The 113,028-nt window shown below is 68.0% G+C and carries 94 protein-coding genes, 1 tRNA gene and 3 pseudogenes (2 of these 98 running past the window's edge); 50 read left to right on the top strand and 48 right to left on the bottom strand.

The annotated features are described in order from the left end of the window. Window positions 1-750: the 5' portion of a PhzF family phenazine biosynthesis protein gene (locus QSJ95_RS12465; RefSeq protein WP_285642715.1), read on the bottom strand. The gene continues 87 nt to the left of window position 1, outside the view; only the first 750 of its 837 coding nucleotides appear in the window; its start codon is at window positions 748-750; its stop codon lies beyond the left edge, outside the window. A 347-nt stretch (window positions 751-1,097) separates the two neighbouring features. On the opposite strand from QSJ95_RS12465, the gene QSJ95_RS12470 reads away from it, so the two are divergent. Beyond that, a complete protein-coding gene (locus tag QSJ95_RS12470; protein ID WP_285642717.1) occupies window positions 1,098-2,210 on the top strand; it encodes a hypothetical protein in 1,113 nt (370 codons plus the stop codon). A 426-nt stretch (window positions 2,211-2,636) separates the two neighbouring features. Here the strand turns inward: QSJ95_RS12470 and QSJ95_RS12475 are convergent. The 5 genes and pseudogenes from QSJ95_RS12475 to gacA all read right to left on the bottom strand — a co-directional run. After that, window positions 2,637-3,923, bottom strand: a pseudogene (locus tag QSJ95_RS12475) (tyrosine-type recombinase/integrase); the annotation flags it as partial. Between the two features lie 227 nt (window positions 3,924-4,150). Further along, window positions 4,151-4,226, bottom strand: a tRNA-Gly gene (locus tag QSJ95_RS12480). 65 nt (window positions 4,227-4,291) lie between these two features. Then, window positions 4,292-4,852, bottom strand: a complete 561-nt coding sequence (gene pgsA, locus QSJ95_RS12485; protein WP_009619678.1) for a CDP-diacylglycerol--glycerol-3-phosphate 3-phosphatidyltransferase — start codon at window positions 4,850-4,852, stop codon at window positions 4,292-4,294. A 34-nt stretch (window positions 4,853-4,886) separates the two neighbouring features. Beyond that, window positions 4,887-6,713, bottom strand: a complete 1,827-nt coding sequence (gene uvrC / locus QSJ95_RS12490) for an excinuclease ABC subunit UvrC (protein WP_061561395.1) — start codon at window positions 6,711-6,713, stop codon at window positions 4,887-4,889. After that, complete coding sequence (gene gacA / locus QSJ95_RS12495) at window positions 6,714-7,358, bottom strand: response regulator transcription factor GacA (RefSeq protein WP_009619673.1); 645 nt, start codon at window positions 7,356-7,358, stop codon at window positions 6,714-6,716. A gap of 538 nt (window positions 7,359-7,896) precedes the next feature. On the opposite strand from gacA, the gene QSJ95_RS12500 reads away from it, so the two are divergent. The 6 genes from QSJ95_RS12500 (at window position 7,897) to QSJ95_RS12525 (ending at window position 13,417) form a co-directional block, all read left to right on the top strand. Beyond that, entirely contained in the window at window positions 7,897-8,565 is a 669-nt protein-coding gene (locus QSJ95_RS12500; RefSeq protein ID WP_285642731.1) for a GntR family transcriptional regulator, read from the top strand. A gap of 60 nt (window positions 8,566-8,625) precedes the next feature. Further along, window positions 8,626-9,435: an ABC transporter substrate-binding protein gene (locus tag QSJ95_RS12505; RefSeq protein WP_249919785.1), complete on the top strand. Its 810-nt coding sequence runs from the start codon at window positions 8,626-8,628 to the stop codon at window positions 9,433-9,435. A 16-nt stretch (window positions 9,436-9,451) separates the two neighbouring features. Next, on the top strand, window positions 9,452-10,222 hold the full coding sequence (locus QSJ95_RS12510; RefSeq protein ID WP_058489249.1) for an amino acid ABC transporter permease: 771 nt from the start codon (window positions 9,452-9,454) through the stop codon (window positions 10,220-10,222). 1 nt (window position 10,223) lies between these two features. Next, entirely contained in the window at window positions 10,224-11,003 is a 780-nt protein-coding gene (locus QSJ95_RS12515; RefSeq protein WP_043318903.1) for an amino acid ABC transporter ATP-binding protein, read from the top strand. Between the two features lie 16 nt (window positions 11,004-11,019). Beyond that, the gene (locus tag QSJ95_RS12520; protein ID WP_285642738.1) at window positions 11,020-12,636 is read left to right on the top strand and encodes a gamma-glutamyltransferase family protein; all 1,617 of its coding nucleotides are present in this window, start codon (window positions 11,020-11,022) and stop codon (window positions 12,634-12,636) included. 403 nt (window positions 12,637-13,039) lie between these two features. Then, a complete protein-coding gene (locus tag QSJ95_RS12525) occupies window positions 13,040-13,417 on the top strand; it encodes an NUDIX hydrolase (protein WP_009619666.1) in 378 nt (125 codons plus the stop codon). 18 nt (window positions 13,418-13,435) lie between these two features. Here QSJ95_RS12525 and QSJ95_RS12530 read toward each other — a convergent pair whose 3' ends face one another. From QSJ95_RS12530 to QSJ95_RS12560, 7 genes are all read right to left on the bottom strand, one after another. Then, on the bottom strand, window positions 13,436-14,335 hold the full coding sequence (locus QSJ95_RS12530) for a SphA family protein (RefSeq protein WP_009619665.1): 900 nt from the start codon (window positions 14,333-14,335) through the stop codon (window positions 13,436-13,438). A gap of 78 nt (window positions 14,336-14,413) precedes the next feature. Further along, a complete protein-coding gene (locus tag QSJ95_RS12535) occupies window positions 14,414-15,475 on the bottom strand; it encodes an NADH:ubiquinone reductase (Na(+)-transporting) subunit F (protein ID WP_009619663.1) in 1,062 nt (353 codons plus the stop codon). Between the two features lie 10 nt (window positions 15,476-15,485). Continuing rightward, window positions 15,486-15,845: a phenol hydroxylase subunit P4 gene (locus QSJ95_RS12540; RefSeq protein WP_058489763.1), complete on the bottom strand. Its 360-nt coding sequence runs from the start codon at window positions 15,843-15,845 to the stop codon at window positions 15,486-15,488. Window positions 15,846-15,901: 56 nt separating this feature from the next. Next, on the bottom strand, window positions 15,902-17,401 hold the full coding sequence (locus tag QSJ95_RS12545) for an aromatic/alkene/methane monooxygenase hydroxylase/oxygenase subunit alpha (protein ID WP_009619659.1): 1,500 nt from the start codon (window positions 17,399-17,401) through the stop codon (window positions 15,902-15,904). Window positions 17,402-17,435: 34 nt separating this feature from the next. Further along, the gene (locus tag QSJ95_RS12550) at window positions 17,436-17,705 is read right to left on the bottom strand and encodes an MmoB/DmpM family protein (RefSeq protein WP_285642745.1); all 270 of its coding nucleotides are present in this window, start codon (window positions 17,703-17,705) and stop codon (window positions 17,436-17,438) included. Next, window positions 17,702-18,697 carry an aromatic/alkene monooxygenase hydroxylase subunit beta gene (locus QSJ95_RS12555; RefSeq protein ID WP_009619655.1) on the bottom strand — a complete coding sequence of 332 codons (996 nt, stop codon included), beginning with the start codon at window positions 18,695-18,697 and terminating at the stop codon, window positions 17,702-17,704. Before QSJ95_RS12555 ends, QSJ95_RS12550 begins: the two co-directional genes overlap by 4 nt. Before the next feature lie 49 nt (window positions 18,698-18,746). Beyond that, window positions 18,747-18,998, bottom strand: a complete 252-nt coding sequence (locus QSJ95_RS12560) for a phenol hydroxylase subunit (RefSeq protein ID WP_009619653.1) — start codon at window positions 18,996-18,998, stop codon at window positions 18,747-18,749. Between the two features lie 383 nt (window positions 18,999-19,381). Between QSJ95_RS12560 and QSJ95_RS12565 the strand changes: the two genes are divergently transcribed. Both QSJ95_RS12565 and catA read left to right on the top strand, forming a co-directional pair. Then, entirely contained in the window at window positions 19,382-21,079 is a 1,698-nt protein-coding gene (locus QSJ95_RS12565) for a sigma-54-dependent Fis family transcriptional regulator (protein ID WP_285642748.1), read from the top strand. A 170-nt stretch (window positions 21,080-21,249) separates the two neighbouring features. Continuing rightward, window positions 21,250-22,173 (top strand): catechol 1,2-dioxygenase, encoded by a 924-nt coding sequence (catA, locus tag QSJ95_RS12570; protein WP_285642750.1) that lies wholly within the window; start codon window positions 21,250-21,252, stop codon window positions 22,171-22,173. A 245-nt stretch (window positions 22,174-22,418) separates the two neighbouring features. Here the strand turns inward: catA and QSJ95_RS12575 are convergent, their stop codons facing one another. The 3 genes and pseudogenes from QSJ95_RS12575 to QSJ95_RS12585 all read right to left on the bottom strand — a co-directional run bounded on the left by QSJ95_RS12575 (window position 22,419) and on the right by QSJ95_RS12585 (window position 24,662). Then, window positions 22,419-22,856 (bottom strand): helix-turn-helix domain-containing protein, encoded by a 438-nt coding sequence (locus QSJ95_RS12575; RefSeq protein WP_256204832.1) that lies wholly within the window; start codon window positions 22,854-22,856, stop codon window positions 22,419-22,421. Beyond that, window positions 22,836-23,180 (bottom strand): annotated as a pseudogene (locus tag QSJ95_RS12580) (AraC family transcriptional regulator ligand-binding domain-containing protein); the annotation flags it as partial. The pseudogene QSJ95_RS12580 and the gene QSJ95_RS12575, both read right to left, overlap by 21 nt. Window positions 23,181-23,603: 423 nt before the next feature. Continuing rightward, window positions 23,604-24,662: an AraC family transcriptional regulator gene (locus QSJ95_RS12585; protein WP_051878287.1), complete on the bottom strand. Its 1,059-nt coding sequence runs from the start codon at window positions 24,660-24,662 to the stop codon at window positions 23,604-23,606. A gap of 101 nt (window positions 24,663-24,763) precedes the next feature. Between QSJ95_RS12585 and QSJ95_RS12590 the strand changes: the two genes are divergently transcribed. The 7 genes from QSJ95_RS12590 to QSJ95_RS12620 all read left to right on the top strand — a co-directional run bounded on the left by QSJ95_RS12590 (window position 24,764) and on the right by QSJ95_RS12620 (window position 32,546). Then, a complete protein-coding gene (locus QSJ95_RS12590; protein ID WP_285642753.1) occupies window positions 24,764-25,948 on the top strand; it encodes an acetyl-CoA C-acyltransferase family protein in 1,185 nt (394 codons plus the stop codon). 113 nt (window positions 25,949-26,061) lie between these two features. After that, a complete protein-coding gene (locus QSJ95_RS12595) occupies window positions 26,062-26,640 on the top strand; it encodes a TetR/AcrR family transcriptional regulator (RefSeq protein ID WP_285642754.1) in 579 nt (192 codons plus the stop codon). Window positions 26,641-26,929: 289 nt separating this feature from the next. Next, the gene (locus QSJ95_RS12600; protein WP_074979427.1) at window positions 26,930-27,412 is read left to right on the top strand and encodes a formate dehydrogenase subunit gamma; all 483 of its coding nucleotides are present in this window, start codon (window positions 26,930-26,932) and stop codon (window positions 27,410-27,412) included. Next, the gene (locus QSJ95_RS12605; RefSeq protein ID WP_285642755.1) at window positions 27,406-28,968 is read left to right on the top strand and encodes a formate dehydrogenase beta subunit; all 1,563 of its coding nucleotides are present in this window, start codon (window positions 27,406-27,408) and stop codon (window positions 28,966-28,968) included. The genes QSJ95_RS12600 and QSJ95_RS12605 overlap by 7 nt, the downstream gene beginning before the upstream one ends. Next, a complete protein-coding gene (fdhF, locus tag QSJ95_RS12610; protein WP_285642756.1) occupies window positions 28,965-31,844 on the top strand; it encodes a formate dehydrogenase subunit alpha in 2,880 nt (959 codons plus the stop codon). The genes QSJ95_RS12605 and fdhF overlap by 4 nt, the downstream gene beginning before the upstream one ends. Further along, window positions 31,841-32,062 (top strand): formate dehydrogenase subunit delta, encoded by a 222-nt coding sequence (locus tag QSJ95_RS12615; protein ID WP_058489228.1) that lies wholly within the window; start codon window positions 31,841-31,843, stop codon window positions 32,060-32,062. The genes fdhF and QSJ95_RS12615 overlap by 4 nt, the downstream gene beginning before the upstream one ends. 85 nt (window positions 32,063-32,147) lie before the next feature. Further along, window positions 32,148-32,546, top strand: coding sequence for a GFA family protein (locus QSJ95_RS12620; RefSeq protein WP_043266559.1), 399 nt, complete (start codon window positions 32,148-32,150; stop codon window positions 32,544-32,546). Between the two features lie 37 nt (window positions 32,547-32,583). Here the strand turns inward: QSJ95_RS12620 and QSJ95_RS12625 are convergent, their stop codons facing one another. After that, window positions 32,584-33,327: an SDR family NAD(P)-dependent oxidoreductase gene (locus tag QSJ95_RS12625; RefSeq protein ID WP_285642759.1), complete on the bottom strand. Its 744-nt coding sequence runs from the start codon at window positions 33,325-33,327 to the stop codon at window positions 32,584-32,586. Window positions 33,328-33,721: 394 nt separating this feature from the next. Between QSJ95_RS12625 and QSJ95_RS12630 the strand changes: the two genes are divergently transcribed. From QSJ95_RS12630 to QSJ95_RS12660, 7 genes are all read left to right on the top strand, one after another. Continuing rightward, window positions 33,722-34,507 carry a substrate-binding periplasmic protein gene (locus QSJ95_RS12630; protein ID WP_285642760.1) on the top strand — a complete coding sequence of 262 codons (786 nt, stop codon included), beginning with the start codon at window positions 33,722-33,724 and terminating at the stop codon, window positions 34,505-34,507. Window positions 34,508-34,595: 88 nt separating this feature from the next. Continuing rightward, window positions 34,596-36,872, top strand: a complete 2,277-nt coding sequence (locus QSJ95_RS12635) for an OsmC domain/YcaO domain-containing protein (protein ID WP_285642761.1) — start codon at window positions 34,596-34,598, stop codon at window positions 36,870-36,872. 464 nt (window positions 36,873-37,336) lie between these two features. Beyond that, window positions 37,337-39,358, top strand: a complete 2,022-nt coding sequence (locus QSJ95_RS12640; protein ID WP_285642762.1) for a ribonucleoside triphosphate reductase — start codon at window positions 37,337-37,339, stop codon at window positions 39,356-39,358. Window positions 39,359-39,404: 46 nt separating this feature from the next. Next, window positions 39,405-39,551: an anaerobic ribonucleoside-triphosphate reductase gene (gene nrdD, locus QSJ95_RS12645; protein WP_058489224.1), complete on the top strand. Its 147-nt coding sequence runs from the start codon at window positions 39,405-39,407 to the stop codon at window positions 39,549-39,551. Continuing rightward, window positions 39,548-40,246 carry an anaerobic ribonucleoside-triphosphate reductase activating protein gene (locus QSJ95_RS12650; RefSeq protein ID WP_285642764.1) on the top strand — a complete coding sequence of 233 codons (699 nt, stop codon included), beginning with the start codon at window positions 39,548-39,550 and terminating at the stop codon, window positions 40,244-40,246. The genes nrdD and QSJ95_RS12650 overlap by 4 nt, the downstream gene beginning before the upstream one ends. A gap of 770 nt (window positions 40,247-41,016) precedes the next feature. Beyond that, a complete protein-coding gene (gene metE / locus QSJ95_RS12655; RefSeq protein WP_285642766.1) occupies window positions 41,017-43,347 on the top strand; it encodes a 5-methyltetrahydropteroyltriglutamate--homocysteine S-methyltransferase in 2,331 nt (776 codons plus the stop codon). Between the two features lie 274 nt (window positions 43,348-43,621). Next, a complete protein-coding gene (locus QSJ95_RS12660; RefSeq protein ID WP_285642768.1) occupies window positions 43,622-44,833 on the top strand; it encodes an MFS transporter in 1,212 nt (403 codons plus the stop codon). Window positions 44,834-44,882: 49 nt separating this feature from the next. Here QSJ95_RS12660 and uvrA read toward each other — a convergent pair whose 3' ends face one another. From uvrA to QSJ95_RS12700, 8 genes are all read right to left on the bottom strand, one after another. After that, window positions 44,883-47,450, bottom strand: coding sequence for an excinuclease ABC subunit UvrA (uvrA, locus tag QSJ95_RS12665; RefSeq protein ID WP_285642770.1), 2,568 nt, complete (start codon window positions 47,448-47,450; stop codon window positions 44,883-44,885). A gap of 98 nt (window positions 47,451-47,548) precedes the next feature. Further along, window positions 47,549-48,127, bottom strand: a complete 579-nt coding sequence (gene gfa / locus QSJ95_RS12670) for an S-(hydroxymethyl)glutathione synthase (RefSeq protein ID WP_069866015.1) — start codon at window positions 48,125-48,127, stop codon at window positions 47,549-47,551. A gap of 292 nt (window positions 48,128-48,419) precedes the next feature. Next, window positions 48,420-49,574 carry a GGDEF domain-containing protein gene (locus tag QSJ95_RS12675; protein ID WP_285642774.1) on the bottom strand — a complete coding sequence of 385 codons (1,155 nt, stop codon included), beginning with the start codon at window positions 49,572-49,574 and terminating at the stop codon, window positions 48,420-48,422. Window positions 49,575-49,761: 187 nt separating this feature from the next. After that, a complete protein-coding gene (locus QSJ95_RS12680) occupies window positions 49,762-51,051 on the bottom strand; it encodes an NAD(P)/FAD-dependent oxidoreductase (RefSeq protein WP_285642776.1) in 1,290 nt (429 codons plus the stop codon). Next, on the bottom strand, window positions 51,044-52,633 hold the full coding sequence (locus tag QSJ95_RS12685; protein ID WP_285642777.1) for an aldehyde dehydrogenase (NADP(+)): 1,590 nt from the start codon (window positions 52,631-52,633) through the stop codon (window positions 51,044-51,046). Before QSJ95_RS12685 ends, QSJ95_RS12680 begins: the two co-directional genes overlap by 8 nt. A 95-nt stretch (window positions 52,634-52,728) precedes the next feature. Continuing rightward, the gene (locus tag QSJ95_RS12690; protein WP_009619556.1) at window positions 52,729-53,676 is read right to left on the bottom strand and encodes a dihydrodipicolinate synthase family protein; all 948 of its coding nucleotides are present in this window, start codon (window positions 53,674-53,676) and stop codon (window positions 52,729-52,731) included. A 52-nt stretch (window positions 53,677-53,728) separates the two neighbouring features. Further along, the gene (locus tag QSJ95_RS12695) at window positions 53,729-54,655 is read right to left on the bottom strand and encodes a 4-hydroxyproline epimerase (RefSeq protein WP_285642780.1); all 927 of its coding nucleotides are present in this window, start codon (window positions 54,653-54,655) and stop codon (window positions 53,729-53,731) included. Window positions 54,656-54,701: 46 nt separating this feature from the next. Then, entirely contained in the window at window positions 54,702-56,330 is a 1,629-nt protein-coding gene (locus QSJ95_RS12700) for an APC family permease (protein ID WP_043266584.1), read from the bottom strand. 322 nt (window positions 56,331-56,652) lie between these two features. Between QSJ95_RS12700 and QSJ95_RS12705 the strand changes: the two genes are divergently transcribed. The 3 genes from QSJ95_RS12705 (at window position 56,653) to QSJ95_RS12715 (ending at window position 59,995) form a co-directional block, all read left to right on the top strand. Next, the gene (locus tag QSJ95_RS12705) at window positions 56,653-57,432 is read left to right on the top strand and encodes an AraC family transcriptional regulator (RefSeq protein ID WP_009619550.1); all 780 of its coding nucleotides are present in this window, start codon (window positions 56,653-56,655) and stop codon (window positions 57,430-57,432) included. 118 nt (window positions 57,433-57,550) lie between these two features. Beyond that, entirely contained in the window at window positions 57,551-57,943 is a 393-nt protein-coding gene (locus QSJ95_RS12710; protein WP_009619548.1) for a GFA family protein, read from the top strand. A 132-nt stretch (window positions 57,944-58,075) separates the two neighbouring features. Further along, window positions 58,076-59,995: a tyrosine-protein phosphatase gene (locus QSJ95_RS12715; protein WP_261746358.1), complete on the top strand. Its 1,920-nt coding sequence runs from the start codon at window positions 58,076-58,078 to the stop codon at window positions 59,993-59,995. 35 nt (window positions 59,996-60,030) lie between these two features. On the opposite strand, the gene QSJ95_RS12720 is transcribed toward QSJ95_RS12715, so the two are convergent. After that, on the bottom strand, window positions 60,031-60,960 hold the full coding sequence (locus QSJ95_RS12720) for an AraC family transcriptional regulator (protein ID WP_256515000.1): 930 nt from the start codon (window positions 60,958-60,960) through the stop codon (window positions 60,031-60,033). Window positions 60,961-61,232: 272 nt separating this feature from the next. Between QSJ95_RS12720 and QSJ95_RS12725 the strand changes: the two genes are divergently transcribed. Further along, window positions 61,233-61,574 (top strand): carboxymuconolactone decarboxylase family protein, encoded by a 342-nt coding sequence (locus QSJ95_RS12725; RefSeq protein ID WP_074986491.1) that lies wholly within the window; start codon window positions 61,233-61,235, stop codon window positions 61,572-61,574. Window positions 61,575-61,920: 346 nt separating this feature from the next. Here the strand turns inward: QSJ95_RS12725 and QSJ95_RS12730 are convergent, their stop codons facing one another. Next, on the bottom strand, window positions 61,921-62,865 hold the full coding sequence (locus QSJ95_RS12730; protein ID WP_285642793.1) for an AraC family transcriptional regulator: 945 nt from the start codon (window positions 62,863-62,865) through the stop codon (window positions 61,921-61,923). A gap of 93 nt (window positions 62,866-62,958) precedes the next feature. Here QSJ95_RS12730 and QSJ95_RS12735 point away from each other — a divergent pair, with 93 nt between their 5' ends. Next, a complete protein-coding gene (locus tag QSJ95_RS12735) occupies window positions 62,959-63,792 on the top strand; it encodes an oxidoreductase (protein WP_009619538.1) in 834 nt (277 codons plus the stop codon). A 509-nt stretch (window positions 63,793-64,301) separates the two neighbouring features. Here the strand turns inward: QSJ95_RS12735 and QSJ95_RS12740 are convergent. Both QSJ95_RS12740 and QSJ95_RS12745 read right to left on the bottom strand, forming a co-directional pair. Continuing rightward, window positions 64,302-64,574 (bottom strand): hypothetical protein, encoded by a 273-nt coding sequence (locus tag QSJ95_RS12740; protein WP_009619536.1) that lies wholly within the window; start codon window positions 64,572-64,574, stop codon window positions 64,302-64,304. Window positions 64,575-65,036: 462 nt separating this feature from the next. Continuing rightward, on the bottom strand, window positions 65,037-65,978 hold the full coding sequence (locus QSJ95_RS12745) for an MBL fold metallo-hydrolase (RefSeq protein WP_253412720.1): 942 nt from the start codon (window positions 65,976-65,978) through the stop codon (window positions 65,037-65,039). Between the two features lie 462 nt (window positions 65,979-66,440). Here QSJ95_RS12745 and QSJ95_RS32870 point away from each other — a divergent pair, with 462 nt between their 5' ends. Together QSJ95_RS32870 and QSJ95_RS12750 are read left to right on the top strand one after the other, a co-directional pair. Further along, a complete protein-coding gene (locus tag QSJ95_RS32870) occupies window positions 66,441-66,773 on the top strand; it encodes a tlde1 domain-containing protein (protein ID WP_352230814.1) in 333 nt (110 codons plus the stop codon). Next, window positions 66,770-67,108 (top strand): hypothetical protein, encoded by a 339-nt coding sequence (locus tag QSJ95_RS12750; protein ID WP_043266595.1) that lies wholly within the window; start codon window positions 66,770-66,772, stop codon window positions 67,106-67,108. The genes QSJ95_RS32870 and QSJ95_RS12750 overlap by 4 nt, the downstream gene beginning before the upstream one ends. Before the next feature lie 81 nt (window positions 67,109-67,189). Here the strand turns inward: QSJ95_RS12750 and QSJ95_RS12755 are convergent, their stop codons facing one another. Together QSJ95_RS12755 and QSJ95_RS12760 are read right to left on the bottom strand one after the other, a co-directional pair. Then, window positions 67,190-67,333 carry a hypothetical protein gene (locus tag QSJ95_RS12755; protein WP_488411509.1) on the bottom strand — a complete coding sequence of 48 codons (144 nt, stop codon included), beginning with the start codon at window positions 67,331-67,333 and terminating at the stop codon, window positions 67,190-67,192. Between the two features lie 196 nt (window positions 67,334-67,529). Continuing rightward, on the bottom strand, window positions 67,530-68,732 hold the full coding sequence (locus QSJ95_RS12760) for a PilT/PilU family type 4a pilus ATPase (protein ID WP_285642804.1): 1,203 nt from the start codon (window positions 68,730-68,732) through the stop codon (window positions 67,530-67,532). 191 nt (window positions 68,733-68,923) lie between these two features. On the opposite strand from QSJ95_RS12760, the gene QSJ95_RS12765 reads away from it, so the two are divergent. The 5 genes from QSJ95_RS12765 (at window position 68,924) to QSJ95_RS12785 (ending at window position 73,718) form a co-directional block, all read left to right on the top strand. Continuing rightward, on the top strand, window positions 68,924-69,202 hold the full coding sequence (locus QSJ95_RS12765) for a peptidylprolyl isomerase (protein ID WP_009619516.1): 279 nt from the start codon (window positions 68,924-68,926) through the stop codon (window positions 69,200-69,202). A 13-nt stretch (window positions 69,203-69,215) separates the two neighbouring features. Then, window positions 69,216-69,578: an MmcQ/YjbR family DNA-binding protein gene (locus QSJ95_RS12770; protein ID WP_009619514.1), complete on the top strand. Its 363-nt coding sequence runs from the start codon at window positions 69,216-69,218 to the stop codon at window positions 69,576-69,578. Further along, entirely contained in the window at window positions 69,575-70,132 is a 558-nt protein-coding gene (locus QSJ95_RS12775) for a putative glycolipid-binding domain-containing protein (RefSeq protein ID WP_285642807.1), read from the top strand. Before QSJ95_RS12770 ends, QSJ95_RS12775 begins: the two co-directional genes overlap by 4 nt. Window positions 70,133-70,401: 269 nt before the next feature. After that, window positions 70,402-71,601, top strand: coding sequence for an MFS transporter (locus QSJ95_RS12780; RefSeq protein ID WP_082996363.1), 1,200 nt, complete (start codon window positions 70,402-70,404; stop codon window positions 71,599-71,601). A gap of 836 nt (window positions 71,602-72,437) precedes the next feature. Then, window positions 72,438-73,718 carry an OprD family porin gene (locus tag QSJ95_RS12785; protein ID WP_009619496.1) on the top strand — a complete coding sequence of 427 codons (1,281 nt, stop codon included), beginning with the start codon at window positions 72,438-72,440 and terminating at the stop codon, window positions 73,716-73,718. Window positions 73,719-73,858: 140 nt separating this feature from the next. Here the strand turns inward: QSJ95_RS12785 and QSJ95_RS12790 are convergent, their stop codons facing one another. From QSJ95_RS12790 to QSJ95_RS12805, 4 genes are all read right to left on the bottom strand, one after another. Then, the gene (locus QSJ95_RS12790; RefSeq protein WP_285642810.1) at window positions 73,859-74,329 is read right to left on the bottom strand and encodes an arsenate reductase ArsC; all 471 of its coding nucleotides are present in this window, start codon (window positions 74,327-74,329) and stop codon (window positions 73,859-73,861) included. Between the two features lie 28 nt (window positions 74,330-74,357). Next, complete coding sequence (locus QSJ95_RS12795) at window positions 74,358-75,641, bottom strand: arsenic transporter (protein ID WP_285642812.1); 1,284 nt, start codon at window positions 75,639-75,641, stop codon at window positions 74,358-74,360. 22 nt (window positions 75,642-75,663) lie between these two features. Then, window positions 75,664-76,008 (bottom strand): metalloregulator ArsR/SmtB family transcription factor, encoded by a 345-nt coding sequence (locus QSJ95_RS12800; RefSeq protein ID WP_069866041.1) that lies wholly within the window; start codon window positions 76,006-76,008, stop codon window positions 75,664-75,666. 115 nt (window positions 76,009-76,123) lie between these two features. Beyond that, window positions 76,124-76,789, bottom strand: coding sequence for a M24 family metallopeptidase (locus QSJ95_RS12805; protein ID WP_285642814.1), 666 nt, complete (start codon window positions 76,787-76,789; stop codon window positions 76,124-76,126). 179 nt (window positions 76,790-76,968) lie between these two features. On the opposite strand from QSJ95_RS12805, the gene QSJ95_RS12810 reads away from it, so the two are divergent. Then, window positions 76,969-77,784, top strand: a complete 816-nt coding sequence (locus tag QSJ95_RS12810; RefSeq protein WP_285642816.1) for a protein phosphatase 2C domain-containing protein — start codon at window positions 76,969-76,971, stop codon at window positions 77,782-77,784. Window positions 77,785-77,815: 31 nt separating this feature from the next. Here QSJ95_RS12810 and QSJ95_RS12815 read toward each other — a convergent pair whose 3' ends face one another. Next, window positions 77,816-78,241 (bottom strand): VOC family protein, encoded by a 426-nt coding sequence (locus tag QSJ95_RS12815; protein WP_043315128.1) that lies wholly within the window; start codon window positions 78,239-78,241, stop codon window positions 77,816-77,818. 48 nt (window positions 78,242-78,289) lie between these two features. Then, window positions 78,290-78,499, bottom strand: coding sequence for a hypothetical protein (locus QSJ95_RS12820; RefSeq protein ID WP_043266623.1), 210 nt, complete (start codon window positions 78,497-78,499; stop codon window positions 78,290-78,292). A 204-nt stretch (window positions 78,500-78,703) separates the two neighbouring features. Here QSJ95_RS12820 and QSJ95_RS12825 point away from each other — a divergent pair, with 204 nt between their 5' ends. Then, entirely contained in the window at window positions 78,704-78,862 is a 159-nt protein-coding gene (locus QSJ95_RS12825; RefSeq protein WP_009619479.1) for a hypothetical protein, read from the top strand. Window positions 78,863-78,870: 8 nt separating this feature from the next. Further along, window positions 78,871-79,494, top strand: coding sequence for a helix-turn-helix domain-containing protein (locus QSJ95_RS12830; protein ID WP_285642949.1), 624 nt, complete (start codon window positions 78,871-78,873; stop codon window positions 79,492-79,494). Window positions 79,495-79,562: 68 nt separating this feature from the next. On the opposite strand, the gene QSJ95_RS12835 is transcribed toward QSJ95_RS12830, so the two are convergent. Next, window positions 79,563-80,066 (bottom strand): hypothetical protein, encoded by a 504-nt coding sequence (locus QSJ95_RS12835; protein ID WP_009619475.1) that lies wholly within the window; start codon window positions 80,064-80,066, stop codon window positions 79,563-79,565. A gap of 878 nt (window positions 80,067-80,944) precedes the next feature. Between QSJ95_RS12835 and ssuD the strand changes: the two genes are divergently transcribed. The 4 genes from ssuD (at window position 80,945) to QSJ95_RS12855 (ending at window position 86,756) form a co-directional block, all read left to right on the top strand. Continuing rightward, window positions 80,945-82,081 carry an FMNH2-dependent alkanesulfonate monooxygenase gene (gene ssuD, locus QSJ95_RS12840; protein ID WP_009619473.1) on the top strand — a complete coding sequence of 379 codons (1,137 nt, stop codon included), beginning with the start codon at window positions 80,945-80,947 and terminating at the stop codon, window positions 82,079-82,081. Window positions 82,082-82,167: 86 nt separating this feature from the next. Further along, a complete protein-coding gene (locus QSJ95_RS12845) occupies window positions 82,168-83,697 on the top strand; it encodes an FAD-dependent oxidoreductase (protein ID WP_285642824.1) in 1,530 nt (509 codons plus the stop codon). A gap of 260 nt (window positions 83,698-83,957) precedes the next feature. Next, window positions 83,958-85,547: an ABC-F family ATPase gene (locus QSJ95_RS12850; protein ID WP_024128333.1), complete on the top strand. Its 1,590-nt coding sequence runs from the start codon at window positions 83,958-83,960 to the stop codon at window positions 85,545-85,547. Between the two features lie 198 nt (window positions 85,548-85,745). Then, window positions 85,746-86,756, top strand: a complete 1,011-nt coding sequence (locus tag QSJ95_RS12855; protein WP_009619468.1) for an alpha/beta hydrolase family protein — start codon at window positions 85,746-85,748, stop codon at window positions 86,754-86,756. Between the two features lie 1,266 nt (window positions 86,757-88,022). On the opposite strand, the gene mgtA is transcribed toward QSJ95_RS12855, so the two are convergent. The 7 genes and pseudogenes from mgtA to QSJ95_RS12890 all read right to left on the bottom strand — a co-directional run bounded on the left by mgtA (window position 88,023) and on the right by QSJ95_RS12890 (window position 99,297). After that, window positions 88,023-90,743 carry a magnesium-translocating P-type ATPase gene (gene mgtA, locus QSJ95_RS12860; protein WP_285642828.1) on the bottom strand — a complete coding sequence of 907 codons (2,721 nt, stop codon included), beginning with the start codon at window positions 90,741-90,743 and terminating at the stop codon, window positions 88,023-88,025. Between the two features lie 91 nt (window positions 90,744-90,834). Next, entirely contained in the window at window positions 90,835-91,767 is a 933-nt protein-coding gene (locus QSJ95_RS12865) for a phosphatidate cytidylyltransferase (RefSeq protein ID WP_285642830.1), read from the bottom strand. A 1-nt stretch (window position 91,768) separates the two neighbouring features. Continuing rightward, window positions 91,769-92,415, bottom strand: a pseudogene (locus tag QSJ95_RS12870) (lysophospholipid acyltransferase family protein). Between the two features lie 34 nt (window positions 92,416-92,449). Next, on the bottom strand, window positions 92,450-93,061 hold the full coding sequence (locus QSJ95_RS12875) for a CDP-alcohol phosphatidyltransferase family protein (protein WP_285642832.1): 612 nt from the start codon (window positions 93,059-93,061) through the stop codon (window positions 92,450-92,452). A 113-nt stretch (window positions 93,062-93,174) separates the two neighbouring features. Beyond that, window positions 93,175-96,840: a translocation/assembly module TamB domain-containing protein gene (locus QSJ95_RS12880; RefSeq protein ID WP_285642834.1), complete on the bottom strand. Its 3,666-nt coding sequence runs from the start codon at window positions 96,838-96,840 to the stop codon at window positions 93,175-93,177. Then, the gene (locus tag QSJ95_RS12885; RefSeq protein WP_502945272.1) at window positions 96,837-98,534 is read right to left on the bottom strand and encodes an autotransporter assembly complex protein TamA; all 1,698 of its coding nucleotides are present in this window, start codon (window positions 98,532-98,534) and stop codon (window positions 96,837-96,839) included. The genes QSJ95_RS12880 and QSJ95_RS12885 overlap by 4 nt, the downstream gene beginning before the upstream one ends. Before the next feature lie 115 nt (window positions 98,535-98,649). Then, a complete protein-coding gene (locus QSJ95_RS12890) occupies window positions 98,650-99,297 on the bottom strand; it encodes a GNAT family N-acetyltransferase (protein WP_009619457.1) in 648 nt (215 codons plus the stop codon). Window positions 99,298-99,446: 149 nt separating this feature from the next. On the opposite strand from QSJ95_RS12890, the gene xthA reads away from it, so the two are divergent. After that, a complete protein-coding gene (gene xthA / locus QSJ95_RS12895; protein ID WP_009619456.1) occupies window positions 99,447-100,259 on the top strand; it encodes an exodeoxyribonuclease III in 813 nt (270 codons plus the stop codon). Here xthA and QSJ95_RS12900 read toward each other — a convergent pair whose 3' ends face one another. Beyond that, entirely contained in the window at window positions 100,260-103,847 is a 3,588-nt protein-coding gene (locus QSJ95_RS12900) for an ATP-binding protein (RefSeq protein ID WP_009619455.1), read from the bottom strand. A 166-nt stretch (window positions 103,848-104,013) separates the two neighbouring features. On the opposite strand from QSJ95_RS12900, the gene QSJ95_RS12905 reads away from it, so the two are divergent. The 3 genes from QSJ95_RS12905 (at window position 104,014) to QSJ95_RS12915 (ending at window position 106,787) form a co-directional block, all read left to right on the top strand. Then, window positions 104,014-105,393, top strand: coding sequence for a substrate-binding domain-containing protein (locus QSJ95_RS12905; RefSeq protein WP_285642839.1), 1,380 nt, complete (start codon window positions 104,014-104,016; stop codon window positions 105,391-105,393). Between the two features lie 199 nt (window positions 105,394-105,592). Further along, window positions 105,593-106,633, top strand: a complete 1,041-nt coding sequence (locus tag QSJ95_RS12910) for a TerC family protein (RefSeq protein WP_058489191.1) — start codon at window positions 105,593-105,595, stop codon at window positions 106,631-106,633. Continuing rightward, window positions 106,602-106,787 (top strand): hypothetical protein, encoded by a 186-nt coding sequence (locus QSJ95_RS12915; RefSeq protein ID WP_009619452.1) that lies wholly within the window; start codon window positions 106,602-106,604, stop codon window positions 106,785-106,787. The genes QSJ95_RS12910 and QSJ95_RS12915 overlap by 32 nt, the downstream gene beginning before the upstream one ends. A gap of 38 nt (window positions 106,788-106,825) precedes the next feature. Here the strand turns inward: QSJ95_RS12915 and QSJ95_RS12920 are convergent, their stop codons facing one another. After that, window positions 106,826-107,173 (bottom strand): helix-turn-helix domain-containing protein, encoded by a 348-nt coding sequence (locus tag QSJ95_RS12920; RefSeq protein WP_009619450.1) that lies wholly within the window; start codon window positions 107,171-107,173, stop codon window positions 106,826-106,828. A 222-nt stretch (window positions 107,174-107,395) separates the two neighbouring features. Here QSJ95_RS12920 and QSJ95_RS12925 point away from each other — a divergent pair, with 222 nt between their 5' ends. Continuing rightward, window positions 107,396-107,566 carry a hypothetical protein gene (locus QSJ95_RS12925; protein ID WP_160329408.1) on the top strand — a complete coding sequence of 57 codons (171 nt, stop codon included), beginning with the start codon at window positions 107,396-107,398 and terminating at the stop codon, window positions 107,564-107,566. Between the two features lie 34 nt (window positions 107,567-107,600). Next, complete coding sequence (locus tag QSJ95_RS12930) at window positions 107,601-109,715, top strand: putative bifunctional diguanylate cyclase/phosphodiesterase (protein WP_285642846.1); 2,115 nt, start codon at window positions 107,601-107,603, stop codon at window positions 109,713-109,715. A 353-nt stretch (window positions 109,716-110,068) separates the two neighbouring features. On the opposite strand, the gene QSJ95_RS12935 is transcribed toward QSJ95_RS12930, so the two are convergent. Continuing rightward, window positions 110,069-111,277, bottom strand: a complete 1,209-nt coding sequence (locus QSJ95_RS12935; RefSeq protein WP_009619447.1) for an acyl-CoA dehydrogenase — start codon at window positions 111,275-111,277, stop codon at window positions 110,069-110,071. Between the two features lie 166 nt (window positions 111,278-111,443). Here QSJ95_RS12935 and QSJ95_RS12940 point away from each other — a divergent pair, with 166 nt between their 5' ends. Together QSJ95_RS12940 and QSJ95_RS12945 are read left to right on the top strand one after the other, a co-directional pair. Further along, window positions 111,444-112,373, top strand: a complete 930-nt coding sequence (locus QSJ95_RS12940) for a LysR family transcriptional regulator (RefSeq protein WP_009619446.1) — start codon at window positions 111,444-111,446, stop codon at window positions 112,371-112,373. A 393-nt stretch (window positions 112,374-112,766) separates the two neighbouring features. Next, window positions 112,767-113,028, top strand: partial view of a metal-dependent hydrolase gene (locus QSJ95_RS12945; RefSeq protein WP_009619445.1) — the 5' portion only. 569 nt of this gene lie beyond the right edge of the window; 262 of the gene's 831 nt are visible here — the first part of the coding sequence; it begins with the start codon at window positions 112,767-112,769; its stop codon lies off the right edge, out of view.

Below are 113,028 nucleotides of genomic sequence, written 5' to 3' on the forward strand. Positions count from 1 at the left end.
TCGGCGCCCCATAACCGTACCCTGGCTGACCGTATACCGATCACGAAGGATGCCTGCGCCGACCAACCACTGAGCCAGTCCTGCATTGAGGCTTCCCGTGACCGGGTCCTCGTTGCATTCCTCCCCCATGAAAGTTCTGACCTCCACATCTGCTTCAGCCTCGAGTCCTGCCCAAGGAGCAATGACGCCGACATTCAGCCCCTGCAGTGCGGCGTAATCGGGTTTGATCGCCAGGATCTCATCACGACTGGCCAGCAACACTCCCGCCCAGCCAGGACCATTGTCCACCCATTGGCTAGCCAAGATCTGTCCCGCAGCAAGACCGAGCCCCTGCTCGATCTGATTCAGCGTCTTCGCGTCCAACGGGCCGCTGCGCAGCAGCGGTGGCGCTGAGAAAGCCAAATAACGACCCTGCTTGCGCACACGAATCAAGCCAGCCGAACACTCTTGAATGATCTCAACGTGCTCGCGGTTACCTTGCTGTTTCAACCATACCTCGCAACTCCCCAGGGTAGGGTGGCCGGCGAAGGGTAACTCCCGTAGCGGGGTAAAGATGCGTACGCGGTAATGCGCCTCTGGCGCTTCAGGTCTTAGCAGAAAAGTGGTTTCACTGAGTTGCGTCCAGCGGGCAAACGCCTGCATCTGCTCGGTTGTCAGCTCGTCGGCCCCCACTACTACGGCCAGCGCATTACCCTCGTAGGGACGCTCGGCAAATACATCGACCTGTTCGAATTGCAGACAAAACGGCATCAGACTTCCTGGGTAGCTATCGGCTGAACATCGCCAACTGGAGGGCGAGGCTAGTCGCTACGCGGAAACAATGGAAGGGTGCTCAGATCACGATACCGCCGAGGAAGGCGACTATCGGCCAAAAGCGATCAATCTGTCCTATAAATAAATCCGTCCCTTCGCAGGCAGGGATACTCTGGCGGCGAGCGTTGTCCCTGTGCGTCGGTGATGGACGTCGCTCGGAATGCCTGGGGTGCCTGTGAAGCGCCTCTAGGATTTTGAAATGCGACTACCCTTCAAGATCGTGGCGCCTGCCGTCCTGCGCCTCAGGAGAGTCACATAGTCCTTCTCCATTTTGGAGGCAACAGATGAATGCATGGCGCGCAACCTTTTTGTTTCTTTCGAGCTTTTTTCTAATGCAGTTAAGCTGGGCTCAAGGCAGCCCCTGTGACTCCATCCTGACGGATGGAACTATGGCAAGGGCCGACTATAGAACCAACACGGAGTTACGACGGCTCTTGCATTGGCGGTATGCCAGTCAAGACTTGAATAGTTCCACTAATGACACATCCTTTGGCGCAACCATTCCGATCAAAGGTGTACTGGTCGGAGCAGATTTTTCTGAGGCCGAGCAGTCCGACGTGCAGCGCGCCATTAGTAGCTCGCTCGACATGGAACTGATTAGAAACTACACGCTTTCGTACATGCTGACCTCTGGGGATCCGGTGATTGCGGATGCTTGGTCGACCTGCATGCTAAAGAACGCCGGGTTCTATATTTGGTTTGGGCCACGTAAAGGTGCAGTTACAACGGTTAATGTTGAGTTCCAATCGCCAAACGACCGTTATCAAGAGTTTAAGGTGTCAGAAGTTCAGTGGTCTCAGATTGAGATCAATGGGAGCAAGCGTGAGATGACGCCTATCAAGGGCAAATGCTTGGAGTCCGGTCGCAAGTATAAATCTGGTGATAAATGCTCGTTTGTGCTTGATACAGTTGAATCGTCAACTGGCCTGCTGCTTGTCGTTAATGGCATGCAATCCAGCTGGTGGCAGTTGTGGGGGGGGACGACTTACTCAGCGACTGCATTTCTGCCACCCAACATGAAATGGGTTCCCTCCAGCGATCGGCTCGTAACAACACTGCTGGATCCTCCCATTATTTCTTCTGAATCAATGCATTATTGGGAGAGAGGAGTTCGCCAACTACCCCGGGTATGCGTTGAGCGTTCGAAGGTTGGGGGCGATGCAGTAACGTTCATTAAGGCTACGGCCAAGTCCTGGGCATTTGAACATTGCAACGGTACGGATGGTTTTTGCGTAGGGAGCCCTGTAGATGTCTCAGACGAGAAATTTTGCTGGGGAGGGTCAATGAGAACTGACAAGAATGGAAACTCGTGTATTTGCAGGGTTGCCGCCGAGATTGAAGTAATTAAGTCTCGCTGGCAGCCGGTGAGCCTAAGCTCGGTTGCTGCTTCCAAGTAACTCCGTTGTTACTTAAACCGAGTGATTAACTTAACAGGCATGAACGAAGGCCTGAAAAGGATGCCACGTCTCTTAAGTTCGCTTGCTGTAAAGCGTGGCTTCGATCTCTCCAAGGCATGGCCCCGTAGCTATGAATCGTTCCAGGTTTCGTAGACGCTCAATAACTCAAATCGAGCTTAGGTAAACGTCCGCTTTTGGCCGATTGCTGCCGGTAACGACCGGCAGCTTAGGTTAGAAATAGCCGGTCAAAAAAGCCCAAACCAGCCAAAATTGCGCAAAAGCATTTGCGCAACTTTTAGCTCCTCGCACAGCCACCATCCGAGAAGTAATGAGCCTACCCCCTCAAAACTGAAGTTCGCGAGAGCGATGGAGCGACATCCCTGAAACGCTGTTCCCCATAGCAGCCATGACACTACCATCCAGAACCGGCATCCCGTCGATACGAATGGTCAGATGCCGGCTGGCAGCCTTCACCCTACCCTGCTCCAACAGATCGAGCCGATTGGCCCAGTCCTGCATCATCTTGCGCCGGGGCTCTACGTACTGGGCATGGTTGTACGTAGCACTCACCTTGTTGGGATCAGCATGGGAAAGCTGGGCGTCCACCCACACAGCGGGATAGCCAATCTCGTTGAGCGCCGTAGAAAGCGTGCCGCGTATCCCGTGCCCAGTGAGCAGATCCTTGTAGCCCATCCGCGTCAGCGCGGAATTCAGCGTGTTCTCACTGATCCGTTTCTTGAGGTCGCTACGGTGGCTCAGCAGATAGCGCTGGGCCGGCTTGACCTGGTCCAGCAGGTAACGAACGATCTCAATGGCCTGGGTAGGCAAGGGCACGATGTAGGGCGGAATATCCTGGATGCGCTTGCGGCGCCTGCGCATGCCCTCCTGCAGTTGCTTGACTACCTCAGGCGGGATGGTCCAGAGACCGCGCTCCAGATCAAATTGACCAGGCGTGGCCAACCGCAACTCACCCGTACGCACCCCCGTCAGCAACAGCAGGCGAATACCCAGCCGAGTGGTGAGGCTTCCCCGATAGTCGCGCAGCTTGCACAACAGTGCCGGCAATTCGGCTATGCGCAAAAAGGGATTATTGGCGACCAGGGGCTTGGGGACCGCAACCACGTCCAGGTCGGACGCCGGATTACCTTCTAGCCCCTCGACTTTCACCAGGGCGTAGCGGAACAGTTGCCGAAACCAGGTACGCACCTTTTCCGCAACCGTGAATGCCCTGCGCTGCTCGATCCGATCCAGCACATCCAGCAAGTCGGGACGACGGACGTTGTAGATGGACACCGAGCCCAATGTGGGGAGCACGTCCTTGCCAAAGATGCGCCGAATCTGCGAAAGCGTACTCTGCCGCCCTTCCTTGAGCTCCAATTCACGGTGGCCGAGCCACTGCCGATACACCGATTCGAAGCTGTTTTCCGCAGCCAGGCACACAGCCCGGAACTTCTGCTTGCGATCGATCTTGGGATTGATGCCTTTCGCCAGCAGCGCGCGCGCCTCGTCGCGCAACGCACGCGCCTCGAGAAGGCTGACCTCCGGATAGGTTCCGAAGGACATGCGCTGCTGCTTGGCAGCCCAGTAGTAGCGGAAATGCCAGGACCTGTTGCCCTTGGCGGACACGGCCAGTGACAGGCCGTCGAAATCAGGAAGGGTGTAGTCCTTGCCGGTAGCCCGGGCTTGCCGGACCACGATGTCTTTGAGTGCCATGACCTGGCTCCTGAAAGAGAGTCAGGACCAGATGCTTGTCTCGCCGACCACGCTCCTCCAGCAAGAATCCGGAAAGCGCCCTCCCCCGAAAAGCCTGTACTTAAAAATGGACTTGAAAGTCCTGGCTGGGGGTGGATTCCAGTGGTCTTCGCTGGAACGAAAAAAGGACCTTTCGGTCCTTTTTTCAATGACTTACAGACTTCAGTGGATGTCTGTAGATCATAATCTGGAGCGGGAAACGAGACTCGAACTCGCGACCCCGACCTTGGCAAGGTCGTGCTCTACCAACTGAGCTATTCCCGCGTCGTGTTGACGGGCGCCATTCTATCTTTTTCTGGAGCCTCGTCAACCCTTTGATTCAAAAAAAGTTATTTCTCTTTCGGGGTGGTGCTCAGGTGCGGCCAGGCGGCCAGCAGGTAGTGCAGCATGGACCACAGCGTCAGGGCCGCGGCGACGATCAGCAGCCCGTAGCCCAGCAGCACCCAGAAGGTGAACACCGGGGCGTTGGCCAGCAGGATCACCAGCGCGGCCATCTGCGCGGCGGTCTTCCACTTGCCCAGGTTGGATACCGCGACGTGGGCGCGGGCGCCCAGTTCGGCCATCCATTCGCGCAGCGCCGAGACCACGATCTCGCGGCCGATGATGATCACCGCCGGCAGCGTCAGCCAGAGGTTGGCGTGCTCTTCCACCAGCAGCACCAACGCCACCGCCACCATCAGCTTGTCCGCCACCGGGTCGAGGAAGGCGCCGAAGGGCGTGCTCTGGCCCAGTTTGCGCGCCAGATACCCATCCAGCCAGTCGGTCGCTGCGGCCAGGGCGAATACCGCGCTGGAGGCCAGGTGGCTGCCCGGGAACGGCATGTAGAACAGCAGGATGAAGATCGGGATGAGCAGGACGCGTAGCAGTGTGAGCAGGTTCGGAATATTCATCGGGACCACTGGCCGGTGAGTTGAGCCCGGCATTCTACTCGCTGTGCAGGGCAGCATAAATCTGCTCGGCCAGCTTTTTGCTGATGCCCGGGGCCTTGGCGATCTCATCGATACTGGCGCGGCCCAGTTCCTGCAACCCACCGAAATGCTTGAGCAGCTCGCGGCGGCGCTTGGGCCCTACCCCCGGCACCTCTTCCAGGGTCGAGGTGCGCCGGGCCTTGCCGCGGCGGGCGCGGTGGCCGGTGATGGCGAAGCGGTGCGATTCGTCGCGGATCTGCTGGATCAGGTGCAGCGCCGGGGAATTCGCCGGCAGGGTGAATTCGTGCTCGGCATCGTTGAGGTAGAGGGTCTCCAGGCCCGGCTTGCGCGTCACGCCCTTGGCCACGCCGAGCAGGATCAGCCCGCTCACCGCCAGCTCCTGAAGCACTTCCCGGGCCATGGCCAGCTGGCCCTTGCCGCCGTCCACCAGGAGGATGTCGGGCATCTTGCCCTCCCCCTCCTTCAGGCGGCTGAAGCGCCGCGTCAGGGCCTGGTGCATGGCGGCGTAGTCGTCGCCGCCGGTGATGCCCTCGATGTTGAAGCGCCGGTAGTCGGACTTCAGCGGGCCCTCGGGACCGAACACCACGCAGGAGGCCACCGTGGCCTCGCCGCTGGAATGGCTGATGTCGAAGCACTCCAGGCGCTGCGGCGGCTCGTCCAGGTCCAGCGCCTCGGCCAGGGCCTCGAAGCGCGCGGCCACGTGCTGGCGGTTGGCCAGGCGCGCGGCCAGGGCCTGCTCGGCGTTGGTGATCGCCAATTGCTGCCAGCGCGCGCGGGTGCCGCGCACCCGGTGGCTGATCTCCAGTTCGCGGCCACGGGCGCTGGCGATGGCCTCGATCAGCACCGGGAAGTCCTCGTGCACGGCGTTGACGATCAGTTCCGCCGGCAGCTCGCGCTCGTGGTGGCTCAGGTAGTACTGGCCGAGGAAGGCCAGCAGCACCTCGTCGACCTCCTCTTCTATGCCCACCTGGGGGAAGAAGTTCTTGCTGCCCAGCACGCGCCCGCCGCGCACGCTGATCAGGTGCACGCAGGCGCCGCCGGGGTTGACCATGGCGGCGATGACGTCGACGTCGCCGTTGCCGCCCTCCATGCTCTGCTGGTCCTGCACGCGGCGCAGGATGGCCACCTGGTCGCGCAGCTCGGCGGCGCGCTCGAACTCCAGGCGCATGGCCGCTTGCTCCATGTCGGCGCTCAGCTCATCGGCCAGCTGGTTGCTGCGGCCTTCGAGGAACATCACCGAATGGCGCACGTCCTGGGCGTATTCCTCGGGGCCGACCAGACCGACGCAGGGCCCCTTGCAGCGCTTGATCTGGTACTGCAGGCAGGGCCGGGTGCGGTTGCGGAAGTAGCTGTCCTCGCATTGCCGCACCAGGAAGGCCTTCTGCAGCAGGGCCAGGCTCTCGCGGATGGCGCCGGCGCTCGGGTAGGGCCCGAAGTAGCGGCCCTTGGCCTTCTTGGCGCCTCGATGCAGGGCCAGGCGCGGGTATTCGTCCTCGCTCGACAGGTAGACGTAGGGGTAGGACTTGTCGTCGCGCAGGAGGATGTTGTACGGCGGCCGCCATTCCTTGATCAGCGTCTGCTCCAGCAGCAGCGCCTCGGTCTCGTTGGCGGTGATGGTGGTCTCGACCTGGGCGATGCGCGCCACCAGGGCGGCGGTCTTGGGCGCCAGGCCGGTCTTGCGGAAGTAGCTGGCCAGGCGCTTCTTGAGGTTCTTCGCCTTGCCGACGTAGAGCAGCTTGGCCTGCTCGTCGAACATCCGGTAGACACCGGGGCGGCCGCTGCAGGTGGCGAGGAAGGCCGCCGGATCGAACACCGCGCTCATCTAGTTGCTGGCATCCACCATGCCGTGGCGCACCGCCAGCAGCGCCAGCTCGACGTCGCTGGTGATGGAGAGCTTCTCGTAGATGCGGTAGCGGTAGGTGTTCACCGTCTTGGGCGACAGGCAGAGCTTGTCGGAGATGCTCTGCACCTTGTGGCAGTTGGCGATCATCAGGGCGATCTGGATTTCGCGCTCGGACAGCGAGTCGAACGGCGAACCGCCCTTCTCCGGCTCGAAGGACTTCAGCGCCAGGCTCTGGGCGATCTGCGGGCTGATGTAGCGCTGCCCGGCGAAGACCTGGCGGATGGCCTGGACCATTTCCTCCAGCGCCGCGCCCTTGGTCAAGTAACCGGAGGCGCCGGCCTGCATGAGGCGGGTGGGGAACGGGTCTTCCTCGCAGACGGTCACGGCCAGCACGCGCACGTCCGGCTGGCTGCGCATCAGCTTGCGGGTGGCCTCCAGGCCGCCGATGCCGGGCATCTTCACGTCCATCAGGACGACGTCGGGCTTGAGTTCCCGGGCCAGGCGCAGGGCGTCCTCGCCGGATTCGGCCTGGCCCACCACCTGCAGGCCCTCGATGTCGGCCAGCATGCGGGTAATTCCGGTGCGCACCAGATCGTGGTCATCGACCACCAGCACCTTGATCACACAGCACCTCATGCATAACTAGAGTGGAATCCGGCGCTGTGCGCGCCATCGAATCCGCGAACCTTAACAGAAAGCGATGCCCTGACCTAGCTTGGAACACAGCTGTCAAATTGCAAGCGCCAACGAACCAGCAAGCACCCCCGAAGCGCCCGCGCCAAGCTGACCAGGCGCCGAGCGAAGCGTCAAGGATGGGCATCACGACCATTCTTTCGGCTGAGACCGGTTGTCGCGGGGCGAAGCGGGGCTGACAGTGCCAACCCAGGCATCGACGCACGCCACCGCGGCCACGGCACATCCCCCGGCGCCGCCCTGACGGACGTCCGCCCGCGTTACAAAAGTGCCCGCCGTGCATCAACATGACGCACGACGAGCGCCGGACGTTACCGTTCGATGCCCATCCAGCCCCCCGCCGCCCGCCTCCATCCCAACCAAATCGCCAGCGAATCAACGGCTTGTGTCTCGATCACCGATCCTGGCACGGCATCTGCTTAATTGCATTCATGGATAATTGGATACAAAAATCCAAAAGGAGCGCGCCATGCGCCTGGTACCCAGCTACGACCGCCAACCCGTGACCGCCGAGGAAGAGGCCTACAGCTACCTGCTGGACGCCATCTGCAAGGGCCAGTACCGCACCGGCGACCGCCTGATCGCCGAAGACATCGCCAACGACATCGGCATGAGCCGCATGCCGGTGCGCGAAGCCTTCCGCCGCCTGGCCGCCGAGGGCCTGGTGACGCTGCGGCCGAACCGCGGCGCCATCGTCAGCGGGCTGAACATCGAGGAGATGCGCGAAGTCTTCGAGATGCGCAGCGCCCTGGAAGGCCTGGCCATCCGCCTCGCCGTGCCGAAGCTGGGCGAACGCCAGCTGGCGCGCCTGGAGCGGCTGCTCGACGAGATGGACGACTACCGCGACGACAGCGCCGAGTGGGTCAGCCGCCACCGCGTCTTCCACGAATACCTCTGCAGCCTCGCCGAGCGACCGCGCCTGCTGCGCCAGATCAACGCCCTGTACTCGGTGATCGAGCCGCACATGCGCCTGTGGCTGCAGCACGTCGACAAGCCGATGAGCGCCCGCGAGGAGCACGCGGTGATCCTCGACGCGCTGCGCAGCGGCGACGCCCGCGAAGCCGAGCGGGTGCTCTGCGAGCACATCGAGGGCACGGTGCCCTCGCTGCTGAAGTTCCTCGAAGCAAAGGGCGCCTGAGACCCACGCTTCGCCTGTCCCGTTGAACTGCCCCGGCAACCTCGCCCACTGGAGCTGAACATGTTCGTACGCAGGATCCCGCAGTGCCTTCTCGCCCTCTGCCTGGCCGCCCCGCTGGCGCACGCCGACGCGGTGAAAATCCCCGACCGCCTGAAAACCGCCGACAAGGTGGTGTTCTGCGGCGGCATGGACTCCCCGCCCATGGGCTTCTACGACGCCTCGCAGAAACTCACCGGGGTCACCGTCGACCTCGGCGAAGCCATCGCCAAGCGCCTGGGCGACAAGAAGATCGAATGGCGGGTGACGCCCTTCTCCGGGCTGATCCCGGCGCTGCTGGCCCGGCAGTGCGACATGCTGGTGGACCAGCTGTTCGACAAGCCCGAGCGGCGCGAAGTGATCGACATGGTCAACTACATGTACTCCAGCCAGGCCGTGGTGGTGGCCAAGGGCAACCCCAAGGGCATCCACACCCTCGACGACCTGTCCGGGAAGAAGGTGGCGGTGCTCAACGGCTCGACCATCCGCACCCTGCTCGACGCCCACAACGAGAAGCTGAAGCAGGCCGGCAAGGCGCCGATGAAAGTCGTCGTCTACAACACCGACACCGACGCCTTCCAGGCCCTGCGCATCCAGCAGGCCGACGCCTACGGCACCACCGTGGAAACCGCCGGCTACTACCAGGGCATGGCCCCGGACCTGTTCGAGATCGGCGTGCCGGCCTTCGCCCGCATCCTCACCGGCCTGGGCATCCGCAAGGAAGACAAGCAGCTCAGCGCGGCGGTGCAGCAGATCATCCAGGACATGCAGGCCGACGGCAGCTACCAGGCGCTGCTCGCCAAGTGGCACATCGAAGGCGACAAGCTCGACTGAGCCGAGGTGACCGACCATGAACTTCAGTTGGGACGTGTTCTGGCAATACCTGCTCAAGCCGAGCGACATCTATCTGTACGGGCTCTGGCTGACCTGCGTGATCGCCGTCAGCGCCATGCTCCTGGGCTGCGTGCTCGGGCTGCTGGCGGCGCTGATGCGGCTGTCGTCCAACCCGCTGCTGCAATACCCGGTGCGCTTCTACGTGTGGCTGATGCGCGGCACCCCGCTGCTGGTGCAGATCGTCTTCCTCTACACGGCGCTGGCCGCCGGCGGGGTGTTCCGCTTCGAGGACCTGGACCTGGGGCTGTTCGTCCTGCCCGGCAACATCCAGGCGGCGATCATCGCCCTGGGCCTCAACGAGGGCGCCTACATGGCCGAGATCATCCGCGCCGGCATCGGCGCGGTGGACAAGGGCCAGTACGAGGCCGGCAAGTCCCTGGGCATGACCTTCGCCAAGCTGATGCGGCGCATCGTCCTGCCCCAGGCCTTCCGCGTCATCGTCCCGCCGCTGGGCAACGAGTTCAACGTGATGCTGAAGAACACCACCCTGGTCAGCGTGATCGGCGTGCAGGAACTGCTGCTGAGCACCCAGATGGTCACCTCGGCGACCTTCCGCGTGTTCGAGCTGTACCTGGTGGTGGCCATCTACTTCCTGCTGCTGACCACCCTCTGGGGCTTCTTCCAGCGCTGGCTGGAAAAACGCTTCGGCAAGTCCGAAGGCAACGCCCCGGCGGCGCCGAGCCGGATGTTCGGCCAGCAGGCCATGAAACTGCTGAGGGGGCGCTGAGATGATCCCAACCGCGAAAGACGTGGTGATCCAGGCCCGCGACGTGCACAAGGCCTTCGGCGAGCTGGAGATCCTCAAGGGCGTGTCCCTGGACGTGCACCGCGGCGAGGTGGTGGTGCTGATCGGCGCCTCCGGCTCGGGCAAGACCACCTTCATCCGCTGCATTAACCACCTGGAAGACATCCAGGGCGGCAGCATCCGCGTCAACGGCGCGCTGATGGGCTACCGCGAGCGCGCCGACGGCAAACTGGTGCGCGACTCGGAAAGCAACATCGCCCGCCGCCGCCGCGACATCGGCATGGTGTTCCAGCGCTTCAACCTGTTCCCGCACATGACGGTGCTGGAGAACATCATCGAGGCGCCGGTGCAGGTGCTCGGCGTGCCCCGCGGCGAAGCCCTCGAACAGGCGCGCCGCCTGCTCGCCCGGGTGCGCCTGGCGGACAAGGCCGAGCACTACCCGGCGCAGCTCTCCGGCGGCCAGCAGCAGCGCGTGGCCATCGCCCGCGCCCTGGCGATGAAGCCCCAGGCGATGCTCTTCGACGAACCCACCAGCGCGCTGGACCCGGAAACCGTGGGCGAAGTGCTGCAGGTGATGAAGGAGCTGGCCGAGGAAGGCATGACCATGGTGGTGGTGACCCACGAGATGGGCTTCGCCCGCGAAGTGGCCGACCGCGTGGTGGTGCTGCACCAGGGTGAGCTCATCGAAGAAGGCCCGCCGGCCCAGGTGTTCGGCAACCCCCATCACCCGCGCACGCGGGAATTCCTCAGCCGCGTACTCTGATTCAAGGACGCCCTCCATGCTGCGTTTCTCCGCCCACGAATACCCCTACGCCTCCCAGCGCCAGAGCGTCTTCGCCCGCAACGGCATGGTCGCCGCCTCGCAGCCGCTGGCCGCCGAGGCCGGCATCGCCATGCTGCGCGCCGGCGGCAACGCCATCGACGCGGCCATCGCCACCGCGGCGGCGCTGACGGTGGTCGAGCCCACCGGCTGCGCCATCGGCGGCGACGCCTTCGCCCTGGTCTGGGTCAAGGACCAGCTGCACGGCCTGGACGCCAGCGGCCACGCGCCGGCCTCGCTGTCCATCGATGCAGTGAAGGCCGCCGGCCACGGGAAGATGCCGGTGCACGGCTGGCTGCCGGTCACGGTGCCGGGCATACCCTCGGCCTGGGCCGAGCTGTCCGCGCGCTTCGGCAAGCTGCCCTTCGCCGATTTGCTGCAACCGGCCATCGCCCTGGCCCGTGACGGCTTCCCGGTGTCGCCGGTGGTGGCCCACCAGTGGGAAATCGCCCGCCGCGAATACCAGGCCAGCCGCGCCGCTGAACCGGTGCTGCAAGCCTGGTTCGACACCTTCACCCTCGACGGCGAAGCGCCGCGCGCCGGCCAACTGTTCCGCAACCCGGCCCAGGCGCGGACCCTGGCCGAACTGGCCGAGACGAAGTGCGAGAGCTTCTACCGCGGCGCCATCGCCCAGCGCCTGGCCGCGCACTCCGCGGCCAGCGGCGGCCACCTGGGCGCGGCGGACCTGGCCGGCTACCGGCCGAAATGGGTCGAGCCGATCAAGGCCAACTACCGCGGCTACGACGTCTGGGAAATCCCGCCCAGCGGCCAGGGTCTGATCGCCCTGATGACGCTGAACATCCTCCAGGGCTTCGACTTCGACCAGCGCGACAGCCAACTCACCTGGCACCGCCAGCTGGAAGCGATGAAGAAGGCCTACGCCGACGGCCTGCACTACATCACCGACCCCGAGCACATGCGCGTGGCCGCCAGCGCCCTGCTGAGCGAAGACTACGCCGCGCGCCGCCGCGCCGAGATCGGCGAGCGCGCCCAGGCGCCGCAACACGGCGACCCGCACGCCAGCGGCACCGTGTACATCGCCACCGCCGACGGCGAAGGCAACATGGTCTCCTTCATCCAGAGCGCCTACCACGGCTTCGGCTCCGGCGTGGTGCTGCCCGACAGCGGCATCGCCCTGCAGAACCGCGGCTCGGAATTCAGCCTCGACCCCGGCCACGCCAACGCCCTGGCCCCGGGCAAGCAGACCTTCCACACCATCATCCCCGGCTTCCTCAGCAAGGACGGCGTGGCGGTCGGCCCCTTCGGCGTGATGGGCGGCTACATGCAGCCCCAGGGCCACGTGCAAGTGGTGATGAACCTGGTGGACTTCGGCCTCAACCCGCAAGCCGCGCTGGACGCCCCACGCTGGCAGTGGTTGGGCGGGATGAAGGTGGGCATAGAACAGGGCGCCCCGCGCGACCTCGCCTTCGCCCTGGCCCGCCGCGGCCACGAGGTGGAAGTGGCCTGCGACCTGACCGACTACGGCCGCGGCCAGATCATCGTCCGCGACCCGCAGACCGGCGTGCTCTGCGGCGGCACCGAACCGCGGGCGGATTCGCATATCGCGGTGTGCTGATCGCGGACGGAGTCCGCTCCTACGCGCCATGCCATTCCCATGTAAGCGGATTTATCCGCGATTTCGCCGGCAAGGCCGGCGCTCGGTCATTCCCGTAGGATGGGTTGAGCGAAGCGATACCCATCACCGGGACCGCATGGGTTTCGCAAGCTCAACCCATCCTACGAAAGGCACCTCGGCGCAAGCCGGAACACCGCGCCCCAAAACCGCCCATCCCCCGCCGACCGATCAGAAATTTCCATTGCCCGAATCAGCGGTTTCAAATGGAACGCTGCCTTCCCCCCTGCGTATCCTGCGCGCCGCGCCGGCTGGCGCCGTTCTTGCTTATTTTTTTGTGACAAATTCATGACAAGCGTTGTCTGCTATTACAGATGTATGTGGCAAGCAGTATCAGGGGGTGCCCATGGGTAGTGCGATCAAGGAACGGGCGACAGTGATCTGCCGTCAGGACGACAAGATCCTTTTCGTGCGCAAGGCCCGGCGCAAATGGAACCTGCCCGGCGGCCGCATCGAGGCCAACGAGGCCCCGCGCCAGGCGGCCCAGCGCGAGCTGGCCGAAGAAACCGGCCTGCAGGTGGAGGCCATGGCCTACCTCGCTCCGCTGGAGCTGTACCAGACCCTCCACTATGTGTTCGAAACGGCCCTGCCCGAGCCGCAGAACCCCCAGCCGCAGAACGAAATCGCCGACTGCCGCTGGTTCTCCCTGGACGAACTGGCCAAGCGCAACGTCAACAAGGCCATCAAGCGCCTGCTCAAGGACTGCCAGCGCCCGCCGCAGTGAGGCGGCGGGCCCCTCCGCTCAGAATGGCAGCGTCAGTTTCAGCCAATAGGCGTCACCCTGGGCGCGGTTGCGCACGTCGGTTTCCTTCGACCACTTGGCGGTGACGAACCAGCCGTCCTTGCCGCTGTACTTCAGCGACGGGCCGATGGCGAAGCTGCGGCCCTTGTTGTCCTCGATGCGCTCGCCGTCCTGGCGGTCATCGGTGGTCTGCCGGTAATAGTAGCCGCCCACCCCGGCCACCCAGCCGTTGCCGAAGCCCCAGCCCACCGCGTAGTCGACGTGGAATTCCTGCCCGGAGCGGTAGTCGGTGTCGGGGTTCTTGCGGTTAAAGTCGTACATCACCTTGGCATCCAGGTTCGGCCCGTTCGGGTCGACGTAGCTCATCGCGTACACCGGCTCGAACACCCAGTAATTGCGCCCGGGGTTGGCCAGGTCGTCCTTATCGTAGCGGCCGGTGGGGGCGATCATGTCGAAGGCCAGGATGCTGTGTAACTTCTCGCTGTGATGGAAGCCCAGCGCCGGGCCGAAGATCATGTCGCCCAGGCCGCGGTTGTGCTGCGACTGGCCGTTGAGGTCGACCTTCAGGTCCACCAGCGGGACTATCGCGTGCAGCGCGAAGCTGCCGCCGAGCAAGCTGTAGTCGCTCACCCAGATCAGCCGGGGAACGATGGCGTTGGCGCGCACGCGGAAGTCCACCGGCAGCTTGCGGCCGTCGTTGCCACGAAGGTTGTCGGCCTCGTAGTGGTTGACGAACAGTTGGCCGTAGAAGCCCGGCGGCGGCATGGCGCCGGACATGTAATTCTCCGCGCCCAACGGGTAGGAAGTACCGCCACCCTCGGTGGCGCGGGACAGGTTGGCGACGCCGAACAGCAGGGCGCAGGCGGCGAAGCGGAGCAGGTACGCAAGGGGCTTTTTCATCGGGGCAACCTTTGTTGTTGTTATCGGTCGGGCGCACCCCGGCCCCCGCGCAGGAGCGAGGTGCCGGGCAGCAAGGTTTCAGATGCGCTTGAACAGGGCCGAGCGCTGGCCCTCGGCGGCACCGTCGGCGGCGCTGTAGAAACGCTCCATGAAGATGTCGCGCTCGAACAGTCGGCCCTGCATCAGACAGGTGATGGCCGCGTCGATCATCGGCGGCGGGCCGCACAGGTAGGCCTTGTGGCCGCCGAAGCGACCATCGAAGTGCTTCTTCGCCGCGTCGTGGACGTAGCCGCGAAAGCCGCTCCACTGGCCGTCCTCGGCGGCCTGGCTGAGCGCCGGCACATAGGTGAAGTTGGCGTATCGCGTGGCCAGTTCCTCGAACAGCTCGCGGTTGTACAGCTCGGCGCGGGTGCGCGCGCCCTGGAACAGGGTGATGCGCCGGGCATCGCCCTGCTCCAGCAGGTCGAGGATCATCGATTGCGGGCTGGACAGTCCCGAGCCGCCGGCGATGAAGATCAGGTCGCCGGCCTGGGAGCCGCGCACGAAGAACTGCCCGTAGGGACCGGAGACTTCCACCGCGTCGCCCTCGCGCAGGCCGTCGTGGATGAAGCCGGTGGCGGCGCCGCCCTCGACCAGGCGCACATGCAGCTCGACCTCATCGGGGCGGCTCGGCGGATTGGCCAGGGAAAAGGCACGGGTGCCCTCAATGCCCGGCAGTTGCAGGTTGACGTACTGCCCAGCCTGGAAGGCCATGGGCCGGTCCAGCTTCAGGTGCACGCCCTTGATGGTCGGCGACAGGTCCACCAGGCGGCTGACCACCGCGTGGTAGTCGCGCACCGGGTGGCCGGCAAAGTCGGGGTCGACGTCGATGTCGGCCTCGATCACCAAGTCGCTCTGCGGAATGGCGCAGCAGGCCAGGACCTTGCCCTCGTCGCGCTCCATGTCCATCAGCGCGAAGGACGAGGCGGCGCCCAGGTCCACCTCGCCTTCCAGTACCTGGCATTTGCAGGTGGCGCAGGTGCCATGGCCGCAGGCGAAGGGCAGCCACACGCCCTGGCGCAGGGCGGCCTGGAGGATGGTCTGGCCCTCCTCCACCTCGATCTGCTCGCCGGTGGGTTCGATGGTCACTTGATAGCTCATGGCGGCGCCCTCAGTTACGGCTGCCGCCCAGGCCTTCCAGGCCCGGGGTATGCAGGTGCAGCAGGCTCTTGTGGCCCACGCCGTTGGCGGCCAGGCCGCGGGCCGGGTCGGGTGCGAAAGGCGCATCGTCCAGGCGCCACTGGGCGGCGGCGAAGTCCACCCGGGCGGCGTCCGGATGCAGGGCGATGGCCGGCTTGACCACCTGCTCGACGAACTCGGCGAAGGGCTGCGCCGGGTCCACCGGCAGGGTGAAGGGCGCGCAGAACAGCAGGTGGTGCTCCCAGCACAGGTAGACCAGTTGGGCGCCGTGGAAATTGGCCTGGCGGTCCAGGGGCTCGGAGATATAGGTGCCGATGGCGGTCACGGACATGGTGGTGTTCCTCTTGTTCTTGTCGAGGGGCGCGGCGGGCGCGCCCGCCTTGTGCTTCAACCGGCTTTCTGCGCCTGCCAGCGCTGTTGCTCGGGGGAGCCCTGGTACTCGAAGTTGTCCTGCCCGGGGGCGATGTTGTAGTAGTCGCGCACCACCGCCTCGACGTCGCCGCCGCCGCAGTTGCCCTGGAGAATCTGGTGCACCGGCAGCCAGGCCTGCACGTACTTCTCCGGTTCATGGGCGAAGATGTCGCAGCAGCCGTCGGAGCAGAAGTGATAGCGCTCGCCCCCGTGCACCAGGCTGCGGTGGCTCAGGCGCGTGGCGTCGTCCGGCTCGGTGAAGGCCAGGGGGATCTGGCAGATCTGGCAGAGCATCGGCAGCGTCGGGTTGTAGAAGCGCTCGCCGCGCGCCTGCAGTTCGCGCCAGTGCTCGTAGCGCGGCCGGTAGTACTTGTCGAAGGTCTCCGGGTACTTGGCCGAGAGCCAGTCCAGCTCCTCGTCGGTGGGTATCCAGGTGTGGAAGTTGGTGGCCTGGCTGTACTGGTAGAAGATCGACCAGGCCTGGTGGCTGATGTGCTCCTTGCCGATGGCGGTCTGCTCGACGTATTTGGGCGGGCGGATGCCATAGCGTTCCAGGTCCTTGAACAGCGCGCCGCCGGCCTGCTCGAAGTACACCTCCCAGGCCTCGGCCCAGGACATGACTTTGTTCGGCAGCATGTAGTCCATCATCATCCCGACCAGGGTCAGCAGGCGGTAGCCGCGCCAGAACCACTTGTCGATCCAGCGCTGGACGATGGGTACGTTGTCCTCGTGCTGCTCCAGCAGGAACTTGATCACCTCCAGGCCCAGGGTCATGTGCCGCGCCTCGTCGGACTGCGCCGAGAAGCCGAAGGTGACCGTGGCCATGTCGCCGTTGTAGGCGGCGCCGGACATGAAGGGCACGAACAGCAGGTTGGTCAGCACGTACTCGAAGGAGAACGAGATGGCCGTGAGGAACTCGAACGGGCCGGCGGTGCGGGCGTCCTCGAAGAACGACTTGGGCACTGAGAGGAACCACACGCGGTCGTGCATGTGGGCGAAGTCGTGCAGGCCGTTGAAGTGCTTGTTGTAGTGGCTCATCGCGTGCACCTGGGTCTGCACGTGGCGCAACTCGTCGATCGCCTGCATCTGGCAGGCGACCCGCGCCCCTGCCCCGCCGAAGTGCCGGCCGACCCGCGCGAAGCCCTGGTAGGCCTGGTATTCCAGGGGCGTGACGCCGCACAGGAACAGCTTCAGGGCGTTGACGTAGCGGGCGTCGGAGATGTTCTGGTGGCCGTTGTTCTGGGCGAAGGCGTCGAAGATGGCGTAGAGCTTCTTCTCCTTCTCGGCCTGGTACTTCCAGTAGGCGTCCATGGTCAGGCGGAAGGGGTCCTCCCACTTGTCCCAGTCGGTGATCTTGATGCCCTCGAAGCGCTCGTAGGGGTAGATGTCTTCCTTGCGCTGGTAGCTCGGCTCCCAGCCCAGGTCGCGGGTCAGGCAGCGGTACTTGTCTTTCTGGTTCAGGCGTTTGGCGGCCATGGCGGCTCTCTCCGGATTCTTGTCGTTGTGCGGATCAGTTCCAGTGCAGGGCGAAGCGGTCCTCGTCCTCCTCGACGTTGCCACCGAGGGTGATCACGTCGATCAGCATTTCCTGCACGTCCCACTCGCGGCCGAGCCTCTCCTCCACCGTGGCGCGGTGGATGTCCAGGCGGCCTTCGGCCTGCACGCGGATCATCGCCGGCTGGTGCTGGACCTCGGCGTGGGGGTTGTCCTGGACGATGGCTTCGACGATGTAGCGGGCGGCGTCGTTGTCCTGGAAGGCGATGTAGACGAGGGAAGTCATGCTGCTGCTCCACTGAGGCCGAGTTTCTTCAGGCGTGCGCCGAAGGCGCCGTCGACGGCGTCCAGCGCCTCGTGGCCGGGGCCGATCTCGGCCAGCGGCGCCAGGGCCTGCAAGGCGCGCTCGCGCCAGTGGGCGACCCAGCCCTCGACCAGCGCGCGATTGGCGTCGCTCTCGGCGACCACCGTCTTCACCAGCGCGTCGACCCAGCGCTGGCTCTCGGCGAACCACAGGCGCATGAACTCGGTGAGCATGCCCACCTGTCCCGCCCCGGCGGCCACCAGTTGGGCGTCGAAACGCTCGAACAGCAGCGGATACAGCAGGCCGTCGCTGACCAGGTTCTGCGCCAGGCTCAACTCGAACCAATCGCGTACCACCAGCGTGTCCTCCACGTAGCGGCGCAGGCCCTGCCAGGCCGGCTCGTCCAGCCAGCACCGCTTGGCCTCGGCCAGCAGCGCCAGGCCGTCGTCCTCCAGCAGCAGGCCGATACGCGACAGGTACTGGGCGATAGCCAGGCGGTCCATGGCCTGGAACATGTGCATCTGGGTGACGCTGGTGCCAAAGGCGTCGGCGGCAATGCCGCTGTTGTTCATGTTCGCGCCCAGTTCGGCGTGGCGCAGCGGCAGCAGAAGCTGGGCGATCAGCGCACGCTTTTCCCCGGGCAGCTGGGCCAGCAGTTCGCGCTTCTCGCAGAAGGCAAAGTCGTGCTCGGCGTTCTCCTGCATCCGCGCCCGGGCCTGCACGTAGGCGCCGTAGTAGTACTGGCGCGGGTCACTGACGGCGTACCAGTCGGCCATGCGCACGGCAGTGCGGGTGGGGTCGTTGAGCAGCTTGTCCGGCTGCCACAGCGGGCGGTAGTGGAAGTTGGTCGCCGCCTCGATGTCGAAGCTGGCCTCCTGGTAGCGGCTGGCCGGCTTGTCGCCGAAGCGCCGGCGGGTGTGGCTGAAGGTCTGGCGGATGGGCTCCACCGTGGCCGTCTTGATCTCGATGCTCATGCAAGGCGTCCCGTAGTTGTTGTTGTGGGGCGACGCAACGGAAGGCGCGTCAGTCGTCCTGGCCACGGCTTTCGCCGTAGCGCCATTTCTGCATGTCGGCGTCGATGGCGGCGGCCATCTGCGCGTCCATGTGATGCACCCGGTTGCTCCGGCAGAAGCTGGCGAAGGCCGCACGCGGCAACACCAGCTCGACGAAGAGGTCCGGGTAGCCGATGGCGAAGTCGAACTCGACGAAGGCCGCGTCCGGCTCGCTGCGAACCCGCACGTAGCGGGGCATCTGGTCGAAGGGGGTGGCGTTCATGCTCGGGCTCCGGTGGCGTCGAAGGGGCTTGAGCAACGCCTGTGCCAGGACCGTGGAAGGCGCTCGAAAATAAATTTAACCAACTGAAACAAAAGGTTTTTTTAGAAATATCGCGACTTGCGAAGAGGCCCGCCGAAGGGTTGCAGCCTGGCCCGGACGGCTACTGCGATTGATCATTTGCTCAAGCCGGCGGGGACCACTGCAGCAAATGGCGAAGGCCGGGGCCGGATTGACTTTTCCCGCCCCTTCAGGCGATTTGGAAAAAGAGCGACGCCCCTCCGCCTTGCCTGAACCGCGGCGGCGTCGCCGGCGCGAGCCACCCCGCCACAGCCTGGGCGGGACGCGCCACCACCCCGTACAACGACAATTCAGGGGCGCGATCGATGATTACCCAATACAAGGCGCCGGACCCCGCTCCGGCGCTCAAGGACCTTACCGAGCGGGTCCGCTTCCTCAGCACCGAGGGCAAGGTCTGGCTGGACGAACAGCGCATGTTGCTGGTCCAGGCAGCGATGATGGCCAGCATGCGCCGCGAGCTGATCGAGATGCTCGGTGTGGAGCGGGCCAAGGGCTTCTTCCTGCGCATGGGCTACCAGTCCGGGCTGAAGGACGCCGAGCTGGCGCGCAAGCTGCGCCCGCAGGGCAACCCGGTGGAGATGTTCTTCATCGGCCCGCAGCTGCATTCGCTCAAGGGCATGGTCAAGGTGCGCCCGCTGCAGCTGGAAATCGACCTGGACAGCGGCCACTTCTACGCCGACATCGAATGGCAGGACAGCTTCGAGGTGGAGAACTGCCAGGCCGAGAACCTGCACTCCGAGCAACCGGTGTGCTGGATGCTGCTGGGCTACGCGATCAGCTACAGCTCGTTCTTCCTCGGCCGCCAGGTGCTCTACAAGGAAGTCAGCTGCCGTGGCTGCGGCGGTGCGCAGTGCCGCATCGTCGGCAAGCCGGTGGAGCAATGGGAAGACGCCAACGACTTCCTGCGCTACTTCCAGAGCGACCCCATCATCGACGAACTGCAGGCCCTGCAGGTGCAGGTGGCGAACATGCGCCAGCGCCTGCAACTGCAGGCCGGGCAGTTCTACGGCATCGGCCAGGCCCCGGCCTACAAGCGTTGCTGCGCGCTGATCGACAAGGTTGCCCCCGGCAAGGCCTCGGTGCTGCTGCTGGGCGAGACCGGCACCGGCAAGGAAGTCATCGCCCGTAGCCTGCACCTGCGCAGCGAACGCGCCGGCAGCCCCTTCGTGGCGCTGAACTGCGCGACCATCCCACCGGACCTGATCGAGGCCGAGCTGTTCGGCGTCGAGAAAGGCGCCTACACCGGCGCCCAGCAGTCGCGCATGGGCCGCTTCGAGCGGGCCAACGGCGGCACCCTGTTCCTCGACGAGATCGTCGAGCTGACCCCGCGCGCCCAGGCCAGCCTGCTGCGGGTGCTGCAGGAAGAGGAACTGGAGCGCGTCGGCGACAGCCGCACGCGCCAGGTGGACGTGCGCGTCATCGCCGCCACCCACGAGGACCTGGAGCAGGCGGTGAAGCAAGGCCGCTTCCGCGCCGACCTGTTCTACCGGCTGAACGTGTTCCCGGTGCGCATCCCCGCCCTGCGCGAGCGCCGCGAAGACATCCCGCTGCTGATCGAGCACTTCCTCGCGCGCCTGCACGAAAGCTACGGCAAGAAGACCCTCGGCCTCAGCGACCGCGCCCTGCAGGCCTGCCTGCAGTACGACTGGCCGGGCAACGTGCGCGAGCTGGAGAACCTCATGGAGCGCGGCGTGATCATCACCGACGAGAACCAGAGCATCGGCCTGGACGCCCTCTTCCCCCACGCCCCGCCGGAAGCCGAGAGCATCGGCCTGGCCAGCGACGGGCGCCTGGTGGCCAGCGCCGGGCAGGCGCCGTGGGTCGGGCAGATCATCGACAGCGGCATCGGCCTCGACGCGCTGGAGGAAGCACTGATGCAGGAAGCCATGGCCCGCAGCCAGCAGAATGTCTCCGAGGCCGCTCGCCTGCTGGGCATGACCCGCCCGGCGCTGGCCTACCGGCTGAAGAAGTCGCCGGGCGAAGGCGCCCCCGGGCGGGCTTGAGCATTTGGACGAAGGCCGGCCGGGCACTTCACCAAATGCTCGACCGGCCTGCCCCTTTCGCCGTCCAGAAAAAACAGAACTCCTTTTATATCAACAAGTTGAAAGATTGGCACCGTCTTTGCTCAGCCACCTTCGCGGTACCTGACGACAAGACCAACAAGGTGAACCCCATGACCGTGAAGATTTCCCGGACTGCCGAAATCCAGACCTTCTTCGAAGAGGCCGCCGGCCTGCGCAACGAACAGGGCAACCCACGCCTGAAACAAATCGTGCTGCGCATCCTGCAGGACACCGCCAGGCTCGTCGAAGACCTGGAAATCACCGACGACGAATTCTGGACCGCCGTCGACTACCTCAACCGCCTGGGCAACCGCGGCGAAGCCGGCCTGCTGGTGGCGGGCCTTGGCATCGAGCATTTCCTCGACCTGCTCAGCGATGCCCGCGACGCCGAAGCCGGCAGGACCGGCGGTACCCCGCGCACCATCGAGGGCCCGCTGTACGTGGCCGGCGCCCCGCTCAGCGAAGGCGAGGCGCGCATGGACGACGGCAGCGACGCCGGCATCCCGATGTTCCTGGCCGGCCGCGTGCTGGACCTGCGCGGCCAGCCCATCGCCGGCGCCACCGTCGACATGTGGCACGCCAACACCAAGGGCCTTTACTCCTACTTCGACCCGAGCCAGGCCGAGTACAACCTGCGCCGGCGTATCCGCACCGACGCCGAGGGTCGCTACCGCGCCCGCAGCATCGTGCCCAGCGGCTACGGCTGCCCGGCCGACGGCCCGACCCAGCAATGCCTGGACCAGCTCGGCCGCCACGGCCAGCGCCCGGCGCACATCCACTTCTTCATCTCGGCGCCCGGCCATCGCCACCTGACCACCCAGATCAACCTGGCCGGCGACCGGTACCTGTGGGACGACTTCGCCTACGCCACCCGCGACGGGCTGATCGGCGAGGTCAACTTCGTCGAGAATGCCCACGGCATCGCAGGCCGTTGCGCCGAGGTCGTCTTCGACTTCCAGTTGCAGCCCGCCAGCGAAGCCACCGATGAGCGACGCAGCCAACGCCCACGCGCCCTGCAGGTCCAGGGCGCGTAGGGCTCCTTCGTACCCATTGCCGGGCAAGGCACGGCGCGCACCTTGAGGTACGGCATTTCCCGGAGGGACAACTGCCGACAGCGCCGAGGCGCCCATCGCCCCTGCCCGACCGGGCACCGGCCGTCCCACCCGCACCGTGCCCCTGCAGGAGCGAGCCCTGCGTGCGAAATCGCGGGCAGGCCCCGCTACAGGTAGCTGGGATGTATTGAGCAACGGTCTTGCCGGCCGCGCCGGGGTGCTCGCTCCTACGAGAAGCCGTCCGGCTGCAGCCCACGGATCGCGCTGGGCACCAACCCCGTCCAGCGCTTGAACGAGCGGCGGAAGTTGGTAGTGTCGGTGAAGCGCAGGTACTGCGCCACCTCGTCGTTGCCGTAGCCGCGTGACCAGTACAGGTACAGGGCGACGTGCTTGCGCACTTCGTCGTGCAGGGCCTGGAAGTGCGTGTGGTGCTTCTGCAGCTTGCGCTTGCAGGTCGCCGGGCTCATGCCCAGGCGTGCGGCCAGTTGCTCCAGGCTCAGCGGGTCGTGGGCCTCGCGTTGCAGCAGGCGGTACAGGTGTTCGAGGAAGCCCTCGCGCAGACCCAGCGCCTGGCGTTCGCGCTGGGCGTCGCGCCGGGCCGCCTGGCCGGCGGTGGCGGCGGCCCGTGGCCAGGGTTTCACCAGGTATTCGCGGGGGATCAGCATGGCGTCCACGTGGCTGTCGAACTGCAGTTGCAGGCCCAGGTGCGCCTGGTACTGCTCCAGGTAGCCCGGCTGGGCATGGGCGAACAGGTAGCGCCAGGGCAGGTGCTCGCCGGCCAGCCAGCGGCACAGCGCGGTGACGGCCGTCATGCTGCTCTCCACCAGGAAGCGCCGGGTGCCGCCCAGGCCGCAGGCGTCCACCCAGTACAGGCAGGCGTAGCGCTCCTCCAGCAGCAGGCGCGGCGCCAGCAGCGGGCAGAAGCGCGCGCGGTGCTGCAGCAGCAGGTCCAGCGCCTCCTGCAGGTTGCCGGCCAGGGCCAGGGCGCTGCTCGCCGCACCTCTGCCAACCCTAACTCCGCACCCCCTCCCTAACCCTCCCCCGCAAGCGGGAGAGGGAACCGTTCGGCATGATGCGGAATCACGAAGCTCCCTGGCTCAACGCAGCCATGTTGGGTGCATAACACCCCAAGCATCGCGGTCGTAGGAGCAACCGTCTTGCCGGCTGCGCCGAGGTGCTTTTCGTAGGATGGGTTGAGCTTGCGAAAACCATGTGGCCGGGGTGATGGGTATCGCTTCGCTCAACCCATCCTACGGGGCTGAGCACAGCCGGCAAGACAGTCCGTAGGGCGCATAACACTCCAAGCGTTATCCACCCCACCCGCACCCTCCCCATGTAGGAGCGCGCCCTGCGCGCGATTCACGGGCAGGCCCCGCCGCCTCAGGGCGGGGCCCAATACACTCCCTGGCCGCTCAATCCCCGCCCTGGGCGCGGGCCGCGCGGTAGCGTCCGGGGCTCATGCCGGTCCACTGGCGGAAGGCGCGGTGGAACGCGCTGGGCTCCTGGAAGCCGCAGCGCGCGGCGATCTCGGCGATGCTCAGGCTGGCGTCGTCGAGGCACTCGAAGGCCAGCGCCCGGCGCACCTCGTGCTTGATCATCTGGTAGGAAAAGCCCTCGCGCTCCAGTTGGCGGCGGAAGGCCGATTCGCTCAGCGCCAGCTGCGCGGCCATCTGCGCCTGGGATGGCCAGTCGAGGTCACCACCGGCCTTCAGGCGGCGGTAGACCTTGGCCGACAACCCGGAACGGTTGCGGAAGCGCACCACCACGCCCTCCGGGGCCTGGCGCAGGAACTGCTTGAGGCTGGCGAAGTTGCGGATCACCGGTAGCGCCAGTTGCTGGGCGTTGAACTCCAGCTCGGTGTGGTCGGCGTCGAAGCGGATCCACGGCCCCCACAGCAGCGGCTCGGCGCCGTGGGGCGGCTGTGGGTGGCCGAAGCGGGCGCGGTCGGGGTTGATGCGCCGCCCCACCAGCCAGCAGGCCACGCCGATGACCATGCTCAGGTAGATTTCCTCTGCCACGCAGCGCAGGGTGGCGTCGTCGATGCGCGTGTGCAGCACGATGGCCGCACGGTTGCCGCGCAGCTCCAGGTGCGCGCGGATATCGCGCAGGAACAGGTTGAAGCCGGCCAGGCACTGGCGCAGGGCGCGGCCCAGGTCCGGCTCGTGCAGCACGCTGCGGCAGACCATGGCGAAGGCGCCGCGCGGCAGGCCGGCGGAATCGAAGGCGAAGAACTCGTCGCCCAGCTCCTCGGTGAGCAGCAGCCACAGGCGCGTCACCGCCTCCGCCGGCACCCGGTGCAGCGGCTCGTCCAGCCAGTGCGGCTCGATGCCGGCCTGCGCCAGCAACTCGGCGGCGCGCTGCGGGCGGTCGGCCAGGCGGTGCAGCGCGGCCTTCACGAAATAGGCCGCCACCGAGTCGCGCCGGCGCGGGGTGGCCGTCCGTTCCTCGGGGCCCAGGGCGGGTTTCATCATCCGATATGTCCAAATTCGTCGGCCGGGACTGCGCAATTCTGGCATAGGACGCCGCCGCATCGCCTTCTAGACTGCTCGCCATTCTGCCAGGAGCCCTTCCCATGCACAGACCAGAAGTCTTCGTCGTCAGCGCGGTGCGCACCGCCATCGGTACCTTCGGCGGCACCCTCAAGGACACCCCTCCCGCCCAGCTCGCCACCCTGGTCACTCAGGCCGCGCTGGCCCGCGCCAACTGCGACGCACAGCGCGTCGAGCACGTGGTGTTCGGCCACGTCATCCCCACCACGCCCAAGGACGCCTACATCAGCCGCGTGGCGGCGCTGCAGGCGGGCATTCCCAAGGAGGCCCCGGCCTTCACCGTCAACCGCCTGTGCGGCTCGGGCCTGCAGGCCATCGTCAGCGCGGCCCAGGGCCTGATGCTGGGCGACTCGCGCATCGCCATCGCCGGCGGCGCCGAGTGCATGAGCCAGTCCGGCTACCTGGTGCCCAGCGCCCGCTGGGGCGCGCGCATGGGCGACGTGAAGATGCTCGACTACATGCTCGGCGCCCTGCAGGACCCGCTGCACGGCATCCACATGGGCATCACCGCCGAGAACATCGCCAAGCAGCACGGCATCACCCGCCAGGACCAGGACGCCCTGGCCCTGCAGAGCCAGCAGCGCGCCGCCCGCGCCATCGCCGAAGGGCGCTTCGCCGGGCAGATCGTCCCGGTAGAAATCCGCAGCCGCAAAGGCACCAGCCTGTTCGAGGTGGACGAGCACGTGCGCGCCGAGGCCGACCTGGAGCAACTGGCCAAGATGAAACCGGCCTTCCTCGAAGACGGCAGCGTCACCGCCGGCAACGCCTCGGGCCTGAACGACGGCGCCAGCGCCCTGCTGCTGGCCAGCGCCGAGGCGGTGAAGAGCGAGAACCTGCAGCCTATCGCGCGGGTGGTGGCCTACGCCCACGCCGGCGTCGAGCCCACCCTGATGGGCCTCGGCCCGATCCCGGCCACCCGCCTGGCCCTGCAGCGCGCCGGCCTGAGCGTGGCCGACCTGGACGTGATCGAGTCCAACGAGGCCTTCGCCGCCCAGGCCTGCGCGGTCAGCCGCGAGCTGGGCTTCGACCCGGAGAAGGTCAACCCCAACGGCTCGGGCATCTCCCTGGGCCACCCCATCGGCGCCTCCGGCGCGATCATCGCCACCAAGGCCATCCACGAGCTGCAGCGCATCCAGGGCCGCTACGCGCTGGCCACCATGTGCATCGGCGGCGGCCAGGGCATCGCCGTGATCTTCGAACGCGTCTGATCGGGCCGGCCGGCCCCGGAGGCGCCCAACCCACGAAACGGGCGCGCCGCGGCCGGCCGCCCTTTCGGCGCGCCTTCCCGGCAAGCAGCCCGATACGACGCACAGGTGCCCAGATGACCGCCTCCCCCGGCTCGCGTTTCGCGCGCAACCGCCCCAAGGCCCTGGAGCTCTTCGCCCGGCGCGGCTTCGCCCAGGTCAGCCTGCGCGAGCTGGCGCGCCACCTGGAGCTGACCGCGGGCTCGCTCTACAGCCATTGCGCGAGCAAGGAAGAGCTGCTGCTGGAGTTCATCGAGGAACACTACCTGGCGCTGCTTTCGCTGTTCGACCAGCGCCGGCTGCGCGGCTGCCCCAAGGCCGCCCTGCAACGGGTGGTCGAGGGCCTGGTGGCGTTGTACGAAAGCAATCCCCTGCACTTCCAGCTGGCCACCCGCGACGCCGGCTGCCTCAACGACGAACAGCGCCAGTGCGTCGAACGGCTGCGCCGACAGCTCGGCCAGAAGCTCGATGCGCAGCTGGGCGCCGCCGGCTACGCCAGCCCCGGCCAGGCCTGCCAGCCCACCCTGGAGCTGTTCGAACACCTGCCCCTGTGGCTGGCCCGCTACCCGCTGGACCAGCAGCAGCGCTGCGTCGCCCTGCTGCGCTCGCTGACCGCCGCGCTGGCGCCTGGCGCATCGTCGATCCGCTCCGAGTAACGGTACTGGCGCCGCGCCTGCACACCAGCTAAACCCGCTAATAGGGAAGACGCCGGGCCAGGGCGCAGGTCGGTTTCAGGATGCGCCGGGTCGCTTGGGTGCAAACCCCGGGCGAGCAGGATGGCAAGCTTGCAGGATGCCCCCGGACCGGTGCGTCAAGACACCCGGCCGGCGGCAGGGAGGGCGACCGAGTGAACCACGCAGCCGTGACGTGGACGGTACGCCGCAGCCGAAGACACCGGAGGTTTGCCGCCAAGGCAGGCCGGTCCGCGATGCCGAGGTACGCTGTATGCCTGATGAGACGCTTCACCTGCCCCTGATCCACGACGTGCTGGCACGCGAGAAGGACGCCCCCGGCGCCCTGCTGCCGATCCTCCACGCCATCCAGGACGGCTGCGGGTACGTTCCCGACCTCGCCGTCGCGGAAATCGCCCATGCCCTCAACCTCAGCCAGGCCGAGGTGCGCGGGGTGATCAGCTTCTACCACGACTTCCGCACCGCGCCGCCGGCGCGCCACACCCTGCGCCTGTGCCGCGCCGAGTCCTGCCAGAGCATGGGCGCCGAGCGCCTGGCCGCGCAGCTGCGCGAGCAGCTGGCGCTGGACGACCACGGCACCAGCGCCGACGGCAGCATCAGCCTGCGCCCGGTGTACTGCCTGGGCGCCTGCGCCTGCTCGCCGGCCCTGGAGCTGGACGGCCGGCTGCACGCGCGACTCACCGCCGAGCGCCTGCGCGAGCTGGTCAACGGCTGCCTGGAGGATGGCGCATGCTGAAGCTCTTCCTCCCCCGCGACTCCGTCGCCCGCGCCGTGGGCGCGGAACAGGTGGCCGCCGCCCTGGCCCGCGAGGCCGAGCGCCGGCAACTGCCGCTGGAACTGCGCCGCACCAGCTCCCGCGGCCTCTATTGGCTGGAACCGCTGCTGGAAGTGGAAGACGCCGACGGCCGCCGCCTGGGCTTCGGCCCGCTCAGCGAGCAGGACGTGCCCGCCCTGCTCGACGCCCTGACCACCGACGCCAGCACCCATCCGCTGGCCCTGGGGCCGGTGGAGGACATCCCCTACCTGAAGAGCCAGCAGCGCCTGCTGTTCGCCCGCGCCGGCATCACCCGGCCGCTGTCCCTGGAGGACTACCGCGCCCACGGCGGCTTCGAGGGCCTGGCGCGGGCCATCGCCCTGGACGGCGCCGAGGTGGTCGCCGCGGTGCTCGACTCCGGCCTGCGCGGCCGCGGCGGCGCGGCCTTCCCCGCCGGCATCAAGTGGCGCACCGTGCGCGAGGCCCCGGCCACGCCGAAATACGTGGTGTGCAACGCCGACGAAGGCGACTCCGGCACCTTCGCCGACCGCATGCTGATGGAGGGCGACCCCTTCCTGCTGGTCGAGGGCATGGCCATCGCCGGCCTCGCCGTGGGCGCCAGCCTGGGCTACATCTACGTGCGCTCGGAATACCCGGACGCCATCGACACCCTGGAGCAGGCCCTGGCCATCGCTCGCGAGGCCGGCTACCTGGGCGCCGACGTGCTGGGCAGCGGCCGCGCCTTCGACCTGCAGGTGCGGGTGGGCGCCGGCGCCTACATCTGCGGCGAGGAAACCGCCCTGCTCGATTCACTTGAGGGCAAGCGCGGCGTGGTCCGCGCCAAGCCGCCGCTGCCGGCCCTGCAGGGCCTGTTCGGCCAGCCGACGCTGGTGCACAACGTGCTCACCCTGGCCTCGGTGCCGGTGATCCTGGCCCGCGGCGCGCCGTTCTACCGCGACTTCGGCATGGGCCGCTCGCTGGGCACCATGCCCTTCCAACTGGCCGGCAACGTGCGCCACGGCGGCCTGGTGGAACGCGCCTTCGGCCTGACTCTGCGCGAGCTGGTGGAAGGCTACGGCGGCGGCACCGCCAGCGGCCGCCCGCTGAAGGCGGCGCAGGTGGGCGGCCCGCTGGGCGCCTGGGTGCCGCCGGCGCAGTTCGACACCCCGCTGGACTACGAGGCCTTCGCCGCCATGGGCGCCATGCTCGGCCACGGCGGCGTGGTGGTGGCCGACGACAGCCTGGACATGGCGCGCATGGCCCGCTTCGCCCTGCAGTTCTGCGCCGAGGAATCCTGCGGCAAGTGCACGCCCTGCCGGCTCGGCTCCACCCGCGGCGTGGAGGTGGTGGACCGGCTGATCGCCGCCACCGACCTCGGCGCGCGCGAGGAACAGGCGCGGCTGCTCGTGGACCTCTGCGACACCATGCAATACGGCTCGCTCTGCGCCCTGGGCGGAATGACTTCCTACCCGGTGACCAGCGCCCTCAAGCACTTCCCCGCCGACTTCGGTCTGGCGAATACGGAGGCCGACCAGTGATCAACCTCTTCGATCCCTCCACCGACATCGTCGACCTCGGCACCCCGCCCCGCGACAGCGAGGCGCAGGTCAGCCTGAGCATCGACGGCCGCGAGATCAGCGTGCCCGCCGGCACCTCGGTGATGCGCGCCGCCGCGCTGCTGGGCACCAGCATTCCCAGGCTCTGCGCCACCGACAGCCTGGAAGCCTTCGGCTCCTGCCGCATGTGCCTGGTGGAAATCGACGGCATGCGCGGCTACCCCGCCTCCTGCACCACGCCGGTGGCCGAGGGCATGGTGGTGCGCACGCAGACGCCGAAGCTGGCGACGCTGCGGCGCAACGTCATGGAGCTGTACATCTCCGACCACCCGCTGGACTGCCTGACCTGCCCGGCCAACGGCAACTGCGAGCTGCAGACCGTGGCCGGCCAGGTGGGCCTGCGCGAGGTGCGCTACGGCTATGCCGGGGCCAACCACCTGAGCGAGGCCAAGGACGTCTCCAACCCCTACTTCGACTACGACCCGAGCAAGTGCATCGTCTGCAACCGCTGCGTGCGCGCCTGCGAGGAAATCCAGGGCACCTTCGCCCTGACCATCGACGGCCGCGGCTTCGACTCGCGGGTGGCGGCGGCCGGCGGCGGCGACTTCCTCGACTCCGAGTGCGTGTCCTGCGGCGCCTGCGTGCAGGCCTGCCCCACCGCCACGCTGATGGAGAAGAGCGTGGTGCAGCTGGGCCAGCCGGAGCGCAGCGTGGTCACCACCTGCGCCTACTGCGGCGTGGGCTGCTCGTTCCGCGCCGAGCTCAAGGGCGAGCAGCTGGTGCGCATGGTCCCGGACCGCAACGGCCAGGCCAACCACGGCCACGCCTGCGTCAAGGGCCGCTTCGCCTGGGGCTACGCCACCCACCCCGAGCGCATCACCAAGCCGATGATCCGCCAGCGCATCAGCGATCCCTGGCAGGAAGTCAGCTGGGAAGAAGCGCTCAACCACGCGGCCGGCGAATTCCGCCGCATCCAGCTCAAGTACGGGCGCGACTCCATCGGCGGCATCACCTCCAGCCGCTGCACCAACGAAGAGACCTACCTGGTGCAGAAGCTGGTGCGCGCCGCCTTCGGCAACAACAACGTCGACACCTGCGCCCGCGTCTGCCACTCGCCCACCGGCTACGGCCTGAAGCAGACCCTCGGCGAGTCCGCCGGCACCCAGAGCTTCGACTCGGTGATGCAGGCCGACGTCATCCTGGTGATGGGCGCCAACCCCACCGACGCCCACCCGGTGTTCGGTTCCCAGCTCAAGCGCCGCCTGCGCCAGGGCGCGCGGCTGATCGTCATCGATCCGCGGCGCATCGACCTGGTGGATTCGCCCCACGCCCGCGCCGAGCTACACCTGCAACTGCGCCCGGGCACCAACGTGGCCATGCTCAACGCCCTGGCCCACGTCATCGTCACCGAGGGCCTGGTGAACCAGCGCTTCGTCGAGCAGCGCTGCGAGGCGGCGGACTTCGCCCACTGGCGCGACTTCGTCAGCCAGCCGCAGAACGCCCCCGAAGTGCTCGGCCCGGTGTGCGGCGTGCCCGCCGAACTGATCCGCGCCGCCGCGCGGCTCTACGCCACCGGCGGCAACGCGGCCATCTACTACGGCCTGGGCGTCACCGAGCACAGCCAGGGCAGCACTGCGGTGATGGGCATCGCCAACCTGGCAATGGCCACCGGCAACGTCGGCCGCGAGGGCGTGGGGGTGAACCCGCTGCGTGGGCAGAACAACGTCCAGGGCTCCTGCGACATGGGCTCCTTCCCCCACGAGCTGCCCGGCTACCGGCACATCTCCAACGCCGAGGTGCGCAGCCAGTTCGAGCAGGCCTGGAACGTCACCCTGCAACCCGACCCGGGCCTGCGCATCCCCAACATGTTCGAGGCGGCCCTGGACGGCAGCTTCAAGGCGCTGTACTGCCAGGGCGAGGACATCGCCCAGAGCGACCCCAACACCCAGCACGTCACCGCTGCCCTGTCGGCCATGGAATGCGTGGTGGTGCAGGACATCTTCCTCAACGAAACCGCCAAGTTCGCCCACGTGTTCCTGCCGGGCAGCTCCTTCCTGGAAAAGGACGGCACCTTCACCAACGCCGAGCGGCGCATCTCGCGGGTACGCAAGGTGATGGAGCCGCTGGGCGGCAAGGCCGACTGGGAGGCGACCATGGCGCTGTCCAACGCCCTGGGCTACCCGATGAACTACCGGCACCCGTCCGAGATCATGGACGAGATCGCCCGCCTGACGCCCACCTTCGCCCGCGTCAGCTACGCCGAGCTGGACCGCCGCGGCAGCCTGCAGTGGCCGTGCAACGACGCCGCGCCCGACGGCACCCCGACCATGCACATCGACCAGTTCGTGCGCGGCAAGGGGCGCTTCATGCTCACCGGCTACGTGCCCACCGACGAGAAGGTCAACAACCGCTACCCGCTGCTGCTGACCACCGGACGCATCCTCAGCCAGTACAACGTCGGCGCCCAGACGCGGCGCACCGGCAACGTCGCCTGGCACCCCGAGGACCGCCTGGAGATCCACCCCAGCGACGCCGAGAGCCGCGGCATCGCCGACGGCGACTGGGTCGGCGTGGGCAGCCGCGCCGGGCAGACGGTGCTGCGCGCCAAGGTCAGCGAGCGGGTGGCGCCGGGGGTGGTCTACACCACCTTCCACTTCCCCGAGTCCGGCGCCAACGTGATCACCACCGACAACTCCGACTGGGCCACCAACTGCCCGGAATACAAGGTCACCGCGGTGGAAGTGGTGCGCGTCTTCCAGCCCTCGGAATGGCAGAAGCGCTACCAGGCGTTCAGCGACGAACAGCGCCGCCTGCTGAAGGAACGCCGCCACGCCGAGAAAGCCGAGGTGCGCCGATGAGCATCGACAACCTGGTCAAGATGGCCAACCAGATCGGCCAGTACTTCGCCAGCGAGGCCGACCGCGAACTGGCCGTGCGCGGCGTGCGCCAGCACCTGCAGAGCTTCTGGACGCCGGCCATGCGCCGCGACCTGGGGGCCTGGCTGGCGCAGCACCCGGAGACCGACCTGCACCCGCTGGTGCAGGAAGCGCTGAAGGAGCCGGCGGAGAGCGCCTAGCGGGCACGTAGGGGGCGGCCGGGCTATGATGCCGTCCCCGACCGCTGGCGCGCCGGGTCCTCTTCCACCCTCGGGACGCGTGAACATGAGCGAAACCTTCCACGGCAGCTGCCTCTGCGGCCATATCCGCTACCAGCTGTCGACGCCGCCCAAGGCGGTCTCGCACTGCCATTGCAGCCAGTGCCGCAAGGGCCATGGCGCCGCCTTCGCCACCTACGGCAGCGTGCCGCGCAGCGCCCTGAGCCTGCAGGGCGCCGAGCTGCTGAAGACCTTCCACTCCTCGCCCTCGGTCAGCCGCCAGTTCTGCGGCCAGTGCGGCGCCACGCTGTTCTGGTCGGACAGCCAGGGCGACTACCCGGACTGGATCGCGGTGGCCCTGGGCACCCTGGACAGCGACTTCCACTGCGCCAGCCAGAAGCACATCTACACCGCGTCCAGGGCGAGCTGGTACGAGATCGACGGGCACTGGCCGCAGGAGCCCTGAGCGGCCTGCGCCGCGCGGGGGGCGGCGCAGGCGGGTCTCAGCGCAGGGTGTAGCCGCTGTCGACGACCAGGTCCTGGCCGTGGATGCCGCGGGCCTGGTCCGAGAGCATGAAGAGGATCGCATCGGCGACCGCCTCCGCCTCCAGGAAGCGGCCGTCCAGCAGGCGCCCGTTGACGCTGGCGGCGACCTCGCCCAGGGCCTCGTCGTCCAGCCCCAGGGTGCCCCAGATCGGCGTCGCCGTGGGCCCGGGCGATACGACGTTGACGCGGATGCCCTCGCCCGCCAGCTCCACCGCCAGGGTGCGCGCCTGGGCCTTGAGCGCCGACTTCGAGGCGATGTAGGCGGCCAGCCCGGGGAAGCTCACCTGGGACAGGAAGGTGCCGATGAACACCACCGAAGACGGCCGCGCCATCTGCCCGCGCAGGGCGGCCAGGGTGTTCAGCGCGCCGGCGCCGTTGACCGCCCATTGCCGCTGGAACGCCGCCTGGTCCAGGCCGTCGGCCAGTTGCGCGATGCCGGCGTTGGGCAGCAGGTAGTCCACCGGCCCCAGTTCCCGGGCCAGGTCCGCCAGGCACTGGAGGTCCTCGGCGCGGGTGACGTCGCCGCTCAACCAGCACAAGTGGCCGCCGGCCTCGTCGAGTTCGGCCGGCGGCACCTCGCGCCGGGCCATGGCCACCACCCGGGTGCCCTCGCGCAGCAGCCGCCGGGCCACGGCCAGGCCGATGCCGGAACCGGCGCCGGTGATCACCGCAAGGGGGGACCTGGAATCATTGCTTGGCATGTACATGCTCCTGATGGTCGTCAGTGGGATCGCTCGCCACGTGGGTGCTCCACGTGCCGTCGCCAGGAACCTCCACCAACTTCCGTGCCATGGCGAAACCATCGATTTTTCAAGGTGTTGAAAACCACTGAAGTCATCATGACTCACCGTATAGCGAGTTCTTTCGACTACAAACGAGGTACTTAGGACTTGATGGCGAACCCGAGCGTCCATGTCTTTCCTTCACGCCGGGCATTCTGCAACGTAGCGGCAGAAGGCTATCCTTCAGATAATTCGGAAGGATTCTGCGACGTCGCCTGAGGGGGCGTCCGCCGACCGAACGCTCCGGGGCGCGCACCGCCCCTCGGCAAGGGAGCCGCCGACTTCGCCACCCATTCCAGTTCCGGGAGCCGGTATGCCTTGCCAGCCCTTCGCCAGATTCGCCGTGTCCGCTCGCCGCTGGCTGGGCATCGGCCTGCTTGCGTTCGTAGCCACGGCCGATGCCACTGAATACCCGCCGCTGCGGGTGATGACCGACTACTGGCCGCCCTTTCGCATCGAAGGCGCCGACGGCCGCATCACCGGCCTGGACATGGACCTGCTGGCCGAGCTGGAAAAACGCACCGGCCTGCGCTTCGAAGTGCACCGCGCGCCCTGGGCCCGCGGCCTGGCCGCCCTGCAGAGCGGCGCGGCGGACCTGATGACGGGCCTTGCGCGCACCCCGGAGCGCGAGCAGTACATCGACTACCTGCCGCAGCCCTACTACGCCTGCGCCCCGCGCCTGTACGCCTCGCCGCAGGAGGCGCCGCGCATCGCCCGCTACGACGACCTGCTCGGCCCCACCATCGGCTACGTGCTGGAGTCCGCCTACTTCGAACCCTTCGACTCCGACAAGCGCCTGAAGAAATTCGGCGTGAACAACGAGACGCAACTGCTGCAGATGCTCTCCCTCGGCCGCCTGCAACTGGTGATCGGCACCGACTGCCAGGTGGACTACGAACTGCGCGACCCGCGACTGGCCCGGCAGATCGTGCGCACCCGCTTCCAGCCGGACAGCCGCACCGAGCTTTACCTCGGCTTCTCCCACCAGCGCCCGCTGACGGCCGAGCGCCAACTGATCGAAGGTGCGCTGCGGCAGATGCTCGACGAGGGCTGGGTGCAACGGGCGGCCGCGCGCTATCAGCGCACGGATGGGCAGTAGCGCGCCGAACGGGCGAACGGGCGGAGCGCTGCGCAAAACGCTTACAATGGCGGGTTATTCATCTCATTTTTTGTCGTGGTAAACCCGCATGGAAATAAAGGTTAATTTCTTAGATAACCTTCGGCTCGAAGCCAAGTTCGACGATTTCACCGTGGTGGCCGACCAGCCCATCCGCTACAAGGGCGATGGCTCCGCACCGGGTCCGTTCGACTACTTCCTGGCTTCGTCGGCGCTGTGCGCGGCCTACTTCGTCAAGCTGTACTGCCAGACGCGCAATATACCCACCGACAACATCCGCCTGTCGCAGAACAACATCGTCGACCCGGAGAACCGCTACAAGCAGATCTTCAAGATCCAGGTGGAGCTGCCGGCGGACATTTCGGAAAAGGACCGCCAGGGCATTCTGCGCTCCATCGAGCGCTGCACGGTGAAGAAGGTGGTGCAGACCGGGCCCGAGTTCGTCATCGAGGAAGTGGAAAACCTCGACGCCGACGCCCAGGCGCTGCTGATGCCCAGCGCCGACGCGGATTCGCGCACCTACATCGCGGGCAAGGACCTGCCGCTGGAGCAGACCATCGCCAACATGTCGGCAATCCTCGCCGGCCTGGGCATGAAGATCGAGATCGCCTCCTGGCGCAACATCGTGCCCAACGTCTGGTCGCTGCACATCCGCGACGCGCAGTCGCCGATGTGCTTCACCAACGGCAAGGGCGCGACCAAGGAAAGCGCGCTGGCCTCGGCCCTGGGCGAGTTCATCGAGCGGCTGAACTGCAACTTCTTCTACAACGACCAGTTCTGGGGCGAGGACATCGCCAACGCGCCCTTCGTCCACTACCCCGACGAGCGCTGGTTCAAGCCCAGCCGCCAGGACGAACTGCCGGCGGAAATCCTCGACGCCCACTGCCTGGCGATCTACAACCCCGACGGCGAGCTGCGCGGCTCGCACCTGTACGACACCAACTCGGGCAACGTGGCGCGCGGCATCTGCTCGCTGCCGTTCGTGCGCCAGTCCGACGGCAAGGTGGTGTACTTCCCCTCCAACCTGATCGAGAACCTCTACCTGAGCAACGGCATGAGCGCCGGCAACACGCTGGCCGAAGCCCAGGTACAGTGCCTGTCGGAAATCTTCGAGCGCGCGGTGAAGCGCGAAATCCTCGAAAACGAACTGGCCCTGCCGGACGTGCCACAGGAAGTGCTGGCCAAGTACCCCGGCATCCTCGCCGGCATCCGAGGCCTGGAGGAACAGGGCTTCCCGGTGCTGGTCAAGGACGCCTCCCTGGGCGGCCGCTTCCCGGTGATGTGCGTGACCCTGATGAACCCGCGCACCGGCGGCGTGTTCGCCTCCTTCGGCGCCCACCCCAGCCTGGAGGTGGCGCTGGAGCGCAGCCTCACCGAACTGCTCCAGGGCCGCAGCTTCGAAGGCCTGAACGACCTGCCGCAACCCACCTTCGAAAGCCAGGCGCTGACCGAGCCGAACAACTTCGTCGAGCACTTCATCGACTCCAGCGGCGTGGTGTCGTGGCGCTTCTTCAGCGCCAGGGCCGACTTCGAGTTCGTCGAGTGGGACTTCTCCGGCCGGTGCGGCTCCAGTGAAAGAAAAGAGTCCAACGCCGAGGAAGCCGCCACCCTGTTCGGCATCCTCGAAGACCTGGGCAAGGAAGCGTACATGGCGGTGTACGAGCACCTGGGCGCAACGGCCTGCCGCATCCTGGTGCCGGGCTACTCGGAGATCTACCCGGTGGAGGACCTGGTCTGGGACAACACCAACAAGGCGCTGGCCTTCCGCGAGGACATCCTCAACCTACACCGCCTGGACGACGCCCGCCTCGAAGCGCTGCTGGAGCGCCTGGAAGGCTGTGAGGTCGACGACTACACCGACATCACCACCCTGATCGGCGTGGAGTTCGACGACAACACGGTCTGGGGCCAGCTGACCATTCTCGAACTGAAGCTGCTAATCAACCTCGCCCTGCGGCGCTTCGAAGAGGCCAAGGAACTGGTGGAGGCCTTCCTCCAGTACAACGACAACACCGTCGAGCGCGGCCTGTTCTACCAGGCCCTGAACGTGGTGCTGGAGGTGGTGCTGGACGACGAACTGGAGATCGCCGACTACGAAGCCAACTTCCGCCGCATGTTCGGCAACGAGCGGATGGACGCGGCGCTGGGCTCGGTGGACGGCAGCGTGCGCTTCCACGGCCTGACGCCGACCAGCATGAAACTGGAAGGGCTGGACAGGCACCTGCGGCTGATCGACAGCTACAAGAAACTGCACGCGGCGCGCGCCAGGCTGCAGCCTGTGCAGGACAGCGCCGCCGACGCGGGAAGCGGCCTCAAGCCGCGGCGCGTGGCGATTCGCAAGCGCTGATGATGGGGCTGCACCGAGGGGTTCTTCGTAGGATGGGTTGAGCTTGCGATCCCCATGGGATCCCGGTGATGGGTATCGCTGCGCTCAACCCATCCTACGGGTGCGGTGTCGGGCGCCCCGGCGGCACGGCCAACGGCGCATAACCGCGAACGGCCATGCGCCCTGCGAACTCGCCGGCTGACGCTGAACTATCCGTCCACGCCGAACGGCCCCCTCTCCCTCCGGGAGAGGGCTGGGGTGAGGGTGCGGAATCCACCCGACACACCGCAGCCACCGGTAAACCCCATTCGCGGACGGAGTCCGCTCCTACACCCGCGCCCAGCCGGTCAATACCTCCGATGGCGAAAACCCTCCGGCGCCGAACATTGACCGAGGTCAATCCTTCTCCGGCCGACGCCATTAGATTCCACAACATCTTGTTGTCTTGAAAATTCAAAACACATCATGTTGTGGAATCCAGTCCAATGACCCAGACCCGAAACGCCCCTCTCCCCACCCGCCTGCGCAAGCGCAACGGCGCCGCCGCCCCCTTCGACCCGAGCAAGATCGAACGCGCCATCGCCGCCGCCGGCGAAGCCAGCGGCGAGTTCAGCGCCGCCCATGCCCAGGCGCTGACGCGCCGCGTGCTGTCGCGCCTGCCGGAGGGCGAGCTGGACGTGGAGCAGGTGCAGGACGTGGTCGAACGCATCCTCATGGAAGCCGCGCACTACCCCACCGCGCGGGCCTACATCGTCTACCGCGAGCGCCACGGCCGCCTGCGCCGCGAGCGCAAGACGCTGGTGGACGTCGCCGCGTCGATGAACGAGTACCTCTCGCGGGAAGACTGGCGGGTGCGCGCCAACGCCAACCAGGGCTATTCCCTGGGCGGGCTGATCCTCAACGTCTCCGGCAAGGTCACCGCCAACTACTGGCTGGACGAGGTCTACGACGAAGCCATCGCCGCCGCCCACCGCGAAGCCGACCTGCACATCCACGACCTCGACATGCTCGCCGGCTACTGCGCCGGCTGGTCGCTGCGCACCCTGCTCAACGAAGGCCTCAACGGCGTGCCGGGGCGCGTCGAGGCCGGGCCGCCGAAGCACCTGTCCAGCGCCCTCGGGCAGATGGTGAACTTCCTCGGCACCCTGCAGAACGAGTGGGCCGGCGCCCAGGCGTTCAGCTCCTTCGATACCTACCTCGCACCCTACGTGCGCAAGGACGGCCTCGGCTACGACGAAGTGCGCCAGGCCATCCAGGAGTTCATCTACAACCTCAACGTGCCGTCGCGCTGGGGCACCCAGACGCCCTTCACCAACCTGACCTTCGACTGGGTCTGCCCGGAGGACCTGCGCGAGCAGATCCCCTACGTCGGCGGCGAGGAAATGCCCTTCGCCTACGGCGAGCTGCAGGCGGAGATGGACCTGATCAACCGCGCCTACATCGAAGTGATGCAGGCCGGCGACGCCCACGGCCGGGTGTTCACCTTCCCCATCCCCACCTACAACATCACCCACGACTTCCCCTGGCACAGCGACAACGCCACGCGCCTGTTCGAGATGACCGCGCGCTACGGCCTGCCGTACTTCCAGAACTTCCTCAACTCGGACATGCAGCCCAACCAGGTGCGCTCCATGTGCTGCCGCCTGCAGTTGGACGTGCGCGAACTGCTCAAGCGCGGCAACGGCCTGTTCGGCTCGGCGGAGCAGACCGGCTCCCTCGGCGTGGTGACGCTCAACTGCGCGCGCCTGGGCTACCGCCACCGCGGCGACCTCGCCGGGCTCCACCGCCAGCTGGACTACCTGCTGGGGCTGGCCTTCGACAGCCTGGAAGTGAAGCGCAAGGTCATCCAGCAGCACATGGACGCCGGACTCTACCCCTACACCAAGCGCTACCTGGGCACCCTGCGCAACCACTTCTCCACCATCGGCGTGAACGGCCTGCACGAGATGGTCCGCAACTTCACCGGCGACCGAGAAGGCCTGCACAGCGAGGCCGGCCGGCAGATGGCGCTGGAGCTGCTGGACCACGTGCGGGCGCGCCTGGTCGGCTTCCAGGAAGACAGCGGCCACCTCTACAACCTGGAGGCGACGCCCGCCGAGGGCACCACCTACCGCTTCGCCCGCGAGGACCGCAAGCGCCACCCGGACATCCTCCAGGCCGGCACGCCGGAGGCGCCCTACTACACCAACTCCTCGCAGCTGCCGGTGGGCCTCACCGATGACCCCTTCGAGGCGCTGGAGCTGCAGGACGCCCTGCAATGCAAGTACACCGGCGGCACCGTGCTGCACCTATACATGGCCGAGCGCATCTCCAGCGCAGAGGCCTGCAAGACCCTGGTGCGCAACGCCCTCGGGCGCTTCCGCCTGCCCTACCTCACCGTCACGCCGACCTTCTCCATCTGCCCGGTGCACGGCTACCTCGCCGGCGAACACGAGTTCTGCCCGAAGTGCGACGAAGCCCTGCTGCAACAACGCGCCGCCAGTTGCTGCGGCAGCTGCGGCGGCTGAGCCGGCGACACCCCGCTTCACCAACCGCAAGAAAGGAGCTCTACCGATGAAAGCCAACCAACTGCCCGAAAACCAACGCCAACGCTGCGAAGTCTGGACCCGCGTGATGGGCTACCACCGCCCGGTGTCGGCCTTCAACGCCGGCAAGCAGTCCGAGCACCGCGAGCGCTGCCACTTCCGCGAGACGCGATGAGCGCTGAGCTCAGGGTCGGGGGCCTGGTGCCCCTGACCACCCTCGACTACCCCGGCCTGCTGGCCTGCGTGCTGTTCTGCCAGGGCTGCGCCTGGCGCTGCCGCTACTGCCACAACCCGCAGCTGATCCCGGCGCGCGGCGAGGCACAAATCCGCTGGGCGGACGTCCTGGCCTTCCTCCAGCGCCGCCAGGGCCTGCTGCAGGCCGTGGTGTTCAGCGGCGGCGAAGCGACCCTCCAGGCCGCGCTGCCCGGGGCCATGGCCAGGGTGCGCGAGATGGGCTTGCGCACCGGCCTGCACAGCGCCGGCATCCAGCCGCGCGCCTTCGCCCGGGCGCTGCCGCACACGGACTGGGTGGGGTTCGACGTGAAGGCCCTGGCCGAGGACAGCGACGCCATCACCGGCGTGCCCCGCAGCGGCCAGGCCAACTGGCGCAGCCTGGAGCTGCTGCTGGAAAGCGGCGTGGCTTATGAATGCAGGACCACAGTGCATTGGCAGCTGTTCGACCTGGAGCGACTACGGCGCCTGGCCACGCGCCTGCGCGGGGTGGGCGTGGAAAATTTCGTGGTGCAACTGGCCCGCAGTGGGCGGCAGCTCGATCCGCAGCTCATTGCAACACCGGCCCCGCAGGGCGCAGCGGCATTGTGGCGCGAGTTGGAAGCGCTGTTCCCGCGATTCGAATTGCGGGATGCCTAGCGAGTTCCTGCTCGCGGAGGGTGTTCGCCGGTTGCCGGAAATCGCGGACGGAGTCCGCTCCTACGCTATCCCACCCACGCCATTCCCCTGTAGGAGCGCGCCCTGCGCGCGATTCGCGGGCAGGGCCCGCTCCTACAAGGAGACTCGGCGCAAGAGGCCGAACGGTAGGAGCGGATTCATCCGCGATCCGGCCGGCAGGCCGGCGTGTGTTGGCAATCGCGAGGGAAACGCCGTCGTAGGATGGCGTTGAGCGAAGCGATACCCATCACCAGGGGTCGATGGGTATCGCAAGCTCAACCCATCCGTTGAGGCGCGCCTCGGCGCAGTAGGCAAGTGTTTCGGCGTTATCCGGCCAGCACAGGGATTGCCGGCGGAAACCCGGCCTCCTCTCGGCACGGGCTAGCTCCCTCTCCCTCCGGGAGAGGTCTGGGGTGAGGGGCTCTTGGACCTGGCATCGATGCCCAGCCTGCAGCCGAAAATCGCGGACGGAGTCCGCTCCTACGCAATCCCCACCCACGCCATTGCCCTGTAGGAGCGCGCCCTGCGCGCGATTCGCGGGCAGGGCCCGCTCCTACAGGGAGGCTCGGCGCAAGAGGCCGAACGGTAGGAGCGGATTCATCCGCGATCCGGGGGAAAGCCCCAGCGCCGAGGTAGATGACGAAGCTCGATCATGAGTAAAACTTGATTTCATAGCAAATAAATTGAGTTTGTCTCATGAACCACCGGTCCCGAGAATCCCTCCACTGGTTTTTCAATGGAGAGATTCACCCATGGCATTGGCCCACAACCTCGGCTTCCCGCGTATCGGCCGGGACCGCGAACTGAAGAAAGCCCTGGAAGCCTTCTGGAAAGGCGAGCTGGACGAAGCCGGCCTGCGCGCCGTCGGCAAGCAACTGCGCGCCACTCACTGGCAGGCGCAGAAGGATGCCGGCATCGAGCTGCTGCCGGTGGGCGATTTCGCCTGGTACGACCAGGTGCTGACCCACTCGCTGACCTTCGGCGTCATCCCCGAGCGCTTCCGCGGCCATGGCGACGCCAAGCCGACCCTGCAGACCCTCTTCGGCATGGCCCGTGGCGCCGTGGCGACGGACCGCAGCGACAGCTGCTGCGGCGGCGCCCATGCGCAAGAGATGACCAAGTGGTTCGACACCAACTACCACTACCTGGTCCCCGAGTTCACTGCCGACCAGCAGTTCGCGCTGAGCTGGGAACAGCTGTTCGAAGAGGTCGACGAAGCCAAGGCCCTCGGCCATGACGTCAAGCCCGTGGTGATCGGCCCGCTGACCTACCTGTGGCTGGGCAAGACCAAAGGTGCTGATTCTGAAACGAACAGCTTCAACAAGCTCGACCTGCTCGACCGCCTGCTGCCGCTCTACGGGCAGATCTTCCGCCGCCTGGCCGCACAGGGCGTGGAATGGGTGCAGATCGACGAACCGATCCTGGTCCTCGACCTGCCCCAGGACTGGAAGAACGCCTTCGAGCGCACCTACAACCTGCTGCAGGGCGAGCCGCTGAAAAAGCTGCTGGCCACCTACTTCGGCGGCCTGGAAGACAACCTCGGCCTGGCCGCGAACCTGCCGGTCGACGGCCTGCACATCGACCTGGTGCGCGCGCCGGAACAGTTCCCGAGCATCCTCGACCGCCTGCCGGCCTACAAGGTCGTGTCGCTGGGCCTGGTCAACGGCCGCAACGTCTGGCGCTGCGACCTGGAAAAGGCCCTGGACGTGGTGCGCCACGCCCAGGAACGCCTCGGCGAGCGCCTGTGGCTCGCGCCCTCCTGCTCGCTGCTGCACAGCCCGGTGGACCTGGAACGTGAAGACAAGCTGGATGCCGAGCTGAAGAGCTGGCTGGCCTTCGCCGTGCAGAAGTGCGCCGAAGTGGCCGTGCTGGCCCGCGCCGCCACCGAGCCGCAGGCCGCCGACGTGGTTGCCGCCCTGGAGCAGAGCCGCGCCGTACAGGCCAGCCGCGCCGCCTCGCCGCGCATCCACAAGCCGGCCGTGCAGGCCCGCCTGGCCGCCATCCAGCCGGCCGACGCCCAGCGCCATTCCGCCTTCGCCGAGCGCATCGCCAAGCAGCGCGCCGGCCTGGACCTGCCGGCCTTCCCCACCACCACCATCGGCTCCTTCCCGCAGACCTCGGCCATCCGCCTGGCGCGCCAGTCGTTCAAGCAGGGCAAGCTGAGCGAGGCCGAGTACACCGAGGCCATGCACAGCGAAATCCGCCACGCGGTGCAGATCCAGGAGCAACTGGGCCTGGACGTGCTGGTGCACGGCGAAGCCGAGCGCAACGACATGGTCGAGTACTTCGCCGAGCAGCTCGACGGCTACGTCTTCACCCGCTTCGGCTGGGTGCAGAGCTACGGTTCGCGCTGCGTGAAGCCGGCGGTGATCTACGGCGACCTGAGCCGCCCGAAGGCCATGACCGTGGAGTGGATCACCTATGCCCAGAGCCTCACCGACAAGGTGATGAAGGGCATGCTGACCGGCCCGGTGACCATGCTGATGTGGTCCTTCCCGCGCGAGGACGTGCCCCGCGAGGTCCAGGCGCGCCAACTGGCCCTGGCCATCCGCGACGAAGTGGTGGACCTGGAAGCCGCCGGCATCAGGATCGTGCAGATCGACGAAGCCGCCTTCCGCGAAGGCCTGCCGCTGCGCAGGAGCGCCTGGGCGCACTACCTGGACTGGGCCACCGAGGCCTTCCGCCTATGCGCCTCGGGCGTGCGCGACGAAACCCAGATTCACACCCACATGTGCTACAGCGAGTTCAACGACGTGATCGAATCCATCGCCGCCATGGACGCCGACGTGATCACCATCGAGACCTCGCGTTCGGACATGGAGCTGCTGGAGGCCTTCGAGAAGTTCGACTACCCGAACGAGATCGGCCCGGGCGTCTACGACATCCACTCGCCGCGCGTGCCGAGCCGGGAAGAGATCGTCAAGCTGCTGCGCAAGGCGGCCCAGCGCATCCCCGCCGAGCGCCTGTGGGTGAACCCGGACTGCGGCCTGAAGACCCGCGCCTGGCCGGAGACCGAAGCGGCCCTGGTGAACATGGTCGCGGCGGCCCGCGAGCTGCGCAACGACCTCGCCGCGCTGGCCTGATCCACCCGCCATGGTGATGGGTATCGCTTCGCTCGACCCATCCTACGGTCAATGACGAAACGGGACGCCTGGCGTCCCGTTTCGCTTTGCCGTGGAACCCACCGCCCGCGCGTTGCAGCCCTCTGCGGCGCCTGCCCGAAACGAATTGCCCGTTTCTCGATATCCGACGTCCGAAACTCGCAAGACGGACGGACACGTACTGCCTAGCATAGGACCTCCGCCAAAAACGATGGCCGCGCCAGCGCGCCGGCCGCCCCTTGCTGCCCGGAGTCCCATGTCCACTACTGCCGCCCCCACGGCTGCCGCGTCCGTCGCCAGCCAAGCAAGCCCCCTGGTCATGCGCGTGATCGGCGCCTGCGCCCTGGCCCACCTGATCAACGACCTGATCCAGGCGGTGCTGCCGTCGATCTACCCGGTGCTCAAGGCCAACTACGGGCTGAGCTTCACCCAGGTCGGCCTGATCACCCTGACCTTCCAGCTGACCGCCTCGCTGCTGCAGCCCTGGGTGGGCTACCACACCGACCGCCATCCCAAGCCCTGGCTGGCGCCGGCCGGCAGCGTCTGCACGCTGGTCGGCATCCTCCTGCTGGCCTTCGTCGGCAGCTTCCCGGCCATCCTCCTGGCCTCGGCGCTGGTGGGCATCGGCTCCTCGACCTTCCACCCGGAAACCTCGCGCATCGCGCGCCTGGCCTCGGGCGGGCGCTACGGCCTGGCGCAGTCCACCTTCCAGGTCGGCGGCAATGCCGGCAGCGCCTTCGGCCCGCTGCTGGCCGCGGCCATCATCGTGCCCTACGGCCAGGGCCACGTGGCCTGGTTCGGCCTGTTCTCGGTGTTCGCCATCGGCGTGCTCTACGGGCTGAGCCGCTGGTACCGCAACCACCTGAACCTGTTCAAGCTCAAGCAGGGCGGCAAGGCCACCCACGGCCTGTCCAGGGGCCGGGTGAACGCCGCGCTGGTGGTGCTGGCGCTGCTGGTGTTCTCCAAGTACTTCTACATGGCCAGCTTCACCAGCTACTTCACCTTCTACCTGATCGAGAAGTTCCAGCTCTCGGTGGCCAGCTCGCAGCTGTACCTGTTCCTGTTCCTCGGCGCGGTGGCCGCCGGCACCTTCTTCGGCGGCCCGGTGGGCGACCGCATCGGGCGCAAGACGGTGATCTGGTTCTCGATCCTCGGCGTGGCCCCCTTCACCCTGGCCCTGCCCTACGTCGACCTGTTCTGGACCGGCGTGCTGAGCATGATCATCGGCTTCATCCTCGCCTCGGCGTTCTCCGCCATCGTGGTGTTCGCCCAGGAGCTGGTGCCCGGCAACGTCGGCATGATCGCCGGGGTGTTCTTCGGCCTGATGTTCGGCTTCGGCGGCATCGGCGCCGCGCTGCTCGGCCACCTGGCCGACATCCACGGCATCGAGTACGTGTACAAGCTGTGCTCCTACCTGCCGCTGCTGGGTTGCCTGACCGTCCTGCTGCCTTCCACCAAGCGGGCCTGACGGCGCGAAGGCGCTCGAAGGAGCACCTTCTGCGCCAGCGGTTCCGCCCTCAGCGCCTTGCGCGCCGCGTGTTCGGCGCACAGCGCGCCAGTTCCGCGGCGAGATAGGCCGCGGTCCTGCTGCCCTTCGCCCGCGCCAGCTGTTGCGGGGTGCCGCTGGCCACCACGCGGCCGCCAGCCTGGCCGGCGCCCGGGCCGACGTCGATCACCCAGTCGGCCTGGCTCACCACGCGCATGTCGTGTTCGATCATCACCACGCTGTTGCCGGCATCGACCAGCCGTTGCAGTTGCAGCATCAGCCGGTCGATGTCCGCCACGTGCAGGCCGGTGGTGGGTTCGTCCAGCACGTACAGGCTGCGGCCGCGCTGGCTGCGTTGCAGTTCGGTGGCCAGCTTGATGCGCTGCGCCTCGCCGCCGGACAGCTCGGTGGCCGGCTGCCCCAGGCGCAGGTAGCCCAGGCCGATCTCGCGCAGCAGCCGCAGCGGGCGCGCCACCGCGTCCTCATCGGCGAAGAAGTCGCCGGCCTCCTCCACCGTCATGCCCAGCACCTCGGCGATGTTGCGACCATTCCAGCGCACCTGCAGCGTGGCCTCGTTGTAGCGGGCGCCGTGGCAGCTGGGGCATGGCGCGTACACGCTGGGCATGAACAGCAGCTCTACGCTGACGAAGCCCTCGCCCTCGCAGGTGTCGCAGCGCCCCTTGGACACGTTGAACGAGAAGCGCCCGGCATCGTAGCGGCGGCGGCGCGCATCGGGCGTGGCGGCGAACAGCTTGCGCACGTGGTCGAACAGGCCGGTGTAGGTGGCCAGGTTGGAGCGCGGCGTGCGGCCGATGGGCTTCTGGTCCACCTGCACCACCCGCTGCACCGCCGTCAGGTCGCCGGCCAGTTGGCCGCCGGTGCTTTCGAGGATCGCCGGGCCTTCGTCGGTGGCTGGCGCGCCATCCTCCTCGGGCTCGTGCCCCAGGTGCGCCAGCATCAGCTCGGGCAGCGCCTGGGCGATGAGGCTGGACTTGCCCGAACCGGAGATGCCGGTGACCGCGGTGAGCACGCCCAGCGGAATGCGCGCGTCCACCCCGCGCAGGTTGTGCCGGTGGATGCCGCGCAGTTCCAGCCAGCCGGCGGCCTCGCGCCCATGGCTGGGCGGCGCGGGAATCTCGTCGAACAGGTAGCGGGCGGTGCGCGACTCCGCCACTTCGCGCAGGCCCACCGGGGCGCCGCTGTAGAGCACCCGGCCGCCGCGCTCGCCGGCGTCGGGCCCGACGTCCACCAGCCATTGCGCGCGGCGCATCAGTTCCAGGTCGTGCTCCACCACGAACACCGAGTTGCCGGCGTCGCGCAGCCTGTCCAGGGCGTCGTACAGGGCCTGGCTGTCGGAGGGATGCAGCCCGGCCGAGGGCTCGTCGAGCACGTAGACCACGCCGAACAGCATGGAGCTCAGCTGCGTGGCCAGCCGCAGGCGCTGCAGCTCGCCGGTGGACAGGCTCGGAGTGGCGCGGTCCAGGCTCAGGTAGCCCAGGCCCAGCTGCTGCAGCGTGCGCAGCCGCGCCACCACGCCCTCGGCCAGGCGCCGCGCCGCCAGTTGCTTCTCTTCCGAGAGCGCGGCGCCGGGCTGGGCGCGGAAGTCGCCCTGGGCGATGGGCTCCAGCAGCGCCGCCACCTGGTCCAGGGGCAACTGCGCCAGCGCGCCTATGTCCACCCCGCCGAAGGTCACCGCCAGCGCCTCGGCCTTGAGCCGCTTGCCGCCGCACGCCGGGCACGGCCGGCCCTCCATGAAGCGCGACACGCGCCTTCTCATCAGGGCGCTCTGGGTGCTGGCGAAAGTGTGCAGCACGTAGCGCCGCGCACCGGTGAAGGTGCCCATGTAGCTGGGCTCCTGCTTGCGCTTGAGCGCGGCGCGGGTCTCGGCGGGGGTCAGACCGGCGTACACCGGCGCCGTGGGCGTTTCCTCGGTGAACAGGATCCAGTCGCGGTCCTTCTTCGGCAGGTCGCGCCAGGGCCGGTCGACGTCGTAGCCCAGGGTGACGAGGATGTCGCGCAGGTTCTGCCCGTGCCAGGCCGGCGGCCAGGCGGCGATGGCCTTTTCGCGGATGCTCAGCGACGGGTCCGGCACCATCAGCGCCTCGGTCACCTCGTACACGTGGCCCAGGCCGTGGCAGGCCGGGCAGGCGCCCTGCGGCGTGTTCGGCGAGAAGTCCTCGGCGTACAGCAGCGGCTGGCCCGGCGGGTAGGTGCCGGCGCGCGAATACATCATCCGCACCAGGCTGGACAGGGTGGTCACGCTGCCCACCGAGGAGCGCGCGTTGCTGGCGCCGCGTTGCTGCTGCAGCGCCACCGCCGGCGGCAAGCCGTCGATGGCGTCGACGTCCGGCACGCCCACCTGGTCGATCAGGCGCCGGGCATAGGGCGCCACCGACTCGAAGTAGCGCCGCTGCGCCTCGGCATACAGGGTGCCGAACGCCAGCGAGGACTTGCCGGAACCCGACACGCCGGAGAACACCACCAGCGCATCGCGCGGGATGGCGACATCCACGTCCTTGAGGTTGTGCTCGCGCGCGCCGCGCACTTCGACGAAACCGCTGGCGCCGGGGGCGCCGGCCGGGGGCTTGCTGTGGGGCATGGGGACGGACTCGGGGCTCTGTTGGCCAGGAGTATGCCTGAGGAGGCCCGCGCTGACCGAGGGCCTCTATCAGGTGGCCGGCCGCCCCGGCGGCGCCGTCAGGCCTCGCGGTAGGTGCCCTTCTGCTTGGCGGCGTGGGTGGCCAGGGCGTCCATCAGCGGCGGCGACAGGCAGTCATAGGGCTCCAGGTTGAGTTCGCGCAGGCGCTGGCGGATGGCGTCCATCTGCGCCGGCGGGGTGCCGCCCTCGATCACCGAGGAGACGAAGGCGGCGAAGCCCGGCGCCGACCAGCCCTCCTGCGGGGACAGTTCGGTATGCACGAAGTCCAGGCCGTAGAAGGCGTGCCCCGGGTTCTCGATGCGCCCGAACAGGTGCGCGCCGCACTCGCGGCAAGCGTGGCGCTGGATGACGGCGCTGTCGTCGACGATCTGCAGCTTCTCGGGGTGGGCCACCACGCTGACCTTGTCCCGCGGCACCACCGCCACCACCGAGAAGATCGCCCCCGCGGGTTTCCAGCACTTGGTGCAGCCGCAGGCGTGGTTGTGCAGCGTCTGGGCGCCGACCGCGACCTCCACCTTGTCGGTCGCGCACAGGCATTGCAGGGTGCCGCCGGCAAAATCGGCGCGGGCCGGGCGGATGCCGTTGTCCAGCGAGGGGTGAATGTGAATCGCGCTCATGGGGTTGACCTCCTGGCGTTCGCTGCGCCAGGGCCGGCACGGCGACATGCCGCGCCGCGAAGCCCTGGCGGTCGAAATGGGTGGCGCGAGGCGTGGACGGTGAGTCCACGGCAGCGGAAACCGATGGGTTTCGCAAGCTCAACCCATCCTACGAAAAGCGCTTCGGCATAGCCTGCAGCATAGTTGCCCGGCAGCGGAACCGTAGGATGGGTTGAGCGAAGCGATACCCATCGCCATGGCCCGATGGGTTTCGCAAGCTCAACCCATCCTACGAAGAGCGTCTCGGCATGGCCTACGCCTCGCCGCCGGCCACCAGGCGGATGCTGTCGCGCCCGCCGCGCTTGGATTCGTACAGCGCCGCGTCGCCCAGCTCGATCAGCGTCGCCAGGCTGGCCGGCGGCCGGTCGAACAGGCTGGCGCCGATGCTCAGGGTCACCGCCTCGGGTGTGGCGAAGGCCTGCGCGGCGGCCCGGTGGAACTGCTCGCGCAGCGCGCTGCCCAACGCCACGACACGCTCGTCGGTCACGTCGCCGAGCAGGATGACGAACTCGTCGCCGCCCAGCCGGGCCGCGAGCGCGCCCCCGGGCAGCAGCGCGCGGATCATCTCGCTCAGCATGACCAGCAGCCGGTCGCCGGCGATGTGGCCGTGCAGGTCGTTGACCAGCTTGAAGTTGTCGATGTCGATCAGCAGCAACGCGCCCGGCCGCGCGCTGCAGACCTCCTCCAGCAACCGCGGCGCGCGCACTTCCAGGGCGCGGCGGTTGTACAGCGCGGTCAGCGGATCGCGGGCGGCCAGCCGGGCCATGCGCTTCTCGCGGCGGTAACGCTCGGTGCCGGTCATCGACAGCGCGATCAGCATGATCGCCATCGCCCCTTCCACCAGCGAGACCTGGATGATCGCGCCGCGGAAGGCCGTGAGGTCGATCAGCGTGCCCGGCACCAGCGCCGTCAGCGGCTTGCCCAGGTAGAACAGCCCGTGCAGCAGCAACACGTAGCGCAACTGCCCGGCGCCCACGCTCAGCGACTTGCCGTGGGGCCGCAGCAGCGCGCTGGCGCGCAGCGTCGGCAGCGCCACCAGCAGCGAGTTGGCCAGCAGCATCACCTTCGACCACGCCTGCCCGTCCGGCAACAGCAGCATGGCCGTCCAGGCGACGAAGATCAGGTACCAGGCGCGGGACAGGCGCGCCTCGGTGAAGCGCGCCACGCCCAGCAGGAACAGCCAGTGGGCGATGATCAGCAGGCCGTTGGCGAACCAGATGCCCAGGAGCGGGAAGCCGCCCATGCGCAACAGGGCGAGGGTCGAGCCCACGGCGATGGTGGAAAAGCCCGCGCTCCAGAACAGCAGCGAGGGTTCGCGAACGTTGCGCCATTCTATGGCCAGGTACAGGGCGGCGGCCGCAGCCAGGGCGATCGAGAGGGTCAACATCGTGGGAGGATCGAGCGCCATGACTTCTGGACGGAGCTGCCTGGACGGTGGGGGGCGGATTCTAAGCGTTCGCGGCGTTTTTTCGCAGGGCCTTTCCCGCCCTGCCGACGGGAAGCCCGCGACAAGCCGAAGCCCGCTCCCACGCGCATAGCCGCTTCGCCGGGTCACGCTGGCGAGGCCGCACCTGTCCCGCGGCCCCGGCCAGGGGTCAGAACCGATCCAACCTGTAGGCGTCGAGCCCCGGCAGGCCGTGCGGCGCATTGCCCGTTGCCGGCACGGTTGCCAGCCGGGCGACATGCTCGGCGGTGATCGCCGCCTGGGTCAGGCCCAGGTGCTGGTGGCCGAAGGCGAGCAGCACCCTGCCCTCGCACACCCGGTCAATGATCGGCAGCGAGTCCGGCAGCGACGGGCGCATGCCCATCCAGGGCGTGGCCGCCTCGGCGCTCAGGTCGCGGCCGAACAGGCCCTTGCTGAGCCGGTGCAGTTGCCAGGCGCGCTCCATGCTCGGCGGGCTTTCGAGGCCGGCGAACTCCACGGTGCCGGCCAGCCTCAGGCCGTCGGCCATGGGCGTCATGATGAACCGGCGTTCCAGCGAGGTGACGGCGAACGGCAGGCGATCGTGCTCGTGGGGCAGCATCAGGTGATAGCCGCGCTCGGTGTCCAGGGGTACCTTGCGGCCGGTCAGCGCCGCGGTGAGCCCGGCCGAGTGGGCGCCGCAGGCGATCAGCACCTGGCGGGCCCGCAGGCCGCCTTCCGCCGTGGCCAGCGCCACGCCGTCCTGCCGCAGTTGCCCGCCGAGAACCTTGCGCTGGAGGAACTGCACGCCCAGGGCACGGGCGGCGTCCACCAGTTCGCGGACCACGAGGTAGGGGTCGATGAAATGCCCCGTGCGCGGAAAGAACAGCCCGCCCAGCAGACGCTCGCTGAGTTGCGGGGCGGCGGCGCGCACGGCCTGCGCGGGCCAGAAGTCGACCGGCACCGCCTGCTGGCACATGCGCGCCTGCAGCGCGTCCAGCGCCTGGCGCGACTCGGCGCGCTCGAACACCAGCAAGGAACCGTCCTCCTTCAACAGGCCGGGGCGCTCGATGGCCGCCAACATCCGCCGCCAGGCCTCCAGGCTGCCCTCGTTGAGCGCACGGATACCGGCGACGGTGCGGCGGAACGGCGCCGGGCGCAGGTTCAGCAGCAGCCGCACGAACCATGGCAGAGCATGCGGCAGGTACTTCCAGTCCAGGCGTAGCGGGCCCATGGGGTCCATGAGCATGGCCGGCAGGCGCCTGAGGATCGACAGGTCGGCGATGGGGAACACCTGCTCGGTGGCCAGGTGACCGGCATTGCCGAACGAGGCGCCCTGCCCCGGCGCCTGCTGGTCGACGACCTGCACCCGCAGCCCCTGGCGCGCCAGTTGCAAGGCGCAGGCGACGCCGACGATGCCGGCGCCGATCACGGCGATGTCCGCCTGGGGTTGCGGGCCGTTCGAAGCCTGGACGTCACGCATGTTCCCGGGCTTCCCTCTGGCCATCGAGCAGGCGGCGCAACTGCAGCGGGTTGCCGTGGCGCAGCGCGGCGGGCAGCAGGGCGTCGGGGAAGTCCTGGTAGCAGACCGGGCGCAGGAAACGCAGGATGGCCGCGGTGCCGACCGAGGTGGTGCGCGTATCCGAGGTGGCCGGGAAGGGGCCGCCATGGACCATGGCATCGCACACCTCCACCCCGGTCGGCCAGCCGTTGACCAAGAGGCGACCGGCCTTGCGCTCCAGGGTCGGCAGCAGCGCACGGGCGCTGTCCAGGTCGGCCTCGTCGAGGTGCAAGGTCGCGGTTAGCTGGCCTTCCAGGTGCTCGGCGACCTGGCGCACCTGCTCGTCGTCGGCGCACTCCACGATCAGCGACGCGGCGCCGAACACCTCTGCCTGCAACGCCGGCTCGGCGAGGAACGCCTGCGCCCGGGTCGCGAACAGATGGGCCTGGCCCTGGTTGGGCCCCCCGCCCTCCAGGCCCTTCGCCAGGACACGCGCCTGGGCCTGCCCGGCCAACGCAGCGACGCCGGCTTCGAAGGCCTGGAAGATCCCCGGCGTCAGCATGGTCTGCGCCGGGCTGCGCCGCACCCGCTCGGCGGCCGCGGCGATGAAGCGCTCCAGCGCCGGCCCCTGGCGGGCGACCACCAGGCCCGGGTTGGTGCAGAACTGGCCGGCGCCCTGGGTCAGCGAGGCGACGAAGCCCTGCGCCAACGCCTCGCCGCGGGTCTGCAGGGCCGCGGGGAAGAGGAACACCGGGTTGATCGAACTCATCTCCGCATACACCGGGATCGGCTCCGGGCGGGACTGGGCCACCCGGCACAGGGCCAGGCCGCCGCTGCGCGAGCCGGTAAAGCCCACCGCCTTGATGCGCGGGTCGGCCACCAGGGCAGTGCCAACCTCGCGGCCGGAGCCGAACAGCAGCGAGAAGACGCCTTCCGGCAAGGCGCACCTGGCCACGGCGCGGGCCACGGCGCGCCCCACCAGTTCGCTGGTGCCGGGGTGGGCGCCATGGGCCTTGACCACCACCGGGCAGCCAGCGGCCAGGGCCGAGGCGGTATCGCCGCCGGCAACGGAGAAGGCCAGCGGGAAGTTGCTGGCGCCGAACACGGCCACCGGCCCCAGCGGCACCTGGCGCTGGCGCAGGTCCGGGCGCGGCAGCGGCTGGCGCTCGGGCAGCGCCCTGTCCACCCGCACGTCCAGCCACTCGCCGGCGCGCACGGTGCGGGCGAAGGTGCGCAACTGCTGGCAGGTGCGGCCACGCTCGCCCTGGATGCGCTGGCGCGGCAGGCCGGTCTCGGCCATCGCGCGCTCGATCAGTTGCTCGCTCAGGGCCTCGATCTCCTCGGCGATGGTTTCAAGGAAGCCGGCGCGCGCCTCCAGGGAGGTTTCGCGGTAGCGGTCGAAGGCGGCCCAGGCCAGGGCGCAGGCCTGCTCCACCTGCTCGCCGGTGCCGCCGGCATAGGGCGGCTGGAGGGGTTCATTGGTGGCCGGGTCGATGGCCCGGGTCGCCTCGCGGCGCCCGGCGACCGCCTGCTGGCCGATCAGCATGCTGCCTGTCAGGTTCATGGTGCGTCCTGGATCAAGAAAGTGGGCCCCTTGCGCGACGCCCGTCGCGCAGGGGGCGGATCGCGGCGGGGCATCGGGCCCCGCCGCCGGCCGGTTCAGGCGAGGTTCTGCTCGGCCGACCAGTTGGCGTACCACTGGCGGAACAGCGCGTACTGGTTCTCGGCGTAGCGGCGCTGGGCCTCGCTGAGCACGTCGGTTTCGTTGAAGTGCAGGCTGTATTCCCTGTCGCCGTTGAGCACCATCAGGTGCTTGTAGTACAGCACCAGGTCGCAGCCCTCGTCGAAGGACGAAAGCACCGCCAACGCCGCCTCCAGCTCGCCGGCCAGGCGGCGCGCCTTGACGTCGCCCTTGGCGGCCTGCCTGCTCAGGGCCACCAGTTGCAGCACTTCGCGCGGCAGGGCGTTGCCGATGCCGGTGATGGCGCCGGTGGCGTTGCAGTTGACGAAACCGTGGACCACCTGGGTGTCGACACCGACCATGAGCGTCACCTCGTCGTCCTGGGAGGTGATGTTCTCGGCCGCGTAGCGCAGGTCGGCGCCGCCGCCGAACTCCTTGAAGCCGATCAGGTTGGGGAACTCGCGGCGCAGTTCGAAGAACAGGTCGGCGCGGGTGGCGAAGCCGTAGTAGGGGCTGTTGTAGATCACCGCCGGCAGTTCCGGGGCGGCCGCGAGGATGGCGGAGAAGTGGGCCTTCTGCGCGGCCGGCGAAGCGCCGCGGGAGAGCACGCGGGGAATCACCATCAGGCCGTGGGCGCCGACCCTCGCGGCATGCGCCGCGTGGGACACCGCCTCGCGGGTGTTGACCGCGCCGGTGCCGACGATGGTCGGCACGCCGGCGGCCACCAGGCGCGCCACGCCCTCCTGGCGCTCGGCCTCGGTGAGCAGCGGCCAGTCACCCATGGAGCCGCAGTACACCACCGCGCTCATGCCGACGTCGATCAGCTCGCGGCCCTTGGCGACCAGGGCGTCGAAGTCCGGCTTGCGCTGGGCGGTGCAGGGGGTCATCAGCGCGGGGATGCAGCCGGTGAAGATGTTGTCGCTCATTGTTCGGGCTCCTTGAAGCACTCGTTCGGGTAGGGAAAAACGGCGTGGGGGCTCAGATGCCCCACGCGAAGGGGTCCTGTTCGTCGATCAGCAGGGTGCTGTCGGCGGTCATGTAGGCGCGGCCGGTGATGAACGGGCGGATGCGCTCGCCTTCCCATTCGTAGCGGCCTTCGAAACGGCTGCCGGTGATGCCGGCCTGCACCCAGGCCTGCCCGGGGGCCAGCTTGCCGTCGGCGGCCAGGCACGCCAGCTTGGCGCTGGTGCCGGTGCCGCAGGGCGAACGGTCGTAGGCCTTGCCCGGGCACATGACAAAGTTGCGGCTGTCGGCCTCCTCGTCGTCGGCGAACAGCTCGACGTGGTCGATCGGCGCGCCGCCTTCGCCGTGGATGCCCTGGGCCTCCAGGGCCTGGAGCAGCGCCCAGGTGAAGTCGGTCAGCGCCTCGACGTTGTCCAGCGCCAGCCGCTGGCCATGCTCGGATACCAGGAAGAACCAGTTGCCGCCCCAGGCGATGTCGCCGTACACCCGGCCGTGGCCGGGCACCTCCACCGGCACCTGCCGGCGGTAGCGGTAGGCCGGCACGTTGCCGATGGTGACGGCGCCGTCCTCGTGCAGGGTGGCGCTGACCGGGCCCACCGGGGTGTCGATCTTGTGCACGCCCGGGCCGATCAGCCCCAGGTGCTGTAGCGAGGCGACCAGGCCGATGGTGCCGTGGCCGCACATGTTCAGGTAGCCGGCGTTGTTGAAGAAGATCACCCCGCAGGTGGCGTCCGCCGACACCGGCTCGCAATACAGCGCGCCCACCAGCACGTCGTTGCCGCGCGGTTCCAGCAGGCAGGCGCGGCGCCAGTGGTCATGCTGCTCGCGCAGGGCGTTGCGCTTCTCGACCAGGCTGGCGCCGGCCAGCTCGGGGAAGCCTTTCATCACCAGGCGGGTGGGTTCGCCGCCGGTGTGGGAGTCGATGATGTGTACGCGTTTCATGTAGCCGTCCAGTGAGAGAGCCCGAAGGCGTTGAGGGCGCGGGCCGTCAGGACGAAGCCTGGGCGTAGCCGCCCAGGGGGCGCTGGTCGCCGGCCACGTCGGCCTCGGCGTCGCTTTCATCGTCGCCGCTCAGGCGAACCAGGTGGGCAGGCACGCCGGTGGCCGCGCCCCAGTAGTAGATGCCCATGGCACAGGCGGCCACGGCCAGGGTGTCGAACGGATGGCCGAGCACGCCGATGCCACCGAAGCTGCCGAGCCAGGACAGCACGATGGTCACGGCATAGAAGCCGATCAGCCAGGCCGAGGAGCGCACCTGCTGGCGCAGGTCCAGGTGGCGGGTCGGCACGAAGCGGCCGCACAGCAGGTACACCACGAACATCAGGATCTGCAGGCCGAGCAGCCAGGACACCGTGCCCCAGCCCGACCAGTAGACGATCAGCGCGGCGATGATGAAGGACAGCGGGCCGAGCACGCCCATGCCCTTGACCAGGAACGGGCGCGGCATGCCGGGCGCGCTGCGGCGCAGGGCGGCCACCGAGACCGGCGCCACGGCGTAGCTGAGCACCAGCGCGGCCGACACCACGTTGATCAGCGCTTCCCAGGAGGGGAACGGTAGGGTCCAGAACACCGACAGGCCGAAGGTCAGCCACAGCGCCGGGCGCGGGATGCCGGACTTCTCGTCGACGCGGGTGAACAGCTTGAAGAAGGTCCCGGTCTGCGCCCAGCCATAGATCACCCGCGGGGTGGCGTTCATGTAGATGTTGCCGCAGCCGCTGGGGGAGATCACCGCATCGGCCACCACCAGGTAGGCCAGCCAGCCCACCCCAAGGGCCAGGGCAATGTCGCGGTAAGGCAGGGCCAGTTGCCTGGACACGCTGGCCCAGCCGTTGGCCAGCATTTCCGTGGGCACGCCGCCGAGGAAGGCCGTTTGCAGCAGCACGTAGATGGCCGTGGAGAGCAGCACGGAAAGGATCAGCGCGAAGGGGATGGTGCGCTGCGGGTTCTTCACCTCGCTGGCCACCGAGATGATCGGCGTCAGCCCCAGGTAGGCGAAGATGACGCCACCGGCGGAAACCGCCATCTCCACGCCCGACAGGCCGAAGGGCGCGAAGCCCTGGGCCGAGAAGTTCTCCGGCTTGAAGAAGCAGAACAGCACGCCGATGACCAGCAGCGGCACGATGAACTTGAACATGCTGATCAGGTTGTTGGCCTTGGCGAAAGTCTTCACGCTGCGGTAGTTGAGCAGGAAGAACAGACAAAGCAGGCCGAACTGCACCAGCCAGCCGATGGCCGTGGGGTCGCTGGAGCCGGACTTGGTCAGCCCGGGGAACCAGGCGGCCGCGTACTGGCGGGAGGCGACGACCTCGATCGCCACCAGGCTGGAGAAGGCGATCAGGGTGATGAAGCCCATCAGGTAGCCCAGCAGCGGGCCGTGCGAGTACACCGGGTAGCGCACCACGCCACCGGCGCGCGGGAGGGCCGCCCCCAGCTCGCAGTAGACGATGCCCAGCAGCAGCACGGCGAACCCGCCCAGCAGCCAGGAGAAGATCCCTGCCGGGCCGGCGATGGCGGAAACGTGGCTGGCCGCGAACAACCAGCCGGAGCCGAAGATGGCTCCCAGCCCGATAAACGTAAGGTCCATCAACGAGAGTTGCTTCTTGAACTTGCCTGACATGGCGTTGCCTTCTTGTGCGTTGTTGGATAGGCAGATGCATTGCCACTCGACGCTGCGCTCCGGGTGCTGCCCGCAGGGACGAGTCGGCCGGCGGCAACCGCTTGTTCTATGAAGTTCGGCTGCACGCGTTGGCCATAGAGTGGACCGGGGCGGCGCCGGCGCGCTTGATGGTTTTCTTCAGCACGAATGACGAAATCGGCACAATTGCCCCGCTCGTCCGCGCCTGGATCGCGCCGCCTCTGCATACCCTCGACAGGCTGCGAGCCTTGCGGCAAGCTGCCCGGCAGCTTGTTGCCAGGCGGCTTTCGGGAGGCTGGAAACCATGTCGCAGAACGTGCTCGCCATGCTGTGCCAGGGGCATGAACTGCAGCGCCCGGAGAGCATGGAGGCGTTGCTGGCCAGCGTGTCGATGCTGCTGCCGATGCTGGACGTGATCCCCAATGCCGCGATCTTCATCAAGGACACCCAGGCGCGCTACGTCATGGCCAACCGCACGCTGGTCCAGCGCTGCGGCCTGAAGCAGTTGCAGCCGTTGCTGGGCAAGACCAGCGCCGAGGTGTTCCCGGCGCAGCTGGGGCCGGGCTATACCGAGCAGGATCGCCGCGTGCTGGAACACGGCCAGGTACTGGAAGACAAACTGGAACTGCACCTGTACGGCAGCCGCGAGCCGGGCTGGTGCCTGACGCACAAGCGGCCGCTGTACAACCGCGACGGCGAGATCATCGGCCTGGTGGGCATCTCGGTGGACCTGCAGTCGGCCAGCGCCACCCACCCGGCCTACCAGCGCCTTGCCGCGGTGGACGAATACATCCGCGCGCACTTCCACCAGCCCATCAGCCTGGACGAACTGACGCGCATCACCGACCTCTCCGTGGCCCAGCTCGAGCGCTACTGCAAGCGCGTGTTCCACCTGACGCCACGGCAGCTGATCCACAAGGTGCGCCTGGAGCACGCCCACCGGCTGCTGCACACCGACCTGCCGATCACCGAAGTCGCCCTGCAGTGCGGCTATACCGACCACAGCGCGTTCAGCCGGCAGTTCAAGCAACTGACCGGTTTCACTCCGCGGCAATACCGCCAGGCGACCGGCCTCGAAGACTAGCGGGCTCGCCGCCGCTCCCCCGCCCGGCAACGAACGTCGGAAGCCGAAACCCGGCGACGGCCCGGCTGCTATTTTTCACGACGGACTTCCGAACCTTCGATTCCAGAGGAGATGCAGCATGGACCAGTTCACCGGCGGTTGCCTGTGCGGCAACGTCCGCTTCGTGGCCTCGGGGCGCCCCTACCGGGTCGGCCTCTGCCACTGCCTCGACTGCCGCAAGCACCATGGCGCGCTGTTCCACGCCTCGGCGATATTCCCCGAGGCGGCGGTAAGCATCGAGGGCGAAACCCGCGACTACGCGGGGCGCTTCTTCTGCCCGCGCTGCGGCTCGTCGGTGTTCCTGCGCAGCGCCGACGAAGTGGAAGTGAACCTGGGCGCCCTGGATGCCCCGGACCAGTTCGTGCCGACCTACGAACTCTGGACCCTCCGCCGCGAGTCCTGGCTGCCGGCGTTCCCGCTGGCCAGGCACTACGAGCGCGACCGCGAGGGCACCGGCCGCTTCGAGGAGTAGGCGCGCGACGGACGAAAAACGCAGCCCACGGACAGATCGCGCCGTGATTTTCCCGGCGCCGCGAACTGTAATATCCCGGTTCGCAACGATGCCGATAGTAGCCCCCGCCAACCCGTTCGAAGAGGCTACATCGTGCTGCATCGTGTTCTGTTCTCCCTGTCCGCCCTCAGCCTGTCCATCGCCGCCCACGCCGCCGAGACCTACACCCTCGACACCCCGCGGCTGACCGGCATCGACAACTTCCGCGACATCGCCGGAACCACCACCGCCTACACCACCGCCAACGACGGCACCATGCGCTCCGGAGTGTTCTACCGCTCCAACGCGCTGACGCCCACGGCCTCGGACCTGGCCACGCTCGATGGCCTGGGGATCAGCAACGTCTTCGACCTGCGCACCCCCAGCGAAATCGCCGCCACGCCCGACACCCTGCCCGCCGGCGCCGCCTACCGGAACATCGACATCATCGGCAGCACCACCTCCGGGGCGAACGTCACCAACATCGCCTTCAGCAGCGCCGCCGAGGCGGTGGCGATGATGGAAGAAACCAACCGCGCCTTCGTCAGCGACGCCGGCATGCGCAGCCAGTTCACCGAGCTGTTCAACGAACTGGCCGCGGCCGACGGCGCCGCCCTCTTCCACTGCACCGCCGGCAAGGACCGCACCGGCTGGACCGCCGCCGTGCTGCTGAGCATCGCCGGGGTGGACAGCGCCACCATCATGGCCAACTACCTGGCCACCAACGACTACACCGCCGAGCGCGTCGCCGCGACCCTGGCGGCGCTGCCGCCGAGCCTGGCGGAAATCTACGCGCCCCTGCTCGGCGTGCAGGCCAGCTACCTGCAGGCCGGCCTGGACGAAGTGGTGGCCCGGTACGGCAGCATGGACAACTACCTCAAGCAAGGCCTGGGCCTGTCCCAGGAAACCCTCTACGTGCTGCGCGGCAAGATGGTCTACTACAACAGCCTGCCCGGCATGGCGGGCCTGGCCGGCAACGCCGCCGCCGGCGCGCGACTGCTGCAGCAACTGCAGAACAGCAGCCTCTCCGGTGCCTACAGCGCCTACAACTACTACCTGCAATCGGCCATCGACGCCGGCAGCCTCGGCGGCGTCGAGTCCACCGTCGGCGGCCAGGCCCACGCCGATGCCGCCAGCTACCTGCTGCGCCAGGACGCGCTGATCGACAGGGCCGCCGCGCCCTTCGCCAGCGGCACCGACCTCAAGCCCGGCCAGCGCCGCCTGTGGAGCACCGCCCTGGCCGGCTACCAGGGCAACGACGGCTCGTCCCGGGCCGCCAGCAGCAACGAGCACACCCAGGGCCTGATGGTCGGCCTGACCCAGCGCTTCAGCGAGCAGCTCAGCGCCAACGCCGGCTTCGGCTACAGCCGCGGCAGCGTCGGCGGCGCGGGCGGCGAGGTGGACACCGACCTGACCTTCCTCCGCGCCGGCGCGCGCTTCGCCCCGGGCAGCCTGGAGCAGGGCCTGTTCGTCGACGCCGACCTCAGCACCGGCTGGCTCGACTACGACAGCAAGCGCGAGCTCGGCGGCGGCCTGGGCACCGCCAAGGGCGACAGCCACGGCACCCTCAGCGGCGCCGGCGTGGCGCTGGGCTACCGCATCCCGGTGCGCGACGCGATCCTCGAACCGAGCCTGGGCGTGCGCATCAGCCACCTGGACCTGTCCGGCTTCCAGGAAAAAGGCAGCGAACTGGCGCTGGACGTCGACGGTATCGAGCAGACCCGCCGCAGCGCCGTCGCCAACCTGAAAGTGAGCTTCATGCCCATCGCCCTGAGCGGCGGCTGGCAACTGGTGCCGGGCCTGGACCTGGGCTACGACCACGCGCTGGGCGACTACAAGGTCGACAGCGAAGGCCACCTGCTGGGCCTGGACGTCGCCCAGCGCGCCGCCTTCGACAACCGCGACCAGTTCAGCGGCGCGGTGAACGCCATGGCCAGCCTCGGCGACCTGAGCTTCGGCGCAGAAGTCGGCGCCCTGAGCGGCAGCGGCAGCCACGGCTACAGCGGCAGCCTCAAGGCCAGCTACCAGTTCTGACCGCCCGCCCTGCCCGGCCGACCGGCCGGGCATCGCTAGTGGCGGATGCCCTTGCGCACGTCCGCCGGGCTCAGCCCGAAGGCGCCCTGGAAGTACTGGCAGAACCGCCCGACATTGCTGAAGCCCAGGCCCAGGGCGATTTCGCTGACCGAGGGCGAAGCGTCCTGCCGCAGCGCGTCGTACGCCCGCTCCAGGCGGACCTGGCGCTGGTAGGCGACGATGGAACTGCCGACGAAGCGCCGGAAGCCCTCCTGCAAGGCGCGCAGGCTGACGTTCGTCAGCGCGGCCAGCTCGCCGCCGCTGACCAGGGCATCGGGATGCTCGCGGATGTATTCCACGGCCAACTTCACGTGGCGCGGCGCGATCAGCGGCCCCGGCCGGCGCAGCGCCTCGCTGTAGTTGTGCGGCCAGCCCTCCAGCACCGAATCCACCAGCATCTCCTGCAGGCGGGCGGGCATCAGCGCGCTGGAACTGGCCAGGGCGTCGAACTCCGCGCCGGTGGCCAGGCCGACGATCGCCTTGATCCCCTGGAAGGCTTCCACCTTCAAGTCCACCACCGGCTGGAAACGCACCGGGCGCACCACCGGGCGGCCGAGCAGCGTGGCAAGCCGCCTGGCGAACAGCCCGCGGCGCACCGAAAGCCCATACTGCGCATGGCCGTCGCCGAAGCCCACCGAACGCACCGCGGCCTTCTCGATGGCCAGGCCGACCTGGGGCACGCCCACGGTCTCGCTCGCCTGGTTGAACACGATGTGCCCGGCGGTGGGAAAGACGAAGGTGATTTCGTCATCCATGTCGGGCAGCGCAGTGAGAAAGTCGCCGCGAAAGCTCAGGCGCCGGAAGCTGACGCCCTCGTAGCGCCCGTAGACGCCGGCGATGGCGACCTTGCGCCGCAGGGGCGGAAGGCCGGAATAGAGATCGCCGAACATCCGCGTGAACAGCGCGCCGAATTCGTCGGCGTGCATGTCCTCGGAACGGATGAGAAACGGCCTGCGCGAAGTACCTGTGTCCACCTTCCTGCCCCATCTGCCGGCAATGCCAGGAAGCCGCCCGCGCCGCGGCGGGCAGCATGCGGGCGCCAGGGTAGCGGCCGCGGATTACAACTGCGTGATGCCGCGCCCTCCTCCCAAAGTCCGCCCCGACCGCCCCCAAAGGCGGAGTGCCCGGCGCCGCGCCAGTGGTTAGCGTCATCGGCACCTGTTGGCTGCCCAGGCAGCATCACCCGGAGGATGAACCCATGATGGACTGGAACGCACACCGCAATCAGCTGATGGCCGGCGTAGGCGAGCTCGGAAAACTCTCCCCGGGCACCGTCGACGGCTACCTCACCGCCAGCGGCGCCGGCCAGGAAACCGGCCACCTGGACGCCAAGACGCGCCAGCTGATCTCCCTGGCCGTGGCGGTGACCACCCGCTGCGACGGCTGCATCTCGGTACACGCCGCCGAAGCGGTGAAGGAAGGCGCCAGCAAGGCGGAAATCGCCGAGGCGCTAGGCGTGGCGGTGGCGATGAACACCGGCGCCGCGCTGGTGTATTCCACGCGGGTGCTGGCCGCGGTGGACCAGGCGGGCGGGGCCTGAAAGGCAAATCGCGGACGGAGTCCGCTCCTACAGCATGAGCGAGCATGGCTTTTCGTAGGATGGCGTTGAGCGAAGCGATACCCATCACCGCAACCGCATGGGTTTCGCAAGCTCAACCCATCCTACGAAAAGCACCTCGGCGCAACCGGCAAGACAATTGTTCCTACAGGTTGACGCCGAACCTACCGCCCCTACCGAACAGCCCCTCTCCCGCTTTCGGGAGAGGGAACGCAGAAGCAATGTGCGGGCCCTGCCCGCGATTCGCGCGCAGGGCGCGCTCCTACAGGGGAATGGCGTGGGCCGGGCTACGTAGGAGCGGACTCCATCCGCGATTGCGCCGAACGGCCTAGTGGGAAGACACATACACCCCCTCCCCATGCACCGGCGGAATCGCAAAACTCTCCCGCATCCGCCGCGCCTCCACCTGCGGCGAACGCCCGAACAGCCGCTTGAACTCCCGGTTGAACTGCGACGGGCTGGCGTAGCCCACGGCATGGCTGGCGGCCTGCGCCGTCATGCCCTGACGCACGATCAGCAACCGCGCCTGGTGCAGCCGAGTGCACTTCACGTACTGCATGGGCGAGGTCTGGGTGATCGCCTTGAAATGGCTGTGGAACGAAGGAACGCTCATGCCGGCCTCCTCGGCCAGCTGCGGCAAGTCGAGCGGCTGCGCGTAATCCGTGTGGATGCGCCGCAGCGCCCTGGCGATCCGCCCGAACCGCCCCTGCATGGCCAGCGCCGCGCGCATGGCGGTGCCCTGGGCGCCGGTCAGCACGCGGAAATACAGCTCGCGCAGCAAGGCCGGGCCGAGCACCGTCGCCTCCAGCGGGTCGTTCAGCGCCGCCAGGAAGCGCAGGACGGAAGCGGCGAGCGCGTCATCCATGGGGCTCGACATCATGCTGCGCGGCGCCTCCTTCGGCGAGGGCGCCTGCTGCTGGTCGATCTGGATCATCAGCTCGGCGGCGAGCTGAAAATCCAGGTGCAGGTAGATGGCCAGCAGCGGGCGCTCGGCCGTCGCGTCCGTTTCCATGGTGAAGGGCACCGGCACGGCGACGGCCAGGTAATGCTGCTCGTCGTACACATACACCTGATCGCCGAAATACCCGCGCTTGCAGCCCTGGCACACGATCACGATGCCGGGGTCGTAGAGCACGGGCGTCCGCGCCAGGGGCCGGTCCGACCTCAGGATGCGCACGCTGGCCAGCGACGTGAGGTTGTACCCCTCGTTGGGGGCCAGCGCCTCTAGCAGGGCGACCATGCGTTCTCGCTCCGAGAGATGATGTCGGTTCATAGGATTAGGCAATAAAGTCAGAAGATGCGGTCTCTGAAACAGGCCGGCGGATAAGTATTGTGCGCTCATCCCCACTGAAATGGAGCCACCGCCATGTCACCCCGCAAAACCTTGTTGATCACCGGAGCCAGCAGCGGCTTCGGGCTGGCCCTCGCCCAGGAGGCCTTGGCGGACGGCCACCGCGTGGTGGGCACCGTCCGCAGCGAACAGGCCAGGGCCGCGCTGGAAGCCCTGGCCCCCGGCCGGGCGCTGGGGCGCCTGCTGGACGTGACCGACTTCGCGGCCATCGAGCCGCTGGTCGCCGAGATCGAAAAGACCGTCGGCCCGCTGGATGTGCTGGTGAACAGCGCCGGCTACGGTCACGAAGGCATCCTCGAAGAATCCCCGCTGGCGGAAATGCGCCGGCAGTTCGACGTGAACGTGTTCGGCGCCGTGGCGATGATGAAGGCCGTGCTGCCATACATGCGTCAGCGGCGCCGCGGCCACATCCTCAACATCACCTCGATGGGCGGCTTCATCACCCTGCCCGGCATTGCCTACTACTGCGGCAGCAAGTTCGCGCTGGAGGGCATATCAGAAGTGGTGGGCAAGGAAGTCGAAGGCTTCGGCATCGCCGTGACCGCCGTCGCGCCCGGCTCCTTCCGCACCGACTGGGCCGGTCGCTCCATGGTCCGCAGCCCCCGCAGCATCGCCGACTACGACGCACTCTTCGACCCCGTGCGCCAGGCGCGCCAGGAAAAAAGCGGCAAGCAGCTGGGCGACCCAAGGAAAGCGGCCAGGGCCATGCTGGAAGCGATAGCCTCGACGAATCCCCCCGCCCACCTGCTGCTGGGCAGCGACGCACTCGGCCTGGTGCGCCAGAAACTGGAGGCGCTGGAAGAGGAAATAGCGGCCTGGGAAGCCACCACCCGTTCCACGGATGGATGAGGCGTCGGCCTGCACGCGAATCGCGGACGAGTCCGCTCTTACCCCTTCCGGCAGATATGACACCCCGTAGGATGGGTTGAGCGAAGCGATACCCATCACCACGACCGCATGGGTTTCGCCAAGGCTCAACCCATCCTACGAAGAGCGCCTCGGCGCGGCCTGCAAGACAGTCGCTCCTACAGGTTGACGCCGAACCTCCCGCCCGCGCCGGACAGCCCCCTCTCCCGCTTGCGGGGGAGGGTTGGGGAGAGGGCGCTCTTGAACCCGACGCCCAAGCCACCGGTAAACCCCATTCGCGAGCAAGCTCGCTCCTACGCCGCCCCACCCACGCCATTCCCCTGTAGGAGCGCGCCCTGCGCGCGAATCGCGGGCAGGGCCCGCTACGGTTCCAGGCAGCACGGCTTTTCGTAGGATGGCGTTGAGCGAAGCGATACCCATCAGCGCAACCGCATGGGTTTCGCAAGCTCAACCCATCCTACGAAGAGCGCCTCGGCGCAAGATAGTTGCTCCTACCGGCCAGCCACCAGAGCCTTCTCCCGCGCCAGCCCGTACAACTGCCGCGCCTCGCCCACCAGCGGCACCAGGGCGGAAGCCAGGCGCGACGTCTCGTGCACCAGCACGTCGCCGACGTCATGCACTTCCAGCACCCGCAACAGGTCCTCCAGCGCATTCAGCCGGCGTTCGGCCACATCGTAGATATGCTCCGCCGGCGCGGCGGTATCGACATAGAGCACGCCCTCGGACGCCTGGGCCTGCAACGCAACCAGCCTGCGATCAGCCATGGCGCACCTCCCGGGGGAAGGCGAAGGACGAATGGGACAACGGGGGATACACGACAGACACGAAGTGATACGGCATTTCCATTGCTCCTTAGTACGGAGGAAGGAGCCGCCAACCCGGGAATGGGTGGCGGATCGTGCGGGGTCGCAGTACCGGCGAGAGAAGCAAGAACCGGCCAGGCCGAAGCCCGCCCCGCACGACCCGCCATAACTGCATCTCGCAGCAGGCAAGAAAAAGCGCCTGTGCAAGGTGCATCGGCGCTTCGTGCACTCCTCTACTCGACCGGACTGCGATCCGGGCCACGGGATTGACCGTGGCGGAAGGGAATCTAGCGAGGGGGCTTGTAGGCTCACAAGGGAGAATGTGGGTGGGAAATTTCAGGAGAATCCATGAAGGCCAGGAGCGGGCCGGCGCCGGGCTCCTGGCCGGTGAAGGTGTGCAGCCCATCCGGGCGGGCCGGACCGTCAGTAATCCCAGAAAGCCGCAATCCAACGGAAGGCATCGCCGTCGACGGCCACCCGGCCAACGGAGGGGAACGGCAGGTGCGTGGCCACCAGCAGCTCGCCGCTGGCCGCCGCCTCCTGCATAAGACGGACGCGCACGCGCACCGATTCCTCGGGGTCGTGCTCGAAGCCGTTGTGCCAGTCGGGGTGGTCGAAGGCCACCGGGAACAGGGCGTCGCCGGCGAAGGTCAGGCGCTCGCCGGCAGACGTGACATGGACCACGCTATGCCCCGGCGTGTGGCCGCCGGTGAGCCTGGCGACCACGCCCGGCGCAACCTCGTGCTCATCCTCGAAGGTATGCAGCTTGTCGCGGTATGCCTCCATGAACTGCCCGGCAGTCGCGCGCAGGACGTCCGGCACCGGCGCCGGCATGGAGGTGAGGGAGAAATCGGGCGCCGCCCAGAACGCCACCTCGGTGGCCGCGACGTGGATGCGCACATCCGGGCGCAGCCGGTTCTTCACCTCGTCGACGAGCAGCCCGCCGATATGGTCCATGTGCATGTGGGTGATCACCACGTCGGTGACCGACGCCAGGTCGATACCGGCCGCCTCCAGGCGCCGGGGGAACTGCCCGGCCCGCGGGAAGCCGGGGAACTGCCCGCCCAGGCCGGCGTCGACCAGAATGGTCTGCTCGCCGCTGCGCACCACCAGCACGTTCAGCGCCCAGTCGAACGCCTCCGGGCCCAGGAACATGTCCTTGAACCAGGCCGCGCGGGCGGCCGGCTCGGCATTGGTGGACATGGTCGCGGTCGGCAGCGGCAACACCCCATCGCTGACCACCAGCACGTCGATCTCGCCGACCCGCAGCGCATAGCGCGAAGGCACCAGCTCTTCCCTCTCCTGGTGTTGTTCATTCTTTTGGGTGGAATTCTTTTGAAAGGAATAGTTCAGATGCATGTTCATGACGTTTCCTCGGAAGAAGTGGCCAATAACCTGGAAGTCGTTCCTTCGGGCTCGGCTGGGCGATAGGCGAGCACCGAAATGCAGGGCCGTTGCAGCGAATCGTCCGCTGTGAGTCCATGCTATTGAGGGGGACTTCCTGGCGCACTTCTCCATCGGGACGGCGGGGCCATACCTCTGTGGCGAGGGGATATACGAAGGTATCTATCGGGACGCAGGCAGATTCCTACCAACACCCCAGGCTCGTCCTATCGATTTTTTAATTCCGCTAAATCTAGCCTGGATTTTCCTCTTGCACAGTCGGGCAAACTGACAACTTGCAAAAGGAATGGCCACCAACCCAGTACGACACTGCCTTGATATCGGCCGACATGGGTCCTTAAACATCAGGATCAACCTTCAACAACAGCACAAAACAAGGAAACGTTAATGCCTTGGATATTTCAACAAAGCACAGGCAAGCTGATGCGCAATGGCGTATTGGTGGGAACGGGCTACGCTGGCAAGAATGAAGGAAAAAACAACCCTCACATGCAGACAGTACCGAATATTGGCCCCTTACCAAGGGGCGAATACAAAATCATTGGGCACCCCTTCCATCATCCGCACACAGGGAACTATTCAATCAGGCTTGAACCTAAACCCACGACTTCAATGTACGGAAGAAGCGGTTTTCTAATTCATGGCGATAGCGCCTCAAACCCTGGCGGAGCTTCCAGTGGCTGCATAGTGCTCCCGTTCAATATACGCCACCAAATATGGAATAGCGGTGATCGTGACCTAGAGGTAACACAGTGAAGCGATTGATTTTTTCTGCCCTATTCTTGCTTGCCTCGAAGTCCTTTGCAGCTTCGCCAAACTGTCAATCCTGGCCTATGAACATGGCCGAGGTTTGGCTCAAGAACAACAACATAATTGACATACAGAGCATCGACAAAGAAAAGACACGTTCAACCCTGCTTGCCACCGAAAAGAAGAATGGCGACCTGTATACCCAGGTTTACTTCTTCACTTTCTACGGGAAAGATGGGAAATCCTTTGACGTCATCACGCAGAGCGATGCGACCACAGAGGAATGCTCGGCAAGCGAGGTGAATGTCTTCCTGGTTTCGAAGCATGAGATCAACCACTGATCCCAATAGTTGATTCGAAAGCGTCCATGCAGTTCTCCAGATTGGGAGAAGGGATGCGCCGCCAGAACAGCGGTGCTCCGCTCAGTAGCCCAGCCCCGCCAGTATCTCCCCCACCGACTTGGCGGCCGGGCGCCCGTAGAAGGCCAGCAGGCGGTCGGCGCGGTTGGTGAAGAAGCCGTCCACGCCGGCCTCGGACAGGCGCTTGAAGTCCACGTCGGAATCCACCGCGCTCCTACATTTATTGGCGCGCCATGGCTGATGCGGCGGAGCGGACCTTGTCCGCTCCTACGGGGCTTCCCGGCATCTTGCGTGACCGGGGTCTCGAACAGGCGCTCCGTGGTCGAATCCGCGGCGCGCAGGGGGCCAAGGTCAAACGGCGGATAACCGCGAACGGTTATCCGCCCTACGCCTCGCCCACCCTTCAACCGCCCTTCTTGTCTTCCTCGTCCTCGGCCTTGATCTCTTCCAGGGCCAGTTCCAGGCCCCAGCTGGAGGCTTCCACCGCGGGCGCGGCCGGGGTTGCCGGCTGGGCGCTGGCGGCCTGGGTCTGGGCCGCGGCCGGGTTGTCCCGGTGCAGCTTGAGCTTCAGCCGCAGGTTGTTCGCCGAGTCGGCGTTCTTCACCGCCTCTTCCTCGCTGATCGCGCCCTCCACCGCCAGGTCGAACAGCGCCTGGTCGAAGGTCTGCATGCCCAGGGCGCGGGACTTGTCCATGATCTCCTTGATCGAGCTGAAGTCGCCGCGCTTGATGATGTCGCTGATGGTCGCGGTGCCCAGCAGCACCTCCACCGCGGCGCGGCGCTTGCCGTCCTGGGTGCGCACCAGGCGCTGGGAGACGAAGGCCTTGAGGTTGTTGCCCAGGTCGTTGAGCAGTTGCGGCCGGCGTTCCTCGGGGAAGAAGTTGATGATGCGGTCCAGCGCCTGGTTGGCGTTGTTGGCGTGCAGGGTGGAGATCGCCAGGTGCCCGGTGTCGGCGAAGGCCAGGGCGTGCTCCATGGTCTCGCGGTCGCGGATCTCGCCGATCAGGATCACGTCCGGCGCCTGGCGCAGGGTGTTCTTCAGCGCGGCATGGAAGCTGCGGGTGTCCACCCCCACCTCGCGCTGGTTGATGATCGACTTGCGGTGCCGGTGCACGTATTCGATGGGGTCCTCGATGGTGATGATGTGCCCGCCGCTGTTGCGGTTGCGGTGGTCGATCAGCGCCGCCAGGGAGGTCGACTTGCCCGAGCCGGTGCCGCCGACGAAGAGCACCAGGCCGCGCTTCTCCATCACCACCTTGAGCAGCACCTCGGGCAGCTTCAGGTCTTCGAACAGCGGGATGTCCAGCTCGATGTTGCGCGCGACGATGGACACCTCGTTGCGCTGCTTGAAGATGTTGATGCGGAAGCGCCCGACGCCAGCGACCGAGATCGCCAGGTTCATCTCCAGCTCGCGCTCGAATTCGGCCTTCTGTTCCTCGTCCATGATGGCGTCGGCGATGCGCGCCACGTCGCCGGCCTTCAGCGGTTCGCTGGACAGCGGCTTGAGCACGCCGTTGAACTTGGCGCAGGGCGGCGCGCCGGTGGAAAGGTAAAGGTCGGAACCGTCCTGGCTGGACAGGATCCGCAGCATCGCTTGGATTTCCATCTGTACTGCATCCGCACGCTAGGGGAGGCGCTGCCCACGACAGGGAAACGCTTGTAGGAATAATCATCAGACTCTAGGTAGGCCGTCAGACAGGCACAATGCCAGCCCCGGAAAAATGCGATGTACGTCACTGCCTCGCGGGCGACCGAGCGGGAGTACAATCGGCCATTTCCTTCAGCCGAGAACCTTCCATGCCCGTCGCCATGGCCCGCCACATCCTGGTCAAGACCGCCGCCGAGGCCGAGCAGCTCAAGCAGCGCCTGGCCAAGGGGGAAGACTTCGCCGCCCTGGCGAAGAAGCACTCCACCTGCCCCTCCGGCAAGCGCGGCGGCGACCTCGGCGAGCTGCGCCCCGGGCAACTGGTGCGCAGCGTCGACGCGGTGGTGTTCAAGAAGCCGCTGAACGTCGTCCACGGCCCGGTGAAAAGCCAGTTCGGCTACCATCTGGTGCAGGTCTATTTCCGCGACTGACGCCGGAGAACCCATGACGCCCGACCAGATCGCCCGCTTCTGCCTGCAATTGCCCGGCGCCCGCGAAGACCTCAAGTGGGGCAGCAACCGGGTGTTCTCGGTGGCCGGCAACAAGATGTTCGCCATCCTCGACTTCCTCGACGAGGGCCGCGGCGGCCTGGCCTTCAAGGTCGGCCCGGAACTCTTCCTCGGCTTCGTCGACCGCCCCGGCATCCGCCCCGCGCCCTACCTGGCCCGCGCCCACTGGATCGCCATGCAGCGCCCCTACCCCATGGGCGCCGACGAGTTGCGCGAGGCCCTCACCCGCTCGCACCAGTTGGTGGTCGCCCGCCTGCCCAAGCGCCTGCGCCTGGGCCTGCTGCTGGACCCGGCATGAACCGCCAACTCACCTGGGAAGGCCTGTGGCAGGCCCCGCCGGCCAGTTGGGAGCGCCTGCACCTGCAGGACGGCCGCGCCGACAGCCAGTTGCGCGTGGCCGCCGCCGACGGCCAGCCGCCCTACCAACTGGAATACCGCCTGGAATGGGACACCGACTGGCGCCTGCGCGAGGCCGAGCTGCTGGTGGAGGGCGAACACCTGCAACGCAACCTGGCGCTGCTGGCCGACGGCCAGGGCCGCTGGACGCTGGGTGACGGCACTGCGCTGGCGGAACTGGACGGCTGCCTGGACATCGACATCTGGCCCAGCCCCTTCACCAACACCTTCCCGATCCGCCGCCTGGGCCTGGGCGATGGCCAGTCGGTGGCGCTGGAGGTGGTCTACGTGGAGGCTCCAAGGTTGCAGCCGAGGAAAATGCGCCAGGGTTATACGCGGCAGGATGCCCATCATTATCTGTACCGCAACCTGGAGGGTACGGACTTCCAGGCGTTGCTGGAGGTGGATGGGCAGGGGCTGGTGGTGGATTACCCGACGTTGTTCCGGCGGGTCTGATTCCCCGGTAAACGCGGAGCGCCCCCGAACAGGCGCTTCGTGCTCGAATCCGGGGCGCGCCGGGGATCACGGTCAAACGGCGGATAACCGCGAACGGTTATCCGCCCTACGCCAAGCTCACCCGTAACGTAGGGCGTACAACCGTTCGCGGTTGTACGCCGATACACCCGGCTTCGTGCAAACCCCTCAGGTAGTTCGTTAGCTAGCTTTCCTACAAGCCGGCGGCGGTTCATCATGCTCCTCCCCTCTCCGCCCCGCTGTTCGTGTCCATGTCCGCCGATACCGCCATGCCCCGCTCCAACGCCGCCATCACGCTCGAGGTGGTGTCGGTGGTGCTGTTCACCTTCCTCGCCTACCTGACCATCGGCATCCCCCTGGCCGTGCTGCCGGGCTACGTGCATGGCGAGCTGGGCTTCGGCTCGGTGCTGGCCGGGCTGGTGATCAGCGTGCAGTACCTGGCCACCCTGCTCACCCGGCCCTACGCCGGCAAGGTGATCGACAACCTCGGGCCCAAGCGCGCGGTGCTCTACGGCATGCTCGGCTGCGCCGGCAGCGGCCTGCTGATGCTGCTTTCGGTGTGGCTGCAAGGCATGCCGGCGCTGAGCCTGGGCTGCCTGCTGCTCGGCCGGATGATCCTCGGCACCGCCGAGAGCCTGGTGGGCACCGGCGCCATCAGTTGGGGCATCGACCGCGTCGGCTCGCTGCACACCGCCAAGGTGATCTCCTGGAACGGCATCGCCAGCTACGGCGCGCTGGCCGTGGGCGCGCCCTTCGGCGTGCTGCTGGTGCAGGGCCTGGGGCTATGGAGCATGGGCGCGGTGGTGATGCTGCTGGCGGCCATCGGCTTCGCCCTGGCCTGGCCCAAGCGCGCCGCGGCCATCGTCCACGGCGAGCGCCTGCCCTTCCACCACGTGCTCGGCCGCGTGGCGCCCCATGGCACCGGGCTGGCCCTGGGCGGCATCGGCTTCGGCTGCATCGCCACCTTCATCACCCTGTACTACGCCAGCCGCGGCTGGGGCGGCGCGGTGTACTGCCTGAGCGCCTTCGGCGCCTGCTTCATCGGCGCGCGGCTGCTGTTCGCCAACGCCATCAACCGCCATGGCGGCTTCGCCGTGGCCATCGGCTGCCTGCTGGTGGAAAGCCTCGGCCTGCTCCTGCTGTGGCTGGCCCCGGGGCCCTGGTCGGCGCTGGCCGGCGCGGCGCTGACCGGCTTCGGCTTCTCCCTGGTGTTCCCCGCCCTGGGCGTGGAGGCGGTGCGCCTGGTGCCGGCTTCCAGCCGTGGCGCGGCGCTGGGCGCCTACTCGCTGTTCATCGACGTGTCCCTGGGCATCACCGGGCCGGTGGCCGGCGCCATCGCCACTGCCTGGGGCTTCCGTTCGATCTTCCCCTTCGCCTGCGTCGCTGCGCTGCTCGGCCTGGGTCTGAGTCTGTGGTTGCAAAGGCGCAATCGTGAAACGGGCTCGGCCTGAGCGGTGGTGTTGTTCAGTTAAGCGATTCGTTGGTTTGGGGAAGGTGCGCAATGCTGGGTTCGCGCCCTCACCCCGGCCCCCTTCCGGAGGGAGAAGGGGCTGTTCGGGCCACCGGAGCGTCCGGCGTGGCCGGTGAATCCAATCGCGGACGGAGTCCGCTGCTCCACCCACGCCATTCCCATTGTAGGAGCGCGCCCTGCGCGCGATTCGCGGGCAGGGCCCGCTCCTACAGTTTCGCCGTGAGGCATGGCGTATCCCCGTAGGAGCGGACTCTGTCCGCGATAGCCGGACGTATCGGCGCGATTCGCGGATGAGATCCTACACCTCCGGGAAAGCACGTTTTTTCGTAGGATGGCGTTGAGCGAAGCGATACCCATCACCATGGCCCGATGGGTTTCGCAAGCTCAACCCATCCGTTGAGGCGCACCCCGGCGCAGTCGGCAAGACAGTTGCTCCTACGCCCGTACCTCCCTGTAACCGAGCGGACTCCGTCCGCGATTCGGATTTCCAGAGAAACATCCGCGCACGCCGCCCCCTTCAGAAGGCCGAGCGAAACCGGCGCTCAGGAGGTCATGCCACATGCTCGGGCGGGCCTCCGTGGCGGGGAGTTCGCGAGGGTGGCCCGGCTCCGTCGGGCCCGTAACCTGCCATCGAAATTCCTGGATTTTATCCACGTTCTGCTATCATCCCGCGCCATCGGGGCCTGTGAGGGGCCTCGAGACATCCAAGAAACGCCAGCACCCACGCGTTGCCAGACCTGGATTGGAGCATCCGGGACGGCAGGCTTTTTTCCACGCTCGGGGGCTGCGAATAGACAGACTGCAGGAAATAACAAAATGACTAACAAAGCGTTCAGTTTGCTTGCATTGGGGATCCTCGCTGCCAGCACCCAGGCCATGGCCGACGACCAGGCAGCCGCCAAGGGCTTCGTCGAAGACAGCCACCTGGACCTGTTCTTCCGCAACGCCTACATGAACCGTGACTACAAGCACGGTCGCGATGACAAGGCCGAGTGGGGCCAGTCGGCCACCGCCACCTTCACCTCCGGCTTCACCCAGGGCACCGTCGGCTTCGGCGTCGACGCCTTCGGCCTGTATGCCCTGCGCCTGGACGGTGGCAAGGGCCGCACCGGCGCCGCCGGCATCGACTTCTTCAAGCAGGACAGCGACGGCAACCCGGCCGACGACCTGGCCCGCGCCGGTGGCGCGGTCAAGGCGCGCATCTCCAACACCGTGATCAAGTACGGTGACCAGATGCCCAGCCTGCCGGTGCTGAGCTACGACAACTCGCGCCTGCTGCCGGAGAGCTACACCGGCACCCTGATCACCTCCAAGGAGATCGAGGGCCTGGAGCTGAACGTCGGTAGCTTCACCGAGGAAGCCCGCAAGAGCGCCGAAGGGCGCGACAGCGGCGGCCTGAAGCGCATCGACGTGTACGGCGGCAGCTACAAGTTCACCGACAACTTCAGCGGCTCGCTGTACGCCTCGGACAACAAGGACGTGGCGCGCAAGCAGTACATGAACCTGAACTACGTCATCCCGATGCAGGATGAGCAGTCGCTGACCTTCGACTTCAACGGCTACAAGACCAAGCTGAACAAGGACTTCGCCAACCTGAACTTCGGCGGCGACCGCGACAACACCATCTGGAGCCTGGCGGCCACCTACGCCATCGGCGCCCACTCGTTCATGATCGCCCACCAGCGCAACACCGGCGACACCGGCTACAACTACGGCTGGTACCAGAACGCCGGCGGCCTGGGCGACGGCGGCACCACCATCTGGCTGGCCAACTCCTACTGGTCGGACTTCAACGCCGAGGACGAGCGCTCCTGGCAGGCCAACTACAGCATCAACTTCGCTGAGTACGGCATCCCGGGCCTGAGCTACACCGTCGCCTACGTCTACGGCGACAACATCAAGACCTCGCAGACCAACAACGGCCACGAGCGCGAGATCTTCAACCAGGCCAAGTACGTCGTACAGAGCGGCCCGGCCAAGGACCTGTCGGTCAAGCTGCGCGGCTCCTGGGTACGCGTTTCCAACGACGCCCGCGAGTACAACGACGACGGCAACGAAGTGCGCATCTTCGTCGAGTACCCGTTCAGCGTGTTCTGATCGGCTTCGCGACCTGACGTGAACGAAAAAGCCCCGTGGCACGCGCCACGGGGCTTTTTTCATGGGGCTGTCCCGTCCGTGGCTCAGAAGGCAGCGGAAGCGGCACCGAACGACGACCGCCGGCTATGCCGCACCGCCTGTCAGAGGTCGCCGATCCGCGCCAGCTCGCGCTGCAGCCCGTCGCGCTCCAGGCTGGCGAAGGGCAAGGCGAAGAAGGCCCGGCAGCGTCGCTCGATGTGCGCCAGGGTGACGCGGAAGGCGTCGTCCAGCTGCGCTTCGTCGCCCTGCGCCGAGGAAGGGTCCTGCAGGCCCCAGTGGGCTTTCAGCGCCGGGCCGAAGTACAGCGGGCAGGCTTCGCCCGCGGCCTTGTCGCAGACGGTGATGACGATGTCCGGCGGGTTGTCCGCGAAGGCGTCGTTGCCCTTGCTGCTCAGGCCTTCGGTGGCGATGCCGGCACGCTCCAGCGTCGCCAGGCTGCGCGGCAGCACCTGTCCGCCGGGAAAACTGCCGGCGCTCACCGCCTCGAAGCCTTCCGGGGCCAGGTGGTTGAACAGCGCTTCGGAAAGGATGCTGCGGCAGCTGTTGGCCGTGCACATGAACAGGACTCGCATGCAGAACTCCTCCGCTTCGTGGCGGACGTCAGAGGCTCAGGCGCAGCGCCAGGGCCGAGAGGGTGACGAGCAGGACCGGCAGGGTCAGCAGGATGCCGACCCTGAAGTAGTAGCCCCAGGTGATGCGGATGCCCTTGCGCGCCAGCACGTGCAACCAGAGCAGCGTGGCCAGGCTGCCGATGGGGGTGATCTTCGGCCCCAGGTCGCAGCCGATGACGTTGGCGTAGATCATCGCCTCGCGGACCACGCCCTCGGCGGCGCTGGCCTGGATCGCCAATGCGCCCACCAGCACGCTGGGCATGTTGTTCATCAGCGAGGACAGCGCCGCCGACAGCAGGCCGGTGCCCAGGGCTGCGGCCCACACGCCCTGCCCCGCCAGGCCGTCCAGCAGGCGGGTGAGGAAGTCGGTGAGGCCGGCGTTCTTCAGGCCGTAGACCACCAGGTACATGCCCAGGGAGAACACCACCACCTGCCAGGGCGACTCGCGCAGCACCCGCCGGGTGGAGATCACATGGCCGCGGGCGGCGACGGCGAAGAGCACCGCCGCGCATAGCGCCGCCACCGCGCTGACCGGGATGCCCAGCGGCTCCAGGGCGAACAGCCCAAGCAGCAGCGCCAGCAGCATCCAGGCACCGACCGCGAAGGTGGCCGGGTCGCGGATCGCCTCCCGCGGCGCCGGCAGCTGGTCCACGGCATAGCGCTGCGGCAGGTCGCGGCGGAAGAACAGGTACAGCGCCAGCAGCGTCGCGGCGACGCTGGCCAGATTCACCGGCACCATCACCGCGGCGTACTCGGCGAAGCCCAGGCCGAAATAGTCGGCGGAAACGATGTTCACCAGGTTCGACACCACCAGCGGCAGGCTGGCGGTGTCGGCGATGAAGCCGGCGGCCATGACGAAGGCCAGGGTCGCCGCCGGCGAGAAGCGCAGCGCCAGCAGCATGGAGATGACGATGGGGGTGAGGATCAGCGCCGCCCCGTCGTTGGCGAACAGCGCGGAAACGGCGGCGCCCAGCAGCACGCAGAAGGCGAACAAGCGCCGGCCGCTGCCGCCCGCCCAGCGCGCCACGTGCAGCGCCGCCCAGGCGAAGAAGCCGGCCTCGTCCAGCAGCAGGCTGATGACGATGACCGCGATGAAGGTGGCGGTGGCGTTCCAGACGATGGCCCAGACGGTGGGAATGTCGTGCAGCGACACCACGCCCAGGGCCAGGGCGACCAGCGCGCCGGCGCTGGCGCTCCAGCCGACGCCCAGCCCCCTGGGCTGCCAGATGACGAGGACGAGGGTGAACAGGAAGACGGCAGCGGCGAGCAGCATCGAGGCGGGTTCCGGGAGGGGTTCAGCAGCAGCTGGCGCGCACGGGGCGGCCATCCATGTCGCGCAGGCGGGCGGCGCTTTCCTTCAGCCAGTCGGCGTTGGCCTGCAGGGTGACGCGCAGTACCTCATGGACCCAGGCGGGCAGCGCCGGGTTGAGGCGGTAGTACACCCACTGCCCCTGGCGGCGGTCGAGCAGCAGCCCGGCAGCGCGCAGCTGCGCCAGGTGGCGGCTGACCTTGGGCTGGCTGTCGCCCAGCGCGCACATCAGCTCGCAGACGCACAGCTCGCCCTGCTCGGCGATCAGCAGGGTGGCGCGGGCGCGGGTCTCGTCGGCCAGGCACTTGAAGACTTCGGGGGGCGCGATCATCGGGGGCACCAGAACATATGGAAATTCGAATATACGGATTTCCATATGTAAAAGACAACTCCGGGCGCGCCTTCAAACGCCCCCGGCGGTTGCCGCCGAGGGCACCCGCCTTGCGTCAGGCCAGCAGGTCCTCGTAGAAGGCCCCGTAGGGCTTGTGCGGGTGGGCGATCTGGATTTCCAGGATCCACAGCCCGCCGTTGGGGTGCTCGGCGTAGTCGCCCAGGTCGCCGGCGCGGTAGATGGCGTGGGGGAAGTCGCTGACGCGGTGGCCCTTGATGTCCAGGTTGAGCTTCCAGCCCAGCGCCTCGGCCTGGGCATGGGCGAAGTCGTACAGCGCCACGCCGCTGCAGCGGGTGTCGCGCCAGTGCGCCTCGACGCGCTGGAACAGCTCCTTGGCCGCCGCCGCGCAGGCCGCCATCTCGGCGTCGTCGCCGACCACGAAGGTGGCCCCGGCATCGCCTTCGTGGCCGCGCCAGACCACGCCCATGTCGATGAAGAAGATGTCGTTCGCGCCCAGCACAGGGTCGCCGTCGGAGCGCTGCTTGAAGGTCTTCAGGGTGTTGGCGCCGAAGCGGATCAGCAGCGGATGCCAGATGCGCTGCATGTCCAGCTCGGCCAGCACCTGCTTGCCGATGGCGGTGGCCTCGGACTCGCTCATCCCCGGGCGGATGGCCGCGGCGATGGCGTCCACGGCCTCCCAGGTGCGGGCCTGGGCGTATTTCATCAGTTCCGGCGCATAGTTCGCGCCCACGGCTTCCTTGGCGTACACGGCGGTATTCATTCGGGCAGTCTCTGCGGAGTCCTCGGGATTTCGCTGTATAGAATTGTGCATAGCGAACCCCGGATGCAACCCGCACGGGGTGGACAGCACGCCGCCCGGCTGACAGGCTCTGCCCTTGGCCGGTGCCGAACCCCGTGCCGGCAGCCAGACACCCACGCTCGACGGGAGAAACCCTGCCCATGCACTTCGATCTGCTCCAGGTCCTCAGCCTCGCCGGCAAATTGGACGTTCCCAACGACGACCGCATCGGCTGCGCCGAGCGGCATGCCTGGGTCATCGACGGGGCGACCGACCTCGGCGAACCGGGCCTGCTGGGCGAGCGCGGCGACGCCGCCTGGCTGGCCGCGTCCGCGCACCGCGCCTTCGCCACGGCCTCCGGCAAGCTGGCGAACCTGTGCGAAAGCGTCTTCGACGCGGTCGCCGACGACTATCGGCGCGACCGCCGCCGCGAACCGGTCGCCGCCTGGGAACTGCCGCGCGCCTCGTTCGCTGCGGTGGCGATAGAGGGCGACAGCCTCGCCTGCGGCTTCCTCGGCGATTGCGTGGTCATCCATCGCAGCGCCACCGGCGTGGCCTTCCTGACACCCGTGCCGGACCGCGCGGAGGAGCTCGCAGAAGCCGCCGCCCTCGGCCCTGGCGCTGGTGCCGGCGGCGTGCGCACGCCTCACGTGCTGGCCGACCGCCGCTCCGCCCGCGAACGTCCCCGGGCCGTGCTGGGCGTGGATGCCGCCCAGTCCAGGGCAGACCTGCGCCAGGCCCGCGCGCCCCTGGCCCGGGGCGACGACCTGCTGCTGATGAGCGACGGTTTCGCCGCGCTGCTCGACATCTACGGCGCCTACGATGCCGCCGGCCTGGTCGCGCGCGTGCTCGAACACGGCCTGGGGCCGCTGGCGGAAGAACTGCGCGGTATCGAGCAGGACGACGCAGCCTGCCTGCGCTATCCGCGCTTCAAGGCCAGCGACGACGCCTCGGCGATCTGGCTGCGGGTCGGCTAGGCGGGCGGCATGATGCGCCTGCTGCCCTGAGCTACCTGGCGAACAGCTGGCCGATGTCCTTGAACGCCTTGAACTCCAGGGCGTTGCCGCAGGGGTCGAGGAGGAACATGGTCGCCTGCTCGCCCACCTGGCCCTTGAAGCGCACGTAGGGCTCGATCACGAAGCGCACGTCGAACGAACGCAGGCGCTCGGCCAGCGCTTCCCACTGTTCCCAATCCAGCACGATGCCGAAGTGCGGCACCGGCACGTCGTGGCCGTCCACCGGGTTGCAGTGGGCGTTTTCCTGGGACGCGGTGCGCGGATGCTCGTGGATCACCAACTGATGGCCATAGAAGTCGAAGTCCACCCACTGGTCGCTGGAGCGGCCCTCCTCCAGGCCGAACACCTCGCCGTAGAAACGGCGGGCGGCGGGCAGGTCGTGGACGGGGATGGCGAGGTGGAAGGGGCGAAGGCTCATGGGTGGCTCCTGGCGGTGGCGTGGGATGCTTTCAGCCTAGGCCAATCGTCAGCACGGTTCCGGCAGCGGTAGCGACGTGTCGGAGTCCAGGCTGTCCGCCCAGGCCTGGACGGCCTGATGATCGATCACCCGGCCGGCATCCACATCGGCCAGGGCCTCGCGGGTCAGGCGGCTACGCGCGGCGGTTTCGTCCACGCGCGCCGCCGGTTCGACGGGAACCTGGGCGGTGACAGAGCGGGTCTTGCCGGTGGTGGCCATGCCAATTGCCTCCTGCGCAGACAGAGTCGTTTCGATTGAAGATCGATCGTAACCAATAAAGACAAAGCATCAAGCGCCACCTACAGGCGAGGGAAATGCTTAGTCCTATAAGTGATTAATAAATGAAAACTCAGTATTTATGGTTCTAACATTGCCCCGGCTAGGCTAGCCCCATCCTTCACCGCAGTTCCCTGAGGAGTCGCCATGGACCGCACCGACAACGTCATCGACCTCGCCCGCTACCGCACCCGCCGCCAGGCGCGGCGCATGGCCGAGCTGATGTGGGCGATGTACGCGAGCCGCGCCGGCTTCGGCGCCGCCCAGTGGGTGCAGCAGCGCGACAACGGCATCCGCGAGGCCTGAACGTGGGCCTGCCGCTTTCCAGCGACGCCACCGAGGCGGGCCTCGAAGCCGCACCGGCGGCGGCCGACGACCCCATCGGCCAACGCGTGGCCCACAACCTGCTGCGCCTGCGCGGCAAGCGCAACCTGTCCCTGGACGGTCTGGCCCGGCTGTCCGGGGTGAGCCGGGCGATGCTGGCGCAGATCGAATCCGGACGCAGCGTTCCCTCGATCAAGGTGCTGTGCAAGATCGCCCAGGGCCTGAAGGTCTCGGTGGCGGCCTTCCTCGACGACCGCGCCTTCGACGGCGTGGCCCTGCTGCCGGCGCGCGAGAGCAAGCGCCTGGTCAGCGGCGACGGCGCCTTCGTCAGCCGCGCGCTGTTCCCCTTCGACGTCTCGCGCCAGGTGGAATTCTACGAACTGCGCTTGGCCGGCCTGGCCACCGAGCACTCCGCCGGCCACGCCCCCGGCACCCAGGAGAACCTGGTGGTGGCCCAGGGTGTGCTGGAGATCGCGGTGAACGAAGAACGCTTCCTGCTCGGCACCGGCGACTCCATCCTGTTCTACGCTGACCAGCCGCACAGTTACCGCAACCCGGCCGACAGCGAGGCCGTGGCCTACCTGGTGACCACCTACGCCGAACGCCTGGACTGAGGCGGCGGCGCAAAACAAAAGGCCCGGCGGGTTTCCCCATCGGGCCTTTGTCGTTCAGCGCGCCGCGGTCAGCAGGTGCAGCACATCATCGGCATGCCGTTGCAGCTCATCATCATCGGCATGCCGCATTCCATCATCTTGTTCATCAGCATGCAGCAGTTCTTGAACATCTCCATGTTCATGCCCTGCATCGGCATCATCTTGCACATCATGGCGTCGCCCTGCATGGAGCACTCCATCATGCACTTCATCGACGGCATGGGCATGCCCATCATCATCGGCATCATGTTCATCATGCCCATCATCGGCATCATCGCCATGCCGGTCTGGGACATGCACATCATCGACATGTTGCCGCAGTGCATCATCATCGGCATGCCGCAGTTCATCATCATCGCCATCATTTCCGCGTTGTTGCGGAACATGGCCGCGTCCATGCCCATGGCCGGCATCATCTTGCACATCATGCCGTCGTCCTGCATTTCGCACTGCATGGTCGCCATCATCATCGGCATGCCCATCATGGGCATCATCGGGTTGGCGTTCATCGGCATCTGCATTGCATTCATCATGGTGGAACTCCCTGAACTGGACGGAATGGGTAACTGCTGATGGAGCCGATTCTAGGGAGGCCGGCGAACCGGACAAGCTGGCGGCCCAGCGCCGGTTCGCTTCGCCCGCCACGGCGAAAAGCCCGGTGCCGCGGAGCCTTTCGGCGTGATGACGACGGATTCGACGTCATGGCAGCGACAGCTGCTCAAGCGGCAGGGAAAACCACGGGATGGATATGCATTCCAGTGCTTAGCAAATAACTGTAGTGAATAAAGAGTCTAAGCCTCGAGCACTTTGGCTGCCTCGGCATCCAGCAACCGTCCTGCCCGCGCCGAAATGCTCTTCGTAGGATGGGTTGAGCCTGCGAAACCCATGCGGTGGCGGTGATGGGTATCGCTTCGCTCAACCCATCCTACGGTGGCGTTTCTCCGCACCTTGTAGGAGCGGATTCATCCGCGATTCCGCCGGCAGGGCGGACAAGGCCCAGGCCAACCTTGGCGCCGCCGGGGATCCCCGCTAAACGGCGGATAACGCGGAGCGTTATTCGCCCTACGTGTGCGCCACGAGGCACGGCATGTCCCCGTAGGATGGCGTTTCTCCTGCGCCAGCAGGAGCCAGCTGTCCGTAGACCAACAGCGATCCAGCAATCTGCCCGCCCAGCAACAGTGCGCCACCGCCCGCAGCTCGCCAGGCCCCGCGCCACGGCGCCTGCGTCGCTGGCATGGGGCTTGCCTGACAGCCGCTAGCGCTTCAACGGCTCCCACTGCGAATCCCACGCCCGCATCCCTGCGCGGCGTCGGCGCCTTCCGCGAGCGTTCGCCCCATTCCAACAAGACTCCCCGCCACGCGTGCACCCATGGGGCCCTGCCCCTTTCGACGATGGCAACGAGGACACATCATGAGTCTGGACATCTTCTGGTTCCTGCCCACTTCCGGCGACACCCGCTACCTGGGCCATTCCGACAGCGGCCGCCCGGCGACCAACGAATATATGCGGCAGATCGCCGTGGCCGCCGACCAGCTCGGCTACGACGGCCTGCTGATCCCCACCGGCGCCAGCTGCCTCGACCCCTGGGTGACCGCCGCCAGCCTGGTGCCGGTGACGCGGCGCATCAAGCTGCTGGTGGCGCTGCGCACTTCCCTGGGCAACCCCACCGCCTCGGCGCGCCAGGCAGCCACCCTCGACCAGGCCAGCGGCGGCCGCCTGCTGCTCAACGTGGTGCCCGGCGGCGACGCCACCGAGCTGGCCGCCGACGGCGTCTTCTATTCCCACGACGAACGCTACGAGGCCTCCGACGAGTTCCTCGGCATCTGGCGGCGCCTGCTCGGCGGCGAGACCGTCGACCACGACGGCAAGCACCTGCAGGTGCGCGGCGCGCAGAACTTCTTCCCGCCCGTGCAGAAGCCCTACCCGCCGCTGTACTTCGGCGGCTCCTCGCCCGCCGCCCATGAACTGGCGGCCAAGCACGTGGACGCCTACCTGACCTGGGGCGAGCCGCCGGCGGCGGTGGCCGAGAAGATCGCCGACGTGCGCCAGCGCGCCGCCCGCCATGGCCGCACGGTGCGCTTCGGCGTGCGCCTGCACGTGATCGTGCGCGAGACCAACGAGAAGGCCTGGGCCGCCGCCGAGGAGCTGATCAGCCACCTGGACGACGCCACCATCGCCGCGGCCCAGGCCAACTACGCGAAGATGGATTCCGAAGGCCAGCGGCGCATGGCCGCGCTGCACGGCGGCGACCGCAAGCGCCTGGAAGTCGCCCCCAACCTGTGGGCCGGCGTCGGCCTGGTGCGCGGCGGCGCCGGCACTGCGCTGGTCGGTGACCCGCAGACGGTAGCGGCGCGCCTGCTGGAGTATGCGGCGCTGGGCGTGGACAGCTTCGTGCTGTCCGGCTACCCGCACCTGGAAGAGGCCTACCGCTTCGCCGAACTGGTGTTCCCGCTGCTGCCGGGCAAGGGCCGGGTGACGGTGGACGGCGTGGTCACCGGCGGCGCCTTCGACGTGCGCGCGGGGCAAGGCAAGGAGCACGCGGCCTGACCGCGCCTCGACGAGCGTAGGCGCCCGCCCGAGCGCGGGGGGCTATCCTGAAGCGGTGACCTTCAGGAAAAGACGAGGAGAGAGCGATGAGCGACCATCCATCGTCCCCGCCCGGCCCCGACTTCGCCCAGGGCGTGCCCCTGGCGGACATCACCGAAGGCAGCCCGCTCGCTGGCCACGTCGGCGGCGAAGCGGCGCTGCTGGTGCGCCAGGCCGGGCAACTGTACGCCATAGGCGCCACCTGCCCGCACTACGGCGCGCCCCTGGCCGAGGGCCTGGTCGACGGCGATACCCTGCGCTGCCCCTGGCACCACGCCTGCTTCCGCCTGCACGACGGGCGCCTGCTCGCCCCGCCGGCGCTGGACGACCTGCCGCGCTGGCAGGTGGACTGCCGCGACGGCAAGGCCTACGTCGGCGCGCCCTTGCCCGTTGCTCCGGCAGACCTGCCAGCCGGCGCCCAGCCACCGGCCTCGGTGGTGATCATCGGCGGCGGCGCCGCCGGCAACGCGGCGGCCCTCGGCCTGCGCCACGAGGGCTACGACGGGCCCATCACCCTGCTCAGCGCCGACCCGGCGGCCCCCTACGACCGGCCCAACCTGTCCAAGGACTACCTGGCCGGCAGCGCCGACCCCGCCTGGCTGCCACTGCGTTCGGCGGACTTCTACGCCAGCCAGCGCATCGAACTGCGCTGCGATACCCGCGTCAGCCACATCGACACGGCGCACAAGAAGCTGACCCTCGCCAGCGGCGAGGAACTGGACTACGGCGCCCTGGTGCTGGCCACCGGCTCCGCGCCAGCGCGCCTGGACGTGCCCGGCGCCGACCTGCCCCACGTCCGCGTGCTGCGCAGCCTCGCCGACTGCGACGAGCTGATCGCCCGCTGCGCCACGGCCCGCCGCTGCGTGGTGGTGGGCGCCGGCTTCATCGGCCTGGAAGTGGCCGCCTCGCTGCGCAGCCGCGGCCTGGACGTGCAGATAGTGGCGCCCGGCGCGCGGCCCATGGAGAACGTCTTCGGCGAAGCCCTGGGCGACATGCTCCGGGCCCTGCACGAAGCCCACGGCGTGGGCTTCCATTTCGGCGCCGAGGTCAAGGCGATCGAGGCGCAGCAGGTCAGGCTGTCCACTGGCGGCACGCTGCCGACGGACCTGGTGGTGATCGGCATCGGCGCCCGCCCCGAGCTGGAGCTGGCCCGCGACGCCGGCCTGAAGCTGGACAAGGGCGTGCTGGTGGACGCCTGGCTGCGCACCAGCGCCGCGGACGTCTATGCCGTGGGCGACATCGCCCGCTGGCCGGACGCCCGCAGCGGCGAGGCGATCCGCGTGGAGCACTGGGCGGTCGCCGAGCGCCAGGGCATGGCGGCGGCGCGCAACATCCTCGGCCACGCCCAGCGCTTCACCGCGGTGCCGTTCTTCTGGACGCACCAGTACGACACCACCATCGACTACGTCGGCCACGCGCAGCACTGGGACCGCGTGGACATCGACGGCGACCCCGCCGCCCACGACTGCCGGGTGACCTACTGGCGCGACGGCAAGGCGCTCGCCGTCGCCACCGTGGGGCGCGACGGGCAGAGCCTGGAGGCCGAGGCCGCCTTCGAGAAACAGACGCCCGGCTGACGGGCGGCCCGCCGGCGCGAAACGACCCGCCATGCAAGGACAGGCCCACCTATGAGATAATCCGCGGCCTGTCCGGCATGCCCCCGCCCTTCAAGCGCAAAAGCCTGGACATTGCGTCCAGATGCTGCCCTTCGCGCACGTCCGCTGGATTCCCCCGGCGCCCATGGTAACGGGCCCGGAAAGCCAACATTGGTATCGAATCGGTATCGGCCCGCTGCCAGACCGGCCCAGCGGCTCGCCAGTCATTGATAGGTAAAACTTTGATTTCCACAGCGAACATCACCATGCAGTTCGGCGCCAAGCCGCTGTTCGAGAACGTTTCCGTCAAGTTCGGCAACGGCAACCGCTACGGCCTGATCGGCGCCAACGGTTGCGGTAAGTCCACCTTCATGAAGATCCTCGGCGGCGAGCTGGAGCCCTCCTCCGGCCAGGTCATGCTGGAAAACGGCGTGCGCCTGGGCAAGCTGCGCCAGGACCAGTTCGCCTACGAGGACTTCTCGGTGATCGACACCGTGATCATGGGCCACGAGGAACTGTGGAAGGTCAAGGCCGAGCGCGACCGCATCTACTCGCTGCCGGAAATGAGCGAGGACGACGGCATGGCCGTGGCCGAGCTGGAAGTGCAGTTCGCCGAGTTCGACGGCTACACCGCCGAGTCCCGCGCCGGCGAGCTGCTGCTGGGCCTGGGCATTCCCCTGGAGCAGCACTTCGGCCCGATGAGCGCCGTGGCCCCGGGCTGGAAGCTGCGCGTGCTGCTGGCCCAGGCGCTGTTCTCCGACCCGGACCTGCTGCTGCTCGACGAGCCGACCAACCACCTGGACATCAACACCATCCGCTGGCTGGAAAACGTCATCACGGCGCGCAACAGCACCATGATCATCATTTCCCACGATCGTCACTTCCTCAACAGCGTCTGCACCCACATGGCCGACCTGGACTACGGCGAGCTGCGCCTGTTCCCGGGCAACTACGACGAGTACATGACCGCCGCCGAACAGGCCCGCGAGCGCCTGCTGTCGGACAACGCCAAGAAGAAGGCGCAGATCGCCGAGCTGCAGACCTTCGTCAGCCGCTTCTCGGCCAACGCCTCCAAGGCCAAGCAGGCCACCAGCCGCGCGCGCCAGATCGACAAGATCCAGCTGGAAGAGGTCAAGCCGTCCAGCCGCGTCAGCCCGTTCATCCGCTTCGAGCAGTTCAAGAAGCTGCACCGCCAGGCGGTGACCCTGGAGAAAGTCAGCCAGGGCTTCGACGGCGTGCCCCTGTTCAAGAACCTGAGCCTGCAGGTGGAAGCCGGCGAGCGCATCGCCATCATCGGCCCCAACGGCATCGGCAAGACCACCCTGCTGCGCACCCTGGTCGGCGAGATGCCGCCGCAGACCGGCGAAGTGAAGTGGACCGACAGCGCCGAGGTCGGCTACTTCGCCCAGGACCACGCCGAGGACTTCGAGGACGACTACAACCTGTTCGACTGGATGGCCCAGTGGACCCAGGGCGGCGAACAACTGGTGCGCGGCACCCTTGGGCGCATGCTGTTCTCCAACGACGACATCAAGAAGTCGGTCAAGGTGATCTCCGGTGGCGAACAGGGCCGCATGCTGTTCGGCAAGCTGATCCTGAAGAAGCCCAACGTGCTGGTGATGGACGAGCCGACCAACCACCTGGACATGGAGTCCATCGAGGCGCTCAACCTGGCCCTGGAAAACTACCCGGGCACGCTGATCTTCGTCAGCCACGACCGCGAGTTCGTGTCCTCCCTGGCCACCCGCATCATCGAGCTGTCGGAAAACGGCGTGACCGACTTCAGCGGCAGCTACGACGACTACCTGCGCAGCCAGGGCGTGATCGTCTGATGCCACCCGCAGGGGATGCCGCGCCGGCATCCCCTGCCCCTCCCCTCCCCGCAACACCCTCTCCCACCGTCGATCCGCCGCCCCGCACGCCGTGAAATTGGCGCGTACCCTGCAAGGATGTCCGCACCGCGGCGGCCGGCCGCGCCCAGGCGCCCGGCAACGCCCGTTCCAGAGGCTGCGTTGGGGGTGGAGAGCACCATGTTGGGGCGATTCGTCTGTTGCGTTGTGCTACTGATCTTCTCACTGGCGGCCGGCGCCGAAACGCTGAGCGTCGGCTTCCATCGCCTGACCCTCGACGACCCGCTGGACCACCAGCCGATGCGCGCCATCGCCTTCTACCCGACGCGGGCGCCAACCGCCCCCACCACCCTCGGCCCGTTCACCCTGCCGCTGGCCGAGGAAGCCCCGGCGGTGGCCGGGCGCCACCCGCTGCTGGTCGTCTCCCACGGCAACGGCGGCACCCCGCTGGCCCTGCGCGACCTGGTGCTGGCCCTGGCCCGGCGCGGCTTCGTGGTGGTCACCCTGCTGCACCCCGGCGACAACCTCCACGACCAGAGCCGCCTGGGCGCCCTGAGCAATCTCTACGGCCGTCCGCTGCAGGTGTCCGAAGCCATCAGCGCGGCCCTGGCCGACGAGCGCCTGGCGCCGCTGCTCGATCCGCGGCGCATCGGCGTGATCGGCTATTCCGCCGGCGGCGAGACGGCGCTGATCCTCGCCGGCGCCCAGCCGCGCCTGGAGCGCCTGCGCCGCTACTGCACGCAACGCCCGGACGACCGCGACGCCTGCAGCGCCGGCGGCGAGCTGCTGGCCGACCGCAACGACCTGGCGCCCATGGCCGACCCGCGGGTGGGCGCGGTGATGCTGCTGGCGCCGCTAGGGCTGATGTTCGGCAGCCGCGAACTGGCCGACGTGAACGTCCCGGTGCTGATCTACAGCGGCGACGCCGACAAGGTGCTGGACTGGACGCGCAACGCCGCCGCCCTGGCCCGCAAGCTGCCACGCAGCGCCGACTTCCACGTGCTGCTGGGCGCCGGCCACTTCGTCTTCATGGCCCCCTGCAACGAAGAGGAAACCGCCGCCACCCCGGGCCTGTGCAAGGACGCCGAAGGGGTGGACCGGGTGGCCATTCATCGCCACCTGATTGGTGATGCACAGCGCTTCTTCGACGAGGCGCTGGAACCGGAGCAGGTGCAGGCGACGTTGCGCTGAGGTTTGTCGCGGGGGGGCGTGGTTTGTAGGAGCTTGCTCGCGAAGGGTGTTCTGTCGGAGGGGCTTGATGTGGCTTAGTGTGGTGATGGGTATCGCTTCGCTCAACCCATCCTACGGGGGCTTTCCTGGAACTGTAGGAGCGGGCCCTGCCCGCGAATCGCGCGCAGGGCGCGCTCCTACATGGGAATGGCGCGGGTGGGGCAGCGTAGGAGCGGATCTTATCCGCGAACCGCGCCGGAACATCCGGCCATCGCGGACAAGGTCCGCTCCTACGCCCGTGCTTCCTGTAGAGCAACTGTCTTGCGCCGAGGTGCTCTTCGTAGGATGGGTTGAGCTTGCGATACCCATGCTGCCGTGGTGATGGATATCGCTTTGCTCAACCCATCCTATGGGGCTTTCCTGGAACTGTAGGAGCGGGCCCTGCCCGCGAATCGCGCGCAGGGCGCGCTCCTACATGGGAATGGCGCGGGTGGGGCAGCGTAGGCGGATCTCATCCGCGAACCGCGCCGGAACATCCGGCCATCGCGGACAAGGTCCGCTCCGCCCGTGCTTCCTGTAGGAGCAACTGTCTTGCGCCGAGGTGCTCTTCGTAGGATGGGTTGAGCTTGCGATACCCATGCTGCCGTGGTGATGGGTATCGCTTCGCTCAACGCCATCCTACGAAAAGCCGTGCTTCCTGGCACCGTAGCGGGCCCTGCCCGCGAATCGCGCGCAGGGCGCGCTCCTACATGGGAATGGCGCGGGTGGGGCAGCGTAGCGGATCTCATCCACGAACCGCGCCGGAACATTCGGCCATCGCGGACAAGGTCCGCTCCTACGCCCGTGCTTCCTGTAGGATCAACTGTCTTGCGCCGAGGTGCTCTTCGTAGGATGGGTTGAGCTTGCGATACCCATGCTGCCGTGGTGATGGGTATTGCTTCGCTCAACCCATCCTACGGGGCTTTCCTGGAACTGTAGGAGCGGGCCCTGCCCGCGAATCGCGCGCAGGGCGCGCTCCTACATGGGAATGGCGCGGGTGGGGCAGCGTAGGAGCGGATCTCATCCGCGAACCGCGCCGGAACATCCGGCCATCGCGGACAAGGTCCGCTCCTACGCCCGTGCTTCCTGTAGGAGCAACTGTCTTGCGCCGAGGTGCTCTTCGTAGGATGGGTTGAGCTTGCGATACCCATGCTGCCGTGGTGATGGGTATCGCTTCGCTCAACGCTATCCTACGAAAAGCCGTGCTTCCTGGCACCTAGCGGACTCCGTCCGCGATTCCCTCAAGCCCTACGACCACCCATACCGCCGCGCGAACCACCCCTTCACCGCCTGCGTCAGCCCCATGTAGCCCAGCAGGATCGCCACCAGCCACGGCCAGTAGCCCGGCGGCAGCGGCTGCATGTGGAAGTAGCGCGCCAGCGGCCCCATGGGCAGGAAGATCGCCAGCGCGCCTATGCCCGCGGTCATCGCCAGCAGCGGCCAGGAGGCGCGGCTCTGCAGGAAGGGGATGCGCCGGGTACGGATCATGTGCACCACCAGCAGCTGCGAGAGCAGCCCCTCGACGAACCAGCCGGACTGGAACAGCGCCTGGTGGGCCGGGGCGTTGGCGCCGAATACGTGCCAGAGCACCAGGAAGGTGGTGATGTCGAAGATCGAGCTCAACGGCCCGAAGAACACCATGAAGCGCCCCAGGCCGTCGGGGTTCCACTGCTGCGGGCGGCTCAGCTGTTCGGCGTCCACGCCGTCGAAGGGGATGGCGATCTGCGAGATGTCGTACAGCAGGTTCTGCACCAGCAGTTGCATCGGCAGCATCGGCAGGAACGGGATGAAGGCGCTGGCCACCAGCACGCTGAACACGTTGCCGAAGTTGGAGCTGGCGGTCATGCGGATGTACTTGAGCATGTTGGCGAAGGTGCGCCGCCCTTCCACCACGCCCTCCTCCAGCACCATCAGGCTCTTTTCCAGGAGGATCAGGTCGGCCGCTTCCTTGGCGATGTCCACCGCCGAGTCCACCGAGATGCCGATGTCCGCGCTGCGCAGCGCCGGGGCGTCGTTGATGCCGTCGCCGAGGAAGCCCACCACGTGGCCGCGCTCGCGCAGCACGCGGACCAGGCGTTCCTTGTGCGTCGGCGTCAGCTTGGCGAACAGCGTGGTGCGCTCGGCCAGTTCGCCCAGCTCGGCGTCGGCGATGTCGTCCAGCTGCGGGCCCAGCAACACGCCGTCCACCTGCAGGCCGACGTCGCGGCAGACCTTCAGCGTCACCCGCTCGTTGTCGCCGGTCAGCACCTTCACCGCCACGCCGTTGGCGGCCAGGGCGCGCAGGGCCGGGGCGGTGGTTTCCTTGGGCGGGTCGAGGAAGGCGATGTAGCCGTCCAGGCACAGCCCCTGCTCGTCGGCCAGGCCGTAGGTGTCGCGGTTGGTCGGCAGCTCGCGGGTGGCCACCGCGACCACCCGCAGGCCGTCCTGGTTGAGCGCCTCGGCCACCGCGCGGATGCACGCCAGGCGTTCGCCGGTCAGCGGTTCGACGCGCTCCTGCTCGCGCACCGAGGTACACACCGCCAACACTTCCTCCAGGGCGCCCTTGCAGATCAGCAGATGGTGGTCATCGCGCTCGCTGACCACCACCGACATGCGCCGGCGGGCGAAGTCGAAGGGGATTTCGTCGACCTTGCGGTAGCGGCTGTCCACCCGCAGCGCCTGGCGCAGTTCCACGTGTTCGAGCACGGCCACGTCCAGCAGGTTCTTAAGCCCCGTCTGGTAGTGGCTGTTGAGGAAGGCCAGCTGCAGCACCCGGTCCTCCACCTCGCCGAAGGCGTCGGTGTGGCGTTCCAGGACGATGCGGTCCTGGGTCAGGGTGCCGGTCTTGTCGGTGCAGAGGATGTCCATGGCGCCGAAGTTCTGGATGGCGTCCAGGCGCTTGACGATGACCTTGCGCCGGCTCAGCACCACCGCGCCCTTGGCCAGGGTCGAGGTGACGATCATCGGCAGCATTTCCGGGGTCAGGCCCACGGCGATGGACAGCGCGAACAGCGCCGCCTGCAGCCAGTCGCCCTTGGTGAAGCCGTTGAGCAGCAGGACGATGGGCGCCATCACCAGCATGAAGCGGATCAGCAGCCAGCTGACCTTGTTGACCCCGGCCTGGAAGGCGGTGGGCGTGTGGTCGCTGGCGATCACCCGTTCGGCCAGGGAGCCGAAGTAGGTCTGCGCGCCGGTGCCGACCACCACCGCGCGGGCCGAGCCGCTGACCACGGTGGTGCCCATGAAGCACAGGCTGTCGCGCTCCAGCGGGTTGCCCTGGCGGGCGTCGCGGACCTGGGCGAACTTCTCCACCGGCAGCGACTCGCCGGTGAGCGCCGCCTGGCTGACGAACAGGTCCTTGGCGCTGAACAGGCGCACGTCCGCCGGCACCATGTCGCCGGCCGACAGCCACAGCACCTCGCCGGGCACCAGTTGGCGGATCGGCACCTCCAGGCGCAGCGCCGCGCCCTGCCCGCCCTCGGGGTAGCGGAACACGGTGGCGGTGTTGCTGACCATGGCCTTGAGCTGCTCGGCGGCGTCGTTGGAGCGCTTCTCCTGGACGAAGCGCAGCAGCGTGGAAATGCCCACCATGGCGCCGATCACCACCGCCGCCTCGCTGTCGCCGGTGAACAGCGACACCAGCGCCAGCACGCTGAGCAGCAGGTTGAAGGGGTTGCAGTAGCACAGCCACAGGTGCCGCCACCAGGGCATCGGGCGCTCCTGGTCGACCTCGTTGAGCCCGACGCTCTCCCGCCGCTCGGCGGCCTCGGCCTCGCTCAGACCCTCGCGGCGGCTGCCCAGGCGCTCGAACAGCGCCTGCGGCTCCAGCACCGACCATTCCAGCATGCCCTGGGCCAGTTGCGCCGGGGCCTGGCGCCCGGCCGCCGAGCCGCGCAGCAGGTCGAGCAGCACCAGCCGGCGCAGCTGCCGGGCGGGCAGGCCCTTGTTGAGGAACTCCAGCAGGTGGGTTCTGATCTGTTCGAAATGCATGGCGACTCCCCGATCACTGCCGCCCTGACCGGCGGCAGCGGGAGTCTGCGAGGAGTTCCTTAAGATGCCATGAAGGCGCGGCAGGCGGCCCTCAGGTCCACCAGTAGCGCACCGCGTGGAAGAAGATCGGCGCGGCGAAACACACCGAGTCCAGCCGGTCGAGCATGCCGCCGTGGCCCTCGATCATGTGCCCCCAGTCCTTGACTCCGCGGTCGCGCTTGATCGCCGACATCACCAGGCCGCCGAAGAAGCCCAGCACATTCAGCAGCAGCGCCATCAGCAACGCCTGCCAGGGCGCGAAGGGGGTGATCCAGTAAAGCGCGGTGCCGATCGCAGTGGCCAGCGCCACGCCGCCGACGAAGCCTTCCACGGTTTTCGACGGTGACAGGTTGGGGGCTATCCTGCGTCTGCCGAACAGCTTGCCGCACACGTACTGCAGCACGTCGGAGAGCTGCACCACTATCACCAGATAGGCGATCAGCAGCAGGTTGCGGCCCTCGAAGCCGGGTATGTCCAGGGTCAGCAGCGCCGGCACGAAGGAAATGCAGTACACCGCCAGCATCAGCCCCCACTGCACCTTGGAGGCGCGTTCGAGGAAGTGCTTGGCGTCGCCGCCCAGCGAGGCCAGGATCGGCAGCAGGAGGAACACGTAGACCGGGATGAAGATGGAGAACATCCCGTACCAGTCGATGGCGACCAGCAGGTACTGCATCGGCAGCACGAAGTAGAACGCCGCCACTAGTGCCGGGTAGTCGCTGCGCCGGGTCGGCATCAAGGTCATGAATTCACGCAGCGCGTAGAACGACACGCCATAGAACAGCAGGATCACCGCCCAGTTGCCAAGGGCGAAGGCGCAGCCGATCACCGCGACCATGGCCCACCAGGCCTTGATCCGCGCATTGAGGTTGTCGATCACCGCGTGCGGCCCGGGGGCCACGCGCCAGCGCAGGACGGCGCCGATTATCGAGGCGCAGAGGAGGATCGCGCCGATGCCGGCGAACAGCAGCCAGGTCTGCCCGTCCATTTCAGTGCCCCTCCGCCGGCGCCAGGGCCAGTAGCGACTCACGGGCGCGCTCGAGGAAAGCCTCCTTGGCCTCGTCGGCCTGCGCCGCCAGCGGCGTGCCGAAGCTCAGGGTGCACAGCAGCGGCAACGGCAGCGCGCGGCCCTTGGGCATCACCCGGTTGAGGTTGGCGATCCACACCGGCACCAGCTCCACCTGCGGATGGGCGCGGGAAAGGTGGTAGATGCCGCTCTTGAACGGCAGCAGGCGCACCTCGTCGTCCACAGGTTGCGCGTGCCCTCGGGGAACAGGATCAGCGAGTCGCCGGCGGCCAGCGCGCGTTCGATCGGCGCCAGCGGGTTGCCATCGGCTTCGCTGCGCTGGCGCTCGATGAGCACGCCGTTGAACACCCGGTTGATGACGAAGCCGCGCAGGCCGGGTTTGCCCCAATAGTCGGCGCCGGCCACCGGCCGGGTACGCGGGCGCAGCTCCGGCGGCAACGAGGCCCAGAGCAGGACGAAGTCGCCATGGCTGCTGTGGTTGGCATAGTAGATGCGTTGTACCGCCTTCGGCGTGGTGCCCAGCCACAGGCTGCGCAGGCCGGTGACCGTGCGGGCGCTGGCGATGATGGCGTAGGCGAGGAGTTTTCCAGCATCCGTGGGTTCCTTCAGAGGGCCAGGGTGAACCGGCAGACGAGCGCGGCCATCAGTCCTGACGCAGCGCGGCCAGGCCCTGGCTGACGCGGTTGACCACGGTCAGCGCCAGCAGCGCAGCCAGCAACCACATGGCTGGGTCGATCCAGGCCGTCGGCAACAAGCCACTGGCAATTCCGGCGCCGAGCACGCCAAAGCACAGCGCTCGGTCGCTCTTGCCCATGGGGCCGTCGTAGCGCCGCGAGGCACCGACCATGTGCCCCAGCACGCCGGCGTATTCGGCGAGCAGCGCCAGCAACACCACCAGCACCACCCAGGCCGGGGTCACCCCTGGCAGCAAGGCGAACGGCAGGTAGAGCGCGGCATCGGCGACCACGTCGGTAAGTTCGTTGAGGTAGGCGCCGAGGGGCGACTGCTGCCCGAATTCGCGGGCCAGCATGCCGTCCATGGCATTGAGTGCCATGCGCAGGAACATCCACAGCGGGATCAGGGCAAACACCCAAGGGTGCGCAGCCAGGCCAGCCACCAAGGAGGCCACCAGCATCGATAGCGCACAGGCCGCCAGTGTCACCTGGTTGGCCGTCGCGCCCCGGGAATGCAGGCGCACCACCAATGGCCGCAGCAGATTCTGGAAGCTCGATTTGAGTTGATAGACCGAAACCATCGCGCCGTCCGTGGAGTTGAGTGGGCGGTCACGATATCCATGTCGCAGTCAGATATGGGCCGAGAATGATGCGCGAAAATTCGCTGACATCATTCGCAACCTGACTGCCTCTCTCAGAAGTCGCGCTTGTAGAAGATGTCCAGCGAACTGGCCAAACCGCTGGCGGCCTCCAGGTAGACCTTCTTGCTCAGCAGGTAGCGCAGGGCGATGGTGTTGGCCGGCTCGAACACGCCCACGCCGTAGCGCAGGCTCAGGCGCTCGGAGAGCTGGCCGCTGGCGACCACGCTGGTGCTGGTGCCGGTGCCCTCGGTGCCCAGCTCGAAGTCCTTGATGCCCAGCTGCCTGGCCACCTCGCCGGTGATCGGCGCGCTGCCGGCCAGGCCCAGGGCCAGGGCGGCCTCGCCGAGCATGTTGCTGTCCTCGCCGGTGGACAGCGGGCGGCCCATGACCAGGTAGGACAGCGCCTGCTCCTGGCTCATCGCCGGCTCCGAGAACACCTCGCTGCGCGGCTGCTCGGCGTTGCCGGTCAGGCGCAGGCCGGCGATCACGTCGTCGACCTTGCGGATCGCCTCGATGTCCAGGTACGGCTGGTCGATGGGGCCGGCGAACAGCAGGCGCGCGCGGCGGATGCTGAGTTTCTGCCCGTAGGCCCGGTAGCGGCCCTTGTTCAGGCTCAGTTCGCCGCGGGTGTCCATGTCGTCGCCGATGTGCACCTGGCCGGCCAGCTCGGCGCTCAGGCCGAAGCCGCTGAAGGTCAGCTTGTCCTGGCCGACCAGCACGTCCACGTCCATGGCCAGGTGGGGGCCGCCCTGCTCCTTGGGCGGCGCGCCGACGATCAGGGTGTCGTCGGAGAGCTTCACCGTCGAGGGCGGCAGCTGGCGGATGACGATGGCCCCGCGCGGCACCTGCACCTTGCCGGAAACGCTGAGCTTCTGGTCGGCCATGCGCAGCGCCAGGTCCGGGGTGACTTCGAGGTTGGCATAGGGCTCGACGCTCACCGGCAGGTCCGTGCCGCGCACCGCCAGGTCCATGTCCAGGCCCTGGCTCCAGGCCAGGTAGCCGCCCAGGCTGCCGTTGCCCTTGTCGCCGCCGCTCCAGGTGCCGCTGAGGTCGACGCGCTCGCCGGCGATACGCGCCAGCACCTGCAGGTTGGCCAGGCGCGTCGGCAGGTCGCCGCCGGACAGCTCGCCGCCGGAAAGCCGCAGTTCGCCGTCCAGGCGCGGCTGCATGAGGCCGCCGGAAATGCGCCCGTTGCCGTCCAGGCGGCCCTTGAGCGTCTCGACCATGGGCACGAAGGGCCGCGCCACCGCCAAGTCCAGCCCGGCGAGGGTGAAGCTGCCGCTCAGTGGCTTGTTCTTCGGCCGCGGGTCGAGCACCGCCTGGGCGTCCAGGGTGCCGAGCTGGTTGCCGTGGAACTGCAGGCTGCTGTCGATGCGGGTGGGCGTCAGGCGGCTTTCCAGGCGCAGGCTCTGGTAGGGGAAGTCGAGCCACTGGTCCTGTTCTTTCAGGCGCAGGGTGCCGGCGCCGGCGTCCAGCAGGATGTTGCCGTTGGGGCCGCGGGCCGGCAGGTCGAGCTTGACGTCGCCGTTGAGCTTGCCCTGCCAGGCGAAGTCCTCGGGCAGCCAGCGCGCCAGGCTGTCCAGCGGGAAGTCGCGCAGTTGCCAGCGCAGCTGCGGCTCCGGCAGCAGGCGCTGCTCGCCGCCGCAGAGGCTGGCCGGGCCGGAGGCCCAGCAGTGCGCGCCCAGGTTCAGGCGGCCATCGGCCAGGCGCTCCAGGCGCGCCGGCTGTTGCAGGCGCCAGTCCTGGCCGCCGCTGTGGATTTCGCCCTTGGCCAGGCGGCCGCGCCAGTCGCGGCCGTTCCAAGTGCCGTCGAAGCCCAGCGCCAGCACCAGCGGGCGGCCTTGCAGGGACAGGTCGAGCTGCTGGCGTTGCAGGTCGCCCTGGCCGCTGGCCTTGAACTGGCCCAGGCGCGTGTCGCCGGCGCGCACGCCGTCGGCCAGCAGCTCCAGGCGGCCGCGCTGGGCGGCGTCGAGGCGGGCGCTGAGGTCGAGGCTGCGCACGCCGTTGTCCTGGAAGGCCAGGCGCTGGCCCTTGAGGCTCAGTTCGCCCTGGGGCGCCTTGAGGCTGCCGGCCAGGTCGAGGCGGCCGTTCAACTGGCCCTGCAATTGCGGCCAGAGCTGGCCCAGGCGCGCCAGGGCGATGTCCAGGCGCCCGGCCAGGCGCTGGTCGAGGCTGGCCTGGCCGCTGATGCGGTTGTCGCCCAGGCGCAGTTCCAGGCCGTCGACCTTCCAGTTCTGGCCCTGGCCGTTGGCGGCGGTCTTGAAGACCGCCGGCTGGCCGCGCAGGCGCCCCTGCAGGTCGAGGTTGGCCTGCACGGCGAGCACGCCGTTCTTGAAACTGCCCTGGCTGCTCAGCGGCCCGCCGAGCTTGCCCGGCAGTTCGGCGACCCAGTAGGCCGGGTCGAAGTCGCTCAGCTTCAGTTGCGCGTCCCAGGCCAGGGTGTCGGCGAACTTCAGGCCCAGGCTGCCCTCGGCCTTGCCCTGCCCGGCGACCAGTTGCAGCGACGGCAGGTGCACCTCGGCGAAATTGCCGGACACCGGGCTGCTGAGCTGGAAGGCGCCGGCCGGGCCGCTGAGTTCGGCGGCGAAGTTGCCCAGGTAGGCCTCGTCGCGGTACTGCAGGTCGGCTTGCAGGCGGTGCATGGAGACCGGCGGCGGCTCCATGGGATACAGGCGCAGCCAGGGGAAGTCCAGCCAGTCCAGCTTGGCATCGGCGGCGAAACCCTCCTGCCAGTCGAGGCGGCCGCTCAGGCCCAGGCGCTGTTCCGGCGCGGCGGTGAGGTTCAGCGCCGCGATGTCCGCGCCCTTGGCGTCGACGCGGCCCTGCAAGGCCAGGGCGACGTCGCCGCCCTCCCCCGGCAGCACGGCCGAACCGTTGATGCGGTAGCCGGCGGCCAGGTCGCCCGCCGCTTGCAGCTGCACCTTGTTCAGCACCAGGGTGTCGGGCAGGTCGGCCGCGCCGCGGAAGCCGTCGGCACTGATCTTCGCGCTGGCCGGCAGGTTCTCCGCCAACGGTTGCAGGTCGCCGCTCAGGTGGCCTTGCAGGTAGCCGCTGCTGTCGGCTTCCAGCAGCAGGTGGCCGAGCAGTTCGCCCTTGGCTTGCAGTTTCAACTCCCAGGGCTGCTCGCCGGGCGCCGGCAGGCGCAGGCTGCCCTGGGCCTGCAACGGCCAGTTGCCCTGCGGGGTGAGCAGGCCGCTCAGGTCCACGGCCAAGTCGCCGCGGGCGGCCTTGAGCACGTCGATGTGCAGGCCGTCGGCCTCCCAGTGGGCGCTGGCCTGGACGTTGCTGACCTGTTCGTTGCCATCGAGCAGGAAGCTGCCCAGGCGCACCTCGCCCAGGCGCACGGCCAGGGGCAGTTTCAACGCCGGCAGCTGGATCGGCCCCTCGCTGGGTTCCGCTGGCCCCGGCGCCAGGCGCAGCTGCACGCGCTCGACGATCAGGCGGTCGATGCACAGCGCGCCTTGCAGCAGGCAGGCGGGCGACCAGGCGAACTGCGGCCGCTCGACCTCCAGCTCGGTGGCGCCGTCGCTCCAGGCCAGGCGCTCGGCCTGCCAGGCGCCGCCCAGCCGGCCGGCATAGCCCTGCACCTGCAGGCCCGGCACCAGGCCCAGGGCCCAGCGGCTGCCGGCCTCGCTGCCGAGGATGGCGGCCAGCGCCACGGCCAGCAGCAGGATCAGGCCGAGCAGCGCGGCCACCAGGTATTTCAACAGGCGCTTCACAGCTCGGGCCCCATGGAGAAGTGGATGCGCCAGCCGCCGCCCTCGTCCAGGCCGTCGGCCAGGTCCAGGCGCAGCGGCCCCACCGGCGACACCCAGCGGATGCCGAAGCCGACGCCGGTCTTGATCGAGGGGAAGTCCAGCGAGTTGAAGGAGTTGCCCTGGTCGATGAAGGTCGCCAGGCGCCACTTTTCGGCCAGCGGGTACTGGTACTCGACGCTGCCGGCGACCATGTAGCGCCCGCCGATGCGGTCGCCCCGGGAGTTCTTCGGCGACAGCGTCTGGTAGTCGTAGCCGCGCACGCTCTGGTCGCCGCCGGCGAAGAAGCGCAGCGACGGCGGGATGCTCGAATAGTCGTTGGTGGCGATGAAGCCGACCTGGGCGCGGCCCAGCAGGCGGTGGCCGCCGGCGAAGGTGGTCAGGCCCTTGGCCATGGCGCTGACGTGGGCCAGGTCGGCGTCGGCCAGCAGGCCCTCCTTGGCTACCTTGGTTTCCAGCTGCAGGCGGTAGCCCTGGTGGGGGTCGACCTTGTTGTCGGCGTGCAGGATGGAATAGCCGAAGCCGGGCATGAGGAAGCTGCTGTTGCCCGAGTCGTCGCCCAGCAGGTATTCCTCGTGCAGCCAGCCCAGGGAGAACGAGCGCTGCCAGCCGCTGGGCAGCTTGCGCAGCCACTCGCCGCCGAGGGTGAACTGCTTGCTCTCGGTGTCCACCAGGTCTTCGTTCTGGTAGCCGGTGGTGAAGCGCAGCTTGTCGGTCAGCGGCGGGTCCAGCGGCACCTCGTACCAGGCGCCGACGTTCTGCCGCGGCCCGGAGACTTCGGCCTCGGTGCCCAGGCTGTGGCCCTGGGGGTTGACCCAGTGGCGCGTCCAGCTGAACTTGGCGCGCGGCCCCACGTCGGTGGAGAAGCCCAGGCCGACGCCGAGCGAGCGCGGCTTGCGCGCGCTGAGGTGGACCGCCACCGGGATGCTCTCGCCCTTGGCCTGCAGCGGCGAGGCGTCGACGCGCACGCCGTCGAAGTAGCCGCTGGACTGCAGGGCCTGGTTGAGGTCGGCGATGAGTTCGGAGTCGTAGGCCTCGCCCTGCCGGAAGGGCACCATGCGCCGCAGCAGTTCCTCGTCGAAGGGGTAGTCGCCGCTGAAGCTGACCGCGCCGAGGGCGAAGCGCGGGCCGCTGGCGTAGACCAGCTCGATGTCGGCCACCCCGGCCTCGGGGTCGACGCGCAGTTGCTGGCGGGTGAAATGGCCGCGGAAGAAGCCGAAGCGCGAGGCCTGGTTCTGGATCAGCCGCTTGGCGTCCTCGTAGGTGCCGTGGTTGAGCTGCGCGCCGGGCTTCAAAGTATCGCCGCCGGGCACGCGGAAGTTCGCAAGCTTCGCCGCCGGCCCCTCGATGCGGATGTCGACCGTGCGCAGCTTCACCGGCTCGCCGGGCGAGACGTCGATGCGCAGGCGCGGGTTCTTGTCGTCGCCGCGCACCCGCGCGCGAATGCGCGCCTGGTAGTAGCCCAGCGCCTGGGCGGCCTGCACGGCCTGCTGCTGGACCGTGCGGCGCAGGCGTCGCAGGGCGGTTTCGTCGCGCCCTTCCACGCTGCCCACATAGGCCTCGATATTGGCCTTGAGCGCAGAGTTGGCGGGGTCGATACGTACGTCGAGCTGGCTTTCCGCTGCCACTGCCGCGCCGATCCAGCACAGCAGGCCCATCAGCGCTAGCCGAATCGTTCCTTGGAGTCTCATGGCGCGAGATGCTAGCACGATGGCCGTGACAATCCAGCGCCGCGGCCCCTGCGCCGCGGCTTTGCGCGATGGCGAGGGGCTATCAGCCCTCGCGGGCCAGGCGCGTTTCCGGCTGCGGATTGGGGTGGAACAGCACGTGTTCGCGCAGCGGCCCCAGCGCCACTTCGCCTACCTCCTCGTAGCCGTGGCGGCGGTAGAAATCCAGGTAGCGGGCGTTGCCGGTGTCCAGCACCAGGCCCTGGGAATCCACGTCGTCGACGCACCAGGCATGCAGGGCGTCGAGCAGTTGCTCGCCAAGGTGGCGGCCCTGGAATTCCGGGTGCACGCCCAGCAGCGGCAGCACGTGGTAGGGCCCCGGCGGCAGGCAGCCGAGCACGGCCTCGTGGTAGGCCAGGTAGCGCCGCGTGCAGCGGAAGCCGGTGGTGAGCAGCATGCGCATGCGCCAGGCCCAGCTGTCGGTGATGTCCAGGCGGCGTTGCGGCGGGGCGATCAGCGCCACCGCCACCAGGCGCTCGTCGATCACCAGGCCGAGCACCGGCAGGTCTTCGGACAGGTGCCGGTTGGTCAGCTCGCGCACGGTGGCGCGCACCCGCTGGTCGAAGCCGGGGCGGTCGCTTTCGAACAGGTAGGCGAAGGTCGGCTCGTGGCGGTAGGCGTGGTAGAGCAGCGAGCGGATCTCCCGGGCGTAGGAATCGCCCAGCAGGCGGACTTCGGCGAGCGTCTCAGGCATGCGGACACCTCTTGTTATCGTGTTTGGGCCCAGAGCCGAACCCTAGCAGCGCCGCGCCCGCACCGCCAGCGGCCGCCTTCGGGCCGTCGCGGCATTTGCCGCTGCCGGCGCCAGCGGCTAGCATCGTCACTTTGCCCAGGACGCTGCGGATGAAAATCGTCTCTTTCAATATCAATGGCTTGCGTGCCCGCCCCGCCCAACTCAAGGCGATCGTCGAGACGCACCAGCCCGACGTCATCGGCCTGCAGGAAACCAAGGTCGCCGACGACCAGTTCCCCCGCGAAGAGATCGAGGCCCTGGGCTACCAGGTGCACTTCCACGGCCAGAAGGGCCACTACGGCGTGGCCCTGCTCTCGCGCCAGGCGCCACTGGAAATCCGCTACGGCTTCCCCAACGACGGCGAGGACGCCCAGCGCCGCTTCATCTGGGGCACCTTCGCCGACGCCGACGGCCAGCCGATCACCGTGATGAACGGCTACTTCCCCCAGGGCGAAAGCCGCGAGCACCCGGTGAAGTTCCCGGCCAAGCAGCGCTTCTACGCCGACCTGCAGCAGCTGCTGGAAAGCCAGTTCAAGCCCGAGCAGCGCCTGGTGATCATGGGCGACATCAACATCTCGCCGGAGGACTGCGACATCGGCATCGGCGAGGAGAACCGCAAGCGCTGGCTGCGCACCGGCAAATGCAGCTTCCTCCCCGAGGAGCGCGAGTGGCTGGGCAAGCTCAAGGCCTGGGGCCTGGTGGACAGCTTCCGCCAGTTGCACCCGCAGGTGAACGACCGCTTCAGCTGGTTCGACTACCGCAGCCGCGGCTTCGAGGACGAGCCCAAGCGCGGCCTGCGCATCGACGTCATCCTCGCCTCCGAGGCGCTGCGCCCGCGCCTGGCCGATGCCGGCATCGATTACCAGATCCGCGGCATGGAAAAACCCTCCGACCACGCGCCCATCTGGCTCAAGCTGAGCTGATCAGCCAGCGGCGCGCGCCAGCCAGTCGGCCAGCGCGCGCTGCAGTTCGGCCAGCGCCGCATCGGCCTGGCCCAGGCGCGCTTCCAGTCCTTCCCCATCGCCTTCGCAGATTCGCTGCAGGGCGCGGCAATGCCCTTCCGCCTCGGCGGCGCCGATGATCGCCGCGGCGCCGGCCAGGCGGTGCGCCAGGTCGCCCAGCGCCTTGCGGTCGCCACGGTTGCGGGCCTGGTGCAACTGCTCGATGTCGCCGGCATTGGCCTGCGCCAGGGTGCGCACGAACTCCCGCGCCGCCTCGCTCTCCAGCGGCTGCGGGCCGAACAGGCCACTCAGGTCGAAGACCGCATCGTCGGCCGGCTCGTCCGGCGCCGCGGCCTGCGCGCCGGCCAGCGCCTGGGCCAGCACCTCGAGGGTCAGCGGTTTGAACAGCACCTGGTCCATGCCGGCGTCGCGGCAGCGCTGCACTTCTTCCTCCTGGGCGTTGGCCGTGGCGCCGATCACCCGGCACGGCCGCCGCCCCTGCTCGCGCTCGTGGGCGCGGATGCGCCGGCTCAGCTCGTAGCCGTCGACGCCGGGCATCCGGCAATCGGTGATGACCGCGGCGAAGTCGCCGGCCAGCCAGGCCTGCCAGCCCTCCTCGCCGCCGGCCGCCAGGGTGGCGCTGTGGCCCAGGTGCGCCAACTGCTGGCGGAACACCATGCGGTTGGCCGGGTGGTCGTCCACCGCCAGCACCCGCAGGCCGCCCGGGACGCTGGCGCTGGTGCCCGGTTGCGCGGTGTCCGGCGGCGCCTCGGTGAGCGCCAGCGGCAGGCGCACGCTGAAACAGGAGCCTTGGCCGGGCTCGCTGTGCAGGCCGAAGGCGCCGCCCATCAGTTGCACCAGGCGCTGGCTGATGTGCAGGCCCAGGCCGGTGCCCTGGCCCCTGGCGCCCGGCTCCACCTGGACGAAGGGCTGGAACAGCCGGGCCTGGTCCTCGGCGGAAATGCCGATGCCGCTGTCGATCACCTCCACCAGCAGCTCCAGGCGCTCGCCCTGGCGCCGGGCGCTGGCCCGCACGCGCACGCCGCCGCGCTCGGTGAACTTCACCGCGTTGTTCAGCAGGTTGAACAGCACCTGCTTGAAGCGCAGAGCATCCAGCAGCACCCAGTGGTCCAGCTCGCCCTCGGTTTCCAGGTCCAGGCCCAGGCCCTTCTGCGTGGCCAGGCCGGCGAACAGCGCCACCGCGCCTTCGATCTCGCGGCGCAGCAGCGCCGGCTGCGGCGTGGAATCGATGCGCCCGGACTCGATGCGCGCCAGGTCCAGCACGTTGCCGATCAGCATCAGCAGGGCCCGCGCGGCGTCCTGCGCCACCTCCAGCGCCTCGCGGTCGAGCACGCCGTCGCGGGCCTTTTCCAGCACCAGCTCCTGCAGGCCGACGATGGCGTTCATCGGCGTGCGGATCTCGTGGCTCATGGTGGAGAGGAACTGGCTCTTGGCGGCGCTGGCCTGGTCCGCGCGCTGCCGCTCGCGCTCCAGCTGGTTGATCAGTTGCTGGCGCTCGGTCAGGTCGACCCAGCCACCGATCACGCCCTGCACCACGCCGTCGCCATCGTGCTGGGCCACCGCCCAGTGGTAGACGTAGTGATCGCCGTCGCGCAGGCGCAGCACGTAGTCGCCCGGCGCCGGCATCTCGCCGTCGGTCACCTGCTGGCGGTGCACCTGCATCAGGCGCTCGGCCTCCTCCTCGGGGAACCAGCCCAGCTCGCCGATGGCCTTGCCCAGGCAGTCCTCCGGGCGCGCGTCGAACATGCGCAGCATGGCCTGGTTGCAGAGGTCCAGGTGGCCCTCGCGGTCGAGCCGGTAGACCGGGTTGGGCAGCGCCTCGATCAATTCGTTGAGCAGCCCCACCTGGGCGCCCAGGCGCCGCTCGGCGCGCCGCGTGCGTAGCACCTGGCGGTTGAGGTAGAAGCCCCAGACCAGCGACAGCAGCACCAGCGCACCGGCCAGCGCGGCGCCGCTGAGGATCGCCTGGCGGTGCTCGGCCCAGAAGTCGCCGCCGCCGGAGGCCAGGCGCGGCTCCCAGCGCCGCACCAGTTCGGCCACCTCCTCCGGGTCCACCGACAGCTGGGCCTTCTCCAGGATGGAGTAGAGCTCCGGCTGGTCCGGGCGCACGCCGATGCTGAAGGGGGTGCTCAGGTCTTCGAGTATGCCGGCGACCTTGAGGCTGTCCTTGAACTCGCCGGCGATCAGCGCGCGGGCGCTGAACAGGGTGCTGACGGCCGCCTCGCTGCGCTGCTCGGCCACCTCGCGCAGGGCCTGGCGCTGGTTGCCCGCCGACTCCAGGCGGGTGTCCGGGTAGCGCTCGATGAGCGCGCGGTTGAGGTAGGGGTCGATGGCGATGGACACGCGCTTGCCGGCCAGGTCGTGGAGGTCGTGGACGGCCGCCGCGTCCTTGCGCATCACCAGGAGCATGGTGGCCCGCAGGTAGGGCGGTAGCAGCGCCAGGCCCTCGTTGCTCGGCGGCACCACCGGCGTCAGCCAGGCGCGCCCGGCGTGCAGCTCGCGGAACACGTCGGCGTAGTCGTCCACCGCGGCATAGGCGAAGCGCAGGCCGGAGCGCTGGCCCAGCAGGTCCAGGTAATCGCGGGCGATGCCGCTGACGCGCCCGTCGGCGTCGGCCTGGGCCAGCGAGCCGCTGTGGCGGTTGACCACCACCGGCACCCGCGGGTGCTCGGCCAGCCAGCGGTTTTCCCGCGGCGTCAGTACCACCCGCTGGCCGCCCAGGCGCAGGCGCTCGCCGGCGCTCCAGCGGCGTAGGATTTCCTCGTTGCGCTGCACGTCGATGCGCGCCAGGCCGCGGTCCACCAGGCCGAGCAGGCGCTCCTCGCCGGGGCGCATGAGGAAGCCGAAACCGGCGCTCTCCAGCGGCGCGAAGTTGTCGATGCGCAGGTTGAACAGGTAGTTCATGTTGATCAGGTAGTGCACCGACAGCGCATCGCCGAGCATGCCGTCGACGTTGCCCAGGCTCAGCGCCTCCAGGGCCCGCAGCGGCGAGGCGAAGAGCAGGACGCGGCTGTTGGGATAGGCCGCCTGCACCTGGGCCAGGCGCAGGTAGTCGGCCACCAGCGCGAGGGTGGTGCCGGGGCGGCTGGCGTCGAACGGGCGGGCATCGTCGCTGACCAGCACCGGCTGGTCCTGCAGGTAGGTGCGGCTGAGCAGCAGGCCGCGGGCCTCGGCCTCGCTGGCGGTGCCGCCGCAGACCATGTCGATCTCGCCCTTGCGCAGCGCCTCCAGGGCCGCCTCCCGCGAGGGGTAGGCGTAGACGCGCTGGTAGCCGCCGGCCAGCAGCCCCAGGTAGTCGGCGCTGACGCCCTCCAGGCGGCCGCCGCCGACGATCTGCAGCGGCGGCCGGTCGACCTGCGCCACGCCGACGCGCAGCGGGCCGCGCTGCGCCAGCCAGGCCCGCTCGGCGGGGCTCAGCCAGCTGTCGGGCATGTGCGCGCTGTAGCCGGAGAGGGTCAGCGGCTGCAGCGGCGGCTGGTCGATGGCCAGGGCCGGCGCCGCGCCCAGCAACAGGGCACAGCAGAAGATGAGGCCGCGTACTGGGGACATGGCGCTCCTTGCGGGAATGGCTCGGCAGCCCGGACAGGCCGCTGCTGAATGACTATAGCCAAAGCGGGCGCGCCCACCCGGCGCGCCCGCGAGGCCCGGCGTCACCGCACTGAAACCTTGCCCGCCTATGCTCCCGGCCTCGTCCGCAACCGCCCTGGAATCACCGATGCCGCACTTCACGCGCCACGACAAGGACGCCTGGCCCGTCACCCTCGCCTGGCTGATCATCGCCTTCGTCTGCTACGCCCTGCCCTGGCACGCCTTCGCCGCCCTGCCCGCCGCCCCGGAGGGCCAGCCGGTGCTGCGCATCCAGGGCTCCAACACCATAGGCGCGCACCTGCTGCCGGAGCTGGTGAAGGGGCTGCTGCTGGAACAGGGCTACAAGGCCATCCTCGCCGAGCCCGGCCAGGCGCAGAACGAAACGCGGGTCCACGCCCGCGACGCCCAGGGCCGCGACGTCGTGGTGGAGATCGCCGCCCACGGCAGCAGCACCGGCTTCGCCGCGCTGAAGGACGGCAGCGCCGAGATCGCCGCCGCCTCGCGGCCGATCAAGGACGCCGAGGCCGCGGCCCTTTCCGCCTCGGGCAACCTGCGCGGCGCCAAGGCCGAGCAGGTGATCGGCATCGACGGCCTGGCCATCGTCGTGCACCCGGACAACCCGCTGCGCGAGCTGAGCACCGCCCAGTTGGCCCAGGTCTTCGCCGGCGAGGTGACGACCTGGGAGCAACTCGGCGGCCGCGGCGGCGCCATCCACCTGTACGCCCGCGACGACAACTCCGGCACCTTCGATACCTTCAAGGAACTGGTGCTGGCCAGCCAGGGCAAGGCCCTCGCCGCCTCCGCCCAGCGCTTCGAATCCAGCGACGCGCTGTCGGCCCAGGTCGCCGCGGACCCGCAGGGCATCGGCTTCGTCGGCCTGGCCTCGGTGCTCAAGGCGCGCGCCCTGGCCATCGCCGATGGCGAGTCGCGGGCGATGCTGCCCTCCCCCGGCAGCATCGCCACCGAGGACTACCCGCTGTCGCGCCGCCTGTACCTGTACATCAAGCCCAACGAGCGCAACCCCTGGGCCCAGGCCCTGGTGCAGTTCGCCCAGGGCGACCGCGGCCAGGCCCTGGTCAGCGGCAGCGGCTTCGTCGGCCAGCGCGTGCAGGCCATGCGCGTGCAGCCCGCCGAGGGCATGCCCGAGCAGTACAAGGCCCTGGCCCGCGAGGCCCGCCGGCTGTCAGTGAATTTCCGCTTCCACGAGGGCAGCGCCACCCTGGACAACAAGGCCCAGCGCGACGTCGAGCGCCTGCTGGCCTACCTGCGCCAGCACGACAAGCTCGACGGCAAGGCGGTGCTGGTCGGCTTCGGCGACGCCCGCCAGGACCCGGCCCGCGCCCAACTGCTGTCCAAGCTGCGGGCCATGGCGGTGCGCCGCGAACTGGCCAGGGAAGGCGTGGTCTTCCACGGCATCGAGGGCATGGGCGCGGCGCTGCCGGTGGCGGCCAACGACGACCAGGAAGGCCGGGTGAAGAACCGCCGCGTGGAGGTCTGGGTGTACTGACCCAGGGCAGCCCAGGGCGCTCGCCCCTGGTCTAGGCTGTTACTGTAGGAGTGAATAGGTCGTAGGAACTTGTTACTTTCCCCCGCTTGCCTCGCGACCCTGCTCTGCTATTTTTCCCGCCGTGACGCCGGGCCCCTCTGACGGTCGCTGACCGCCATGTCGGAGTCACTTTCGACAACGACAGCAAGAGAGGGCCCGCATGGCACCCCTATTGGATTTCCTCAATACCCCCTTCCTCGGCACCGCCGCCTGGTTCTGGCTGCTGTTCCTGGCCATCGTCATCCTCCTCCTGTTCCTCGACCTGGGCGTGCTGCAGCGCGACCACCACGAGATCGGCGTGCGCGAGAGCCTGCTGCTCTCGGCCGGCTACTTCAGCTGCGGCCTGGCCTTCGGCGGCTTCGTCTGGTACGAGTTCGGCGCCACCAGCGCCATGGAGTACTACACCGGCTTCCTGGTGGAGCAGTCGCTGTCGATGGACAACGTGTTCGTCATGGCGATGATCTTCGGCTTCTTCGGCATCCCCCGCCGCTACCAGCACCAGGTGCTGTTCTGGGGCATCCTCGGCGCCATCGTCATGCGCGCCATCATGATCGGCCTGGGCGCGGCGCTGGTCAGCGAGTTCGAGTGGATCATGTACGTGTTCGGCGCCTTCCTGCTGTTCAGCGGGGTGAAGATGCTGCTGGTCAGGCACGAGGAAGAACCCGACCTGGCCAACAACCCGGTGCTGCGCTTTTTGCGCAGGCACATCCGCGTCACCGAGCAGCTCCACGAGCACCACTTCTTCGTGCGCAAGCCGGACGCCAGCGGCAAGCTGGTGCGCTTCGCCACCCCGCTGTTCCTGGCGCTGATCCTGATCGAGCTGGCCGACGTGGTGTTCGCGGTGGACAGCGTGCCGGCGATCTTCGCCATCACCAAGGACCCGTTCATCGTCTACACCTCGAACATCTTCGCCATCCTCGGCCTGCGCGCCCTGTACTTCTCGCTGGCGGCGATGATCCACCGCTTCGTCTACCTGAAGTACGCCCTGGCCCTGGTGCTGGTGTTCATCGGCGCGAAGATCTTCGCCCACGGCTTCATCGGCAAGGTTCCCGCCGTGCTCTCGCTTGGGGTAACCTTCGGCCTGCTCGCTGGCGGCATACTGCTGTCACTGCTCAAGACGCGCAAGGCAGGCGAGCAGGAGCTGGAAATCGTCAGCCGGGAGACCCTGCATGCAGGACGAGGTGAAGATCGAGGCCATTGAAGTCCAGGGCCGGCCCTGGTGGCTGGTGCGCCTGGGCCGCCGCGGCCTGCGCTTTTCCCAGGAATCCCTGGCCCGCGCCTTCGCCGCCCAGTTGCATGTGCGCCGCCAATGGTGGCAGCAGCGCGGCGAAGACGAACCCAACGAACGCACCTGAGCCCCCCGCCCGCCGCCGGCGGGGCGCTCGCAGCGGCGCTAGTGGCTGCGCCGGCCCTTGAGCACCTTGACGATCTCGCCGATCAGGTTCACCACCAGCGCCCGCTCGCTCTCCGCCAACCCCTGAAGCAGGTCGCCGATGGCCTCGGCCTGCTCGGCGACGTCGATCGAATCCTTGCGGAAAAGGTCGCTCAGCGGGCATTCGAGGATTTCCGCGATCTGTCCCAGGCGCTGCAAGGTCGGCGATATCACACCGTTCTCCATGCGGCTGATGGTTTCCTTCTCCACCCCTATCCCCTCTGCTATCTGTGCCTGCGTCAGCCCCTTGGCCCTGCGGCGGTTGGCGATGGCTGCGCCGACTTCATGGACCACGCTCCGACCTTTCATGCGAATTGACCTCATACATCATCCGATATAACGCCTCAAGCCATTTTCAGGGGAGCTTGCGTGCGGCTGAAGGACGCATGACGTCTACAAATGTTTCTTAATAGATCATTGACTAATTGACTTTCCTTTTCACGGGGGAACAGGATAGGGCTGATTGCCATCACTTCGCCCCCCCATGGCGCAGCCGGTCCGATGGTGGTTTGCCACGAAAGGAAGTCCGCAATGTTGTCCAAGCTGAAAATACGCACGGGAATGCTCATCGTCCTGGCCACCGCCCTCCTGCTTTCGATCCTCACCGGCTGGAACAGCGCCCGCAGCAGCGACCAGCAGATCCAGTCGCTGAACCGCGTGGCGGTGGAGCTCAACGACATGGTGCTGCGCTTCAAGCTCTAGCCCCGTTCCTCGACCACCAGGCCGGAGTGCAAGCATGCCGATCCGCAGTATTCCCGACCTCCCCCGGATGCTCTCCGAAGCCCTGGAGCATGCCGAGACCGCTCTTTGCATCAACGACGACGGGCAGCGCCTGCTGTACTGCAACCGCGCCTTCGGCCGGCTGCTCGGCCATGCCCCGGAAAGCCTGGTGGGCCGCCCGTTCGACGAGCTGGTGGACGCGCGGCCGGCGGCCAACGGCCGCGTGGAAGCCCTGGTGCGCTGCCATGACGGCCGGCGCATCTGGTGCGGCATCGCCAGCACCGGGCTGAACCGCGCCACCGGCGAGCCCGACCTGCAGCTGCTGGCACTCACCGAGATCACCCAGTCGAAAATCCACGAGGTGCTGCTGGACCGCCTGCTCGAAGGCATGGCCCGCGACGAGCCGCCGGAACACCTGATGGAAGCGGCCTGCCTGGAGATCGAACGGCTGCTGCCGCGGAGCAGCGCCTCGGTCCTGCGCGTCAACGCAGGCCGCCTGCACCCGCTGGCCGGGCCGAGCCTGCCGCCCGCCTACCTGCAGGCCCTGGACGGCCTGCCCCTGGGCGACGGCCCGGGCAGCGAGGGCGCCTGGGCCGGCGAGGTCGAGCGCCATCCGCTGTGGTCCGCCTACCGCCACCTGCTGCCACCGGAGCTGCGCAGCTGCAGCATCACGCCGATCCGCTCCAGCACCGGCCAGCTGATCGGCAGCTTCGTCTGCTACGGCCGGGGGGAACAGGCGCCCTGCGCGACGCAACAATGCCTGCTGGACATCTGCACGCACCTCTGCGCGCTGGTGCTGGAGCGCGACCAGGCGCGCACGCGCATCCACCAGCTCGCCTACTACGACGACCTGACCGGCCTGCCCAACCGCCACCTGCTGCAGAACCTGGCCAGCGCCGAACTGGCCGCCGCCGCCGCGCGCCGGCAGGGCATGGCGGTGCTGTACATCGGCCTGGACCGCTTCCGCCAGATCAACGATTCCTTCGGCCGCCCCTCCGGCGACGAGCTGCTGCGCACCATCGCCCGGCGCCTGCGCCAGGCCTGCCGCGACGAGGACCACGTCGGGCGCCAGGCCAACGACGAATTCGTCGTCCTGCTGCCGGGCTGCGACCGCGCGGCGGCCAGCGTCCACCTCGCCCGCCTGAAGGCCGCCCTCGACGCGCCCTGGCGCGTCGCCGGCGCGCCCCACAACCCCTCGGCGAGCATCGGCATCAGCCTGTTCCCGGAGGATGGCGAGGACTTCCAGAGCCTGCTGCGCCACGCGGCGATGGCGATGAACCAGGCCAAGGGCAAAGGCAAGAGCCGTGGCGGCCAGGTGTTCTTCAGCGAGGAACTGGAGCGCCTGGCGCAAGAGCGCGTGGCGCTGGAGAGCGCCCTGCGCGAAGCCCTCGCCAGGCAGCGCCTGCACCTGAACTACCAACCGCTGGTGGACATCCGCGCGGGCCGCCTGCGCGGCGCCGAGGTCCTGGCCCGCTGGCACCACCCGCAGCTGGGCAACATCTCCCCGGAGCGCTTCATCCCCCTCTCCGAGGAATGCGGGCTGAGCATCGAACTGGGCCGCTGGGTGCTGCGCGAAGCCTGCCGGCAACTGGCCGAGTGGCGCCACGCGGGCCTGCAGGTGCCGGAGATATCGGTCAACCTGTCCGCCGGCGACTTCCAGGACCCGCAACTGCCCGTCGCGGTGCTGCGCACCCTGGAAGAGCACGGCCTGCACGGCACCGACCTGACCCTGGAAATCACCGAAAGCGCGCTGATGGAAGCCGACAGCGACACCCTGGGCGTGCTCGACCAGCTGCACGAACTGGGTATCCGCCTGGCCCTGGACGACTTCGGCACCGGCTACTCCAGCCTGGCCCGGCTGAACCGCCTGCCGGTGCAGGAACTGAAGCTGGACCGCAGCTTCGTCCGCGACCTGGAGAGCAACAGCACCAGCCGCACCCTCAGCGACGCCGTGCTGAACATCGGCCGCAGCCTGGGCATGACGGTGGTCGCCGAAGGCATCGAGAACCCCGAGCAACTGCGCATCCTCGAAGCCCAGGGCTACAGGGTGGCCCAGGGCTACCTGCTGTCCCCGCCGCTGCCGGCCGAAGGCTTCGCGGCATGGCTGAAGGCAAGGCAGCTGGCGGGGTGATTCTGTAGGAGCGAGCTTGCTCGCGAACCGGGCAGTCACCGGGTTATTCCCCTTCGGGCCAGTGCAAGCGCTGTTCGCGATGGAGCCGCGTCCCGCACGAGGAAGGATAGGCGTTTCAGGATGACGCCGAATTCGCCGCCCACTCCGAACGGCCCCCTCTCCCTCCGGGAGAGGGCTGGGGTGAGGGCGCTCTCAACCCCCCAGCACCTACGCCACCGGGAAACCCCGTTCGCGAGCAAGCTCGCTCCTACAAAAAACCCGCCCGAATGCGACCCACACACAAAAACGCCGTTTCCCTTTCGGAGAAACGGCGTTCCCGCGACCCTCACCGGGCCTCAGCTACCAACCAGCACTCACTTGCCCATGTACTTGCCGATCTCGTACTTGCCGACGGCCATGCGGTGCACTTCGTCCGGGCCGTCGGCCAGGCGCAGGGTGCGCTGCATGGAGTACCAGTAGGCCAGCGGGAAGTCGTTGGAGACGCCGGCGCCGCCGTGGATCTGGATGGCGCGGTCGATCACCTGCAGGGCGACGTTGGGCGCCACCACCTTGATCTGGGCGATCTCGCTCTGGGCGATCTTGTTGCCCACGGTGTCCATCATGTACGCGGCGTTGAGGGTCAGCAGGCGGGCCTGGTTGATCTCGATGCGCGAGTTGGCGATGTGGTCGATGTTGCCGCCCAGGCGCGCCAGCGGCTTGCCGAAGGCGGTGCGGCTGGTGGCGCGCTTGCACATCAGTTCCAGGGCGCGCTCGGCCATGCCGATGGAGCGCATGCAGTGGTGGATGCGGCCCGGGCCGAGGCGGCCCTGGGCGATCTCGAAGCCGCGGCCCTCGCCCAGCAGCACGTTCTCGTAGGGCACGCGGACGTTCTCGAAGAGCACTTCGGCGTGGCCGTGGGGCGCGTCGTCGTAGCCGAACACCGGCAGCGGGCGGAGGATCTTCACCCCGGGGGCGTCGCTGGGCACCAGGATCATCGAGTGCTGCTGGTGGCGCGGCGCGTCCGGGTTGGTCAGGCCCATGAAGATCATCACCTTGCAACGCGGGTCGCAGGCGCCGGAGGTCCACCACTTGCGGCCGTTGATGACCCACTCGTCACCCTCGCGCACGGCGTTGGCCTGCATGTTGGTGGCGTCGGAGGAAGCCACGCCCGGCTCGGTCATGGCGAAGGCGGAGCGGATTTCGCCGCGCAGCAGCGGTTCCAGCCAGGTGCGCTTCTGTTCCTCGCTGCCGTAGCGGACGAGGGTTTCCATGTTGCCGGTGTCCGGGGCCGAGCAGTTGAACGGCTCGGCGCCGATCAGCGAGCGGCCCATGATTTCCGCCAGCGGGGCGTACTCCATGTTGGTCAGGCCGGCGCCGTATTCGGACTCGGGCAGGAACAGGTTCCACAGGCCCTCGGCCTTGGCGCGGGCCTTGAGGTCCTCCATGACCTGGGTCGGCTGCCAGCGGTCGCCTTCGGCTACCTGTTGCTCGAAGACGCTCTCGGCGGGATATACATAAGCTTCCATGAACGCGGTGACGCGCTCACGCAGGTCCTGGACCTTGGCGGAATAGGCGAAATCCATGGGGGCTACCTTCTGGCAGGGGTTTGTCTTGTGTCGAGGAAGATGCTAGAACAGGCAGCACGATTTACCTAGCCTATTATCCGAATCAATGAACATTCATAACCCGCATGATGGTCCGCCATCCCGGGTATGATCCGGCCACAACAATGACAAGCGGAGCCACGGGATGAACCTGAACAAGGTCGACCTGAATCTGTTCATCGTCTTCGATGCCATCTACACCGAAGCCAACCTCACCCGCGCCGGACAGATCGTCGGCATCACCCAACCCGCGGTGTCCAACGCCCTCGCCCGCCTGCGCGAGACCTTCAACGACCCGCTGTTCGTGCGCACCGCCCAGGGCATGGTGCCCACGCCCATGGCGCAGAACATCATCGGCCCGGTGCGCAACGCCCTGCAGCTGCTGCGCGTGTCGGTGCAGGAAAGCCGCACCTTCACCCCGCAGCAGGCGAGCAAGACCTACCGCATCAGCATGACCGACCTCACCGAGGCCATCATCCTGCCGCCGCTGTTCCAGCGCCTGCGCCGCCAGGCGCCCAACGTGCACATCGAGAGTTTCCTCTCCAAGCGCCGCGAGACCACCAAGGAACTGGCCGCCGGGCGCCTGGACTTCGCCGTGGACGCGCCGCTGAACACCGACCCGCAGGTGCGCCACGTCAAGCTGATGGAAGACCGCTACGTCTGCGCCATGCGCCACGGCCACCCGCTGGCCAGGCCGAAGCTGAGCCTGGAGGAGTATCTGTCGCTGACGCACATCCAGATCTCCAGCCGCCGCAGCGGCCTGGGCTACATCGACCTGTCGCTGGGCAAGATGGGCCTGCAGCGCAAGATCGCCCTGCGCTCGCAGCACTACCTGATGGCCTCCAACGTGGTGCAGCAGACCGACATGGCGGTGACGGTGCCCGAGCGCTTCGCCCGCCACCACAACCTGCACTACGTGGACCTGCCGGTGAGCGACGTGCCCAAGCTGGAAACCCACCTGTACTGGCACGAAAGCACCGACCAGGACCCGGCCAACCGCTGGATGCGCGAGCAACTGATCGAGCTGTGCCAGCAGGTCACCGCCCGCGAGGCGCGGGAAGCGCAGCAAGGCTGATTCACCACAGGCTCTTCAGGGCAATGGCCGGGGTTGCCGGCTGACTCCATTCTCCCCACAGACACCGAACGGCCCCCTCTCCCTTCAGGGCGGGGCGCGCAGCCGAGGGCTGGGGAGAGGGCGCTCCTCCCCCCAGCACCTACGCCGCCGGTCCCCCCGTTCGCGAGCAAGCTCGCTCCTACACCCTTCCCCCCTATCCAAGGTCGGGCCGGCCCCTCCTTGGCCGCAAATAACCCTTCCATGGCCGGATCGGACCTCTCCCTTGTCCGACAATCCTCCCAACAATTACATCAACCAATGACACATTCACCGTGTCAGGCCCTCCGCTCCGCCGGCGCCGCTGCCTGCCCAAATCGCCGCCGGGGCTCGTCGAACAACAACAAGGAGTCGCCCATGAACGCCCAGACCGAACCGCTCCGCGCCCACTTCCCCGTCCGGCGCATGGATTTCAGCTTCACCGAGACGCCGAAGTACTGGTGGGACGATCAGCCCTTCATGTCGCACTTCATGAACAACCTGTCCTCGCTGTTCCCCTACGGCGAGAAGTTCTTCGTCGACAGCGTGCGCGCCGTGCGCGACCGCATCCAGGACCCGCAGCTGCAGAAGGACGTGTCCGCCTTCATCGGCCAGGAGGCCATGCACTCCAAGGAACACG

This window comes from Pseudomonas sp. NBRC 100443 (assembly GCF_030268185.1).
GTDB classification, from domain to species: Bacteria; Pseudomonadota; Gammaproteobacteria; order Pseudomonadales; family Pseudomonadaceae; genus Pseudomonas; species Pseudomonas citronellolis.

What these genes read in the sequence shown, in the direction of transcription:
- QSJ95_RS12470 (WP_285642717.1), top strand. Translation starts at nt 1,098, where the DNA reads ATGAATGCATGGCGCGCAACCTTTTTGTTTCTTTCGAGCTTTTTTCTA.
- pgsA (WP_009619678.1), bottom strand. Translation starts at nt 4,852, where the DNA reads ATGAATATTCCGAACCTGCTCACACTGCTACGCGTCCTGCTCATCCCG.
- uvrC (WP_061561395.1), bottom strand. Translation starts at nt 6,713, where the DNA reads ATGAGCGCGGTGTTCGATCCGGCGGCCTTCCTCGCCACCTGCAGCGGC.
- QSJ95_RS12500 (WP_285642731.1), top strand. Translation starts at nt 7,897, where the DNA reads ATGCGCCTGGTACCCAGCTACGACCGCCAACCCGTGACCGCCGAGGAA.
- QSJ95_RS12505 (WP_249919785.1), top strand. Translation starts at nt 8,626, where the DNA reads ATGTTCGTACGCAGGATCCCGCAGTGCCTTCTCGCCCTCTGCCTGGCC.
- QSJ95_RS12510 (WP_058489249.1), top strand. Translation starts at nt 9,452, where the DNA reads ATGAACTTCAGTTGGGACGTGTTCTGGCAATACCTGCTCAAGCCGAGC.
- QSJ95_RS12515 (WP_043318903.1), top strand. Translation starts at nt 10,224, where the DNA reads ATGATCCCAACCGCGAAAGACGTGGTGATCCAGGCCCGCGACGTGCAC.
- QSJ95_RS12520 (WP_285642738.1), top strand. Translation starts at nt 11,020, where the DNA reads ATGCTGCGTTTCTCCGCCCACGAATACCCCTACGCCTCCCAGCGCCAG.
- QSJ95_RS12525 (WP_009619666.1), top strand. Translation starts at nt 13,040, where the DNA reads ATGGGTAGTGCGATCAAGGAACGGGCGACAGTGATCTGCCGTCAGGAC.
- QSJ95_RS12530 (WP_009619665.1), bottom strand. Translation starts at nt 14,335, where the DNA reads ATGAAAAAGCCCCTTGCGTACCTGCTCCGCTTCGCCGCCTGCGCCCTG.
- QSJ95_RS12535 (WP_009619663.1), bottom strand. Translation starts at nt 15,475, where the DNA reads ATGAGCTATCAAGTGACCATCGAACCCACCGGCGAGCAGATCGAGGTG.
- QSJ95_RS12540 (WP_058489763.1), bottom strand. Translation starts at nt 15,845, where the DNA reads ATGTCCGTGACCGCCATCGGCACCTATATCTCCGAGCCCCTGGACCGC.
- QSJ95_RS12545 (WP_009619659.1), bottom strand. Translation starts at nt 17,401, where the DNA reads ATGGCCGCCAAACGCCTGAACCAGAAAGACAAGTACCGCTGCCTGACC.
- QSJ95_RS12550 (WP_285642745.1), bottom strand. Translation starts at nt 17,705, where the DNA reads ATGACTTCCCTCGTCTACATCGCCTTCCAGGACAACGACGCCGCCCGC.
- QSJ95_RS12555 (WP_009619655.1), bottom strand. Translation starts at nt 18,697, where the DNA reads ATGAGCATCGAGATCAAGACGGCCACGGTGGAGCCCATCCGCCAGACC.
- QSJ95_RS12560 (WP_009619653.1), bottom strand. Translation starts at nt 18,998, where the DNA reads ATGAACGCCACCCCCTTCGACCAGATGCCCCGCTACGTGCGGGTTCGC.
- QSJ95_RS12565 (WP_285642748.1), top strand. Translation starts at nt 19,382, where the DNA reads ATGATTACCCAATACAAGGCGCCGGACCCCGCTCCGGCGCTCAAGGAC.
- catA (WP_285642750.1), top strand. Translation starts at nt 21,250, where the DNA reads ATGACCGTGAAGATTTCCCGGACTGCCGAAATCCAGACCTTCTTCGAA.
- QSJ95_RS12575 (WP_256204832.1), bottom strand. Translation starts at nt 22,856, where the DNA reads ATGCTGATCCCCCGCGAATACCTGGTGAAACCCTGGCCACGGGCCGCC.
- QSJ95_RS12585 (WP_051878287.1), bottom strand. Translation starts at nt 24,662, where the DNA reads ATGATGAAACCCGCCCTGGGCCCCGAGGAACGGACGGCCACCCCGCGC.
- QSJ95_RS12590 (WP_285642753.1), top strand. Translation starts at nt 24,764, where the DNA reads ATGCACAGACCAGAAGTCTTCGTCGTCAGCGCGGTGCGCACCGCCATC.
- QSJ95_RS12595 (WP_285642754.1), top strand. Translation starts at nt 26,062, where the DNA reads ATGACCGCCTCCCCCGGCTCGCGTTTCGCGCGCAACCGCCCCAAGGCC.
- QSJ95_RS12600 (WP_074979427.1), top strand. Translation starts at nt 26,930, where the DNA reads ATGCCTGATGAGACGCTTCACCTGCCCCTGATCCACGACGTGCTGGCA.
- QSJ95_RS12605 (WP_285642755.1), top strand. Translation starts at nt 27,406, where the DNA reads ATGCTGAAGCTCTTCCTCCCCCGCGACTCCGTCGCCCGCGCCGTGGGC.
- QSJ95_RS12615 (WP_058489228.1), top strand. Translation starts at nt 31,841, where the DNA reads ATGAGCATCGACAACCTGGTCAAGATGGCCAACCAGATCGGCCAGTAC.
- QSJ95_RS12620 (WP_043266559.1), top strand. Translation starts at nt 32,148, where the DNA reads ATGAGCGAAACCTTCCACGGCAGCTGCCTCTGCGGCCATATCCGCTAC.
- QSJ95_RS12625 (WP_285642759.1), bottom strand. Translation starts at nt 33,327, where the DNA reads ATGCCAAGCAATGATTCCAGGTCCCCCCTTGCGGTGATCACCGGCGCC.
- QSJ95_RS12630 (WP_285642760.1), top strand. Translation starts at nt 33,722, where the DNA reads ATGCCTTGCCAGCCCTTCGCCAGATTCGCCGTGTCCGCTCGCCGCTGG.
- QSJ95_RS12635 (WP_285642761.1), top strand. Translation starts at nt 34,596, where the DNA reads ATGGAAATAAAGGTTAATTTCTTAGATAACCTTCGGCTCGAAGCCAAG.
- QSJ95_RS12640 (WP_285642762.1), top strand. Translation starts at nt 37,337, where the DNA reads ATGACCCAGACCCGAAACGCCCCTCTCCCCACCCGCCTGCGCAAGCGC.
- nrdD (WP_058489224.1), top strand. Translation starts at nt 39,405, where the DNA reads ATGAAAGCCAACCAACTGCCCGAAAACCAACGCCAACGCTGCGAAGTC.
- QSJ95_RS12650 (WP_285642764.1), top strand. Translation starts at nt 39,548, where the DNA reads ATGAGCGCTGAGCTCAGGGTCGGGGGCCTGGTGCCCCTGACCACCCTC.
- metE (WP_285642766.1), top strand. Translation starts at nt 41,017, where the DNA reads ATGGCATTGGCCCACAACCTCGGCTTCCCGCGTATCGGCCGGGACCGC.
- QSJ95_RS12660 (WP_285642768.1), top strand. Translation starts at nt 43,622, where the DNA reads ATGTCCACTACTGCCGCCCCCACGGCTGCCGCGTCCGTCGCCAGCCAA.
- uvrA (WP_285642770.1), bottom strand. Translation starts at nt 47,450, where the DNA reads ATGCCCCACAGCAAGCCCCCGGCCGGCGCCCCCGGCGCCAGCGGTTTC.
- gfa (WP_069866015.1), bottom strand. Translation starts at nt 48,127, where the DNA reads ATGAGCGCGATTCACATTCACCCCTCGCTGGACAACGGCATCCGCCCG.
- QSJ95_RS12675 (WP_285642774.1), bottom strand. Translation starts at nt 49,574, where the DNA reads ATGGCGCTCGATCCTCCCACGATGTTGACCCTCTCGATCGCCCTGGCT.
- QSJ95_RS12680 (WP_285642776.1), bottom strand. Translation starts at nt 51,051, where the DNA reads ATGCGTGACGTCCAGGCTTCGAACGGCCCGCAACCCCAGGCGGACATC.
- QSJ95_RS12685 (WP_285642777.1), bottom strand. Translation starts at nt 52,633, where the DNA reads ATGAACCTGACAGGCAGCATGCTGATCGGCCAGCAGGCGGTCGCCGGG.
- QSJ95_RS12690 (WP_009619556.1), bottom strand. Translation starts at nt 53,676, where the DNA reads ATGAGCGACAACATCTTCACCGGCTGCATCCCCGCGCTGATGACCCCC.
- QSJ95_RS12695 (WP_285642780.1), bottom strand. Translation starts at nt 54,655, where the DNA reads ATGAAACGCGTACACATCATCGACTCCCACACCGGCGGCGAACCCACC.
- QSJ95_RS12700 (WP_043266584.1), bottom strand. Translation starts at nt 56,330, where the DNA reads ATGTCAGGCAAGTTCAAGAAGCAACTCTCGTTGATGGACCTTACGTTT.
- QSJ95_RS12705 (WP_009619550.1), top strand. Translation starts at nt 56,653, where the DNA reads ATGTCGCAGAACGTGCTCGCCATGCTGTGCCAGGGGCATGAACTGCAG.
- QSJ95_RS12710 (WP_009619548.1), top strand. Translation starts at nt 57,551, where the DNA reads ATGGACCAGTTCACCGGCGGTTGCCTGTGCGGCAACGTCCGCTTCGTG.
- QSJ95_RS12720 (WP_256515000.1), bottom strand. Translation starts at nt 60,960, where the DNA reads ATGCACGCCGACGAATTCGGCGCGCTGTTCACGCGGATGTTCGGCGAT.
- QSJ95_RS12725 (WP_074986491.1), top strand. Translation starts at nt 61,233, where the DNA reads ATGATGGACTGGAACGCACACCGCAATCAGCTGATGGCCGGCGTAGGC.
- QSJ95_RS12730 (WP_285642793.1), bottom strand. Translation starts at nt 62,865, where the DNA reads ATGAACCGACATCATCTCTCGGAGCGAGAACGCATGGTCGCCCTGCTA.
- QSJ95_RS12735 (WP_009619538.1), top strand. Translation starts at nt 62,959, where the DNA reads ATGTCACCCCGCAAAACCTTGTTGATCACCGGAGCCAGCAGCGGCTTC.
- QSJ95_RS12740 (WP_009619536.1), bottom strand. Translation starts at nt 64,574, where the DNA reads ATGGCTGATCGCAGGCTGGTTGCGTTGCAGGCCCAGGCGTCCGAGGGC.
- QSJ95_RS12745 (WP_253412720.1), bottom strand. Translation starts at nt 65,978, where the DNA reads ATGAACATGCATCTGAACTATTCCTTTCAAAAGAATTCCACCCAAAAG.
- QSJ95_RS32870 (WP_352230814.1), top strand. Translation starts at nt 66,441, where the DNA reads ATGCGCAATGGCGTATTGGTGGGAACGGGCTACGCTGGCAAGAATGAA.
- QSJ95_RS12760 (WP_285642804.1), bottom strand. Translation starts at nt 68,732, where the DNA reads ATGGAAATCCAAGCGATGCTGCGGATCCTGTCCAGCCAGGACGGTTCC.
- QSJ95_RS12765 (WP_009619516.1), top strand. Translation starts at nt 68,924, where the DNA reads ATGCCCGTCGCCATGGCCCGCCACATCCTGGTCAAGACCGCCGCCGAG.
- QSJ95_RS12770 (WP_009619514.1), top strand. Translation starts at nt 69,216, where the DNA reads ATGACGCCCGACCAGATCGCCCGCTTCTGCCTGCAATTGCCCGGCGCC.
- QSJ95_RS12775 (WP_285642807.1), top strand. Translation starts at nt 69,575, where the DNA reads ATGAACCGCCAACTCACCTGGGAAGGCCTGTGGCAGGCCCCGCCGGCC.
- QSJ95_RS12780 (WP_082996363.1), top strand. Translation starts at nt 70,402, where the DNA reads ATGTCCGCCGATACCGCCATGCCCCGCTCCAACGCCGCCATCACGCTC.
- QSJ95_RS12785 (WP_009619496.1), top strand. Translation starts at nt 72,438, where the DNA reads ATGACTAACAAAGCGTTCAGTTTGCTTGCATTGGGGATCCTCGCTGCC.
- QSJ95_RS12790 (WP_285642810.1), bottom strand. Translation starts at nt 74,329, where the DNA reads ATGCGAGTCCTGTTCATGTGCACGGCCAACAGCTGCCGCAGCATCCTT.
- QSJ95_RS12795 (WP_285642812.1), bottom strand. Translation starts at nt 75,641, where the DNA reads ATGCTGCTCGCCGCTGCCGTCTTCCTGTTCACCCTCGTCCTCGTCATC.
- QSJ95_RS12800 (WP_069866041.1), bottom strand. Translation starts at nt 76,008, where the DNA reads ATGATCGCGCCCCCCGAAGTCTTCAAGTGCCTGGCCGACGAGACCCGC.
- QSJ95_RS12805 (WP_285642814.1), bottom strand. Translation starts at nt 76,789, where the DNA reads ATGAATACCGCCGTGTACGCCAAGGAAGCCGTGGGCGCGAACTATGCG.
- QSJ95_RS12810 (WP_285642816.1), top strand. Translation starts at nt 76,969, where the DNA reads ATGCACTTCGATCTGCTCCAGGTCCTCAGCCTCGCCGGCAAATTGGAC.
- QSJ95_RS12815 (WP_043315128.1), bottom strand. Translation starts at nt 78,241, where the DNA reads ATGAGCCTTCGCCCCTTCCACCTCGCCATCCCCGTCCACGACCTGCCC.
- QSJ95_RS12820 (WP_043266623.1), bottom strand. Translation starts at nt 78,499, where the DNA reads ATGGCCACCACCGGCAAGACCCGCTCTGTCACCGCCCAGGTTCCCGTC.
- QSJ95_RS12825 (WP_009619479.1), top strand. Translation starts at nt 78,704, where the DNA reads ATGGACCGCACCGACAACGTCATCGACCTCGCCCGCTACCGCACCCGC.
- QSJ95_RS12835 (WP_009619475.1), bottom strand. Translation starts at nt 80,066, where the DNA reads ATGATGAATGCAATGCAGATGCCGATGAACGCCAACCCGATGATGCCC.
- ssuD (WP_009619473.1), top strand. Translation starts at nt 80,945, where the DNA reads ATGAGTCTGGACATCTTCTGGTTCCTGCCCACTTCCGGCGACACCCGC.
- QSJ95_RS12845 (WP_285642824.1), top strand. Translation starts at nt 82,168, where the DNA reads ATGAGCGACCATCCATCGTCCCCGCCCGGCCCCGACTTCGCCCAGGGC.
- QSJ95_RS12855 (WP_009619468.1), top strand. Translation starts at nt 85,746, where the DNA reads ATGTTGGGGCGATTCGTCTGTTGCGTTGTGCTACTGATCTTCTCACTG.
- mgtA (WP_285642828.1), bottom strand. Translation starts at nt 90,743, where the DNA reads ATGCATTTCGAACAGATCAGAACCCACCTGCTGGAGTTCCTCAACAAG.
- QSJ95_RS12865 (WP_285642830.1), bottom strand. Translation starts at nt 91,767, where the DNA reads ATGGACGGGCAGACCTGGCTGCTGTTCGCCGGCATCGGCGCGATCCTC.
- QSJ95_RS12875 (WP_285642832.1), bottom strand. Translation starts at nt 93,061, where the DNA reads ATGGTTTCGGTCTATCAACTCAAATCGAGCTTCCAGAATCTGCTGCGG.
- QSJ95_RS12885 (WP_502945272.1), bottom strand. Translation starts at nt 98,534, where the DNA reads ATGGGCCTGCTGTGCTGGATCGGCGCGGCAGTGGCAGCGGAAAGCCAG.
- QSJ95_RS12890 (WP_009619457.1), bottom strand. Translation starts at nt 99,297, where the DNA reads ATGCCTGAGACGCTCGCCGAAGTCCGCCTGCTGGGCGATTCCTACGCC.
- xthA (WP_009619456.1), top strand. Translation starts at nt 99,447, where the DNA reads ATGAAAATCGTCTCTTTCAATATCAATGGCTTGCGTGCCCGCCCCGCC.
- QSJ95_RS12900 (WP_009619455.1), bottom strand. Translation starts at nt 103,847, where the DNA reads ATGTCCCCAGTACGCGGCCTCATCTTCTGCTGTGCCCTGTTGCTGGGC.
- QSJ95_RS12905 (WP_285642839.1), top strand. Translation starts at nt 104,014, where the DNA reads ATGCCGCACTTCACGCGCCACGACAAGGACGCCTGGCCCGTCACCCTC.
- QSJ95_RS12910 (WP_058489191.1), top strand. Translation starts at nt 105,593, where the DNA reads ATGGCACCCCTATTGGATTTCCTCAATACCCCCTTCCTCGGCACCGCC.
- QSJ95_RS12915 (WP_009619452.1), top strand. Translation starts at nt 106,602, where the DNA reads ATGCAGGACGAGGTGAAGATCGAGGCCATTGAAGTCCAGGGCCGGCCC.
- QSJ95_RS12920 (WP_009619450.1), bottom strand. Translation starts at nt 107,173, where the DNA reads ATGAAAGGTCGGAGCGTGGTCCATGAAGTCGGCGCAGCCATCGCCAAC.
- QSJ95_RS12925 (WP_160329408.1), top strand. Translation starts at nt 107,396, where the DNA reads ATGTTGTCCAAGCTGAAAATACGCACGGGAATGCTCATCGTCCTGGCC.
- QSJ95_RS12930 (WP_285642846.1), top strand. Translation starts at nt 107,601, where the DNA reads ATGCCGATCCGCAGTATTCCCGACCTCCCCCGGATGCTCTCCGAAGCC.
- QSJ95_RS12935 (WP_009619447.1), bottom strand. Translation starts at nt 111,277, where the DNA reads ATGGATTTCGCCTATTCCGCCAAGGTCCAGGACCTGCGTGAGCGCGTC.
- QSJ95_RS12940 (WP_009619446.1), top strand. Translation starts at nt 111,444, where the DNA reads ATGAACCTGAACAAGGTCGACCTGAATCTGTTCATCGTCTTCGATGCC.